The organism is Kitasatospora sp. NPDC034533, assembly GCF_055575155.1.
The window spans coordinates 148,862-264,204 of record NZ_JBVITE010000003.1 but is presented as its reverse complement, the minus strand read 5'-3'; the positions used below and the strand labels follow the sequence as shown (position 1 = coordinate 264,204).

The following is a 115,343-nucleotide window of genomic DNA, read 5'->3' as shown; positions in this document are numbered from 1 at the left end:
GCTGCTGGTCGTCCCGGCCGGCAACCCCAAGGTGCGGGCCAACGACACCGACTACCCGTTCCGGCCCTCCTCCGACTACGCCTACCTCACCGGCGACCAGTCCGAGGACGCCGTGCTGGTGCTGCTGCCCACCGGGGAGAGCGGCCACGAGGCCGTGCTGTACCTGCGCGGCCGCTCCCGCGTCGACAACGGCGAGTTCTGGCTGGACGGCCACGGCGAGCTGTGGGACGGCCGCCGCAACAGCCTCACCGAGAGCGAGCGGCTGTTCGGCCTGCCCTGCCGGGACGTCCGCACCGTCCACGCCGACCTGCGCGCCACCACCGGCCCGGTGCGGGTGCTGCGCCGGCACGACGCGGGCGTGGAGGCGGCCCTCGCGGACCGCCTCTCCGCCGAGCTGGACGACGAGTTCGAGGTCTTCCTGTCCGGGCTGCGCCTGGTCAAGGACGAGTGGGAGATCGAGGAGCTGCGCTTCGCCTGCGCGGCGACCGCCCGCGGCTTCGAGGACGTGGTGCGCGTCCTCGGCACCGACTCCGAGACCGCCGAGCGGCTGATCGAGGGCACCTTCTTCCTCCGCGCCCGGATCGAGGGCAACGACGCCGGCTACGGCATCATCGCCGCGGCCGGGCCGCACGCCACCACCCTCCACTGGGTGCGCAACAACGGCTTCGCCAAGCCCGGTGACCTGCTGCTGCTCGACGCGGGCGTGGAGACCAACCACCTCTACACCGCCGACATCACCCGCACGCTCCCGGTCAGCGGCCGCTTCACCGAGATCCAGCGCAAGGTCTACGACGCCGTGTACGCCGCCCAGGAGGCCGGCATCGCGGCCGTCAGGCCGGGCGGGCAGTTCCGCGACTTCCACCACGCCGCCCAGCGCGAGCTGGCCGAGCACCTGACCTCCTGGGGCCTGTTCGGCGACCTGAGCGCGGACAAGGTGTACGAGCTCGGTCTGCACCGCCGCTTCACCCTGGCCGGCACCGGCCACATGCTGGGCCTGGACGTCCACGACTGCGCCCACTCCCGCACCGAGGACCACGTCGACGGCCCGCTCAAGCCGGGCATGGTGCTCACCGTCGAGCCGGGCATCTACTTCCAGGAGAACGACCTGACGGTGCCGGAGGAGTACCGGGGCATCGGGGTGCGGATCGAGGACGACATCCTGGTGACCGAGGACGGCAACGAGAACCTCTCCGCCGCCCTCCCCCGCACCTCCGACGAGGTCGAGGCCTGGCTGGCGCGGCTGCGCGGCTGACGTACGGCTGCGGGCCGTGGTCCCGCCCGCCCCAGGGCGGGACCACGGCCGGGCGATCACGGCCCGGTGATCACGAGCGAGCGATCACGACCGGGCGATCACGACCGGGCGATCAGGCCGGCAGCGGCTTGACCCAGCGGCTCCACTGCGGCTCCGGCCGGTAGCCGGCCGCCTGCCAGGTGCGGTGGCCGAGGGCGTTGTCGTCCAGCACCATGGCGTCGGCGCGCCGGCCGCCGAGCGCGGCGAAGCGCTCCTCGGCCGCCGCCAGCAGGGCGGCGCCGATGCCCCGGCGGCGGTGCTCGGGGTCGACGGCGAGGCGGTACAGGTGGCAGCGCCAGCCGTCCCAGCCGGCGATCACCGTGCCGAGGAGGGTGGACGGGTCGTCGGCCGGGGTGGCGACGATCAGGCAGTGCGGGTCCCGGGCGAGCAGCGCGGCCACCCCCATCTCGTCGTCCGTGATGCTGGCGCCCTTGGCGGCCCGCGCCCAGAGGGCGAGCAGGGCGGGGATCTCGTCGGGGGTGGCGGCGCGCAGCGCGAGGGCGGCGGGCGCCGCACCGGCGGCGCCGGTCGGCCCACCGGCGGCGTTGGGCCCATCGGCGGCGTTGGGTCCATCGGCGGCGGTGGTCGGCATGTTCTGGTCGTCCATGCGCGCCTGTCTAGCAGCCGCCCCCGCCCTCCCGCCGGGAATTCCGCTGCTCGGACGGCCACTCCACGGTGTGACGCGGCGTCAGCCGAGCCGCCACACCGTGGTGGTCTTGACGGCGGTGTCCTCCAGGTCCGCGACCACCGGCACCTGGTACGCCGCCACCGCGGTGAACCGCTCCCGGGGCAGGTAGGCCCGGCCCGGGTCGCCGACGATGACGGTCGCGCCGCGCGCCACGGCCCGCTCCAGGAAGGGCAGGAAGCGGGCGGCCATGGCCCGTTCGTAGAAGACGTCGCCCGCGAGCACCACCTCGGCCGGGCCGCCGTCGCCGTCCACCAGGTCCACCAGGGCACCCGCCACCCGCACGCCGTTGGCCTCGGCGTTCAGCCCGATCGCGGCCACCGCGTAGGCGTCGATCTCGGCGGCGCGCACGTCCGCCGCCCCGCACAGCGCGGCCGCCACCCCGACCAGTCCGGAGCCGGCCGCGACGTCCAGCACCCTTCGGCCGGCGACCAGTTCGGGGTGGTCCAGGACGTAGCGGGCGACCGCCACCCCACCCGCCCAGGCGAAGGCCCAGAACGGCGGCGGCAGCCCGGCCCGCCCGCGCGCCCGTTCGGTGGTCTCCCACAGGGCGATGGCGTCCTCGGCCATGTACAGGCTGATCTCGGGCACGAAGGGGACGGGCCTCAGCTCGGTCTCCCGCCGGACGAAGGCGAGGTCCTCGGCGGGCTGAAGAGTGCGCAACTCGCTCGGCATGCCCGCAGCATAGAGCCCGCACGGGGGTGCGCACGCACCCGTGGCGGAGGCCGGGTGGACGCACCGCCGAGTCGACGTCTACATTGCTGTAGACGTCGGAGGCGTACGGCAGGACCCCCCGGACGAGCCGTACGCCTCCGACGCGCCTGCCGTCCGACGTCCCCCGCCGTCCGCCGACGCGCCGCCCGCGCTCACTCCCGTTCGTCCACCACCCGCTTGATCTTCCCGACCGAGCGCTCCAGCGTGTACGGGTCCACCACCTCGACCGCGACCGTGATGCCGACCCCGTCCTTCACCGCCGCGACGATCGCCCCCCGCGCCGCCTCCCGCTGCTCCCCCGAGGCCTCCGGCCGGGCCTCGACCCGCACCGTCATCCGGTCCAGCCGCCCCTGCCGGCCCAGCCGCAGCTGGAAGTGCGGCGCGACACCCGGGGTGCGCAGCAGGATCTCCTCGATCTGGGTCGGGAAGACGTTCACCCCGCGCAGGATGATCATGTCGTCGCTGCGCCCGGTGACCTTCTCCATCCGCCGGAAGGCCGGCCGCGCGGTGCCGGGCAGCAGCCGGCTGAGGTCGCGGGTGCGGTAGCGGATGACCGGCAGCGCCTCCTTGGTGAGGGAGGTGAAGCACAGCTCACCGCCCTCCCCGTCGGGCAGCACCTCGTCCGTGAACGGGTCGACGACCTCCGGGTAGAAGTGGTCCTCCCAGATGTGCAGTCCGTCCTTGGTCTCCACGCACTCCTGGGCGATGCCCGGGCCGACCACCTCGGAGAGGCCGTAGATGTCGACGGCGTGGAGGTCGAGGCGCTCCTCGATCTCGCGCCGCATCTCCTCCGTCCACGGCTCGGCCCCGAAGATGCCCACCCGCAGCGAGGTGGCGCGCGGGTCGACGCCCTGCTTCTCGAACTCGTCCAGCAGGGTCAGCAGGTAGGACGGGGTGACCATGATGATCTCGGGCTCGAAGTCCAGGATCAGCCGCACCTGGCGGGCCGTCATGCCGCCGGAGGCCGGGATGACGGTGCAGCCGGCCCGCTCCGCGCCGTAGTGGGCGCCGAGGCCGCCGGTGAACAGCCCGTAGCCGTAGGCGATGTGCACCTTGTGACCGGGCCGGCCGCCGGCCGCGCGGATCGAGCGGGCGACCACGTCGGCCCACATGGAGAGGTCGCCGTCGGTGTAGCCGACCACGGTCGGCAGCCCGGTGGTACCGCTGGAGGCGTGGATCCGGCGGACCTTCTCCATCGGGACGGCGAACATGCCGAAGGGGTAGCCCTCGCGCAGGTCGGCCTTGGTGGTGAAGGGGAAGCGGGCGAGGTCGGCGAGGGTGCGGCAGTCCTCGGGGCGGACTCCGGCGGCGTCGAACTTGCGGCGGTAGAGCTCGACGTTGTCGTACGCGTGCCGCAGGGTGGCCCGCAGCCGGGTGAGCTGGTGGGCGCGCAGTTCGTCCAGGCCCATCCGCTCGCCGGCGTCCAGCAGCTCCGGGGGGATCGGCTCCCCGAGGTGTCGGCGCGGGACGGGTGCACTGCCGGTCATCGTCGCTCCTTCGCTGCTCCGCCCGCTTCCCGGGCTGCCGACCGATCGTTCGGTCAGGGGTGTTCCGGTCCATTGATCCAGTACCCGAACCACCTGTCAAGGGATCGCACAGAGCTGCCGGAATGTGAAGTTCCGGCCGCTTCGCGACGCCCCCGCCTCCACAGCTTGGCTATCCGATATGAAAATCATTACGGAAGTTTGACTTCCCGCCGGGCTCCGCCGCCCCGGCCGCGTGATTGAGTGGTGCGGTTTCCTCCCCGCACCCCGGAGTGATCACCGTGCCCACGACTCCCGCCCTGGTCAGCGCGCTGCGCGAACTCGGCGAACGACCCGCCGTCGTCGCCGACGGGCGTGCGATCAGCGGCATCGGCCTGCTGCTCGGCGTCTCCCCGCCGGGCGGCCTGCCCCGGGCCCTCGCCCAGCGCGTCGCCACGCACGCCGCGCTGCCGCCCTCCGCCGCCCGGGCCGCCGAACAGCGGCTGCGCTACTGGGCCGGCGTCCTCGGCCCGGCGCCGATCCGGCACACCGTGCTCCACCCCGTCACGGACCTCGCCGTCGAACTCGCCCTCGCCACCCTGCTGGCCGGCGGCACCGTCCACTGCGGCGACCCCGAGCAGCGGCCCGAGCAGCAGCTCGCCGACGTCGCCGCCAGCCGGGCCACCCACCTCAGCCTGCCCTCCGCCCTGCTCTGGCGGCTCAGCCGGCAGCCCGGCCTGGACGCCCACGACCTGCGCACGCTGCGCCTGGTCCTGCACGTCGGCCCCGAGCCCCGGCAGGAGGACGTGTACGCCGCCGTCGACGCGCTCGGCGCCGTCCTCGCCCACGTCCGCGCCCCGGACAGCAACGCCGAGGCCGCCGACCGCCGGCTGCGCGCCGACGCCGAGAGCGCCTCCGCCGCCGCCTGGAAGCACAGCATCGGCGTCACCGTCCCCCAGGTCCAGGAGTTCGGCGCCCACCTCGACCGGGCCGTGCTCCTCTCCCTGCTGCACACCCTCCAGCAGGCCGACGTGCTCACCGACCCGACGCGCGGCTACCCCGAGGCCGAGGTGCTGGCCGCCGCCCTGGTCACCCCCGCCCAGCGGCCCCGGGTCTCCCGCTGGCTGGACGCCCTCGCCCGGCACGGCCTGATCACCCGCCAGGACGGCGGCGCCCAGGGCCCGGTCTTCCGCGGCGGCCCCGGACCGGGCCCCGCCGAGGTGCGGGACGCCTGGCGCCCCGCCGTCGAGGCCTGGGCCGACGGGCTCGGCCCGGCCGCCGCCCTGGACCGGGTCCGCCGCGCCGCCCAGCGGCTGCCCCGGCTGATCACCAGCGAGGAGGCCCCCCGCCCGGCCGCCGCCCCGGTCCGCTGGGCCGCCGCCCGCGGCTTCCTCGGCGCCGCCGTCGGCACGCTGGTGCGCGGCACCGCCGACGCCCACCCGGCGCCGGTGCCGCTGCGCGTCCTCGAACTCGACCCCGAGGGCGGCGAAGGGGCCGTCGCCCGCGCCCTGGCCGCCCGGCCCCGGCAGCACGCCGAACACCACCTCTCCCCCGACGGCGGCCGGTACGACCTCGTCGTCGCCACCGCCACCGGACGCACCGCCGGGGAGGTCCCGGAGCTGGTCCGGCTGGTCTCCCCCGGCGGACGGCTGCTGCTGCTCGCGCCCACCGCCGAACACCTCGACCTGCTGATCACCGGCGACGGCGCCCACGGCCCCACCGCCCACCCCGCCGAGCACTGGCGGGCGGCGCTCACCGCCGCCGGCTGCCCGACGGTGCTTCCCCTGCCCGAGGACGGCCACCCGATCGGGCTGCTGGGGCAGCGGCTGTTCGCCGCGCGGGTGGGCTGACACCGCCCCGAGGGGGCCGCCCGACGGGCCGCCGCGGCGTCCGCCTCCCCGCCGGTGACGCCCGCTTCCCTGCCGGTGACGCCCGCTTCCCCGCCGGTGGCCTCCGCTTCCCTGCCGGTGGCCTTCACTTCCCCGCCCGCTTGGAAACGGACCCGATCCCTCCCATGCCGCTCTCCGTGGCCGAGCGGTGAAACCCGGATCACGCGCCGCCACCCGATCCGTACCATTTCGATACCGAAGCCGTGATGAGCTGCGAGGATCCTCGCCGCCCGGGCCGCTCCCCGGGTAGGCTCCGGCTTGTCCTCCGGCCCTCGCGCAGGCGGCCCCCTGCCGCCCTGCCGCGTTCTCCGGGGGCGCTCCCCCCGCGGGCCATTCGGTGGGCCCCGCGCACTCGACACCGCGCGCCAGGGCAGTCGCGCGAACGGCGAAGGGCATCGCATTGTCGGATCGGCTCACCGGAGGAGACTCCTCACTGCTGCGGCGGATCAACGCGGCGGTCACGCTCCGGGCGCTGCGGAACGGCCACTCCGTGACCCTCACTCAGCTCGTCGGCGAGACCGGGCTCTCCCGCCCGACCGTCGAGGGCGTGATCGAGGGACTGGTCGAGACCGGACTGGTCGCCGAGGTCGAGCAGCCGAGGGAGGAGGGCCAGCAGGGCACCGGCCGCCGCGGCCGCCCGGCCCGCTGGTTCCGCTTCCGCGCCGAGGCCGGGCACATCCTCGGCATCGAGATCGGCGTGCACGACATCCGGGTCATCCTGGCCGACCTCACCGGCGAGGTGGTGGGCAGTCACTTCAAGCCGGTGGACGAGACCCTGGAGGCCGAGGAGCGGCTCACCGCCGTCCGCACCGCCGTCGCCGAGGTGCTGCGCAAGGCCGGCATCTCCCGCGACAACCTGTGGGCGGTCGGCATCGGCACCCCCGGCATCGTGGACCGCGAGGGCACCATCCGGCTCGGCACCGCGATGCCCGGCTGGACCGGCCTCGACCTGGGCGCCCGGCTGCGGCGCTCCTTCCGCTGCCCGGTGCTGATCGAGAACGACGCCAACCTGGCCGCCATCGCCGAGCACTGGCAGGGGGCGGCGGTCGGCGCCGACGACGTCGTCTTCGTGATGGCCGGCCTCAGCCCGGGGGCCGGCTCCCTCATCGGCGGCAAGCTGCACCGCGGTTTCGGCGGCGCGGCCGGCGAGATCGGCGCACTGCACCTGCTCGGCCAGGAGGTCACCCCCGAGCGCCTGCTGTCCACCACCGGCAAGCCGCTCAACCCGCTGGACGAGGCCGCCGTGGCGCGGGTGCTGCGGCTGGCCCGGGAGGGCGACGAGGTCGCCAGGATCGCCATGGACCGCTTCCTCACCCGCCTCGTCCAGGGCGTCGCCGCGCTCGTCCTGGCCATCGACCCGCAGCTGGTGGTGGTCGGCGGCTGGGCGGCCGGCCTGGACGGCGTCCTGGACCCGCTGCGCGAGCGCCTCGCCCAGCTCACCCTGCGCGCCCCGGAGGTCGCCCTCGCGGCGCTGGGCTCGGAGGTGGTGGCGATGGGCGCCCTGCGGGTGGCCCTCGACCACGTCGAGGAGCAGCTCTTCGCGGTGGACCCGCCGCGCGCCTGACCTTCGGTGGCCGCGGGGCGTCGGCGCCCCGCGGCCGCTGCCTGTCCTCACCCCGCCGTCTTCCCTCGTCCCGCCGTCCTTCCTCCTCCTGCCGCTCAACGGCACTGGCCCGGACGTCAGTTGACGTCCGGGCCAGTGCCTGAGGGTTTCCGGAAGATGGTTCAGGAGGCGGTACGGACCTCAGCCGTCGCGCCGACCGGGGTGACCTCGACCAGTCCGGTCTCGCCGAAGGTCAGCTTGCAGGTGTCCGCCCGGTAGGTGGAGACCGCCAGGGCGACCAGCCGGCCGCCCGCGGCGTACTGGGTGGTCATCACCAGGACGGGCGCGCCGGGCGGGCGCTCCAGCAGCGCGGCCTGCTCGGCCTCGGCGACACCCAGCTCCACCGAGCGGGACTCGCCGTCCACCTCCAGCCGCTCCAGCTGGCGCAGCACCGAACGGGCGCGGTCGCTCTCGGCGCGGAAGCCCGGCAGGTGCGGCAGGGTGGCGGCCGGGACGTGCAGCGACTCGGTGGCCACCGCGCGGCCCTCCAGCAGGCGGACCCGGCGCACGGTGTGCACGGTCGCGCCCTCGGCGATGCCCAGGCTCTTCGCCAGCTGCTCGGAGGCGGGGGCGGTGGTGCAGTCGACCGTCCGCCAGGCCTGGCTGCGCGCGGCGCCGGGCCAGCCCTCCTCCTGCCGGTTGACCGGCACGCCGACCCGCGGGGCGGCGATCAGGGTGCCGATCCCCCGGCGGCGCACCAGGCGGCCCTCCAGCTCCAGCTGGTCGAGCGCCTGCCGCAGCGTCGCCCGCGCCACACCGAACCGGGCCGAGAGCTCGCGCTCGTTGGGCAGCACCTGACCGGTGGAGAACTCCGAGTCGATGGCGCGCAGCAGCACCGTGCGCAGGTGCCAGTACTTCGGCTCCGGCACCGCCGAAAGCTGTCCTGTCGTCCCCACCGTGTCCTCCACCGCTGTTGTCGGCCCTGCGACAAGGAGGTCGGATCCCGGGTCCACGATCCGCTGTTGCGGCAGGTGGAGAGCGGGCCTTTATCCGTCCTTCTTTATTAAAGGTCCTTGCAGTAAGTGACCCTAGGTGCTCCGTCGGGAGATGGTCAAGACCAATGGCACGGCTCGACGGGACCGGGGCGGATTTTCATGCCGCGTTCACGCCACTTCCTGTCCGCCACTGCCACCATCCGGCCCCGGGCGGCCTTCCGCCGCGCGTCACGATTCGGGTCGGGTACGGCCAGTCGGTAGGCTGCCCGGGTGATCGTGGTGACGAGTGTGAACGTGAACGGAATCCGGGCGGCGGCCAGAAAGGGCTTCGTCGAGTGGCTGGCCGGTACCGAGGCGGACGTGGTCTGCCTCCAGGAGGTGCGCTCCGAACCCGAGCAACTCCCCGTCGAACTGCGCGACCTGGACGGCTGGCACGCCGTCTGGGCTCCGGCCGCCGCCAAGGGCCGGGCCGGCGTCGCCGTCCTCTCCCGCGAGGAGCCGCAGCGCACCGCGATCGGCTTCGGGTCGGAGGAATTCGACAATTCGGGCAGGTACGTCGAAATCGACCTTCCGGGGCTGACCGTCGCCAGCCTCTACCTCCCCTCCGGCGAGGTGGGCACCGAGCGCCAGGACGAGAAGGAACGCTTCATGGCGGAATTCCTCGTCCACCTCACCGCCCTGCGCGCCCGCGCCGAGGCCGACGGCCGCGAGGTCGTGGTCTGCGGCGACTGGAACATCGCCCACCGCCCCGAGGACCTCAAGAACTGGAAGGCCAACCAGAAGTCCGCCGGCTTCCTCCCCGAGGAGCGCGCCTGGCTCTCCCGGGTCTACGACGAGGCCGGCTACGTCGACGTCGTCCGCGCCCTCCACCCCGACCGCACCGGCCCCTACTCCTGGTGGTCCTACCGCGGCCGCGCCTTCGACAACGACTCCGGCTGGCGCATCGACCTCCAGGTCGCCACCCCGACCCTCGCCACCCGCGCCACCGACGCCCGCGTCGAACGCGCCGCCACCCACACCGAGCGGTGGTCCGACCACGCGCCGGTCACGGTGGCGTACGCCCTGGAACCCTGAGCCGAGGCCGGGATGCCCCGGCCCTCGACATGCTCCGCGCCGGCTCCGGTCCGTCGATCCCGCCCGCGCGGCACGAGACCTCGACGTCCCGCCCCAGGTCAGCCGACCCGCCTCCCCGGAGCCGACCGCCGCGTGATCGGCTCCGGGGAGGCGGGGCCGTGCGCCCGCAGCAGGGCGCCATCCCCGCGCTCGTGGGGGTTGTTCCTCGGCGACCACCGACGGGCGTTGGCGGACGCGGTCGGCCCCGCACTCGCGGCGGTTGCTCCTGGTCGGGTACTACGAGCGGCTGGGCCACCCGATCGGCCCCGCGCTCGCGGGCGTTGCTCCCGGCCCTCGCCACCCGCATCGAGCGCTGGTCCGACCGCGCGCCGGTGACTGTGGCGGCTGTCCTCGGCGGCAACTGACCTGCGGGCAGCGGAAGTCGGGCAGGCTCGGCGCCGCCCCCGTCGACCGGGGAGCGGCGGCCGGGTCGCCGTCCCGCGTGAACGGGCCGCCCGACCGGGGCGGGTTCATTCGCCGCCGTGGAAGACGCAGCCGACCAGGGCGCCGCTGCCCATGCTGACCACGCCGACGGACGGGTCGGCGCTGGCCCGGACGAAGCCGCCGGCGTAGCCGTCGTCGGCGGCGGTGCGGGCGCCGAGGTAGAGGCCCCAGTTGAGGTAGAGGTCCCGCACGCCGCCTGCGCCGTCGGGGAAGGGCTCGGCGGCGGGGCGGACCCGGTGCTGGAGGACGTAGGGGCCGTTCATCGCCGAGGCGACCTGGTGCTCCCACTCCGCCGGGTCCGTCTCCCAGCCCGGGGTGATGCCGTGGCCTCCGTGCAGCAGGGTCGGCTTGAGGATCAGCTCCTCCCGGTGGGCCACGGCGTGGGCGAGCAGGTCGACCCGGGTGCCGCCGGGGTCGGTGGCGTGCGGGCGGACGTAGCGGGTCCACGGCAACAGCCGGTCGACGCAGGCCAGTTCGGAGGCGTCGAAGAGGTCGCGGTGCCGCTCGTCGGAGAGCATCGCCAGGGTGCCCTTGTTGCCGTACAGCTCCGCGTCCAGCCGGCTGAACAGGCCCGCCTTGCCCTGCTCGACCGCGGTCAGCAGCGGCTCCAGCTGGGCCGCCGAGGCGGGGTCGGTGAGGTCCTCGGGCAGGAAGTAGCGGAAGACCACGTCGACGGCCCGGCCGGCGACCGTCGGGCGGCCGTCGGGGTAGCTGAACTCGCCGAGGTCGCAGGCGATCCCCTCGACTCCGTGGTCGGCGAGCTTCGCGGCGAGCACCCCCAGCCGGGGGCCCACGACGGCGAAGTTGTCCACCGTGTCCACCACGGCGACGACCGGTGCCCGGTCGGTGGGGATGTGCGCGGCGCACTCGGCCCGCATGGTCCGCACCATGTGGCCCAGGGTGTCCTGGTAGCGCAGCCCGTGCCGCCCGACGAACTCCGCCAGCGGCGGGTACTCCAGCATCGCCCGGTTGATGTCGGCGTTCTCGAATCCGCCGAGCGCGCTGGTGAGGTTGAACTCCAGGAGCTTGAACCCCGTGCCGTCGTGGTAGAGGTCGGCCCGCCCCAGCGGGTGGAGCGTCCCGGTCCGGGCGCTGCGGGTGATCAGCGCCGACTGCCGGGCGTCGAGGCCGACCGCCGCCGCCAACTCGCCGATGCTGCCGCCGAACAGCCGCTCCGGCAGCGAGCGCAGCAGCCCGTAGACGGTGTGGAGGTCCTCGACGACCGTGCGACGCTCGGTCTCGCCGAGGAAGGCGGGGCCGTCCAGGAAGCGGTCCTGGTACGCCAGTGTGAGGGTGGCCGACGCCCGGGCGGCGGCCGTGGGATGGCTGCCCCCCTGGCGGCCACCTGCCGCCCCGCCGGCCGCCGACGCGTACCGCGCCGCGAGCTGCTCCCCGTACGCGTGGCTCAGCCGGGACCTCGGCGGGCTCGGCCGGCTGGGCGGACTGGGCGGGCTCGTGGTCGTCATCGCGTGTTCCTGTCTCGCTGGAGGGTGGTACGGGGAGGACCGGAGCGCTCAGCTCGCCCCGGTGGCCGACGCGGCCTGCTCGGCGCGGCTGATCCAGTGCCGGCGGGCGCCCGCGAGGAGCGCCACCGCGACGAGCGCCATGGCGGCGGCGCCGACGCCGAACACGGCGCGGGTGCCGATCTCGGCGGCGAGGAGGCCGCCCGCCGCCGCGCCGAGGGGCAGCCCGCCCCAGGAGACCAGCCGGTACACGCTGTTGGCCCGCCCGAGCAGGTGCTGCGGCACCAGGGTCTGCCGCAGGACGACCACGACGACGTTCCACGTCACCGTCCCGCAGGCGAAGATGGTGAGGGCCGCGCCGGCCGCGTACACCGAGGGCACGGTGGCCAGCACCGTCTCGCTCACGGTGATCAGGACGGCGGTGGCGACCAGCGCCCCCTCCCGGCCGAGGCGCTCCGACAGCGCGGGGGCGAACCGCGAGGCCAGGACGGCTCCGACGGCCTGGCAGGCGAGCAGCACGCCGTACCCGAACGCGCCCAGGTGGAGCTCCTTGCCGCTGTACACCACCAGCACGGCGAGCATCGCGTTGCCGGCGAGGTTGATGAAGCAGGACACCAGGGCGAGGCTGCGCAGCAGCCGGTGCGAGAACAGCCACTTGGCGCCGGCCATCATCTCCGACATCACGCCGGCCCGGTCCGCTCCGCGTTCGACCGGCCGGGTGTGGCGGATCCGGCTGACCAGGACGGCGGAGCACAGGAAGGTGGCCGCGTCCACGCCGAAGGGCAGGGCCACCGCCACGCCGAAGATCAGCGCGCCGAGGAGCGGGCCGATGAAACCGGTGCCCGCCTCCTGCGCGCCCATGATGCGGGCGTTGGCGACGGAGAGCCCGGCCTTGGGGGTGATGAACGGGACGAGCACCTGGGCGGCGTTGCGGCTGAGGACCTCGCCGGTGCCGAGCAGGAACATGCACCCGTAGAGCAGGGGCAGTCCTCCCCAGCCGCCGAGGATCCCGGCGGTGAGCGTCGCGAGCAGGGCGGCCCGGACGACGTCGACGCGCACCATCATCTTCCGGATGTCGACGCGGTCGGCCAGCAGGCCCGCCGGGATGCCGAACAGCACGAACGGCGCGGTGAAGCAGACCGACGCCGCGCCGATCAGGCGGGGGTCGTCGGTCAGCCGGGCCGCCAGCAGGGGGCTGGCGGCGATCGTGGCGCCGTCACCGAGCGAGGAGACCGCGGCGGACCACCAGAGCCGTGAGAAGTCACTGCCCAGGCGCAGCGGTCGCGAGCCGGCCTCCTCCAATGTCGATGCGCTCATGACAGCGCGCGGCAGTAGAGCCGACAGTCCATGGGTTCCCCTCCGAAAGGTGCCGCTCCGTCATTGACGCCCCATCAAGGCGTCGCCGTCCGGCGAGACCCGTGTGGTCAGGAGCATGCGGAAACCGACAATAGTCGGCGTCCGCGAAAGCGTCGAGAGAAAGATCGGCCGGGTCGGGCGAACCGGCCGGACGTGTCCGAAGAAGATCAAATTCCCTGCCGCCGAAGAGGTCCGTGAGCTGCCGTCTTCTGATATGTTCGCCGCCGCTGGGCCTGAATCGGTAGCAGCCGACGGGCATGCATGGGAGGGCATGCCGGGGAGCGGGCTTCACCACCACGTCAGGACCGCTGGGCCGCGCCGCGGGCGCGATCGATCCAGCGCGACGACCGGCGGTCGCGGGGTCCTGGGTTTCCGCGTTCTCGAAACGCACGCACGACAATCACACGTCCACGCATCGACTTCCTCACGCTTCGCCTCCCGGTGGTCCACCGGCGGTGTCTGCCGTCGGCCGCGCCGGAGGCTGCGTGAACGAACCATGTCGACACACGATCCGGGATCGACCACGTCCCGGAGAGTCTCCTGAGTGTCTGCAGTCAGGGCTGCCGCGGAGCAGCCGCGCACATCGAAGGATGAGGGCAACGTTCAATGGGTACCTGCGAACCGGATGCGACGAGGCATGCCGGCACCACTCGCCGTCGCCTCACGCACCATCAGCCAAGCTGCCGCCCCGGGACCCACGGGGGCAGACCTTGAGTGCCGCGGCGGCTGTGCGCAGCCCCCGGCCACGGATCGCCGAGCCGGTGACCGTCGCCGTCATCGGGACCGGGGCGATCGGCCGGGACCTGGTGAGCAAGATCGACCGGTCCCCCGCGCTGGAGTGCCTGCTGGTCGCCGGACGCAATCCGGAGTCGGCCGGCCTGCGGTACGCCGAGGGCCTCGGCTACCCCACCACCGCCGGCGGCATCGAGGCCCTGCTGGCCGCCCCGCGCCCGTTCGACGTCGTCTTCGACGCCACCAGCGCGGCGGCCCACCGGGAGCACTGGCGGCTGCTCGAACCGCTCGGGACGCTGGTGATCGACCTGACGCCCAGCAAGGTGGGGCAGATGGTGGCGCCCACCGTGACCGGCGCGTCCACCACCGGGCGCAACGTCAACCTGATCAGCTGCGGTGGCCAGGCGTCCGTCCCGGTCGTGCACGCGCTCGCCGCGAGCTTCCCGGTGACGTACTTCGAGGTCGTCTCGACCGTGGCCAGCGAGGTCGCGGGCCGCGCGACCAGGATGAACCTGGACGAGTACGTGGCGACCACCGGTCACGCCGTCACGGCGTTCTCCGGTGTCGCCGACGTCAAGGCGATCCTCAACATCAGCCCGGCGGTGCCCCCGGCGACCTTCCGCACGGCCGTCCACGCCCGCATCGCCGACGCCGACCCGGCGGCGGTGCGCGCGGTGGTCGACCGGGTGGCCGAGCAGGTGCGCTCGTTCGCCCCCGGCTACCGGGTCATCGCCTGCACGGCGGCCTCGGACCTCGTGACGATCACCGTCGAGGTGACGGCGCACAGCGACGTGCTGCCGCCGTACGCCGGGAACCTCGACATCATCAACTCCGCCGCCGTCATGGTCGCCGAGCAGTACGCGGCCCGGCCCGACCGGGCGGCCCGGACGGGGGTGGCCTCGTGAAGCAGCTGCTGATCCACGACCCGACGCTGCGGGACGGCCAGCACGCCGTCCGCCACCGGCTCGGCGTCACGGCGCTGAGGCGCTACGCCGAGGCGGCCGACGCCGCGCGGATACCGGTGGTGGAGGTCGGCCACGGCAACGGGCTGGGCGCCTCCTCGCTCCAGGTCGGGAAGGCCGCGGTGAGCGACGACGAGATGCTGTCGACCGTCCGCGAGGCGCTGCGCGACAGCCGGATGGGCGTCTTCATGCTGCCCGGCTGGGGCACCTCCGAGGACCTGCGGCGGGCGATCGCCCACGGGGTCGACGTCGTGCGCATCGGCGTGCACGCCACCGAGACGTCCCTGGCCGAGCGCCACCTGGGCTTCCTGCGGGACGCCGGCGCCGAGGGCCACTGCGTCCTGATGATGAGCCATATGGCCACGTCCGCCGAACTGGCCGAGCAGGCCGCGCGGGCCGTCGGCTACGGGGCGCAGGCCGTGGGGATCATGGACTCCGCGGGGCACTTCCTCCCGGCGGACGTCACCGCGCGGATCTCCGCGATCGTCGAGGCGGTCGACGGCGTCCCGGTGATCTTCCACGGGCACAACAACCTCGGGATGGCCGTGGCCAACTCGGTGGCCGCCGCCGACGCCGGCGCGCTGATCCTCGACGGCTGCGCCCGGGGCTTCGGCGCGGGCGCGGGCAACACCCAACTCGAAGTGCTGGTACCGGTGCTGGAGCGCAGCGGGTACGCCACCGGGATCGACCTGTACGCGCTGCTCGACGCCGCCGACCTCGCCGAGCGCGAACTCATGCCGGCGCCGCCGGTGACGGCCTCGATGAGCATCGTCAGCGGCCTCGCGGGAGTGTTCTCCGGGTTCAAGCACCGGGTCGTCGAACTCTCCGCGGCCGCCGGGGTGGACCCGCGCGACGTCTTCTTCGAGCTCGGCCGGCGGCAGGCCATCGCCGGCCAGGAGGACCTGATCGTGGACGTGGTGGCGGAGCTGAGCAGCCGTGCGACCCGCGTCTGACGTGGCATCTGACGACTTCGAGAAGAAGGGCGGAGAAAGCGACATGGCAGTACCGGAGACCGCGTCCGGGCCGGACCGGACGGCGGGGGTGGAAGTCACCCGCCTGACGTTCGACCAGTTCATGGCCGTCGGCCCCGAGGGGCTGTACAAGGCCGACCGTCCCGTGGTGATCAAGCTCCCGGACAGCGTGCAGGGGCTCGGCCGCGACGAGGTGGCCGCCCGGCTGGCCGAGATGACCGTCACCCTGTTCAGCGAGCCCGGCGACAAGAACCACCCGGGCCGCTGGGAGACCCGCGACATCAAGCTCCGCGAGTTCTTCGCGGACGAGCGCCACCTCACCAACTCGGGCACCTGGCACCGGGTGGTGTCCAACATCCGCAGCAGCCCGGCCGACGTGAACGCCGTCATCGGCTTCGACGCCGAGGAGCTCTTCGGCTACGGCGACGCCCTGTACGCGGCCAACCTGTGGATCAGCCACCAGGGCGTCTTCACCAAGAACCACTTCGACGAGTTCGAGAACTTCAACATCGCGCTCGAAGGCCGCAAGCGCTTCATCATCGCTCCCCCCGGCGTCCGGGACTACTACCCGCGCTCGATCCTGCGCGGGTACGGCGACAAGTCCCGGGTGTTCGACCTCGACGACGTCGACCTGAAGCGCTACCCGAAGCTGGCGGCCAAGCTCGCCCAGCGCCGCGACTTCGTCCTCGAACCCGGCCACATGCTCTACCTGCCGCTCGGCTGGTGGCACCAGGCGGAGTCGCTGGACGACATGAACATCAACGTCAATTTCTGGCTCAAGTCCAAGAAGATCCTCCGCAGGCCGCACGTGCTGGGCGTCGCCCTGTACACGTACGCCTACCGGAGGCTCAAGGGCGTCTACAGCTACAAGCCCACCGAGGTGAACTCCTGATGAGCGACCGCAAGTCCATCACCCCCGCCCACCTGTACCGCAACAACGACAAGCTCATCGGCATCGGCAACGCCTTCTGGAACACGTCCTACGAGAACGGGGTCGCCGGCGTCGTCGGCGACCTCAAGGACGGCGTCTTCACGATGGCCGACGGCCACGAGTTCGTGAACTTCACGGTCTGCTCCTACCTGGACCTGGACACCCACCCCAAGGTCATCGACGGCGCGGTCGAGTCGCTGCGCCGCTTCGGCGTGCTGGACCACTGCATCCCGCGCACCCGCGTCCAGACCTCGGTCCTGCTGGAGCTGGAGGAGTCGCTCGGCGAGCTGTTCGGCGCGATGGTGATCAGCGCGCTGTCCACCGCCGCGGCCAGCACCGGCCTGCTCCCGCTGATCGCCTCGGGCCACCTCGGCAACGGCACCCGGCCGCTGATGGTCTTCGACAAGAACGCCCACGTCTCGATGGGCAACGCCAAGCCGGCCTGTGCCGACGAGACCGAGGTGGTGACCAGCAGGCACCACGACCTCGACTTCCTCGAGGACAAGTGCCGCACCTACGAGCGCGTCTGCTACGTGGTCGACGGCTCGGACAGCCTCGGCGGCTACGCGCCCGTCAAGGAGCTGGCCGAACTCCAGGAGAAGTACAACCTCCTGGTCTACTACGACGACTCGCACTCGCTGTCCGCATACGGAGAGCGCGGCATCGGCTACGTCCGCTCGCACGCCCCGATCCTGGACGAGCGGACCATCACCGTGGCGACCCTCACCAAGGGCTTCGGCGCCGGCGGCACGGCGATCCTGCTCGACGGCTACTCCGAGGACACCCGGCGCCTCATCGAGCGCTTCGCCGGCCCGCTGGGCTACTCGCAGAAGATGAACGCCGCCGCGGTCGGCGCGGCGATGGCCTCGGCCGAGATCCACCGCACCGAGGAGCTGGACCAGCTCCAGGCGAAGCTGCGCGCCAACATCGCGCTGTTCGACTCGCTGGTCAACACCGAGCAGGCCGAGGCCACCTTCCCGATCCGCGTCGTGCCGATGACCGACGAGACGGTCGTCGAGGCCGCCAAGAAGGTCTTCGCCGCCGGGTTCTACACCTCGCCGGTGTTCTTCCCGATCGTCGCCCGCGGCACCGCAGGACTGCGCGTGATGCTGCGGGCCGGCCAGACCGAGGACCAGATCCGGCGGCTGGCCGCCGCGCTGATCCAGGCCGGCGCGCTCCCGGCGGGGGCCGGGCCGCGGCCGGTGGCCAAGTGACCGGCGTGGCCCGGGCGGTACCACGCAGCATCCTGTACACCCCGGCCCTGTCGCTGGAGCGGGTGGTCAAGGCGTGGTCGTACGACGCCGACGTCCACCTGATCGACCTGGAGGACTCCGTCCCGCCCGCCGCCAAGCCGGCCGCCCGCGAGGTCTGCCGGGCCGCGCTGGAGAAGGCGCCGCGGCCGGCGAACGTCGCCGTGCGCGTCAACGAGCTCGGCGGCCTCGACGCGGTGCGGGACGTCCTGATGCTGGCGGACAGCCCGGTGAAGCCCGGCATCGTGCTGATGACGATGGTGACCTCGGCGGAGGAGGTCGACCTGCTGCGCCGGATGCTGGCCTCGGCCGGCGTCCACTCCGAGGTCTACGTGACGGTGGAGACGGTCGAGTCGGTCAGCCGGATCGACTCCATCGCGCGCGCCGCGGACGGCCTGGTGTTCGGCTCGGCCGACCTCGCCGCCACGATCGGGGTGGACATCAGCTGGGAGGCGATGCTGGCGGCCCGCCAGGCGATGGCACTGGCCTGCGCCCGGTTCGGGACGGCCTGCGTCGACACCGCCAACTACCGGCTCGCCGAACCGGACGTGCTCACCGAGGAGACCACCCGGGTGCGGGCGCTCGGCTTCCACGGCAAGGCGACGGTCCATCCGCGCGAACTCGACGTGATCAACCGGGTGTTGCGGGCCCGGCCCGACGAACTGGCGCTGGCGCGCCGGGTGACGGAGGCCGTGGCCGCGGCCGACGGCGGGATCGCCGTCGTGGACGGCAACATGGTCGGGCCGCCGTTCGCCCGGCGGGCGCGCGACACCGTCGCCCGCGAGGACGCCTGGGCGAGCCGGTTCGGCGGCGGCGGTTCGAGCGGTGACCGCGCGGGCGGCCACGGCGCGAGCGCCGGCCACGCGAGCGGCGGCGCGGGGAACCACGGCGCCGCCGGGAAGGGCGGCCAGGCATGACCGTCGCACCCGTCACCGTCGGCGCCGCCGACATGGCCGGCCCGCTGCCGATGACCCGCGTGATCGACGCGCTCGGCGAGATGTTCGTGGACCTGGCCGCCGGCCGGACCACCTCCCCCGCCCGGACCGTCGTCGAGCACGGCGACCAGCGCGTCCTGCTGGTCAGCCCCGCCGTCTGGGAGCGGCGCGGGGTGGGCAGCGTCAAGGTCACCACGCTCACCCCGGACAACCCGGGCCGCGGGCTGCCGCTGATCCACGGGATCGTCGCGCTCACCGACCTGGAGACGGGGCGGATCACCGCCCTGCTGGACGGCGCCGAGCTCACCGCCGTCCGCACCGGCGCCGTCGCCGCCCTGGCGACCCGCTGGTGCACCCCCGAGGACGCCGACGACCTCGCGGTGATCGGCGCGGGCGTGCAGGCCCGCGCGCTGATCCGGGCGGTGTCGGCGGTGCGCCCGGTCCGCACCGTCCGGATCCACTCGCGCACCCGCGCGGGCGCCGAGCGCCTCGCGGACTGGGTCCGGGCCACCGCCGCCGGGCCCGTCCGGGTGACCGTCCACGACAGCGCGCGGGAGGCGGTGGCCGGCGCGCCGATCATCTGCACGGCCACCTCCACCGACGACGCCACCCCGGTGGTCGAGGCCGGCTGGGTGGCCGCCGGGGCGCACGTGAACGTGATCGGCGGCACCCACCCGGACGCCGTCGAGCTCGACCCGGCCCTGCTGGCCGGGGCCGTGACCGTCGTCGAGGACCGGACCGCCGCGCTGGACGGCGCGGGCGAGGTCCGGGCCGCGCTGGCCGGCGGCCTGATCGGCGCCGAGGACCTGTGCGAGCTGGGCCGGGTGGTGAACGGCGAGATCACCGTCGCCGGGCGGACCTCGGTCCTGCGCACGGTCGGCATGGCCATCGAGGACACCGCCGCCGCGGTGGCGCTGTTCGAGCAGCACCGGGCGGCCGGGCGGGGAGCGGGCGAGCCCTCCGCCCCCGCGCCGCTCGGGGAGGGGGTGCCGGATGGACACGTATGAGGACCTCGGCGGGGCGAACGGCCACCCGTGGTTCGGGACGCACCGGCTGAAGCCCGCCGCACCGGCGGAAACGATCCGGCAGCTGCTGCGCCATGAGCTCCGGGACACCGGCTGGCCCTACCAGCCGGTGCTGCCCGCGGCGCCGATGGCGATCCCGCGCGCGTCCTACGCCGAGGTCTTCCGGGTCAGCATGGCGCTGGTCGAGCTGCTGCGCCGCACCGCCCTGGAGACCGGGCGCACCAACGCCGACCGGCTGGCGGCCTACGGCATGCCCGCCGAAGAGGACCGGCTGTGGATCGACGACGCCTTCGTCGAGGAGCGGTACGCCGACAGCGTGGTCCGCCCGGACCTGGTCATCGGGCCGGACGGGCCGCAGTTCGTGGAGTTCAACGTCAGCGGCGCGCTCGGCGGCGTGGTGGAGACGCGAAGCCGCCTGGCGGTGTGGAACGGCCTCCACGCCGACCCGGACGGCCGCCTCCCGTACCGCTCGCCGGACCCGCTCGCCGTCCGCGCCGGGATGTTCCGCGCGCTCGCCGCGGACCTGGCGCTGGCGCCGAGGGTGGCCGTCGTCGGCAGCTCCCGGGTGCCCGGGGTGGAGCCGCGGTACTTCGAGATGGAGACCGACTACTACAACAGCCACGGCCTGACCGCGCGCTTCTTCGAGCCGGAGGACCTCCACCAGGCCTGGGACTGCGCGCCGCACCTGCGCCTGCCGATCGGGCTGCGCAACTTCACCGTCCCGGACTGGCTGGAGGCGGGCATCGACACCGCCCCCGTCCAGGACGCCCTGGACAACGGCTGCGTGCTGGTGGGCACCCAGACGTCGACCTTCCTGCACAGCAAGCTCACCATGGGCCTGCTGTCGGAGGGGCGGCCCTGGATGACCGAGGGCGAGCGCCGGCTCGTCGAGCGGTACCTGCCGTGGACCCGGGTGCTCTCGGAGCGCAGGACCGAGCGCGAGGGCCGGCAGGTCGACCTGCTCCCCTTCGTGCTGGCGAACCGGGAGCAGCTGGTGCTCAAGGCCGCCCTCGGGGACTGCGGCAAGCAGGTGGTCCTCGGCCGCGAGGTCGACCAGGCCGCGTGGGAGTCCGCCGTCGGCGAGGCGCTCGCGAACGGCCCGAGCATCGTGCAGCAGTTCGTACGGCCCCGGAGCTGCAAGGTGTCGCTGGTCGTGGACGGCTCCGACGAGCCGCAGGACGTCGACGTCGCCCCGGTGCTGGGCCCGCTGGTGTTCGGCGGCCGCCCCGCCGGGCTGTTCTGCCGGTTCTACGGCGACGGCACCGCCGGGATCGTCAACGTCCGGGGCAACAGCAGCAGTTCAGACAACGTGATGGTGGCGATATGACGCTTCGGCGGGTCGGCGACAACGAGTACGTCGAGGAACACGGCGGGGACTACGAGGACTTCGAGCCCGGGATGGTGATCCGGCACTGGCCGGGCCGCACCCTCTCCGAGGCCGACAACACCTGGCTGACCCTGCTGACCATGAACCAGCACCCGCTCCACTTCGACACCCACTACGGCACCAACGCCGAGTACGGGAAGGTGCTGGTCAACAGCGGCATCACGCTGTGCCTGGTCGGCGGGATGACCGTGCAGGCGCTGTCGGCGCGGGCGGTGGCCAACCTGGGCTGGGACAGGGTCCGGCTGAAGGACCCGGTCTTCGTCGGGGACACCCTCTACGCGACCAGCCGGATCCTCGGCAAGCGGCTGTCCCGCTCCCGGCCGGGCCAGGGGATCGTCACGGTGGAGACGACGGGCACCAAGTCGACGGGAGAGACCGTCATCGTCTTCGAGCGGTCGTTCATGGTGCGCTGCCGCGAGCAGGCCGCCCCCGCGGGGGACGACCGGCCCGCGCAGGGCTCCTGAGCGGCCGTCACGCTCCACGTAATTGTTCGATATGACAGGATATTTGGCATGACCAGCGAGAATCAGCCCAAGGCCGGCCACCGGGACACCCCCGTCAGCACCGCGTTCCGGGAGTTCATGGCCTCGGGGTGGGCGTCCGACGACCGCTCCCCCGCGCCCCGCGCCGAGGTGGCCGATCACGCGGCCCGCCGGCGGGCGGCCCTGTCCCTGCGGTTCCCCGGCGAGCGGCTCGTCCTCCCGGCCGGCGGCCTGAAGGTGCGCAGCAACGACACCGACTTCACCTTCCGCCCGCACACCGCCTTCGCCCACCTGTCCGGGCTGGGCTCGGACGCGGAGCCCGACAGCGTCCTCGTGCTGGAGCCCGAGGACGAGGGCGGGCACCGGGCCGTGCTGTACTTCCGCCCGCCGGCGCCGCGGGACACCGAGGAGTTCTACACCGACTCCCGGTACGGGGAGTTCTGGGTCGGCTACCGCCCCACCATCGCCGACGTCGAGTCGCGGCTCGGCCTCACCGCCCGCCACGTCGACGAGTTGGAGGCCGACCTGGCGAAGGGCGACGCGGCCGCCCGGCTGCGCGTGGTCCGCTCGGCCGACGCGGAGCTCGCCGAGCTCGCCGACACCGTCCGCGCCCGGGCGGGCAGTTCCCTCACCGCCGAGGAGCAGCGGGAGGCCGACGCGGAGCTGGCCCGCGAGCTGTCCGGCATGCGGATCGTCAAGGACGAGTGGGAGGTGGGCGAGATGCGCAAGGCGATCGCCGCCACCCACAAGGGGTTCGAGGCGATCATCGCCACCCTGCCGGAGGCCGTCCGCAAGGGCCGCGGCGAGCGCTGGGTCGAGGGCGTCTTCGGCCTGTACGCGCGGCACGAGGGCAACGGGATCGGCTATGAGTCGATCTGCGCGGCCGGTGACCACGCCAACACCATCCACTGGACGAAGAACACCGGCGAGGTCCGCGAGGGCGACCTGATCCTGGTCGACGCGGGGATCGAGATCGACTCCCTGTTCACCGCCGACATCACCCGCACCCTGCCGGTGAGCGGCCGCTTCACGGACGTCCAGCGCAGGATCTACGACGCCGTCCACGCGGCGCAGCGGGCCGGCATGGAGGCGGTGCGGCCCGGCAACCGGTTCAGCGACATCCACGCCGCCGCGAACGAGGTGATCGCCCGGTACCTGTACGAGTGGGGCCTGCTGCCCGAGGGCGTCACCCTGGAGCAGACCCTCGACCCGGAGAACGGCGGCTGGCACCGCCGCTGGATGGTCCACGGCACCTCCCACCACCTGGGCATGGACGTGCACGACTGCCAGCTGCTGCTGCGCGAGGACTACATGGACGGCGAGCTGAAGCCGGGCATGATCGTCACCGTCGAGCCGGGCCTGTACTTCAAGGCGGACGACCTGCTGGCGCCGGAGGAGTTCCGCGGCATCGGCGTGCGCATCGAGGACGACGTGCTGGTGACCGAGGACGGCTACGAGAACCTGTCCGCCGCGATGCCGCGCGGCTCCCACGAGGTGGAGGAGTGGATCGCCCGGGTTTCGGGCGCCGCGCGCGGGCACTGACCGCGGCGGAGCGACGGATGCCGGGAGGCGGCTCCGGCGGGTGGTGTCCCCGCCCGCCGGAGCCGCCTCCCGGCGTCCGCGCACCAGTCGTGCGAACAACTCTTCGGTGCGATGGGGCGGATGTGCCATTCCGGGACCGATCGGCCGAATCGGGCCACCGCGGCCGCCGGAGCCCCTACTCTCTGATGCCGTGTCCGATACTCATCGTCACGCCGGAGGCGTCCTGCCCCCCGGCGTCCTCACCACCAGCTCCCGCAGCCTCCCCGACGGACTGCCGTTCCACGCGCACGCCGTCGCCGTCACGGCGCCGGACGCGGCGGCGCTGGCCGGCCTCCTGCTGATCCCGCGCTTCACGGCGTTCGTGACCGACCACGTCGGCGAGACGTACAGTCCGCTGCCGTACCTGCTGGCCTTCGAGGGCTTCGACCACATGGAGTGCGGCCACCACCTGCCGGTGGGCCTGCCCGGGGAGCCGGCGGACCGGAAGGGCTGGGCGCTGCGCCGCCGCCGGGAACAGGTGGAGGTCTCCCGCTACCGCAAGAGCCTCTTCCGGGGCCGGCCCGCCTCCTTCCCGGAGCGGGAGGGCGGCGAGGAGTGGTGGCGCGGGGCCGTCGCGCGGCAGGGCAGCGTGGTGGTCCTGATCCCCGACTCGACGCCGGTCGAGACCGATCCGGAGGCGGTCGCCGGGTCCGTCACCGGCTCCTGGGGCGTGCTGCCGGCCAGGAACTTCTGACCGGCTCCCGGGGCCTGCGACCGCTGCGACGGTCCGGCGCGCCGGTCCGCGGGCCGATCCGCGCGCCGGACGGAACGCGGCGGGGCCCGTACGGCACGACCGGGTGTGCCGTACGGGCCCCGCGTCAGGGGTTCGCGCTCGCTCAGTTCTTGGCGAGCTGCGCCGCGAAGATCGCGTGGTTGAAGTAGGCCTTGGCCTCCTGGATCAGCCCTTCGCTGTTCAGCTGGTAGACGTTGATCCCGGACCAGTTGACCGGCTTGCCGTCGGTGGAGACGGCCGCACCGTGCCAGGACACGGCGGTGAACTCACCGACGTTGTGGGCCTCCAGCGGGGTCAGGCCGAGGAAGGGGTCGAAGTTGGGGATGACGGACTTGATGAACGCCCGGATCGCCTCGCGGCCCTTGATCGGCTCGGTGCCCACCGGGTCGTGGAAGAGCGCGTCCTCGGCGAAGGAGTCGGCCCAGCTGTCGGCGTCGGCCTTCTGGGAGGCCTCGAAGAACTGCAGGACGGCCTTGGGCATGGCGGGAAGGGTCATCAACTTGCCTTTCTGTGTGGGCACTTCGTGATGGCTGCCGATCGGGCGGCGGGCCCGTCGGACAGGTCTGGTGGGGTGTCGGAGCCGGCGCCCGCGGGGTGGCGCGGGTGCAGCAGCTCGACCTTCTGCAACTCTTCGGCCCGAAGGCGGTAGTAGAGCCGGGTGCCCTCCCGCCGCCGGGTCAGCAGGCCGGAGTAGAGCAGGATCTTCAGGTGGTGGCTGATGGTCGGCCCCGACTGGTGGAAGAAGTCCAGCAGTTCCCCGACGCAGGCCTCGTGGGCCTCCCGGCCGAGCAGGATGGCCACGATCCGCAGTCGGATCGGGTCGCCGAGCGCCTTGAAGAGCGAGGCCAACTCGTCGTGCGGAGAGGCCGGTTCGTCGGGCGCCGCGGGCTCGGTCACGGCTGTCGCCCGGGCGCCGAGGGCGGGGCGGGCCATCCGCGGGAGGGGCGGGAGGGGACGGACGGGGTGGGTCATCTTCGCTCTCCTCGCGGGCGGGGAGCCGGTTCAGTCAGTCAGCGGATTGAGGCGGTCGTGGCGGCGCATCAGGGGTACGGTCGCCAGGCCGATGGCCGTGAGGACCGCCTGGACCACGCAGACCCCGGCCCAGCCGTAGGAGCCGAAGCAGGCGCTGGCCACCGCCGCCGAGAGCGCTCCGCTGAGGAAGACCGCGACCATGTAGACGGTGTTGGCCCGGCTGCGGGCGTCGGGGACGTAGGCGAAGATCCGGGCCTGGTTGGCGATCTGGCTCCACTGCACCCCGATGTTGGCCAGCACGATGGCCACGATCAGGGCGATCAGCACCGTGCCGCCCAGCGCGTAGGCGCCGGCCGAGACCAGGGTGAGCAGCAGGGAGGCGATGATGATCGGCTGGGCGCCCTTGCGGTCGATGTAGCGCCCGGCCCAGGGCGCCGTCACCGCGCCGGCCAGGCCCAGCACCCCGAACAGGCCGGCCACCGCGCTGCTGTAGCCGTAGTGGTCGTTCGTGAGCACCAGGACCAGGGTCGTCCAGGTGGCGCTGTAGGCGCCGAACAGCGCGCCGTGCAGCACACAGGCGTGCCGGACGGAGGGTTCGTCGCGCACCAGCCGGGGCAGCGAGGCCAGCAGGCTGGTGTAGCTCATCGCCGGGCGCGCGCCCTCCTTGGGCAGCAGGTAGACGGCGAGGGCGCCGGTGGCCGCGGTCAGCACGGCGGCCAGCAGGTAGACCGCCCGCCAGCCGGCCGCCTGCCCGACGGCGCCGCCGATCACCCGGGAGCCGACGATGCCGGTCATCAGGCCGATCTGGACGTTGGCGACCACCGCGCCGCGCTTCTCCGGGGGTGCGAGTTCGGCGGCCAGCGGCACCAGCACCTGCGGGATCACGGTGGCGGCGCCGATCGCGGCGGTGGCGGCGGCCAGCACCCAGAGCCCGGGCGAGGCGGCGGCCAGCAGCAGGAAGACGACGGTGACGCTCAGCATCACCCCGAGCAGCGGCCGCCGGCGCCGGACGTCGCCCATCGGGACCAGCAGCAGGATGCCGGCCGCGTAGCCGAACTGGGCGCAGGTGACGACGATGCCCGCCGAGGAGTGCGGGACCCCGAGGCTGTCGCTGAACAGCTTCAGCAGGGGCTGCGCGAGGTAGACGTTGGCGACGGTGGCCCCGCTGCACACCGCCATCACCAGGAACAGCAGCGGGCGGACGGTTGCGGCGCGGGGTGGCCCCGCGACGTCGCGGGGGAGAACCGGAGTGTCTGTCATGACAAGGTCCTTGGTCGCACGGAGATGCGGAAGGCGGATGGGGGTGAGCGGAGGATGGGGGTGAGCGGAGGGGTGAACGGCTGAGCGGCACCCGGGATCGCCGGGGAGGGACGGCCCCCCGGGCGTGGCGGGACGTGGCAGGGCGCACGGCTGACCGGGCGCTGCCGGATCCGGCAGCCGGTCCGCCGACGGCGTCACGGTCAATTTTCTACACCAACCAGATAGTTTATTCAACCGGTTGGTTTTTCCGGCTGGTCGGTATAAACTGATCAATCCCCCCTGCCCGACCGCCGCCCCCGCCGCCCGAGATCCGAGGATGGGCCCATGACCTCACGCTCCGAGCAGACCCGGAACCGGATCTACCAGGCCGCCCTGGCCGAGTTCGCCCAGTACGGCGTCGCGGGCGCCCGCGTGGACCGGATCGCCCGGGAGGCCCAAGCCAACAAGCAGGCCATCTACCTCTACTTCGGCGACAAGGAGACGCTCTTTGCCACGGTCCTCAAGCGGGCCCTGGGCGAGCTGGCGGCCGCCGTTCCGCCGCCGACCGCCGCGGGCACGGTGAACGTCACCGACTACATCGACCGGCTGTTCACCTACCACCAGGAACACCCCGAGGTGACCCGCCTGCTGCTGTGGGAGGCGCTGGAGTACGGCGACCGGCCCGTCCCCGACGAGGAGTCACGGCGGGAGCACTACCAGCAGAAGGCCGCCGACCTGAACAGCGTGCGCACCGCGGCCTCCGAGCAGATCACCGCCATCGACGCGCCGACCCTGCTGCTGATCTTCACCGGCCTCGTGGGCTGGCCGCTGGGCGTCCCGCAGGTCCGGCGCATGATCGTCGGCCAGGAGAAGGACGCCATGGACCGCGTGAAGGCCGCCGTCGTCGCCGCCGCCGTGGCCATCGCCGGCCAGAAGTAGGCCTGACCCCGGGCCCCGCGCCGGGGGTGATCTCCCCGGGCGCCGCCGGAACTTCCACCTTCGTCGAAAAGCTTGTCCGGAACCGGAACCGCTCGTACTTTTGAGCGGGCCTCACGGCACCGGCGGTTCCGCCGGCCGCAGGCCACCCATCGCCGCTCCCCGGAACCCCCGGGTCGAGCCCCCACCTGCCCGGACGCCCCCGCGGGGTCCCCCCGGCCCCGATTCCGGCAGCAGGCGGACACCCGACCGGGGAGCGGCGGCCCCGTGGTTCCCGGTCCATCGAGCGAGAGACAGGTGAGTCCCCCCATGAGTGCGACAGAACAGGTCCTGGTCGGACGACGCAAGGCCCTCGGTTTCGGCGCGCTGCTGGGCGCCGGAGCACTGACCGGCACGCTGTCCGCCGCCCAGCCGGCCGCCGCGGCCCCCTCCGTCCCGGCCGCGCCCTCCGTGCCCGACGCCGCCCAGGACCGCACCCACCACCAACTGCCCGGCCACTATGCCGGGTTCCCCGCGATGCCGGCCTCGCTGCTCCGGTTCTTCGCCGCCTCCCAGCGGGCCGACGCCGACGCCTGGGCGGACGCCTTCGCCGTGAACGCGGTCTTCCGCGACCCGGTCGGACAGCCGCCGATCACCGGCCGCGCCGCCATCCGGGCCCGGATCGCCTCGATCCTGCCGAACTTCCGCCCGTTCCTGGGCATCACCCCGCTCGACGCCCACGCCACCGCCGACTTCGTCGCGGTCTCCTGGCGCGGCGCGGCGGTGACGCTCTCCGACCGCCCGGTCAACTGGTCCGGGATCAACGTCTTCCAGCTGGATTCCGCCGGACTGATCAAGGAGTGCTCGGCCTACTTCGAATACTCCGTCTTTCAGGCCCAGCTCGACCCGAAATAACGGTCGGCAATTGACCGTGCACCCCCCGGAACGACCCCGAAGCTCCCGCGGCTCCCCCCGCGGGAGCTTCGTACTTTCCGGCCGCTTTTCAGGCATTCCCGGTATCTGGACGGTAGGTCGACGGTAGGGCGGAAGAACGTTCTGCTGTTTCTATAGGACCCGCCCCTGAGGAACTGCCGCGGGCCTCGACCGGCGCGCCATCGCCGCCGCGCCCCGCCCGGTCGGCACCAGGGACCTTCGCCCTCTCGACAGCGACCGGAGGAGCCTTCCCCATGCACATCCTGGTGACCGGTGGTGCCGGATTCATCGGCAGCAACTACGTCCGCCGCCTGCTCGCCGGCGACCTCGGTTCCGATGTGACCGGAGTCACCGTTCTCGACAAACTCACCTACGCCGGAAACCTGCGGAATCTGGATCCGGTCTCCGGCGACGGCCGACTGCGATTCGTCCAGGGCGACATCGCCGACGAGACGCTGGTGCCCAAGCTGGTCTCCGAGGTCGACGCGGTGGTGAATTTCGCCGCGGAATCCCACGTGGACCGCTCGATCGGAAACTCGACCGAGTTCGTGCACACCAACATCGTCGGCGCGCACAACCTGCTGCGCGCCGCCCTCCAGGAGGGCCTCCCCCGCTTCGTCCACGTGTCCACCGACGAGGTGTACGGCTCGATCGCCGAGGGCTCCTGGACGGAGGAGTGGCCGCTGGAGCCCAACTCCCCCTACGCCGCCGCCAAGGCCAGTGCCGACCTGCTGGTGCGCTCGTACGCCCGCACCCACGGCCTGAACGTCAGCATCACCCGGTGCAGCAACAACTACGGCCTGTACCAGTTCCCCGAGAAGGTCATCCCGCTGTTCGTCACCACGCTGATGGGCGGCGGCACCGTCCCGCTGTACGGCGACGGCCTGAACGTGCGCGACTGGCTGCACGTGGACGACCACTGCCGGGGCATCCAGCTGGTGCTGGAGCAGGGCGCCCCCGGCGAGGTCTACAACATCGGCGGCGGACGGGAGTTGACCAACCGCGAGCTCACCGACGTGCTGCTGCGCGCGATGGGCCGGGACTGGAGCTCGGTGCGCACCGTCGCCGACCGCAAGGGCCACGACCGCCGCTACTCGCTCGACGACGGCAAGCTGCGCCGCCTCGGCTACCGCCCGCAGGTCACCTTCGAGGAGGGCATCGCGAGCACCGTCGCCTGGTACCGCGACAACGCCGACTGGTGGCGGCCGCTGCTGGCGAACGCCGCCTGATCCCGAGCGCGTTCACGAACGACGACGAACGGCGACGAACAGGACCGAACACCGAACAGGACCGACCAGGACCGAACAGCGCCACCGCACCGCCGTACGACGCGAAAGACGAGCACCTCCGCACGCCTGTACAGCAGAAGGGAAGAGTTCATGCGCGGCATCATCCTCGCCGGCGGGTCGGGCACCCGGCTGCGTCCGCTGACCAGCGTCCATTCCAAGCAGCTTCTGCCCGTCTACGACAAGCCGATGGTCTACTACCCGCTCTCCGTGCTGATGCACGCGGGGATCCGGGAGATCCTGCTCATCTCCACCCCGCAGCACCTCGACGTCTACCGCGACCTGCTCGGCGACGGCGCGGACCTCGGCATCCAGCTGAGCTACGCCGTGCAGGAGCACCCCGGCGGACTGGCCCAGGCCCTGCTGATCGGCCGCGAGTTCGTCGGCGACCAGGACCTCTGCCTGGTGCTGGGCGACAACATCTTCTACGGCCACGAGCTGCCGACCATGCTGCGCCGGGAGGTCGAACGGCTGGAGGGCTGCACGCTGTTCGGCTACCCGGTCAGCGACCCGGAGCGCTACGGCGTGGCCGAGACCGACGAGAACGGCGCGATCGTCAGCCTGGAGGAGAAGCCCGCCCGCCCCAAGTCCAACCTGGCCGTCACCGGCCTGTACATGTACCGCAACGAGGCCCTGGACCGGGCCGCCCGGCTCACCCCGTCGGCCCGCGGCGAACTGGAGATCACCGACCTCAACCTGACCTACGTGCGGGAGAACCGGGCCCGGCTGGTCAACCTCGGGCGCGGCTCGGCCTGGTTCGACACCGGCACCCACGACAGCCTGCTGGAGGCCTCGACCTTCGTGCAGATCCTGGAGAAGCGCCAGGGCATCCGGATCTCCTGCGTCGAGGAGGTCGCCTACCGGATGGGCTTCATCGACCGGGAGCAGCTCGCCCTGGCCGGCAAGCGGCTCTCCGCCTCCTCCGGCTACGGCCAGTACCTGCTAGAGCTGGCCGGCGCATGAGCCCGCTGAGCGGCACGACGCGCCAGGACACCGCGCCGCACCCCACCGCGCTGGTCGAGGCCCGCACCCACGTCCTCGGCTCGGCCGTGGACGCGGGGTGCTGGGTCCGCCGGGGGGCCCGGCTGGAGGACACCACCCTGGCCCCCGGCGTCTTCGTCGGGTTCCGCAGCGAGATCGCCGCCGCCGACCTGGGCGCCGGGGCCATGGTCGCCTCCCTGGCCCGGATCGGGGCGGCGGGCGGAGCCCGGGTCACCGTCGGTCCCGGCGCCTGGATCGCCGCCCGGGCCGTGGTGGCCCCCGGCGTCCGGGTGGGCGCGGGCGCGGTGGTCGCGGCCGGCGCCCAGGTCTTCGGGGACGTCCCCGAGGACACCATCGTGGTCGGCCGCCCGGCCCGGTTCCTGCGCCGCCGCACGGTCACCGAGGACGGACTGCCGGACATCGCGCCGGTCCTCGCCCTCGTCCGCCGCCGCGGCCTGCGCCAGGTCGCGCTGCCGGAGAGCTGGCAGGTGGGCCTGGGCGGGCTGCTGGACGCCGAGTTCGACGGCGGCCGGGACGTGCGGATCGGCGCCGGGCTGATCGCCCTCGGCCGTCCCGACGGGCCGTCGCCGCTGGGCGGCATCAGGCTCGGCAGCGGCGTGCGGATCGGCGCCCGCGCCGTCCTGGAGGGCGGCGGCGGGATCTCGGTCGGCGCCCGCACCGTCCTGGGCTCCGACCTCCAGATCCTCTCCAGCGGCCACGACCTCGACCGCCGCTCGCTGCCCTGGCAGCCCGGCCCGGTCTCGATCGGCGCCGACGCGCGGATCGGCGCCGGCGTGACCGTCATCGGCCCCTGCGCGATCGGCGACCGGGCCCGGGTGACCGACGGCGCGATCGTCGTGGCCGACGTCCCGGCCGGCGCCACCACCTCAGGAGTACTCACCCTTTCCGACTCGAGGAGCTCACGATGAGGATCCTGTTCGCTCCCGCCGCCACCGGCTCCGGGCACAACATGCGCGTGCTGTCGCTGGCCCGGGAGATCCGCGAGCTGCGCCCCGACGCCGAGCTGACCGTACTGCTCGGCTCCCTCCAGTCGACCTTCACCCCGATGTTCACCGACGCCGGCGTGACGGTCGTGGACCTCGCGGCGGGCCGGGCGGTGGACTACGCGACCAAGAGCAACCTCGGGCGCCGGATGGACTGGCCCGGCTACATCGGCGGCTACCTCGCCCCGGCCTTCGTCAACGGTGAGCGCATCCTGCGGTACCTGGCCCTGATCCAGGACCAGCGGCCGGACCTGGTGGTCAGCGACTACAACATGTCCGCCAGCATGGCCGCCGCCATCCTGCGCACCCGGCACGCCCTGGTCACCGAGCGGTACGACTTCACGCTGTACCAGCTGGACGACCGGACCCTCGTGGACGGCGGCTTCGACATCGAGCCCGAGGACCTGCGGCACGGCCGCAACGCGCTGCACGCCTGCTTCCAGTGGATCGTCGAGGACGCCGAGGTGGTCCTCACCGACAAGCCGCTGGTCCCCGAGCTGGACGAGGGCACCGCGGTGGCCCGGGCGCTGCGCCCCGGCGGCAACGCGGTGTTCACCGGCCCGATGGTGCGCCGGGTCCCGCCGCCCGCCGACGGCGCCAAGGTCCGGGCCGACCTCGGGATCCCGGAGGGCCCGCTGATGGTCGGTTCGGTGGGCGGCACCACGATGTTCCTGGAGAACAAGCGGAAGGTCATCGACTGCTACCTGGCGGCCTACGAGCTGCTCCGCGAGACCCACCCCGACCTCCAGTTCGTGCTGCTGGGCCGGGAGCCCGTCCCGGCCCCCGAGTCGGTCGTCCAGCTGCCCTACCTGCCGGAGTGGATGCCGCTGCTGCGGGAGTCCAACGTGCTGCTGTCCGCCCCCGGGTGGATCACCGTCACGGAGGTGGCCGCGATGCGCATCCCGACCGTCTTCGTGCTCGGCAGCCTCGGCGAGTACCACGAGGTGGAGGCGGCGCGCCGGCTGGAGCACCTGGGCTTCCCCACCCACGTCGAGCCCACGCCCGCCGAACTCGCCGACAGCGTGGCCCCGTTCCTCGCGGGCCGCCCCGACCCCAGTGCCCCGACCGTCGGCCAGCTCGCGATCGCCCCCAACGGTCCGGGCACCCAGCTGGCGGCCCGGCACCTGGTGGCGGCCGCGTCCGGCGCCCGCTGATGGCCGTGCCCGCGGCCCTCGGCCTGCACGCCGCCGCCCGCATGCTGCTCGCGGGCGACGGCTCGACCACGGTGATGCTGGAGGCGATGCTGAACCGCCCGCTGTCGGTGTCGGTCTCCCTCCAGCGCCGCGTCGACGCCCGCCAGGCCCCACCCCAGGCGGTCGCGGCGCTCGGTCTGGGCCGCGGGCACACCGTGATCGAGCGCCACTCGGCGCTGGTCACCGACGAGGACGACGTGGTCAGCCGCAACCTGGTGGTCTTCCCCGCTCCCCCACGCGGGTGGACCGCCTCGGCCGAGGACCCCATTCCGCTCGGCCACCGGCTGCGCGCCGCCCGGACCCTCCAGCACCGCCGCCTGCTCGGGAGCGGAAGCGACCGGTGGGCCCCCCACGACGAGCGGTGCCTCTACAAGGAGTACCTGATCCACAGCGAGGACGGTGCCCGCCTGTACGTGCACGAGCGCTTCAACCCGCGGTACGTCCCCCTTCCCGACAGCCTCTGACACCCACCGAGGAGTCCCGATGACCCGACCGCCCACCCTGCGCGCCTTCTTCACCCGGAACTTCCTGGACCGGCGGGGCCACGTCCCCGCCGTCCTGGGCCGGGACGCCGGCGAGCAGGTCACACCCGACCGCACCCTGCGGGACGCGGCGCTGGCCCTGCTGGTCCTGGGCCGCGCCGAGGAGCCGGAGCGCACCCGCACCCTGCTGACCGCCCTGCGCGACTTCCACGACCCGGCGGCGGCGGGCTTCCACGAACTGCTGGACGTCACCGGCACCCCGCACCCGATCGGCGACGTCCGCACCCCGGGCGTCCAGGCGCTGGCCTGGTGGGCGCTGCACCGGGCGGGCACCGTCCTGGCCGAGCCGGCCCTGGCCGAGGAGGCCCGCGCGGGCCTGCGCTCGCTCGCCGAGGCGGTCACCGCCGCCGCCTGGCCGGCCCGCCTGCACCGCGACGGCACCCGGGTGCTGGACGGCGCGGTCCTGCTGGAGCAGGTCTCCGTCCTGGTGCTGGCGGCCCGGGCGCTCGACGACGGCGACGCCTTCTGGGACTCGTTCCTGACGGCGGCCACCGAGCGGCTGGCCGCCTTCGACTCCGCCGACGGCGCCTGGGCGGCGCTGACCGCGCGCGGCGAGCCCGACACCTTCCACGGCTACCGGCTGCGCGCCAGCGCGCTGGGCGTGCTCGCCTGGTGCGCCCTGCACGAGCGGGCCGTCGCCGCCGGTTCGCCGGACCGCAGCGCCCTCGAACGCGCCTGCGCGGTGCTGCGCCACCTGGACGCCCACGAGCACACCCGCGGCCGGGGCCTGTGGGACCGGCTGGACGCCGACTCTCGGACCCGGGTCGACCCGCTGCGCGCCGAGTACGGCCGCTCCGAGTCCCCCTTCCCGGCCAAGCTGATGTCCGACCACGCGCTGGCGGTGCTGGCCGCCGACAAGGTCGCCGAGCTGTCCGACGACGTGTGGGCCAAGGAGCTGTCCGCGCTGGCCGCCGCCGAGCTGTGGCGCTACACCGACACCGAGGTCGGCGGTGTGTTCCAGGGCCAGGGCAGCTGGTTCTCCACCCCGGTGGAGGCCACCGTCCCGCTCGCCCGGCACGTCATGGTGCCGCCGCGTTCGGCCGGCGCCTTCTCCGTCGGCAACACCGCCTACGTGCCGTTCCACGAGAAGCACGCCGCCACCCAGCTGCTGGCCCTGGCCGCGCTGGGCGACCGGGAGCCGCCCGCGGTCACCGCGCCGGTGCCCGCCGCCCTGCGGCCCTGGCCGCTGGAGCGCGACCTGTCCTACGTCGCCCGCGAGCCGCTGTCCGAGGGCCTGATCGACCTCCCGGCCTACCTGGAGTGGCTGCGCGCCACCGCCTCGGGCCTGGGCTACGGGCTGACGCCGTACCGGGCGCCGCTGGGCCTGCGCTCGGACCGCACCGCCCAGACCTTCTCGGTGCTCCACGTGGTCTCCGACCTGATGGCGCTGGACGAGCCGATCGACAACCGCGACCAGCTGCTGGCGGGCATCTACGCGACCCAGAACCCGGACGGCGGCTTCGGCGAGCAGCCGGGCCTGCTCTCCGAGGCGTTCACCACCTACTGCGCGGTGCTGACGGCGACGGTGCTCGGCGGCACCGACTACGACATGGAGCAGTGCGCCGACTTCCTGCTGGCCTGCCAGCACGCCGAGGGCGCCTTCGGCAACGCCCCCGGCTACCCGGGCGACGCCTGGCACTCCAACCTGGCCGTGCTGGCGCTGCTGGCGCTGGGCCGGCGCCCGGAGCGGGAGGACGACCTGGTCGCCTACTTCGCCGCCTGCCAGAACCAGGACGGCGGCTACGGCAACCAGCCCGGCCACCCGTCGGACACCTTCGCCACCTTCCGGGTGGTGGACACCCTGATCGCGCTCGGCCTGGAGCCGCCGCGCCACGAGCTGACCACCGCCTGGCTGCGCGGCCTCCAGACCGAGGCCGGCGGCTTCCGCTACCGCCCGTCGGGCCCGGAGAGCTTCGTCGGCTCGTACCACGCGATCGCCTCGCTGTACGTGCTGGGGTCGGGCCCGTCGGACCCGGCGGCCTGCCGGGCCTGGATCGCCGCCCGGCAGTCCTCGGACGGCGGTTTCGGGCGGCTGCCCGGCGGCCCGTCGGAGACCACCGACGAGGGCTTCATCGCGATCCAGGCGCTGCACATGCTGGAGGGCAAGCTCAACCCGTACTGGGCCGTCATCATGACCTGATGTTCCGTCAATCCCCGATCAGCCACGACCCCGAAGGGCACATCCGATGATCTTTGACTGCCACCAGCACGTCGTCCTGCCGACCTCGGCGCAGATCGCCTCGATGAACGAGGCGGGCATCGACCGCGCGGTGCTGCTGTCGACCCTGCCGCACATCGAACACTCCACCGACATCGCCTCGTTCAAGCAGGAGATGTCCGTCCTGCACCGGGTGCTCCAGGGCGAGGCGGACGGCCGCGAGCGGCCCACCCGGGAGCTGCGGGAGGCGCTGGCCGAGGGCGGCGACCGCTTCGTGGCCTTCGGCAAGGTGCCGGTGGGCCTGCCGTACGAGGAGACGGCCAAGGCGCTCCAGCGGGAGGTCCTGGAGCCGGGGTACGCGGGCGTCGGCGAGCTGACCTTCGGCGCCGACGAGGCGGCGGGCCTGGAGCCGGTGTTCCAGGCCGTCCACGAGGCGGCGGTGGGCGGCCGGGCGCTGCCGCTGCTGGTGCACGGGTTCGCGCCGCAGACCGCCGGGGACATCCGCACCACCGCGGCGCTCGCCCGCTCCTTCCCGTCGGTGCCGGTGGTCATCGGGGTGCTGGGCGGCCTCAACTGGCTGGAGACCATCGAGCTGGTCAAGGAGATCCCCAACCTCTACCTGGACCTGGGCTCCTCCTTCGTCTCGCTGGCGCCCCGGCTGGCCGCCGCCGAGGTGCCCGAGCGCTGCCTGTTCGGCTCCAACACCCCGTTCGCCGACATGTACACCAACCGCATCCTGGTCGAGCGGGTGATCCCGGACGCCGCGGCCCGGGCCCGGGTGATGGGCGAGAACCTCGCGGAGCTGCTCGGCCTCTCGAACTGAGCCACAGACGGGCCTGGCGGTCCGTCAAGTTTCCCTCGATCGGGGGCGGATGGGGACACCCTCAGGTCCGCCCCCGATTGTCATGTAGGTCACGTTTGCCCGACCGGGCGCGGCGGGCCGCGGGCATCGCCGCATGTCACCGAGCCCGTGACTCTCCGCTATTTAAACCAACTAGTTGCATGAAAACTCTCGATTGGGATAAGTCTTGAGACATGGCCTTCTCCGAGAAACCCCACGCAGTCCCCCCTCCGCTGCCGGCTCGTGAACTCGGGCGCACCGGCCTCACCCTGCCCCGCGTCGGACTCGGCACCTGGCGCCGCTTCGACCTCCCCGCCGGACGCGAGCACCTGGCCCGCGAGATCGTCCGGCTGGCCCTGGACCACGGGGTGCGGGTCTTCGACACCGCACCGGTCTACGGGCGCTCCGAAGGGGTGCTGGCCCGCGCCCTGGGCGCCGACCGGCAGCGGGCCTTCGTGGCCACCAAGATCTGGGCCGACACCCCGGCCGCCGGCCGCCGCCAGTTCGAGCACCAGCTGGACCTCTTCGACGGCCGGGTCGACCTCCTCCAGCTGCACCACCTGATCGGCTGGCAGGTCCACGCGCCGTGGCTCCAGCGGGAGCGCGAGCGCGGCCGGATCGGGGCGCTGGGCCTGACCTACTGGCGCGACCGCGCCTTCGGCGGCGGCACCGCGGCCGAGCTCGAACAGGCCATGCGCACCGGCGTGTTCGACGCCGTCCAGATCCCGCTGAACCCCCGTGAGCGCGACGTCGAGCGGCGCGTCCTGCCGCTGGCCCGCGAACTGGACCTGGGCGTGCTGGTGATGCGCCCCTTCGCCGAGGGCGGCCTGCTGGACCGGACGCCCGACGCCCGCGCGCTGGCCGAGGCCGGCTGCGCCGGGCCCGCCGAGGCCCTGCTGCGCTGGGGGCTGTCCGACCCGCGCGTGCACGTCACCCTGCCCGCCACCATCAGCCCCGCCCACCTGCTGGGAAACATCGCGGCCGGCTCGGCACCCGACCTGACGGAGGGTCAACGTGCCGCTATCGCCGAACTGTTCGGATGAACACGCCCACCGCCACCCCACTGACGACAGGCCTGATACCCGTGAACGGTTCCATCGCCACGTTCGCCACCATCGACCCGCGGCCCTCCGCGCACCACTCCCGCCCCGCGCCCGCCCCGACGGCCGCCGAGTCCCCGAAGGTCGCCGGAGTCGCCGCCCAGGAGGCCTTCCACGTCAGTCTGCTGGGGGCCCCGACCATCTGGCTCAACGGGGAGCCGATGCACATCCGGGGTGATGCCACCAGACGCGTGCTGGTCCACCTCGTGCTCACCTCCCCGCACGTGATCCCCAACCACCGCCTGATCGAGTCCACCTGGGGAGGCAGTGAGCCCGACAGCGCGATCGACCAGATCCGCAAGATCATCTCCAGGCTGCGGCAGAGTCTGCCCGGCGGCAAGGACCTGATCCGCACCGAGCCCGGCGGCTACCGCATCACCCTCAACGCCCGGCAGAGCGACGTCGTGCTGTGGCGGGACGCCATCCGCCAGGCCCGCTCCCTGCTGCACGACGGCGACGAGCACGCGGCCATGGAACAGCTCTCCGACGCCCTCGACCTCTGGCGCGGACCGGCCCTGGACGGCCTCGAAGGGCACCCCTTCGCCACCGAGGCGGTCTCCCTGCACGAGGAGCGGGACGCCGCGCTGGAGGTCTGGTGCCGACTGGCCGTCAAGGAGCTCGGCGCCCCCGCGGTGATCACCCGGCTGCGTCGCGAGGTCGCCCAACGGCCGTTGCAGGAGCGGCTGTGGGAGATCCTGATGACCACCCTGGCCGACTCCGGCCGGGTGCTGGAGGCGATGGACGAGTTCACCAACCTGCGCAAGATCCTCTCCGGCTCGCTGGGTGTGCGCCCCTCACCGCAGCTGGAGGCCGTCTACCACACCCTGCGGGCCACCGCGAACACCCTCGCCCCCGCCCCGGCCGTCCAGCTGCCCGCGCCGGCCGTCCCCCGGTTCCCGGCCCAGCGCCGCTCTCCCGAGCGGATCCAGGCACCCGAGCGGCTCCGGCCCCGGCTGCCCGGCTGGATCAAGGACCTGCTGCGCGGCCAGGAGCCCAACCCGGGTTTCGTGATGGACTCCCGCTGGAACGTGCTGCACCGCAACCAGGCCATGGTGCGCTGGTTCCCCTCGCTCGCCGAGGAGCCGGCCAACATCGTCTCCTGGGCGCTGACCGACCCCTCGGCTCCGGCCACCCTGCACGGCTGGGACTCCCACGCCCGGCGCTACGTCGGCATGCTGAAGCTCGCGCTGTCCGAGCGGCCCGACGATCCGTTCCTGCACGCCGTCCTGAACGGCTTCAAGGCGCAGCACGGCCGGGCCGCCGCGCTGCTGGCGGAGGCCGCCGAGGCGGAGACCTGGGAGAACCACCGGTTCACCCTCCACCTCGGCCACATCAGCCCGGCCCCCGTCCAGGTGGTCTCCCACCTGCTGACCGCCGACGGGAACCCGGACCTGCGCATCATCCTCCTCGTTCCCTCCCAGGGCCACGTCGTCTTCTGACCGCCCGTCCGCAGCAGGGCCGGTGCCGGACGAGACCCGGCCGACGCCCTCCTCGTCTCCCCCCGGACGAGGAGAACACCCGCCGGCCCCGCCACCCGCCCCGCCGGAGCGGCCCGTCAGGCGAGGGTGACCTCCACCGGCAGCCTCTTGATGCCGTTCACGAAGTTGGAGCGCACCCGCGGGACGTCCCCGGCCAGCCTGATGCCCGCCAGGCGCGGGATCAGCTCCTCGAACATGATCCGGATCTCGGTGCGCGCCAGCAGGTTGCCCAGGCACAGGTGCGGGCTGCCCTTGCCGAAGGTGACGTGGTCGTTGTCCCGGCGGGTGACGTCGAAGTCGTACGGGTTGCCGAAGACCTCCTCGTCCCGGTTGCCGGAGGCGAACCACATGACGACCTTGTCGCCCTCCTTGATCCGCTTGCCGCCGAGCTCGACGTCCCGGGTGGCGGTGCGGCGGAAGTGGTAGACCGGCGAGGCCCAGCGCAGGAACTCCTCCACCGCGCCGGGGATCAGCGACGGGTCCTCCTGGAGGCGGGCGAGCTGCTCGGGGTGCTGGAGCAGCGCCAGCATCGAGTGGCTGATGGTGTGCCGGGTGGTCTCGTTGCCGGCCACGACCAGGAGCAGGAAGTAGTTGTCGAAGTCCTGCGCCGACAGCGGCACCCCGTCGCGCGGGGTCTCGTTGACCAGCCGGGAGATCAGGTCGGTGCCGTCGCCGCCGCGCCGCTGACGGGCGAGCTCGCGGCCGTACGCGAAGACCTCCAGGGAGGCGGGCGAACGGAACGGCAGGTCGCGGTACTTCTCGCTCTCCTCGCTGTGCAGCAGGACGTCGGCGTAGTCCGGGTCGGTGTTGCCGATGATCCGGTTGCCCCAGTCGATGAGCTGCTGGTTGTCCTCCGGCGGGACGTCCAGGAGGCGGGCGAGGACGTTGATCGGGAAGTCCGCGGAGACCTCCTTGACGAAGTCGAAGGTGCCCTTGGCCAGGGCGGCGTCCAGCGTGCTGGCGGTCAGGCCGCGCAGGAAGTCGGCGTAGCTGTTGATCACGGTGGCGCCGAACTGGCGCTGGAGCAGGCTGCGCATGGCCCGGTGGCGCACGCCGTCCAGCTCCAGGATCGAGGCGCGCTTCTTGATCTGGTCGTCGTCGACCTCCTCCAGGTTCACGAACTTCGTGGAGGTGAAGGTCTCGGCGTCCCGGTCGACCCGGGCGATGTCGGCGTGCCGGGTGACCGACCAGAAGCCGGAGTTGGGCGCCTCCTCCTCCTGCCAGTGGACCGGGTCCTCGTGGCGCAGGGTGTGGAACATCCGCCACGGGGTGACGCCGTCGGTGAAGTTGTCGAGATCGGCCAGGTTCACCTGGTCCAGGGGCATCGGCTCGTGGGCGGCGCCGGAGGCGGGCACGGTGGGCACGGTGGTCATGGGTTCGCTCCTCGGCGTCTTACAGGTGGTGGGCGTACTCGGTGAACTCCCAGTCGGTGACGTGCCGATGGAAGCGGGCGACCTCGTCGCGCTTGTACGAGAGGTAGGCGGTGGTGAAGTCCTTGCCGAGCACCTCGGTCAGGGCGGTGTCCGCCTCCAGCGCGTCGAGCGCGGCGGGCAGCGAGGCGGGCAGCAGGGCGGACTTGGCGGGGTCGTAGCCGTAGCCCTCCAGCGGGGCGGCGGGCTCGTCGCCGGCGACGACGCCCAGCAGCGCCGCCGCGAGGGTGCCCGCGATGAGCAGGTAGGGGTTGGCGCTGGCGTCGCCCAGCCGCAGTTCGAAGCGGCTGGCGGAGCCGCGCTCCGGCGGGATGCGGACCATGGCGCTGCGGTTGTCCAGCCCCCAGTCGACCAGCCAGGGGGCGAGGGTGTCGGGGCCGAACCGCTTGTAGGAGTTGACGGTCGGGTTGGCCAGCGCGGCGAGGGCCGGGGCGTGGGCGAGGACGCCGGCCACCGCGTGGCGGGCGGTGGCGCTGAGCCCGTACGGCGCGGCCGGGTCCGCGAAGGCGTTGGCGCCCTCCTCGTCCACGCAGGACAGGTGGAGGTGGAAGCCCGATCCGCCCGCGCCCTGGAAGGGCTTGGCCATGAAGGTGGCCAACCGGCCTTCCCTGCGGGCGAGTTCCTTGACGGCGGACTTGAAGCGGAAGGCGCGGTCGGCGGCCGACATGGCGTCCGAGTGGGTCAGGTTGATCTCGAACTGGGAGCCGTCGAACTCGTGGTTGCCGCTGCTGACGCCGATCTCCAGGTCGCGCAGCAGGCGCAGGGTGCGCAGCAGGTGGTTGTCCCCGTCGGCGCGCAGTCCCGCGGTGTAGACGACGCCGGTGGCGTCGCTGTAGCGGCGCCAGCCGCGCTCCGTCCCGGGCGCCTCGTCGCACAGGAAGTACTCCAACTCCGGCCCCACGACCGGGTGCAGGCCGTACTGACGGCAGCGCTCGACCACGCCGCGCAGCAGGTCGCGGGGGGATTCGGGGGCGGGCCGGCCGGTGGCCGGGTCGGTGACGTCGCCGAGGCAGGTGGCGACTCCGGGCTCCCAGGGCAGGGCGGTCAGGGTGTCCAGGTCGGGGCGGACGCAGATGTCGGGCAGGCCGGCGTCCAGGCCGCCGGGGACGGGGACGACGTCGCCCTGGGGGCTGGTGTGGTAGACGGCCCGGCAGAAGGCGAGGCCGTGGTCGCAGGCCGAGGGCAGGTGGTCCAGCAGCACGTCCCGGGCCCGCTCGGTGCCGATGAGGTCGGGATAGGTCACCCGGACCACGTCGATGCCCTCGGCGGCCAGCCGCTCCTGGTGGTGGCGGACGGGTGGGGTGGTGGATGCGCTCACCGGTGTCTCCTGGGGGAAGTGGGGGCGCCTCCCAGCGCTCGCGGCGCTGGGGGAAGGAAACGCGGCGGCTTCGGACTGCTGGGGGACGCAGGATGCCGCTCGCTCACTGGTGGCAAACGGTAGGGACGCCGGTCACCGTCCCGCAAGGGGTCTGACGCATAAATTTATCCATCTGGATAGCTATTGACCCCGGGGCGACTCGCTCCTACGTTATTTGGCATCAAACGTTTTGGCGGGTCGACACCGCCGCCCGGCGCACGCCGCCCCCGGCCGGGATCCGGCCCCAGCGGGCCCGCGCCCCTCCCCACCCCCTTCCCGACGTTCCCCCACAGCACCAGGAGGACCGGCCATGCAGGTCGTCGTCGACATGAACAAGTGCCAGGACCACGGCCAGTGCGTCTTCGCCGCCCCCGACGTCTTCCGCTTCGACGACGACGGGCACCTCGCCTACGTCGCCGACCCCGACGAGTCGCTGCGCGCCGAGGTCGAGGAGGCCGCCGACGTCTGCCCGCTCCAGGCCATCCGGATCGAGGACTGAGCCGTGACCGCACCCATCGTCGTGGCCGGCGCCTCCATGGCCGGCCTGCGCGCCGCCGAACAGCTGCGCGCCGCGGGCTGGGACGGTCCGATCACCCTGGTCGGGGACGAACCCCACATGCCGTACAACCGGCCTCCGCTGTCCAAGGAGGTCCTGGCCGGCAAGGCGACCTTCGAGTCGCTCGCCTTCCGGCCCCGCGCCGCCGTCGCCGACGTCCGGTGGCGCCTGGGCACCGCTGTCGCCCGGGCCGACCTCGACGGCCGGACGGTCGAACTGGCGGACGGCGAGACCCTGCCCTACCGCGGCCTCGTGGTGGCCACCGGCATGCGGCCCCGGCGGCTGAACTGCCCCGGACCGGTGGCCGGCCGGCACACCGTCCGCACCCTGGCCGACGCCCGGGGCCTGCGCGAGGCGCTGACCCGCCCGGGCGTGCGGGTCGTCGTGGTCGGCGCCGGCTTCATCGGCTGCGAGGTGGCCGCCACCGCGGTGGCCCTCGGCGCCGCCGAGGTCACCGTGGTCGACCCGATGCCGCTGCCCATGGTCGGCCCGCTCGGCGAACTGCTGGCCGGCGCGCTGCTCACCCGCCACCGGGAGCGCGGCGTGCGCTTCGCCCTCGGCACCGGGGTGACCGGCTTCGAGGGCGGGGAGCGGGTCACCGGGGTCGCCCTGGCCGACGGCCGGGTGCTGCCCGCGGACGTGGTGGTGGAGTCGGTCGGCTCCGTCGCCAACACCGAGTGGCTGGCGGGCAACGGCCTGGACCTGACCGACGGCGTGCTCACGGACGAGCACCTGCGGGCCGGCGGACGCCCCGAGGTGGTCGCCGTCGGCGACGTCGCCCGCTTCCCCAACGCCCGCTACGACGGCGTCGCGCGCCGCGTCGAGCACTGGTCCATCCCCACCGACACGGCCAAGCACGCCGCCCGGGTGCTCGCCGCCCACCTCACCGGCACCGGCCACGGCCTGGAGCCGTTCGCCCCGCTGCCGACCTTCTGGAGCGACCAGCACGACTTCCGGCTCCAGTCCTTCGGCTCCCCCGCCCTCGGCCGCGACGACGTGCGCGTCCTGGAGGGCGACCCCGACGGCGACGTCCTGGTCGGCTACCACCGGGACGGCCTCCTCGTCGGCGTCGTCGCCCTGGGCGGCCAGAGCGCCGCGGCCGCCGCCGCCCGCCACCGCGCCGCACTGCTCCGGCGGCCCGCTCCCCAGCACCTCTCCCCCACCGCGTAAGGAACCCCAAGTGGCCACTGTCCGTGGATACTTCCACCCCAAGACGGCGACCGGCGCCTCCTCGCTGATCCCCTCGCCGCCGTGGCGCTACTCCGGCGACCTGCTCACCATCGAGTACCGCACCGACCCGGCCCGGGTGCGCGAGCTGCTGCCCGAGCCGCTGGAGCTCGCCGACGAGGACCCGGGCGCCGTCGCGCTGATCTGGGCCGACTGGCAGTCCTGCTCCGCCTCCGGGCGGGAACTGCTCGACCCGGTGCTCGCCCAGTACAAGGAGGCGTTCGCCGTCGTCCGCTGCAAGTTCCAGGGTCAGACGTACAGCCGCTGCGTGTACATCTGGGTCGACAAGGACTTCGCCATCGCCCGCGGACTGCACCAGGGCTACCCGAAGAAGCTCGGCTCCATCCACCAGACCCGCCCCCACCCGTACGGCCCGGCCCCGCGCATCGAGGCCGGCGCCCGCTTCGGCGCCACCCTCGCCGCCGCGGACCGCCGGCTGGCCCAGGCCGTCGTCACCCTGCGCGAGCCGTCCGGGACCAACGGCTTCGTCAACGGCCACCCGATGGCCCACCACCGCTGGCTGCCCTCGATCGAGAAGGGCAAGGGCCTCGCCCTGGACGAGCTGGTCGCCTCCGGCGCCTCCTCCTTCGAGGCCGGGACGCCCTGGGTCGGGGACGCCGACCTGGAGCTGTTCGAGTCGCCCACCGAGGAGCTGGCCCGGCTGGAGGTCCGCGAGCCGATCGCCGCCTACTACCGGCAGGTCGGGGTGGTGTGGGACGGCGGCAGGCTGCTCGCCACCAACGCCTCCGGCGCCGAGTGAACCCCCGCCGAACCCGCCCTACCCGAGGACGCACGAGGAGCCCCAGGTCATGAGCGACCACACCACCACCGTCGCCGGCGTCGCCGTCGACACCCGGCACTGGATCGGCGGCGAGCGCGTCGCCTCCGCCGGCACCTTCACCGACGTCTCGCCCATCGACGGCGCCGTCCTCGGCGAGATCGCCCGGGGCACCGCGGCCGAGGCCGGGGCGGCGGTCGCCGCCGCCAAGGCGGCCTTCCCCGGCTGGGCCGCCACCCCGCGCGAGGAGCGGGCCCGCCTGCTGCACGCGATCGCCGACGGCGTGGAGCGCCGGCTGGAGGACCTGGCCGTCGTGGAGACGGCCGACAACGGCGCCCTGCTGCGCTCGCACCGGCGCGGCGTCATGCCCCGGGTCGCGCACAACTTCCGGTTCTTCGCCGACTGGCTGCTGGGGCTCGCCCACGAGGACTTCGAGACCCGGGGCCACACCAACCACGTCAGCTGGGACCCGGCCGGCCCCTGCGTGCTGATCACCCCGTGGAACGCGCCGCTGATGCTGGCCACCTGGAAGGTCGCCCCGGCGCTGGCGGCCGGCAACACCGTCGTCCTCAAGCCCGCCGAGTGGTCTCCGCTGACGGCCTCGCTGCTCGCCGACATCGCCGCCGAGGCCGGACTGCCGGCCGGCGTCCTCAACGTGGTGCAGGGGCTGGGCTCCGAGATCGGCGACGCCCTCACCGCGCACCCCGACGTGCGCCGGATCAGCTTCACCGGCTCGGTGCCCACCGCCAGGCACATCGCCGCCTCGGCCGCCGCCAACCTGACCCCGCTCAGCCTCGAACTGGGCGGCAAGTCCCCGCTGCTGGTCTTCGCCGACGCCGACCTCGACCTCGCCGTCGACCTCGCGGTGGAGCAGTACGACAACGCCGGCCAGGTCTGCCTGGCCGCCACCCGGCTCCTGGTCGAGGAGACGGTCGCCGAGGAGTTCACCCGCCGCTTCGTCGAGAAGGCCTCCCGCATCGTGCAGGGCGACCCGCGCGACGAGGCGACCGACATCGGCCCGAACATCCACCCCCGCCAGCTGGAGAAGATCGACGGCTTCGTGCGGCGGGCCCTCGCGGCCGGCGCCACCGCCGAGATCGGCGGCAGGCGGCTGGACGGCCAGTACTACGCGCCGACGCTGCTCACCGGTGTCGCCCAGGACTCGGAGATCGTCCAGGAGGAGGTCTTCGGCCCCGTCCTGACCCTCCAGACCTTCCGCGACGAGGACGAGGCGGTCCGCCTCGCCAACGACACCCGCTTCGGCCTGGCCGCCACCGTCGCCACCGGTGACCGGGAGCGCGCCCGGCGCGTCACCGAGCGGCTGGTGGCCGGCACCGTCTGGGTCAACTGCTTCTTCGTCCGGGACCTCCAGGCCCCGTTCGGCGGCTCCCGGCACTCGGGCGTCGGCCGCGAGGGCGGCACCTGGAGCTTCGACTTCTACTGCGACGTCAAGAACACCGTCACCGCGCCGAAGGGCTGGGCCGACCATGGGTGAGATCGTCGGCGCGGGCCTGCTCGCCCACGTCCCCACCGTCGTGCTGCCCGAGGAGACCAGGCTCCAGCTGAACGAGGGCCGGGAGATCACCCTCGTCACCGGCCTGCGGCAGCTGCGCGAGGACGTCTTCGCCCGCGACGACTACGACACCGTCGTCGTCCTGGACTCCCACTGGGCGACCACCGTCGAGTTCGTCGTCACCGCCCAGGACCGCCGGGCCGGGCTGTTCACCTCCGAGGAACTGCCGCGCGGCATGTGCCGGATGCCGTTCGACTACCCCGGCGATCCCGAACTCGCCCGCAACATCGCCGGGTTCGCCGACAAGCACGGCACCTGGATCACCCCGATCGACGACGCCTACCTTCCGGTCTACTACGCCACCATCAACCTGTGGAAGTTCCTCGGCGAGGGCCTGCCGGACAAGCGCTGGGTGACCATCGGCGTCTGCCAGACCGGCGACATGGAGGACCACCTGCGCCTGGGCCGGGCCCTGGCCGACGGCATCGCCGCCACCCCCGGCCGGCGGGTGCTGCTGATCGCCTCCGGCGCCCTGTCGCACACCTTCTGGCCGCTGCGCGAACTGCGCGACCACGAGTCCAGCGACCCGTCGCACGTCTTCACCCCGCAGGCCCGCGCCGCCGACGAGGAGCGGATCGCCTGGTTCAAGGAGGGCCGCCACGACAGGGTCCTCGACACCATGGACGAGTTCTGGCGGTACAAGCCCGAGGCCAGGTTCTTCCACTACCTGATGATGGCCGGCGCCCTCGGCGAGCGGGCGTGCACCGCGAGGGCGCGCCAGTACGGCGAGTACGAGAACTCCATCGGCACCGGCCAGGTCCACCTCTGGTTCGACCGCCCCGGGAACGGCTGGACGGGCGCCGGACTGCCCGCCGCCGCGCCCGGCCCCCGCAACCCCCACAGCCTCAGCTAGAAAGGCCCCCGCCATGCCCGAGTACCGCCGCATCCTGCTCGACGGCGCCGCCGTGGAGACCGTGCGCGAGGGCGACGAACTGGTCGCCGGTGACGGCCGCCGCGTCGCGGTCGAGGACGCCCGGCACCTGCCGCCCGTCGTGCCCTCGAAGATCATCGCCGTCCACCTCAACCACCGCAGCCGGGTGGACGAGTTCCGGATCGGCCTGCCCGACACCCCCACCTACTTCCACAAGCCGACCTCCTCGCTCAACTCCCACCGGGGCGCGATCGTCCGCCCCGAGGGCTGCAAGTGGCTCAACTACGAGGGCGAGGTGGCCATCGTCATCGGCCGCACCGCCCGCAACATCTCCCCCGCCGAGGCGGGCGAGTTCATCGCCGGGTACACCGTCGCCAACGACTACGGCCTGCACGACTTCCGGGACACCGACGCCGGCTCGATGCTCCGGGTCAAGGGCTCCGACACGCTGTGCCCGCTCGGCCCCGGGCTGGTCACCGACTGGGACTTCCGCGGCAAGCGGCTGCGCACCTACGTCAACGGCGAGGTCGTCCAGGACGGCTCCACCGACGAGATGACCTGGGACATGCACTACCTCGTCGCCGACATCGCCCGCACCATCACCCTTTACCCCGGCGACGTCCTGCTCTCCGGCACCCCCGCCAACTCCCGTCCGGTGAAGCCGGGGGACGTCGTCGAGGTGGAGGTCGAGGGGCTCGGCCGGCTCACCAACCACGTCGTCACCGGGCCGACCCCGGTGCGCACCGACGTGGGGGCGCAGCCCACGGAGTCCGAGGAGGTCCTGTCCACCGCCCTCGGCGGCGACTGGGAGTTCCGCGGCATCCGGCCGCCGAAGCGCTGACCGGTGGGCCCCGGTAGGGTCGCCCCCATGACCGACCCCGTCGAGCACCCGGACGCCGAGCGGCCCTCCGGGGGCGCGGAGCCCGCCCGGCCCGTCCGCGGGCGCGGCGCCCGCAAGCGCGTCACGAACTACGGGACGGGCCGGACGGCCCTGCTGGACGCCGCCGTGCGCGTGGTCGCCCGGGGCGGTCTGCGGCACCTCACCTACCGGGCCGTCGCCCAGGAGGCCGGGGTCACCCACGGGCTCGTGGTGCACCACTTCGGTTCGCGCGACGCGCTGATCGAGGAGGCCGTCGCCCACGCCGTCCGCTCCTCGCTGAGCGCCAGCGCGCTCGGCGCCGGCACCGGCCGCCCGGCCGACTTCTCCGCGGGGCTGGCCGACATGGTCGAGAGCGGTCCCGAACTCCAGGTGTTCCAGTACGAGTTGCTGCTGGAGGCGCGGCGCAGGCCGGAGCTGCTGCCGCACCTGCGCGGCCTGTACGAGGAGTACTTCGAGGCCAGCCGCCGGGAGCTGGACCGGATCCTGCCCGGCCCGGTCAGCCGGGGCACCTCCCGGCTGGTGTTCGCCGCGCTGGAGGGGCTGGTGCTGCACCAGCTGGTGTTCGGCGAGCGCGAGGCCACCGAGGAGGCGCTGGGCGAACTCCGGGGCCTGCTGGCCCGGCTGGCGGCGGCGTCCGAGCGGCCGGCCGAAGCGCCCGCCGCCGAGCCCGCCGCCGAGCCCTCCGGGGAGTCGGACGCGGGCTGACGAGGCCGGACGCCCGGTTTTCCTGCCGCCCAACCCCTTGCCAAACGGATAGTTGCACCCCACGATGAGGCAACTCGTTTGACCCGAAACGACTCCCCCACTCCTATCTGGCAGGTGATCCCTGTGGACAGTCGGACGACTTCCGCAGAGCGGACCGAGCGGGACGCCCCCACCACGTCCACGCTCAAGCCCAACGCCCTGGGCGTCCTCGGCATCCTCTTCTTCGTCCTGTCCGGCCAGGCCCCGCTGACGGGCATCGCGGGCGCCGCCCCGCTGTCGGTCGCCCTCGGCAACGGCTCCGGCACCCCCGCCGCCTACGTGCTGGCCGGGGCGGTGATCCTGCTCTTCTCGGTCGGGTTCATCGCGATGGGCCGCCACGTCGTGGACGCCGGCGCCTTCTACACGTACATCGGCGCCGGCCTCGGCCGGACCGCCGGCGCGGGCAGCGCCGCCGTCGCACTGTTCTCCTACTGCGTCATCCAGGCGGGGATGTACGGCCTGTACGGCTCGATCGTCAGCGGGCTCGTCGCCGAGCACACCCCGCTGGACCTCCCCTGGTGGGTCTACACCCTGGTGACGATGGCGGTGGTGCAGGCCCTCGGCGCCCTGGGCATCGAGATGGGCGCCAGGGTGCTGGCCGCCTTCGTGCTCGCCGAGTTCAGCATCCTGGCGCTCTTCGGCCTGGTCACCCTGGCCAGGGGCGGCGGGCCCGAGGGCCTCGGCCCGGCCGACAGCTTCTCCCCCTCCGCCGCCCTCCAGGGGGCGCCCGGCGTCGCCGTGATGTTCGCCCTGGCCTCGATGTTCGGCTTCGAGGCCACCGCCATCTACGGCGAGGAGGCCAAGGACCCCAAGAGGACGGTGCCGCGCGCCACCTACCTCTCGGTGCTCGTCGTCACCGGCTTCTTCGCCCTCACCTCGTGGACGCTGATCTCCTCGTACGGCGCCTCGAAGGCGCCGGAGGCTGCGGGCAGGGCGCTGGCGGCCGGGGACTCCGCCGGCTTCGTCTTCGCCCCCGTCACCGACCTGTTCGGCGGCTGGCTCGGCGGCGTCCTGCCGGTGCTGCTCGCCACCTCGCTGTTCGCCGGCGTGCTGACCTTCCACAACTCCGCCGGCCGCTACCTGTTCTGCCTCGCCCGGGACGGCCAACTGCCCGCGCGGCTCTGCCGGCTGAACGGCAAGCACGCCCCGGCGACGGCCGGCCGGGTGCAGACCGCCATCGCCGTCCTGCTGGTCGTGCCCTTCGCGGTGGCCGGCGAGGACCCGGTGCTCAGCCTCTTCTCCTGGTTCAGCGGGCTCGCCGTGCTGGCGATGATGCTGCTCTACCTGCTGACCTCGGTGTCGGTCGTGGTGTTCTTCCGCCGCCGGCGGGTGGACACCCGGGTGTGGAACACCCTGATCGCGCCCGTGCTGGGCGCGCTCGGCATCGCGGGCGCCATCTGGCTCATCCTGGCCAACTTCACCACCCTGATCGGCGGCGGGGCGAGCACCGCCGTCTGGCTCGTCGGCTCGGTGCCCGTGGTGCTGGCGCTCGGGGTGGCCAACCACCTGATCCGGCGCCGACGCGGCTGACGTCTGCCCGACGGCGCGCGCCCGGCAGCCCGGGCGCGCGCCGCCCACCCCTTCTGGAGGACCGTATGACCCCCGCCACCCACGAGGACTGGCTCCGCCGGGCCGAGGCCTTCCGGCCCGTCCGCGAGCACCTGATCGACGGCGCCGACGAAGCCGGCGGCGGCGGCACGTTCCCCGTGGTGTCCCCCCGCGACGGCCGGGTGCTGGCCGAGGTCGCCGACGCCGGTGCGCCCGAGGTCGACGCGGCCGTCGCCGCCGCCCGCCGGGCCTTCGACCACGGCCCGTGGCCGCGCCTGTCCCCCGCCGAACGCGGTCGCGTCCTGCTGCGCCTCGCCGACCTCCTGGAGGAGCGGCGGGCCGAACTGGCGCTCACCGTCAGCCTGGAGATGGGCAAGCCGGTCACCGACGCCCATGACATCGAGCTGCGGGCCCTGATCAGCACCTTCCGCTGGTACGGCGGGCTCGCCGACAAGCTCACCGACGAGTCCCCGCGCACCGCGCCCGACGCCCTCGCCCTCGTCACCCGGGAGCCCGCCGGGGTGGTCGGCGCGGTCGTCCCCTGGAACTTCCCGCTCACCCTGGCCGGCTGGAAGGTCGCCCCGGCGCTCGCCGCCGGCTGCACCGTGGTGCTCAAGCCCTCGGAGAACTCCCCCCTGTCCGCCCTGCTGCTCGGCCGGATCGGCCTGGCGGCCGGACTGCCGCCGGGCGTCCTCAACGTCGTGGCCGGTGACGGGCCGGTGGCCGGCCGGGCCCTCGGCCTTCACCCCGACGTCGACGTCCTCGCCTTCACCGGCTCCACCGCCGTCGGCCGCCACTTCCTGCGCTACTCCGCCGACTCCAACCTCAAACGGGTCTGGCTGGAACTGGGCGGCAAGTCGCCCAACATCGTGCTGCCCGACGCCCCCGACCTGGAGCGGGCCGCGGCCACCGCCGCCTGGGGCATCTTCTTCAACCAGGGCGAGATGTGCACCGCGCCCTCCCGGCTGCTGGTCCACTCCTCCGTCGCCGAACGGGTCACCGAAGCCGTCGTGGCGCGCGCCCGCGCCCTGCGGGTGGGCGACCCGCTCGACCCCGCCACCGAGATGGGCGCCCTGGTCGGCGAACAGCACCTCGGCCGGGTCCTCGGCCACGTCCGCACCGCCCTGGACGACGGCGCCCGCCTGCGCGCCGGCGGCGAGCGCACCCTGACCGCGACCGGCGGCTGCTACCTCCAGCCGACCGTCTTCGACCGGGTCGCCCCGGACAGCCGGCTGGCCCGCGAGGAGGTCTTCGGCCCGGTGCTGTCCGTCCTCGCCTTCGACGACCTGGACGAGGCCGTCGCCCTCGCCAACGCCACCGAGTACGGCCTCGCGGCCGGGCTGTGGACCTCCGACCTGTCCACCGCCCACCAGGTCTCCCGCGCCCTCAGGGCCGGCACGGTCTGGGTCAACTGCTACGAGGAGGGCGACCTCACCGTGCCCTTCGGCGGAATGAAGCAGTCCGGCAACGGGCGCGACAAGTCCGCCCACGCCCTGGAGAAGTACACCGAACTCAAGACCACCTGGATCCAGCTGTGAGCCACCGTCCGCTGATCGCCGTCCCCGCCCGCTTCGCCGCCTCCACCTCCGCGCTGCGCTACGCCGCCGAGGTCAACGCCCGGGCCCTGATCGAGGCCGTCTGGCGGGCCGGCGGCGAGCCCGTCACCCTGCACCCGCACGCCCCCGGCGGCGCCGCCGACCCGGCGGAGGTCGCCGCCCGGCTGGCCCGCTTCGACGCCCTGCTGCTGCCCGGCGGCGGGGACCTGGCGCCCCACCGCTACGGCGCGGCCGACGCCCACGAGGCGGTCTACGACGTGGACGAGGAGCAGGACGCCTTCGACCTGGAACTCGCCCGGCAGGCCCTGGCGGGCGGGGTGCCGCTGCTGGCGGTCTGCCGCGGCCTCCAGGTCGTCAACACCGTGCTGGGCGGCACCCTGCACCAGGACATGGGCGGCCCTGGGCGCGAGCACCGGCACGTCCGGCAGCCCGTCGCGCTCACCCCCGGTTCCGCGCTGGCCGGGATCACCGGCGGCGAGGAGGTCGCGGCCTCCTGCTACCACCACCAGCACGTGGACCGGCTCGGGCAGGGCCTGGCCGTCACCGGCCGGGCGGCCGACGGGACGGTCGAGGCCGTCGAACTGCCCGGGGCGAAGGGCTGGTTCACCGCCGTGCAGTGGCACCCGGAGGACACCGCCCACGAGGACCCGGCCCAGCAGCGGATCTTCGACGCCCTGGTGCGGGCGGCCGCCTGAGAGGTCAGCTGCGGGCGGGCCGCCGGCCGCTGCGGCGCGGGGCGGGCTCCTCGCCGTTCAGCAGCGAGCGGCGGCGCTCCTCGCCGTGCTCCTCGACCTGGAGCACCACCCGCCGCAGCCCGTCGGCGAGGCTGACGCACTCCTCGTCGGAGAGCCGGGAGGTGACGAACGACTCCTCGTCGTTGAAGGCCGGGAACACCTCGCGCATGAACTCCTCGCCCCGCTCGGTGAGCACGAGGAGGACCAGCCGCCCGTCGGTGGGGTGGTCGACCCGGCGCAGCAGGCCGCGCGACTCCAGGGTGCGGGAGACACCGGTCAGCGTGCCCTTGGAGATGCCGGCCTCCTCGGCGACGTGCCGGGTCTCGGACTCGCCCCAGACCCAGACCACCCAGAGGACGACGAAGGCCGTCCAGGTGAGGTCCGAGCCCCGCAGGACGGAGTTCTCCAGGTGCTGGCGCACGGCGGAGGCGGCCCGGTAGATGTTGGCCACCGCGGCCATCCGCTCCCGGCGGATCGGGCTGCCGCCGAGCTTCGCCTGGACGAGCCTCTCGGCCTCGTTGATGGACCGCTGGCTGGGCACGGGTGCTCCCTCGTCTCGCCGTCACCTGGCTCACCGGTGGCGGGCTCGGGCCCCTTCCGGTGACCCAGGCATCCTAGTTGGCGGGACCGGCCGTGGTCGTACGACCGGAGGCCGGCCCACCGTTTGCGCCCGCGAGTCCTTCACAACAGGGCCCCGGGGGCGACCTTGTTCCATCGTCAACCTGTCGCCTATGGTGAGCGAAGCACTTCGCTCCGTGTTCCACCTTCCGACGCATACCCAAGGGCTGGAAAACGCCCGGGGGCTGCGCTTTTTACGCGCTTGACACGTTCACGACACAAGCCGTTCCCGGATACCGCCCGACAGCTTTCTCCGGACGTGAAGAATGACCGACCGACTGGACTTCAGCCTCACCCAACTGCGTTATTTCGTGGAATCCGCCGAACTCGGCAACATCTCGGAAGCCGCCGAAAAGCTCCGAGCCTCGCAATCGACCGTCTCCTCGGCCATCATCCGGCTGGAACGCCAACTCGGCGTCCAACTGCTGCTGCGCCACCACGCCCGCGGCGTCTCCCTCACCCCCGACGGGCGCCACCTCCTGCTCGGCGCCCGGGCGCTGCTGGGACAGGCCAGGGACCTCCAGGAACAGGGGGACGCCCTGGCGGGCGGCCTCGAAGGACGGATCGGCATCGGGTTCCTCACCGCGCTGGCCCCGTTCCTGCTGCCGCCGACCCACCGGATCACCGCGCGGCGCCACGCCGGGCTGCGGCTGAGCACCCGGGAGGAGCGGGCCGACCCGCTGCTCGCCCTGCTCAGCGAGGGGCAGTGCGAACTGGCCGTCACCTACGACTTCCTGAGCGGTGGCTGCCGGTTCGTCCCGCTGGCCGAGCTGCGCCTCCACGCCCTCCTGCCGGACGACGGCCCGGACGGCGCCCCGCACGACGCCCCGGTCGGCCGGGCCGACCCCGTCCCGCTGGCCCGCCTCGCCGACCGCCCCTTCGTCGCCCCCGACGACCCGCCGCTGCTGCTCCACTTCGAGAAGGCCTTCGCCGAGGCCGGCGTCCCGCCGCCACCGGTGATCACCGCGGCCGGCCCGGAGACCGTCCGCGGCCTGGTGGCCGCCGGGTGCGGGTTCACCCTGGCCTACCAGCGCACCCACCGGGCCGCCACCCTGGAGGGCGGCCGGATCCGCGCGGTGGAGCTCGCGGACCCGGCGCCGACCGCCCGGCTCGGGGTGGCCGTCGCGCCCTCCCTCGCCCTCGGCCGACGCGGCCGGGCGGTCCTGAACGTCCTCAGATCGGTGGTCTCGGCCGGCCGTCCGTGAGAGCGCCGGCCCGCCGCGCCACCCCTCTCCCCACCCCCGCGACGAAGTCGGAGGAACGCCGTGTTCGCCATGCTCTTCGCCGGCCAGGGCAGCCAGCACAAGGGAATGGGCGCCGAGGTCTTCGCCCGCTACCCCGGGCTGGTCGCCTTCGCCTCCGACCTGCTGGGATACGACCTGGCCGCCCTGTGCACCGAGAACCCGGACGGCCTGCTCTCCCGCACCGAGTACACCCAGCCGGCGATCTTCGTCGTCAACGCCCTGCACGGCTTCGAGCACACCCACCGGGAGGAGCGCCGGGCCGACTGCTACCTGGGGCACAGCCTCGGCGAGTACAACGCCCTGCTGGCCGCCGGGGTCTTCGACTTCGAGACCGGCCTCCGGCTGGTCGCCAAGCGCGGCGAGCTGATGGCCGCGGCCTCCGAGGGGGGCATGGCCGCCGTGCTGGACACCCCCGAGGAGCGCCTGCTGAAGATCCTCGCCGACCACGGCGTCGACGGCGTCGACATCGCCGGCCTGAACACCCCCTCCCAGCTGGTCATCGCGGCCACCCCGCCGGTGCTGGCCGCCGCGCTCGACTGCCTGGAGGGGGCCGGCGTCCGGGTGGCCCGGCTCCGGGTGAGCGCCCCCTTCCACTCCCGCTACATGGAGCCGGCCCGGGTGCGCTTCGCCGAGTACCTCACCGGCTTCACCTTCGCCGAACCCACGACGCCGGTCGTCTCCAATGTCACCGCCCGGCCCCACCGGGCGCACGAGACCGCCCGGCTGCTCGCCGACCAACTCGTCACCCCGGTGCGCTGGACCGACTGCGTCCGGAGCCTGCTCGACCCGGACGACCCGCTGGAGTTCACCGAGATCGGCGGCACCGCCCTCACCCGCATGGTCCACGCCATCACCTCTGGAGCCTGAACGATGGAATCGACGACGGAAACCATCCGGAATTACCTGGAAGACCGCTTCCTCTTCGAGTTCGACGAGGAAATCACCCCCGACACCGACCTGTTCAAGGCCGGCGTCATCGACTCCTTCGGCTACGTGAGGATGATGCGGTTCCTGGAAACCGAGTTCTCCATCACCCTCGACGCCGACGAGATCCTGATGGACGTCCTCGTCTCGCTCAACGCGATCGACGAATTCATCCAGAAGAAGCTCGCCGGAATCTAGGGGGAACCATTCATGTGCGGACTGGCTGGGTTCCTCTCGGCGCCGCCGCTGTCCCGATCGGCCGCCGAGGTGATCACCTCGATGCTGTCGACCATCCGCCACCGCGGACCGGACCAGGCCGGCTACTACCTGGACGACGGGCTCGCCATGGGCGCCGTCCGGCTGGCGATCGTCGACCCCGCCGACGGCGCCCAGCCGATGGCGGACCCGGGCGAGCGCCACTGGATCTGCTTCAACGGCGAGATCTACAACCACATCGAGCTGCGCGCGGAGCTGGAGGCCCTCGGCCGCCCCTTCCGCACCGACCACTCCGACACCGAGGTCGCCCTCCAGGCCTGGATCCAGTGGGGCGCCGACTGCTTCGCCCGCTTCAACGGCCCGTTCGCGCTCGCGATCAGGGACACCGTGACCGGCCGGCTCGTCCTGGCCCGGGACCGCTACGGCAAGCGCCCGCTGTACTACGCCGAGCACGACGGCGCGCTCCTGTTCGCCTCCGAGATGAAGGCCTTCGGCGCCTTCCCCGGCTTCCGCTTCGAGCTCTCCCCGCAGGACCTCGCCGCCATCTACGCCGTGTGGACGCCGCTGCCCGACCGCACGCCCTTCGCCGGCGTCCACCAGCTGCCGATGGGCTCCTACCTGGAGGTCGACGGGGACCGGCGCTCGCTGCGCGCGTACGAGGAACTCGGCTTCGACGTCCCGGGCTTCACCGGCACCGAGGCGCAGGCCGTCGAGTTCGTCCGGGAGAGCCTGCGCACCGCGGTGGAGCTGCGGCTGCGCTCCGACGTCGAGGTCGGCGTCTACCTGAGCGGCGGCCTGGACTCCTCCGTGGTGACGAGCCTCGCCACCCGGCTGTCCCGCCACCAGGTGCGCACCTTCTCGGTGGCCTTCCGGGACAAGAACTTCGACGAGTCCGACAGCCAGCTCCTGGTCGCCGAGCACCTGGGCACCGAGCACCTCGCCGTCCCGGTCACCGGCGCGGACATCGCCGGCAACCTTCCGGCGGCGGTGTACCACGCCGAGGTGCCCGCCTTCCGGACCTCCTTCGTCCCGATGTTCCTGCTCTCCCGCCACGTCCGGGACGCCGGCATCAAGACCGTGCTCAGCGGCGAGGGCTCCGACGAGGCCTTCCTCGGCTACTCGCTGTTCCGCGAGACCATGCTGCGCGAGCGCTGGCACGGACTCGACGACGAGGGGCGCCGCGCCGCGCTCGCCACCCTGCACCCCGAGCTGGCGCACTTCGGCCCCGCCCACCAGGGCCATCTGCTCGGCCTGTACCAGCAGTTCGCCACCGAGCGGATGCCCGGCCTGTTCTCCCACGAACTGCGCTACCAGAACGGCAGGTTCGCGGCCCGGCTGCTCGCCTCCCGGGAGGACCCGTTCGCCGGCCTGCTCGACCTGGTCGCCCGGACGCCCGGCTACCCGGCCATGTCCGCGGTGCAGAAGGCCCAGTGGCTGGAGTACAAGACCCTGCTGCCCGGCTTCCTCCTCTCCACCCAGGGCGAGCGCGTCGCGCTGGCGCACAGCGTGGAGAACCGCTGCCCGTTCCTCGACCCGGCGGTCGTCCGGGCCGCCGCCTCGGTCAACCTCCGCTTCGACGACGGGTGGAACGAGAAGGCCCTGCTGAAGCGGGCGTTCCGCGCCGAGCTGCCGCGCTGGACCACCGACCGCCCCAAGCAGCCCTACCGCGCCCCGGGCAGCGAGGCGTTCAAGGAGAGCCGCCCGGACTACCTCGAACTGCTCCTGTCGGATGCCGAGTTGGGCAAGCTCGACTTCCTGGACCAGCGGTTCGCCCGCCGCCTGACGGACCGGGTCCTGACCGCGCCGGTCGAGGAGGTGAGCACCAAGGAGGACCAGGCCTTCGTCTACCTGCTCACCACCGCCGTGCTGCACCGGCAGTTCGTGCTCGAAGGAGCCGGCCGCGCCGGCGGCGCCCCGGCCGGGGCGCTCGACCTGAAGGTGACCGTGGACCGGCGCCGCGCCGTCCCGACCGTGAAGGAGACCCGGTGACCACCGACGGCACGGCCATCATCGGGCTCGCCCTGCGCTTCCCCGGGGCCGACACCCTCCCCGACCTCTTCGACCACCTCGCCGCCGGCCGCTCGCTGATCACCGAGGTCCCGGCCGAACGCTGGTCCAAGGAGCGCTACTTCGGCGACCCCCGCAGCGGCGGCGAACGCACCAACAGCATCTGGGCCGGCTTCATCGAGGACGCCGACCGCTTCGACGCGGCCTTCTTCAACATCTCCCCGCGCGAGGCCGAGACGATGGACCCGCAACAGCGGATCGCCCTCGAACTCGCCTGGAAGGCCATCGAGGACGCGGGCTACCGCGCCGCGGACCTCGCGGGCAGCCGCACCGGCGTCTTCATGGGCCTGTGCCACGCCGACTACGCCGAACTCATCGAACGCGACGGCGTCGCGACCGACGCCTACCTGCCCACCGGCACGGCCTACTCGATCGTCGCCAACCGGCTGTCCTACTACTTCGACCTCCACGGCCCGAGCATCGCCAACGACACCGCCTGCTCCAGCTCCCTGGTCTCGCTCTACGAGGCCGTGACCGCCCTGAACAACGGCGACTGCGACCTGGCGCTGGCCGGCGGAGTGAACCTGTGCTGGTCCCCGAAGCTCTTCGTGGCCTTCAGCAAGGCCGGCATGCTCTCCCCCACCGGCCGGGCCCACGCCTTCGACCAGGACGCCGACGGCTTCGTGCGCGGCGAGGGCGGGGCGGTCCTGCTGCTCAAGCCGCTCGCGCGGGCGATCGCGGACGGCGACCCGGTCCACGGGGTGATCAGGGGCGTCGGCACCAACCACGGCGGGCGCACCAACTCGCTGACCGTGACCAGCCCGACCGCCCAGGCCGCGCTGATCGAGGACGTCTACACCCGCGCCGGCGTCGCACCGCAGACGGTCGGCTACATCGAGGCCCACGGGCCGGGCACCCCGGTCGGCGACCCGATCGAGGTCGTCGGCCTCAAGCGCGCCTTCCGCAGCCTGCACGAGGCCGCGGGCACCGAACCGAGCCCGGGCACCACCGGCATCGGCTCGATCAAGACCAACATCGGGCACCTGGAGTCCGCCGCCGGGGTGGCCGGCGTGGTCAAGGTGGTCGCCGCCATGGCGGCCGGCACCCTGCCCACCACCGTCAACTTCCAGGCCCTGAACCCGCTGATCACCCTGGACGGCAGCCCCTTCTACGTCGTGGACGGCACCCGGCCCTGGCCCGCCCCCGACGGCGCGCCGCGCCGGGCCGGCGTCAGCTCCTTCGGGTTCGGCGGGACCAACGCCCACGTGCTGCTGGAGGAACCGGCGCACCGCCCCGCGCCCTCCGACGGCCCGGGCCCGTACGTCGTCCCGCTGTCCGCGCGCACCCCCGAGCGGCTGCGCGCGCTGGCCGGGCAGCTGCGCGAGCACCTGCTCGCGCCGGAGTCGGCGCTGCGGCCGCGCCAGGGCCTGGCCGACATCGCCCACACCCTGCGGGTGGGCCGCGAACCGCTGGCCGTCCGGGCGGCGCTGGTCGTCGCGGACCGCGAGCAGCTCCTCGCCGCCCTGGAGTCGCTCGCCACCGGCGCGCTCCCGGCCGGCTCCCACGCCGACCCGGCCGGCGCCGGGCCGGAGGTCATCGCGGCGGTGGAGGACTGGCTGGCCGGCGGCGAGGCCCGGTGGCCGCACCACCCCGGCGCCCACCGGGTGCGGCTGCCCACCTACCCGTTCGCCCGGGACCGGCACTGGTACCGCGTCCCGGAGCCGGTCGGCGCGCCCGGGCAGCTGCACCCCCTCGTCCACCGCAACACCTCCGACCTGGCGCAGCAGCGCTACACCTCGACCTTCACCGGCGCCGAGCCCTTCCTCGACGACCACCGGGTCGCCGGCCGCCGGGTGCTGCCCGCCGCCGCCTACGTCGAGATGGCCCGGGCCGCCGTCGAGTTCTCGGCCGCCGCCGCGCCGGGCACCGTGAGGCTGCGCGACCTGGCGTGGCTGCGGCCGGTGACCGTCGACGGCGAACCCGTCGACGTCCTGGTCGAACTGACGCCCGGGGAGCAGGAGATCGCCGTCGGGTTCCGGCTGGACGGCACGCTCCACGCCACCGGCCGCGCCGAACTCGTCCCGCCCGCGCCGCCGGCCCCGCTCGACCTGGACGCACTGCGCGCCTCCTGCCCGGACCGGGCCGAGCCGGCGGACGTCCACCGGCGGCTGCGCGCCCAGGGCCTGGAGTACGGCCCGGCCATGCGCGCCCTGCGCGAGCTGCGCACCGGCGCGGGCCTGGCGCTCGCCCGCATCCGGGCGACCGAGCCCGAGGGCGGCGGGCACCTGCTGCCGCCGAGCCTGCTGGACGCGGCCTTCCAGGTCTCCGTCTCGCTGATGGACGACCCGTCCGGTCCGACGCTCCCGCTGGCCCTGGACGAGGTCCTGGTCCACCGCCCGTGCCCGGCCGAGAGCTGGGCGTGGGTACGGCGCAGCGGCGGCTCGGGCGCCGTGGCCACCTTCGACATCGACCTGTGCGACCGCGAGGGCGTGGTGCACGCAACGCTCCGGGGGCTGGCGCAGCGCGCCACCCCTGGCCCCGGCGGCGCGGCCGGCGGCGTGGTGACCGCCACCACCCGGTGGACCGACCGCCCGGCCGCCCCCGGCACCACCCCCCGCACCGCCCACACCCCCGAGCTGCCGGAGATCGCCCCCGCCGCCCCGGCCGACGGCGTCGACGCCGTGACGGACGCGGTGTTCGCGGCCGTCCGGGCGGTGCTGACCTCCCGGCCCACCACCGAGCAGCGGTTCGTGGTGCTGGTGGACGGCCGTGTCCCGGCGCACTTCCACCGGCCGCTCGCCGGCCTGTTCCGCACCGTCGCGGCGGAGAACCCGCTGGTGTCCGGCCGGGTGGTGCGGGTGGACGGCCTGGCGGCCGCGGACCCGGCCGCGATCGAGCGGATCGTCGCCGAGGAGTGCGCCGACGACGGCGCCGGCAGCGAGGTGCGCCGCCGCGCCGACGGCGTGCGGCAGGTGCTGGAGCCCGTGGAGACGCCGCTCGGCGCGGGGCCTGCCGTGCCGCCCCTGCGGACCGGCGGGGTGTACTGGGTCACCGGCGGCCTCGGCGGCCTCGGTCCGCACGTGGCCCGCTACTTCGGCCGGGCCCAGGCCACCGTCGTGCTCAGCGGCCGGTCCGCGGCCGGCTCGCTCGACGCCCTGCGCGCCGACGGCGTCGACGCCCACTACCTGCCGGTGGACGTCACCGACGCCGAGGAGGTGCGCGCCGCCGTCGAGACGATCCTGCGCGACCACGGCGCGCTCCACGGCGTCGTCCACGCGGCCGGCCTGCTGCGCGACCAGTACCTGGTGCGTAAGGACCTGGCCGACGTCCGCACGGTGACCGCGCCGAAGATCCGCGGCACGCTCAACCTGGACGCCGCCACCCGCGACCTCGCGCTGGACCACTTCGTCCTGTTCTCCTCGGTCGCCGGGGTCTACGGCAACCCCGGCCAGTCCGACTACGCCGCGGCCAACGCCTTCCTGGACGCCTTCGCCGGGCACCGGCGGTCCCTGGTCGAGGCCGGGGAGCGCAGCGGCCTCACCGTCTCGGTGAGTTGGCCGCTGTGGGCCGAGGGCGGCATGGCGATGGACGCGGCCGGGCGGGAGGCGATGCGCCGCGAGCGGGGCTGGGAGCCGCTGCCCACCGAGGCGGGGCTGCGCGCCCTCGGCCTGGCGCTGGGCGCCGGCGCCCCGGCCCACCTCGTCATCGGCTACGGCGCGGGCGCCACCCTCGCGGCCCGGCCCGCCGCCGTTCCGGCCCCCGCGGCCCCGGCGGTCACCGGCGGCGGCACCGGCACCGGCACCGGCACCGGCACCGGGGACCTGACCGCGCGGACCGAGGAGCTGCTGCGCCGGATCGTCGCCGACGTCCTGCGCCACCCCCCGGAGCACCTCGACCCGGCCACCGACCTGATCGAGTACGGCATCGACTCGCTGAGCATCATGGGGGTGACCACCGAACTGGAGAAGCTGTTCGGGCCGCTCTCCAAGACGATCTTCTTCGAGTACCTGAACATCGCCGACGTCGCCGCCCACTTCGTGGAGACCCGCCGGGAGCAGCTGGCGGCCGTCCTCGGCGAGGCGACGCCGGAGCCCGAGGCCGAGGCCGAGCCCGAGGCCGAGGCCGAGCCGGAGCCGTCGGTGGAGAGCGCGCCCCGCTCCGCGTCCGGTGGCTCGAACGCCCGCGACGACCGGCACGACATCGCGATCATCGGGGTCTCCGGCCGCTACCCCGGCGCCGACACCCTCGACGAGCTGTGGGAGCTGCTGGAGAGCGGCCGGCACAGCTTCGAGGAGATCCCCGCCGAGCGCTGGGACCACCGGGTCGTCCACGACAGCGACCGTTCCGTGCGCGGCAAGAGCGTGATCCGCACCGGCACCTTCCTGCGCGACATCGACGCCTTCGACCCCCGGTACTTCCGGATCTCCAAGCGCGAGGCCGAGCAGATGTCCCCGGAGGTCCGGCTGTTCCTCCAGGCCGGCGTCCAGGCCCTGGAGGACGCGGGCTACTCCCGGGAGACGATCCGCCGCCGCTACCAGGGCGACGTCGGCGTGCTGGTCGGCACCATGAGCAACCACTACAACCTGTACGGCTTCCAGAACAGCCTCACCCGGGGCGCCCCGCAGAGCGGCAGCTACACCGGGACGATCCCGAACATGCTGTCCTACTTCTACGGCCTGACCGGGCCGTCGATCTTCCTGGACACCATGTGCTCCGCCTCCTCGACCTGCGTCCACCAGGGCGTGCAGATGCTGCGGGCGGGCGAGTGCCGGATGGTGGTCGCGGGCGGCATCAACCTGCTGCTGCACCCGTACAACCTGATCACCTCCTCGGAGGAGCACTTCACCACCGGCACCTCCGACGTGATCCGCAGCTTCGGCGTCGGCGTGGACGGCACCATCCTGGGCGAGGGCGTCGGCGCGGTGGTGCTCAAGCCGCTGGCCGACGCGGAGCGGGACGGCGACCACGTGTACGCCGTGATCAAGGGCACCGCCCTGTCCAACGCCGGTGTGCGCAACGGCTTCACCGTGCCGAGCCCGGCCATGCAGGCCCGGGCGGTCGAGAAGGCCGTCGAGGACGCCGGGATCGACCCGAGGACGATCAACTACGTCGAGGGCCACGGCTCGGGCACCGCCCTGGGCGACCCGATCGAGGTGCGCGCCCTCACCTCGGCGTACCGGAAGTCCACCGGGGACCGGCAGTTCTGCGCGCTCGGGTCGGTCAAGGCCAACCTGGGCCACCTGCTCGCCGCCGCCGGGATGGCGGGCCTGGCGAAGGTGCTGCTCCAGCTGCGGCACGGCAAGCTGGTGCCCTCCCTGCACAGCGAGGAGCTCAACCCGGACATCGACTTCGCGGACACGCCGTTCCGGGTCCAGCAGACCCTGGCCGACTGGCAGCCGGTCGTCACCACGGTCGACGGCCGGCAGGTCACCCATCCGCGCCGGGCCGGCCTCACCTCGATCGGGGCCGGCGGCATGAACTCCCACATCATCCTGGAGGAGTACCCGCCGCGACCGCCCCGCCGGGAGCCGTTCGGCGAGCAGGTGTTCGTGTTCTCCGCGATGAACGAGGCCGCCCTCGGGCGCTACCTGGCCGTCTTCCGCGACCACCTGGCCCGGGCCGCCGAGGCCGACCTGCCCGACATCGCCTTCACCCTGCGGGTGGGCAAGAACGAACTGCCGTACCGCTGGGCCTTCGTGGCCTCCGACCGGGCCGGCGCCCTGGCCGCCGTCGACGGCTGGCTGGCGGGCCGCCGGGACGTCCCGGACCAGGAGCCGGTCCGGACCTGGCTCTCGGGCCGCGGCGTCGACTGGGAGCGGCTGACGTCCGCCCGCCGGGTCCCGCTGCCCCCGTACCCCTTCGAGAAGGTGCGCTGCTGGGTCGAGCAGGACCCGGACGCGCCGTCCGTGCTCGCCCCGCTCGCCTTCCGGGAGCGGCTGCACCCGTTCCTGGGCCGCAACGAGTCCGACGTGCGCGGCCTGCGCTACCGCGCCGACGTCCGGCTCGACGACCTCCAGGACTACACCTACCGTCAGGACCGGGTGCCCGTCGTGGTGCCCACCTTCGCCGTGGACCTCGCGCTCGCCACCGCGAAGGTCACCGGGTTCGCCGACCAGCCGGCCGTCCACGACCTGCGGGTGCTGCGGCCGGTCGACTGGGCGGCCACCGACCGCCTGGTCACCGAGTTCGCCGACGGCCACGGCGTGGTGCGGGCCGGGGACGGACCGCCGGCCGTGGAGTTCACCGTCCGGGCGGGCACCGCGCCCACCGGGCGGGTCGACCTCGCCGGGCTGCGGCCGGTGCTGGACCGGGCGGGCTTCCTGGCCGAACTGGCCGAGGGCGGCGTCGTGCCCCGGCCCGCCTCCTGCGCCGTCGACGGGGTGTCCGCCGCCCCGGACGGGGCGAGCGTCCTGCACCTGTCCGGCCCCGAGTTCCAGCAGGACCACGTCCGGCGGAACGTGAGCGTCGAGCCGTCCGTGCTCGCCGCGATCGCCCTGGGCGTGCAGTGGCGGGCGCGCCGGGCCGGGGAGGCCGACTGGCCGCGCTTCGCGCCGCACCGGATCGGGGCGGTCGCCGTCCGGGCCGGCGTGCCGGTGGCCCACGTCGTCCTCGGCGACGACCGGATCGTGCTGGCCGACGGCTCCGGCGAGGTCCTCGGGGTGCTGGACGGCGTCCGCTGCGGCACCGGGGGAACGGCCCCGGCCTCCGGCCGCCACCAGGGCGCTCAGGCCATGCCGTCCGTCCCGTCCCTCCGACCCGACCGACCCGACCCGGCGGGGTCCTCCGGGGTCGTGGACGGGCTGCGCGAGATCGCCGCCGGGCTGCTGAAGTTCGAACCCGGGGAACTCGACCCCCGCACCGGTCTGGACGAGTTCGGCTTCGACTCCATCTCGCTGGTCTCCTTCTCCCGGCAGATCGAGGAGCGGTTCGGCGCCAAGGTCAGCCCCGCCGTCTTCTTCGACCTCCACACCCTGGAGGCGCTGGGCGCCCACCTGGTCGAGGAGTACGGGGTGTCGGCCGCGCTGCCCTCCCCTGCCCCTGCCCCGGCTCCTGTCCCGGCTCCTGTCCCGGTCCCCGTGGCAGCCGCCGTAGCGGCGCCACCGCCGCCACCGCCACCGCCCGCCGCCGCACCGCGGCCCCGGCCGGCCCGCCCCCGGACGGACCCGAGGGAGCCGATCGCCGTGATCGGCGCGGCCGGGCGCTTCCCCGGCGCCCGCGACCTCACCGGGTTCTGGGCGAACCTGCTGGCCGGGACGGACTCCGTCACCGACTTCCCGCTGGACCGCTACGACGAGGAGCAGCGCCGGGCCATCGCCGCCCTGGACTTCCCCCGGCGGATGGGCGTCCTCGACGACGTCGACGCCTTCGACGCGGCGTTCTTCCGCATCCTGCCGCGCGAGGCCGAACTGATGGACCCGCAGCACCGCCTGGTGCTGGAGACGGTCTGGCAGGCCCTGGAGGACAGCGCCCTGCGGCCGAGCCGACTGCCCGCCGGCACCGGGGTGTTCATCGGCGTCACCGGCAACGACTACGCCACCCTGCTCACGACCGGCGGGGTGCGGCCGGACGCCTTCACCGCGACCGGCAACACCCACGCGATCCTGGCCAACCGGATCTCCTACCTGCTCGACGTGCGCGGCCCCAGCGAGCCGATCGACACCGCCTGCTCCAGCTCGCTGGTGGCGGTGCACCGCGCCATGGAGGCGATCAGGTCCGGCGCGTGCGAACTGGCCATCGCGGGTGGGGTGAACGTCCTGCTCGACGCCGGCACCTTCGTCAGCGCCCACCGCGCGGGGATGCTCAGCCCCGACGGCCTGTGCCGCACCTTCGACGCCGACGCGAACGGCTACGTGCGCGGCGAGGGCGTCGGCGCGGTGGTCCTCAAGCCGCTGGCGGCGGCCGAGCGGGACGGCGACCCGATCCTCGGCGTGCTGCGGGGCAGCGCCTACAACCACGGCGGCCGGGCCAACTCGCTCACCGCGCCGAACGCCGACGCCCAGGCCGAGCTGGTGACGGCGGCCGTCGGCGACCTCGACCCGGACACCATCGGCTACGTCGAGGCGCACGGCACCGGCACGGCCCTCGGCGATCCGGTCGAGGTGCGCGCGCTGCGCACCGCGTTCCGCCGGCTCGGCCGCAGCGACGACGGCGGCTGCGGGCTGGGCTCCGTCAAGACCAACATCGGGCACCTGGAGGCGGCCGCGGGCATCGCCGGGCTGCTGAAGGTGCTGCTGGCGCTCCGGCACGGCGTGCTGCCCGCGACCCGCCACCTGCGGCGGGTCAACCCGTTCGTCGAACTCGCCGACGGGCCCTTCCACCTGGTCCGCGAGAACGAGCCCTGGCCCCGCCCCCGCGACCGGGAGGGCCGGGAGGCCCCGCGGCGGGCGGGGGTGAGCAGCTTCGGCTTCGGCGGCGTCAACGCCCATGTGGTGGTCGAGGAGTACGTCCCGCCCCGCCCGGGCGGGGCGGAACCCCCCGGCGCCGTGGCGGTGCCGCTGTCGGCGCGCACCGAGCGGCAACTGACCGACCGGGCCCGGGATCTGCTGGCCTTCCTGGAGTCCTCGGACGGGGTGTCGCTGCGCTCGGTCGCCTGGACCCTGCGCGCCGGCCGGGAGGAGATGGCCGAGCGGGTCGGCTGGACGGTCTCGTCCGTGGCCGAACTCGCGGACCGTCTCCGGGCGTTCGTGGCCACCGGCGAGCGCGGCGAGGCCTCCGGCCCGCTGGCCCGCTGGATCGCGGGTGAGGACGTCGGGCTGTCGGAGTGGACCGACGGTCCCCCGCCCGGCCGGGTCCGTCTGCCCGGCTACCCCTTCGCCCGGGACCGCTTCTGGTACCCCCGGCCCGAACCGGCCCCGGCTACGGCCCTGGCTGCGGTTGCGGCTGCGGCTACGGCTACGGCTACGGCTACGGTGCCCGACACCGCCCGGGAGGTCGTCACGACCCTGTCGGTCCCGCGCTGGGCGCCCGCCGCCCCCGCTCCCGCCGTTCCCGCTCCCGCCGCCCCCGGGCGCCGCCACGACCGCCGTGCCGTCGTCCTGTGCGGCGTCGACGCCGACGTCCCCGGGGCGATCCGGCTGGAGACGGCCAAGCGGCGGCCGGAGAGCCGGTTCCGCGACCTGTCCTGGAAGCTGCTGGAGACCGTCCGCTCGCTGCTGGCCGAGGACGGCACCGTACTGGTCCAGGTGGTCGCCGACACCGCCGCCCCGGCCGGGCTGCTGCGCTCGGCGGCCAAGGAGCACCCCCGGTTCCTCGGCCAGGTGATCGTCCTGGACGGCGCCACGGCCGCCGACCCGGCCACGGTGGCCACGGCGGTCGCGGAGAACGCCGACGGCGCGGACGACCTGGTCCGCTACCTCGACGGCGTCCGGCAGACCCGCACCTGGACCCCGGTCACCCCCGCCGCCACCGGCTCCGCCGCCCCTCCGTGGCGCGACGGCGGCGTCTACCTCGTCACCGGCGGGGCCGGCGGCATCGGCGCCGCGACGGCCCGCCGGATCGCCGCCGACGTCCGGCGCCCCACCCTCGTCCTCGCGGGCCGCTCGCCCGCCGACGAGCAGGTGTCGGCGCTGCTGGCCGACCTGCGCCGGGCGGGCGCCGAGGCGCGCTACGTCCGGGCCGACGTCTCGCGCTGGGAGGAGGTCCGCCACCTCGTCGCCGAGGCGGGCGAGGTCACCGGGGTGGTGCACGCCGCCGGCGTGGTCCACGACGCCCCGCTCGCGGACAAGACCCCGGCGCGGTGGGAGGAGGTCCTCGGCGCGAAGGTGGACGGCCTCGTCCACCTCGACCGGGCCACCGAGCACTGCCCCCTGGAGTTCCTCCTCGTCTACTCCTCCGGCTCCGGGATCACCGGCAACCCGGGGCAGTGCGACTACGCCGCCGCCAACGCCTTCCTGGACGAGTTCGCCGCCGCCCGCAACGCCTCCGTCGCCCGGGGGCAGCGGCACGGCCGGACGCTCTCCGTCGCCTGGCCGCTGTGGCGGGACGGCGGCATGGCCGTGGACGAGCGCACCCGGGCCTACCTGTGGGAGGACCGCGGGCTGCTGCCGATGCCGACGGAGACGGGCCTCGCCGCCCTGGTCGACGCCTGGCACACCGGGGCGGACCAGGTCTGGGTGCACCACGGCGCGGCGGTGCCCGCGCCGGCGCCGACCCCGGCGGCTCCGCCCACCCCGGCGGCTCCGCCCGTCCCGGCGACCGCGCCCACCCACGTACTGGACCACCTGTGCCAGGTCTTCGCCGAGGTCAGCAGGCTCAGCCCGGCGGAGATCGACCCTGACCGCCCGTTCGTCGACATCGGCCTCGACTCGGTGATGGTGATCCAGCTCAACCGCGCCCTCGCCCCGTTCTACCCCGGGGCCTCCTCGACCCTCTTCTACGAGCAGCCCACCCTGCGCGCGGTGGCCGCCAGGCTCGGCTCCGGCCACCGGCCGCAGCCCGGACCGCAGTCGCAGCCGCAGCCCGGACCGCAGTCGCGACCGCAGCCCCAGCCGCAGCCGAGCACCGCCCCCGACGAGCCCATCGCCGTCATCGGGCTGAGCGGCCGCTACCCGGACGCCGCCGATCTGGACGCGTTCTGGGAGAACCTCCGGGCCGGCCGCGACTGCGTCCGGGAGCTGGACCGGTGGCCGCTGGACGGCTTCTTCGAGGCCGATCGCAGCACCGCCGTGGCCACCGGGCGCAGCTACAGCAAATGGGGCGGATTCCTGGACGGCTTCGCGGACTTCGACCCGAGGTTCTTCGGCATCGCCCCGCGCGACGCGTACGCGATGGACCCGCAGGAGCGGCTGTTCGTCCAGGCCGCCTGGGAGGTGCTGGAGGACGCCGGGTACACCCGGGCGCGCCTCGCCGAACAGCACGCCCACCGGGTCGGGGTGTTCGCGGGCGTCACCAAGGTCGGGCACGCCCGGCACGAGGCGGGCCGGCTTCCCTCGGGCGAACTCGTCGTCCCCGGGCTCTCGTTCGCCTCGCTGAGCGCCCGGGTCTCGTACCTGCTCGACCTGCGCGGACCGAGCCTGACGGTGGACACCATGTGCTCGGCCTCGCTCACCGCGATCCACGAGGCCTGCGAGCAACTGCGCGCCGGCGCCTGCGAGGTGGCCATCGCCGGTGGCGCGAACGTCTACTCCCACCCGCTCGACTACGTCGAGCTGTGCCGCTCCGGCATGCTCTCGGAGGACCGGTACTGCCGCAGCTTCGGCGCCGGCGGCCACGGCTTCGTCCCGGGCGAGGGGGCCGGCTGCGTGCTGCTCAAGCCGCTGTCCCGGGCGCTGGCCGACGGGGACCGGGTGCTGGGGCTGATCCGCGCCAGCGGCGTCAACCACGGTGGGCGCAGCACCGGTTACACCGTGCCGAGCCCGACCGCCCAGTCCGCGCTGATCCGCGAGGTGCTCGACCGGGCCGGTGTCTCCGCCCGGGAGGTCGGCTACGTGGAGGCGCACGGCACCGGCACCGAGCTGGGCGATCCGATCGAAGTCGCCGGGCTGGCCGGGGCGTTCCGCCAGGACACCGAGGACCGCCAGTACTGCGCGATCGGCTCGGTGAAGTCCGGCATCGGGCACCTGGAGGCCGCCGCCGGTGTGGCCGGCCTCACCAAGGTGCTGCTCCAGCTCGGACACCGGGAGCTGGTGCCCACGCTGCACGCCGAAGAGCCCAACCCGAACATCGACTTCGACTCGTCCCCCTTCCGGCTCCAGCGCGAGCTGGCGCCCTGGCACAGTGACGGCCCGCGGATCGCGGCGGTGTCCTCCTTCGGTGCCGGCGGCTCCAACGCGCACGTGATCGTCGAGGAGTATCCCGTGCAACCCGCAGACGGCACCGAGGGCGGAGCGGCGCAGGTCGTCGTCCTGTCCGCCCGGACGCCCGAGCAACTGACCGCCTCCGTCGACCGCTTGGCCGCGTTCCTCGACCGTGAGCCGAGCACCCCGCTGGCCGACCTCGCGTACACCCTCCAGGTCGGGCGGGAGGCGATGGCCGAGCGGTACGCGGTCGCGGTCTCCTCCACCGAGGAGCTGCGGGCCGCGCTGCGCGAGGGCCGTGGGCACCGGGGCAGCGCCGGGTCGGCCGGCGGACTGCTCGCGGAACTCGCCTCGGACGGCGACTTGCAGGAACTGCTCGTCCAACGGTGGACCGCCGCCGGGCAGTTGGCCAAGCTCGGAGCCCTGTGGGCGTCCGGCGTCGCCGTCGACTGGCGGCGGCTGCACCGGGAGCCTCGGCGGACGCTCTCGCTGCCCTCCTACCCGTTCGCGGCGGAGCGGTTCTGGATCGCCGACCTGCCCCGGGCCGAGGCCGCGCCGATGGCCGCGACCGCGCCGGTGGCCGTGGCCGCGCCGATGGCCGTGGCCGCGCCTGCGACCGCGCCCGTCGCCGTCACCGAACCCGTGCACGCAGCGGCACCGGCACCGGCACCGGCACCCGCGTCCATACCCGCGCCCCCGTCCGTCGGCGCCCCGAAACCGGTCGACCTCGACCGGCTGGTGCCCGCGCTGGTGCGGGACAAGGTGGCCGCCGCCCTCGCGATGGACGCCTCGGAGGTCCTCGACGGGCTGGCCTTCGCCGACCTGGGGCTGGACTCCATCCTCGCGGTCCGGGTCGTCCACGAGATCAACACCGCGCTCTCGCTGGACCTTTCGACCACGGTGGTGTTCGACCACAGCACGGTGGACCGGCTCGCCGCCCACCTGCTCGCCGAGTACCGGGAGGTGATCACGGCCGCCCCCGCCCCCAGCGAACCCGTCCCCACCGTCACCGAGCCCGTCCCCACAGCCGCCGAACCCGTGCCCACCACCCCCGTCCGCCCCGCCCCTCGCCCGGCCGACCCGGAGCGCGGCCCGATCGCGATCGTGGGCATGAGCGGCCGGTTCGCGGGCGCCGCCTCGCTCGACGAGCTGTGGACCCGCCTGGAGCACGGCGACGACCTGGTCACCGACCCCACCCGCTTCCGTCTCGACGGACTCAGCCCCTGCACCCGGGGCGGATTCCTCGACCGGATCGACGAGTTCGACGCGATGTTCTTCACCGTCTCCGGCACCGAGGCCGCCGTGATGGACCCCCAGCAGCGGCTGCTGCTGGAGGAGTCCTGGAAGGCCCTGGAGGACGCGGGCTACGCGGGCCGGATGGAGCACCGCCGGTGCGGCGTGTACGTCGGCGCCTGGGCCGGGGACTACCTGGAGCTGCTGGACGACACCGCCCCGGCCCAGGCCCTGTGGGGCAACATGGCCTCGGTGATCCCCAGCCGGGTCAGCTACGCCCTCGACCTCAAGGGCCCGGCGATCGCCGTCGACACCTCCTGCTCCAGCTCGCTGGTGGCGATCGACCTGGCCTGCAAGGACCTCTGGTCCGGCGAGACCTCGATCGCCCTGGCCGGCGGGGTGTTCGTCCAGTCCACACCCCGGCTCTACGGGCTCGCGGGCCGCGCCGGGATGCTGTCCCCGAGCGGCCGCTGCCACAGCTTCGACCACCGGGCGGACGGGTTCGTCCCCGGCGAGGGCGTCGGGGTGGTGGTGCTCAAGCGGCTCGCCGACGCCCTGGCGGACGGCGACCACGTCCACGGCGTGATCAGGGCCGTCGGGGTCAACCAGGACGGCGCCACCAACGGGCTCACCGCCCCGAGCGCGCTCTCCCAGGAGAACCTGATGAGCGACCTGTACGAGCGCTGCGGCATCGACGTGGAGCGGATCGGCCTGGTCGAGGCGCACGGCACCGGCACCCCGCTGGGCGACCCGATCGAGTTCCGGGCCCTGGAGCGGGTCTTCCGCGCCCGCACCGACCGGACGGAGTACTGCGCGCTGGGCTCGGTGAAGACCAACATCGGGCACACCCAGTTCGCCGCCGGCATCGCGGGCGTGCTCAAGGTCCTGCTGGCGCTCCGGCACCGGCGGATCCCCGCCTCGCTGAACTTCGAGACCGCCAACGAGGCCGTCCCGCTGGCCGGCAGTCCGTTCTACGTCAACACCCGCTCCCGCGACTGGACTTCGCCGGACGGCGGTCCGCGCTGCGGCGTGGTGAGCTCGTTCGGCGCCAGCGGCACCAACGCCCACGTCGTCATCGAGGAGGCACCGCCGGTCGAGCGGCCCCCGGCGCCGCACGCCGACCTGCCGGTGGTGCTGTCGGCGCGCACCGAGGACCAGCTCGCCGAGCAGCGGCGCCGGCTGGCCGCGCACCTGCGCGCCCACCCCTCGGTGCGCCTGGACGACCTCGCCCACACGCTCTGGGTCGGCCGCAAGCGCTTCCAGCACCGCTTCGCGTGCCTGGCGGGCGACACCGCCGAGCTGCTCGCCGTCCTCGACGGCACCGCGCCCGCCCGCCCGGCCGCCGACGCCCCCGCCCCGCCGCCGGCCCGGCTGATCCCGCTGCCGACGTACCCGTTCGCCCGGGACCGGCACGGGCCCGCCGCCGGCCGCGACCGCCTCACCCTCTCCCGTACGGACGGCCTGCTGCGCGACCACGTCGTGGGGGGCCGCCACCTCCTGCCGGCCGTCGCCCACCTGGAGCTCGCCCGCCGGGCCCTGGGCGGCGACCGGGTCCGGATCAGCAACGTGACCTGGGTCCAGCCGCTGGAGGTCGGCGAGGAGAGCGTCGAGGTCCTGGTCGACCTGCGCGCCGGCGCCCGTGGCGGCCACCGGTTCGAGATCTCGACCGGCGGGGCCGTCCGCAGCGAGGGCACGGTGGCGCACTCGGACGCCCCGCGCCCGGCCCGGGTGGACCTCGCGGCGCTGCGCGCCCACTGCCCGCGGACGGTGACCGGCGAGCAGATCCACGCGGCGCTGCGGTCGATGGGCATCGAGCACGGCCCGACCCTGCGGGCGATCCGGCGGGCCCACGTGGGCTCCGGCACGGTGCTCGCCGAACTGGCCCTGCCCGACGGGGCCGAGCCCGGCGCGCTCGCCCCCGCCCTGCTGGACTCGGCGATCCAGGCCACCGTCGCGGCGCACCTGACCGAACTGCGCGACACCGCCGTGCCGTTCGCCCTGGAGCGGCTCGACCTGTTCGCCCCCTGCGTGCCGGTCATGACGGCCGTGGTGCGGGGCATCGAGGCCGGACCGCTCGGCCGGCTGGACATCGACCTGGTGGACGGGGACGGCGAGGTCCGGGTGCGGCTGGTCGGCTACAGCTCCCGCCGCACCGAACCGAAGGCCGAACCGCGGACCGCACCGCAGGTCGAAGCACGCCCCGAGCCGCCCGCCGACCCCGCCCTCTACGCCCCCGTCTGGGACCCGTTCACCGCGAGCGGCCCCCACGTCCCCTCCGCCGCCGACCGCGTGCTGGTCGTCGGCGGGCCCATCCCGGTCGACGGCGCGCTCGGCTGGCCGCTGCCCGCCTCGGCGACCGTCGAGGAGGCGACGGCGGCGCTGCGCGGCCTCGGCCCGATCGACCACCTGGTGTGGGCCGCGCCCGAGAGCAAGCTCGCGCCCACCGACGCCGCCGGCTACACCGCCGCCCAGCAGGACGGCGTGGTGGCGGCGTTCCGCCTGATCAAGGCGCTGATCGCGGCGGGCTACGACGCCAGGCCGCTCGGCATCACCCTGGTGACCACCCGGGCGCTCGCCACCCACCCGGACGACGCCGTCCAGCCCGCGCACGCCGGACTGCACGGCCTGTTCGGCTCGCTCGGCCGGGAGTACGGCCACTGGACCGTCCGCCGGGTCGACCTGGACGGCTCCGGCTGGCCCGCCGACCTCACCGAACTGCCCGCCCACTCCCCCGACGACTCCTGGGTCCGGCGGACCGGTCAGTGGCTGTCCCGCCGCTGGGCCCCCTGCGAGGCCCCGCGGCGCCCGGTGTACCGGGAGGGCGGCGTCTACGTCGTCATCGGCGGCGCCGGCGGGCTGGGCTCGGCGTGGACCCGGCACGTGGTCGAGCAGTACGGCGCCCACGTCACCTGGATCGGCCGCCGCGCCCAGGACGACTCGATCACGGACCGGATCCAGGCCTCCGGCGGGCCGGAGCACGTCCGCTACCTCCAGGCCGACGCCGGTGACCCGGCCGCGCTGCGCCGGGCCCTGGCCGAGGTGCGGCGCGACCACCCCCGGGTGCACGGCGTCGTCCAGGCGGCCCTGGTGCTGCGGGACCGCACCTTCGCCCGGATGGACGAGGCCGACCTGCGCGCCGCCCTGGCCGCCAAGGTCGACGTGACGACCGCGATGGCCGAGGCCTTCGACGGCGAGCCGCTGGACTTCGCGGTCCTGCTGTCCTCCATGCAGTCCTTCACCACCGCCGCGGGCCAGGGCAACTACGCCGCCGGATGCACCTTCAGCGACGCCTACGCCCACGCCCTGGGCCGGCACTGGGACACCCCGGTGCGCACCATGAACTGGGGCTGGTGGGGCGGCCTCGGCAGCGTGACCTCCGAGTTCTACCGGGAGCGGATGACCAGGGTCGGGCTGGTGTCGATCGAGCCGCCCGAGGGGCTGGCCGCGCTCGACGCCCTGCTGGGCGGCGTGCAGCCGCAGCTCGCCTACGTCCGGACGGACCAGCGCAACACCCTGCCCAACTTCGACCGCGCCACCCGGGTCTCCGCGCCCGGCCCGGCCGTGCTGCCGCGCCCCGGCGCGCTGCCGACCGGCGTCGACGAGGCGGACTCCGAGCTGGACGAGGTCGTCCGGTGGCGGCGGGCCGAACGGGATCCGTGGCTCGCCAAGGTCCTCGCCGCGCAGCTGGCCGGCGTCGACCGCGCGGCGGTCCTGCCGCAGTACGAGCGGTGGTGGGAGCACTCGGAGCCGGCCCTGGTGCCCGCCGATCCGGTGGACGTCGTGCTGGCCCGCTGGGACCGGCAGTGCGAGCGGTGGTCGGCGGACCCGGACCGGGCGGCGGAGCTGCGCCTGGCCTCGGCGATGCTCCGGGCGCTGCCGGACATCCTGACCGGCCGCACCCGGCCCACCGACGTGATGTTCCCGCGCGGCTCCATGGAGCTGGTGGAGGGCTGCTACCGGAACAACAAGGTCGCCGACCTGTTCAACCGCGCCATGGCGAGGACGGCCGCCGCCCTGGTCGCCGAGCGGCTGCGCCGGGAGCCGGACGCGCGGCTGCGCGTGCTGGAGGTCGGCGCGGGCACCGGCGGCACCAGCGTGGGGATGTTCGCGGCGCTCCGGCAGTACCGGGAGAGCATCGACAGCTACGTCTACACCGACCTCTCCAAGGCCTTCCTGAACCACGCCCGGGCCTCCTACGGGCCGGAAGTGCCCTATCTGGACTGCCGGTTGCTCGACATCGAGCGGCCGCTCGCCGGGCAGGAGATCCCCGAGGGAGCCTTCGACCTGGTCATCGCGGCGAACGTGCTGCACGCGACCAAGGACACCCGCACCACCCTGCGCAACGCCAAGGCGGCGCTGCGGCCCGGGGGTTGGCTGCTGCTGAACGAGCTGTCGGCGTTCGACCTGTTCAGCCATGTGACCTTCGGCCTGCTGGAGGGCTGGTGGCTGTTCGACGACCGGTCGCTGAGGATTCCCGGCTCGCCCGCGCTCTCGCCGGAGAGCTGGCGGGACGTGCTGGCCGGTGAGGGCTTCCGCACCGTCGTCTTCCCGGTGTCGCGGGCGCTGCCGCTCGGCCAGCAGGTCATCGCGGCGGAGAGCGACGGGGTCTCCCGGCAGCAGGTGGCCGAGGCCCCGGCCCCGGCCCCGGCTCCGGCTCCGTCCCGGCCCACACCCGCGCCCGCGCCCGCACCCACACCCGCACGCACCGTCGAGGCCCCGCCCGCGGCCCCGGCCCCGGCCCCAACGGTGCCCGCCGCCCCCGCCGCCCCCGCCGCGGCCGAGCTCATCCTCACCAAGGCCGCGACCGTCCTCGGCATCCCGCCCGAGCGGATCGACGCCTCCGTCCCGCTCACCGACTACGGCCTGGACTCGATCCTCGTGCTCCAGCTCACCAACGCCCTGCGCGAGGACTTCGGCGAGGAGATCTCCCCCACCCTGCTGTTCGAGGCCGAGAGCGTCGACGCCCTCTGCGCCCGCCTGGCCGGCCCGGCCACCGGCCGGAGCTGGCCGCTGGCCAGCGGCCAACTGACCATGTACCGGGACCAGTTGCGCTGCCCGGACTCCATCGCCTACCACCTCCCGATCCTCTTCGAGGTGCACGGCGAGCCGGACGAGGCGGCGCTGGAGCGCGCGGTCCGGGAGCAGTCCCGGATCCACCCGCTGCTGGGCGCGGTGATCACCGAGCGCGACGGCGTCCCGTACCTGGACGTCGATCCGGCCCGGGGCCCGTCCTACACCCGGATCGAGCTCACCGCCACCACCCGGGCGGGCCAACTGGCCGCGCTGCGCGCGCTGGTGGGCATCCCCTTCGACCTGGCCGCCGGCCCGCTGGTCCGGACGCACCTGGTCGCGCTCCCCGACGGCCGCCGGCTGCTGCTGATCACCGCGCACCACATCCTGCTGGACGGCACCTCGACGGCGGTGCTGGTCCGCACCCTGCGGGAGTGCTACCTCGGCCGGGGCCGACTGCGGGAGGCCGAGTTCGGCGAGTTCGTCGCCTGGGAGCAGGAGTTGCTGGCCGGCCCGAGCGGCCGGCGCCACCGTGACCACTGGCTCGCGGAGCTGGCCGGCGCCACCGGGGCACTCGATCTGCCCTACGACCGCCCGCCCGTCCCCGGGCGGCTGCCCCGGGCGGAGGCGATCACCCTGCGGCTGCCCCGGGAGCTGGCCGCCGGGGTCGCCGAGGCCGCGAAGCGGCACCGGGTCAGCGCCTCCACCGTGCTGCTCGCCGGCTACACCCGGCTCCTCCACCGGTCGACGGGCCAGAGCGACCTGATCACCGGGGTCACCACGGCCGCGCGCTACGAGGAGCGCTTCCAGGACGTGGTCGGCCAGTTCGCGAACTGCCTGCCGATCCGCTCCACGGCCACGGCCGACACCGCCGAGCTGCTCCGCTCGCTCCACCGCCGGGTGCTGGCCGGGATCGAGCACGGCGCCTACCCCCTGGCCGAGATCGCCAGGGCCCGGGGCGGCGCCCAGGACGCCGGCGAGCCGCTGGTGCGCACCAACTTCCTGTTCCAGAACTTCGACGGCGCCCGCCTGCTGACCGACGGATCGCCCACCGCCCCCGGCGAGTTGGACCTCCGTACCTTCGACGACCTGCCCTACCCGGGCGAGTACCCCCTCGCCCTGGAGGTCTACCGGGACGGCGACGGCTACAAGGCCTTCCTCAAGTACGACACCCAGCTCTTCGAGCGGGCCACCGCCCAGCGCCTCGCGGACGACTGGCTGGCGGCCCTCCAGGAGGTCCTGAACGCCTGACCGACAGCGAAGGGGCCGGGCCCCGCGGCACTCGCCGCGGGGCCCGGCCTCCGTCCGTCTCCGCGTCAGACGAGCGTCTTCAGCACCGAAGGGTCGTACGGCACCGCCCCCGCCAGGTCGCCGTCGAGCGCCCGCTCCGCCCAGTCGGGGTTGGCCAGCAGCGGCCGGCCGACGGCGACCAGGTCGAACTCGTCGCGCTCCAGGCGCTCGACCAGCCCCTCGATGCCGGTCAGCCCGGCGGCCCGGGTGAAGCCCTCGGTGAACGAGCCCTCGCCGTACTGGCGGTCCAGACCGACCGAGCCGACCGTCACGGCCGGCTTGCCGGTGAGCTTGCGCGCCCAGCCGGCCAGGTTGAGCGCGCTGCCCTCGAACTCGGGCTGCCAGTAGCGCCGGGTGGAGGCGTGGAAGGCGTCCACGCCCGCGTCGGCCAGCGGGGTCAGCAGCTGCTCCAGCTCCTGCGGGCTCTCCGCGATGCGGGCCTCGTAGTGGTTGACCTTCCACTGGGACAGCCGGAAGAAGACCGGGAACCCCGGGCCGACCGCCGCCCGGACGGCCCCCACGATCTCGGCCGCGAACCGGGCCCGGGAGGCCGGGTCGCCGCCGTAGCCGTCGGTGCGCCGGTTGGTGCCGCTCCACAGGAAGTCGTCGATCAGGTAGCCGTGGGCGCCGTGGAGTTCGATGCCGTCGAAGCCCAGCCGCTCGGCGTCCGCGGCGCCCCGGGCGAACCCGGCCACGGTGTCGTCGATGTCCTGCTGGCTCATCGCCCGGCCCAGCGGGCCGCCGTCCAGCCCGATCCCGGACGGCCCCTCGGCGGAGGCCTCGGCGCCCGGGCGCTGGACCCCGGTGTGCCACAGCTGCGGGATGATCCGGCCGCCGGCCGCGTGCACCCGCTCCACCACCCGGGCCCAGCCCGCCAGGGCCGCCTCGCCGTGGAAGTGCGGCACCCCGTCGAAGGCCGCGGCGGCGGGCCGGTCGATGTAGGTCCCCTCAGTGACGATCAGCCCCACCCGGTGGGCCGCACGCCGGGCGTAGTACTCCGCGACGTCCGGGCCCGGCACCCCTCCCGGGGACTTCATCCTGGTCATCGGCGCCATCACGATCCGGTTCGGGACCGTCAGATCGCCCACGGTGAACGGTTCCGCCAACCTCGCCATTGTTCCTCCCGATTTCGCCGGCCGATTCCGGCTCGCCGAATACCGAGCATTATCTGCGGCGCCGCTTCCGCCGTCCAGAACGGCCCACCTGTTCTCCGCACCGCGAACCGCACGTCGCGACTGCACCGCACAACTGCCCCGAGCAACTGCACCGCACAAGGCGATCCACCGCATCGACACAATCGTCTTGACCATGCGGAAGGCCCTCGTCGATAGTGGTCGACAGTGGCTCCGCGCCGCCGTTTCGATTCCGCGAGTATTCGCCTCGAATACGCGCCGGAAAGCGCCGCGGACAGGTTTTCCGACGCAGGGAAGGCGGCGCGACCGAGTGGAGCGGGAATTGGCCGGAAAGCGCGCGGTGGTCACCGGAGGAAGTCGCGGCATCGGCGCCGCCATCGCACGCAAACTGCTGGAGTCCGGCGCCACCGTCGTCACCACCGCCCGCAAACCGGCCGAGGACACCCCGCCGGAGAGCACCTTCGTAGCGTCCGACCTCAGCACCCCGGACGGCGTCCGCGCCTTCGCCGACACCGCGCTGGGCGTCCTCGACGGCGTCGACATCGTGGTCAACAACGCCGGCGGCTGCCGGTCCTTCCAGAGCGCGCTGGACATCGAGAAGGACTGGCAGTACACCGTGGACATCAATTTCCTGGCCGCCGTCCGGCTCAATTCCGCGCTGGTGCCCGCAATGCGTTCCGGCGGTGGCGGCGTCATCGTCCACATGTCGTCGATCGCCACCGTCTCGTCCTATCCGGTGATCCTGCACTACGCCGCCGCGAAAGCCGCCCTGGAGGTCTACCACAAGGGGCTGGCGACGGAACTGGCCCCGGACGGAATCCGCGTCGTCGCGCTCTCCCCCGGAAACGTCATGACCCCGGGCGCGGACGAGGCCCGGGACGCGATCGCCGACTACTTCGGCACGACGGACACGGCGGACTGGGCCGAGGGAATCCCGCTCGGCCGGATCGGACGCGTCGACGACATCGCCGAGGCCGTCGGTTTCCTGGTCTCCCCGCGCGCCTCCTGGATCACCGGCAGCAACCTCGTCATCGACGGCGGGCGGATCGCGGCACTGTGACCGCCCCCGGGACCGGAAGGACTGACACCATGACCGCCACGGACGACGGGCCCCGCGCCTATCCGTTCGGCCCCACGCACCGGCTCGACATCGACCCGGAGCTGGCCGCGGTCTGCCGCCGCCGGCCCGTGCTGAGGGTCCGTCTGCCGTTCGGCGGGGACGCCTGGCTGGTCACCCGCCACGCCGACGTCCGCACCGTGCTGGCCGACCCCCGGTTCAGCCGCGCCGAGGCGGTGGGCGACCACGTGCCCCGCACCGTCTCCGCCGGGCTCCCCCGCACCTCGATGCTGAGCATGGACCCGCCCGAGCACACCCGGCTCCGCCGCCGGGTGGCCAACCCGTTCACCGTCCGCCGGGTCGAGGCCCTGCGGCCGCGCGCCCAGGAGATCGTCGACGACCTGCTGGACGCCATGATCGACTCCGGCTCGCCGGCCGACCTGACCAAGTCGCTGACCTGGCCGCTCCCGGTCACGGTGATCTGCGAGCTGCTCGGGGTGCCGGTCGCCGACCGCGACCGGTTCAACTCCTGGGTGGACGGCCTGCTGACCCTCTCCGACCCGGAGCTGTCCGCCCGCGACCGCGACCACCTCAACGACTACCTGGCCGGCCTCATCGCCGAGCGCCGCGTCCACCCCACCTCCGACCTGCTCGGCGAACTCGCCTCCATCGAGGACGAGGAGAACCGGCTCACCGAGGAGGAGCTGGTCGGCCTCGGGGTCAGCCTGCTGTCCGCCGGCCAGGAGGCCACCGCCAACCAGATCGGCAACTTCGTCTACACCCTGCTCGCCCAGCCGGAGTTGTGGCGGCAGTTGGTGGCCGACCCGGGCCTGATCCCCGACGCGGTGGAGGAGCTCTCCCGCGTCGTCCCGATCAGCGCCACCGCCGGATTCACCCGGATCGCCCTGGAGGACGTCGAGCTCGACGGCCGGACGATCCGCGCGGGCGACGCGGTGGTCGCCGAACTCGGCCTGGCCAACCGCGATCCGGAGGTGTTCGAGGAGCCCGAGCGGATCGACTTCCACCGCAACGCCGCCCCGCACGTCACCTTCGGGCACGGCATCCACCACTGCCTGGGCGCCCAGCTCGCCAGGATGGAGCTGCGCACCGCGCTCGACTCCCTGGTCCGCCGCCTGCCGGGCCTGCACCTGGCCGTCGCCCCCGAGCGGATCGAGTGGCGGACGGAACGCCTCATCCGCGGGGCCGAGTCCCTGCCGGTCGCCTGGTGACGCCCGCCGAGGGGAACCGGCAAGGCCCGGACGGCACCGGCCGGTCTGAGGCCGTCCTGGCCGCGCTCGCCGATCCGGCGACGAGTCCGGCCGAGATCATGGCCACCGTCATGGCGGCGTACCCGGACCGGCCGGCCCTCGGCGAACGCGCCCGCGACCGGACGACCGGGCAGCTGCTGCCACGCTTCGAGACCATCAGCTACCGGGAGTTGTGGGCACGGGTCCGGGCGCTCGCCGGCGCCTGGGCGCGGGAGCCCGGCTACCGGCTGGCCGCCGGGGACAGGGTCTGCGTGCTCGGCTTCAGCAGCACCGACTACGCCGTCCTCGACCTCGCCTGCGTCCACCTGGGCCTGGTCTCGGTGCCGCTGCACGCCAGCGCGCCGCTCGCCCAGCTGGCGCCGATCGTCGCGGAGACCGAGCCGCTGGTCCTGGCCACCAGCCTGGAACGGCTGGACACCGCCGTCGCCGCGGCCCTCGCCCAGCCGACCGTCCGCCGCCTCGTGGTCTTCGACTACCACCCCGAACTCCCGGACCACCGAGCGGCGTTCGAGGCCGCCGGGCGGCGACTGGCCGAGGCCGGCGCCGCCACCGCCCTCGACACGCTCGGCGCGGCGGTCGAGCGCGGCGCCCTGCTGCCCGAGCCCCCGCTGTACGTCCCCGCCCCCGGCGAGGACCCGCTCGCCCTGCTCCTCTACACCTCCGGCAGCACCGGGGCCCCCAAGGGCGCGATGTACCCCCAGCGGCTGGCCCGCAACGCCTGGTGGGGATTCGTCTACGGGCCCGCCGACGTGCCGTCGGTCGTGGTCCACTACATGCCGCAGAGCCACAACGCCGGCCGGATGTCGGTCCTCGGCACCCTGGCCCGGGGCGGCCTGGGCTGCTTCACCGCCCGCAGCGACCTCTCCTGCCTGTTCGAGGACATCGCGCTGGTAAGGCCCACCGAGCTGACCATGGTCCCCCGCGTCGCCGACATGCTCTTCCAGCAGTACCGGATCGAACTCGGCCGCTGGACGGGCGAGCCCGGCGACGCGGACGCGGCGGTGAAGAAGCAGCTGCGGGAGACCTTCCTCGGCGGGCGGGTGGCCAAGGCCTTCTGCGGGACGGCCCCGCTGTCCGCCGAGGTCGCCGAGTTCGTCGAGTCCTGCCTCGGCCTGCACCTGTACACCGGCTACGGCTCCACCGAGGCCGGCGGGGTGCTGCTCGACACCGTGGTGCAGCGACCGCCGGTGATCGACTACCGGCTCGCCGACGTCCCGGAGTTGGGCTTCTACCGCACCGACCGACCGCACCCGCGCGGCGAGTTGCTGCTCCGCACCAGCGCCGTCATCCCCGGCTACTACCGGCGGCCCGAGCTCACCGCCGCCGTCTTCGACGAGGACGGCTACTACCGCACCGGCGACATCATGGCCGAGATCGGCCCGGACCGGCTGGTCTGCGTCGGCCGCACCAAGGACGTGCTCAAGCTCTCCCAGGGCGAGTTCGTCACCGTCTCCCGCCTGGAGGGCGTCTTCCTCGGCAGCCCGCTGGTGCGGCAGGTCTTCGTGTACGGCAACAGCGAGCGCTCCCACCTGCTCGCCGTGGTGGTGCCGACGGCGGACGCGCTGGCGCGCGCCGACGGCAGCCCGGAGGAGCTCAGGCGGCTGGTCGAGGCCGAACTGCGGCGCACCGCGAGGGAGAACGGCCTCCACCCGTACGAGGTGCCCCGCGACGTCCTGATCGAGACCGAGCCGTTCAGCCCGGCGAACGGCCTGCTCTCCGACAGCCACAAGCCGCTGCGCCCCAGGCTGGTGGAGCGCTACGGCCCGGCCCTGGAGCGGCGCTACGCCGAACTCGCCGACGAACAGGACCGGCAGCTGCGGGAGTTGCGCCGCGCGGGCGCGGACCGGCCGGTCCGCGAGACGGTGGAACGGGCCGTGCGCGCCGTCCTGGGCCGGGCCGGTGCCGACGCCGACGGTGACATCGACGGTGACGCCGGCGCCCACGGCGGCGTCCGGTTCACCGACCTGGGCGGCGACTCCCTCTCCGCGCTGACCTTCACCACCCTCCTCCGGGAGGTCCTGGACGTCGAGGTGCCGGTCGGCGTCGTGATCTCTCCGGCCACCGACCTGGCCGGGGTGGCCGCCTACATCGAGGCCCGGCGGGTCCCCGCCGCCACCGGAACCGCCACCACCACCGCCGAAACCACCGCCGTTCGGCCCACCGCCGTCACTCGGCCCACCGCCGCGTCCGTGCACGGCGCCGGCGCGGCCGAGCTGCACGCCCGCGACCTCACCCTCGACCGGTTCGTCGACGCCCCGGTGCTGGCCGCCGCACCGGGCCTGCCGGGCCCCGAACCGCACCCCCGGACCGTGCTGCTCACCGGCGCCAACGGGTTCCTCGGCCGGTTCCTGTGCCTGGAGTGGCTGCGCCGCCTGGGCCCGTCCGGCGGGCGGCTGATCTGCCTGGTCCGGGGCGGCGATCCGGCCGACGCGGCCGGCCGGCTCGCCCGGTCCTTCGGCGACGGCGGCGAACTCTCGCTGCTGTACCAGGAGTTGTCCGCCGGGACGCTCACCGTCCTCCCCGGGGACCTCGCCGAACCGCGCCTGGGCATGGACGGGGCGACCTGGCAGGGGCTGGCCGAGTCGGTGGACCTGGTCGTCCACCCGGCCGCCCTGGTCAACCACGTGCTGCCGTACGGCGAGCTGTTCGGCCCCAATGTGGCGGGCACCGCCGAAGTGGTCCGGCTGGCGCTCACCGAGCGGCTCAAGCCCGTGAGTTACCTGTCCACCGTGGCGGTGCGCGGCGCCGCCGGACCGTCCGTCCTCGACGAGGACGCCGACGTCCGCGAGACGCTCCCGCGCCGGGGCATCGGCGGTGGCGGGTACGCCGACGGGTACGCCGCCGCCAAGTGGGCCGGCGAGGTGCTGCTGCGGGAGGCGCACGAGCGGTACGGCCTGCCGGTGACCACCTTCCGCTCGGGCATGATCCTCGCGCACAGCCGTTACCCGGGGCAGGTGAACGTGCCCGACGTGCTCACCCGGCTGCTGCTCAGCGTGGTGGCCACCGGGCTCGCGCCGGGCTCCTTCCAGCGCGGTGCTCCCACGCACTACGACGGCCTGCCCGTCGACTTCCTTGCCGAGGCCGTCACCGCTCTTGGCACCTCTTCGCCGGGCGGCTACCGTACGTTCAACGCGTCGAACCCGCACGAGGACGGTGCGTCACTGGACACCTTCGTGGACTGGCTCATCGAGGCGGGCCACCCGATCCGGCGCATCGACGACTACCAGGAGTGGTTCGGCCGGTTCACCACGGCGGTCCGCGCACTGCCGGAGCGGCAGCGCACCCACTCGGTACTGCCGCTGCTGCACGCCTTCGAGCGGCCGGCAGAGGGCGGTCCCGCTCCGGCACCGCGCTTCCAGGAGGCCGTGCGCGCAGCGGGGATCGGGGAGGTGCCCCGGCTGGTTCCCCCGCTGGTCGCCAAGTACGTCAGCGATCTGCGCGGCCTCGGTTTGCTCTGACCTACGGAATGGAGACCGACTGTGGTGGACCTCGGCGAGAAGGTGGATGCGACCCTGCGGGTGATGGAGGCGGGGGACTTGGCCGGGCTCCGGGCGCTGTGCACGGCTGACGCCACGGTGTGGCAGAACGACGGCGCGGGCACGCGGACGATCGAGAAGCGGATCGAGCACATCGCCGAGTTCTTCGCCGGCGTCGAGAGCGTGCGCTTCGAGGTGGTGCGCCGCTTCCACAAGCCCGATGAGGTGCTCCAGCAGCACGTCCTGCACCTGGTGGGGATCGACGGGGTCCGCAGCCGGGTCCACGCCACCGCGCACTTCCGGTTCGAGGGCGGGCTGATCGCCGCCGTCGAGGAGTACCTCTACGAGGTGCCCGAACCGCCGCTGGCCTGACTTCCCTGCGGAGTGGCCCGGTCGCCGGTGCCGGACTCCTCCGGTTCCCAGCCTCCGTTGCCGTCGGCGAACACCAGGAGGTCCGCCAACTCGCCCGCCGACGGCAGCTCTTCCGTCCCGGCCAGGAACTCCGCGACGTCATCGTTCGGCCCGGCCGGCACCGCAGCCGCTGCTGCTGCCGCATGCCCGACCGCCAGCAGGGCGAGCCCGCCGTCCGCATCGGCTACCAGCAGCTCGCCGTGCCCGGCGGCGGCCAGCACGGAGACCGGCGCACCGGTCGGGGAGGGATGTTCGATGGTCTCCCGCGTCTCGACGTCGAGTTCGAGCAGCGAGCCGGTGGACGTGCCGATCCACATCACGCCGGGCCGGGCGGCGTCCCAGACGAGGCTGTCGCACGGCCACGGCTCGGACGGGTCCTCGGTGAGCGTCCTCGTCAGCACCTGCCGCAGGGACGGGAACGCGAAGACGTCCAGCGAGTCGGCGTAGGCGTTCCCCCGCACGGCGAGGTGCCGCCCGTCCGCGCTGAACAGCGGGGTGCCGTATCCGTCGGCCACGAGGGCCAGAGCGTGCCGCACCTGCCGCATCACCGTCCCGGGCCTGGCGAACAGGCAGAAGGTGGCGGCCTGATCGCTGACCAGCGTGGCCACCAGTTCACCGGACGGATGGACACCGATCCCCGTGTCCCAGTACGGGCCCCGAACGACGGCTCCGTTCCCGAGATCGCGCCCGTCCGATACCTCGCCGGACGGCTTGGCCCACAACGCGCGCCCGTCGGGACTGAAGGCCACGTGGTGGTAGGTGGCCGGTACCTGCTCACAAACCGGCGGTCCGCCGGGCTCCCACCATGTCAACGAGCCCGCGTCCGCCACCACCAGCACCGGCCGCTCCGGATGCCAAGCCATCGGCGGAACCGCCCACGACCGCCACTGATCAGCGGCCTCCCACTCAGCCGCCGGCCCCAACTCGACGGAACCGACCTCGCGCAACGCGCCGCCGCCCCACTCCCAGATTTGGACCACCCGGCCCCCCTTGGCCGCCCCGGCTGCCAGCGGTAGCCGAGGATGAGGGACGAGTTCGTGAACGGGAGGGCCACCATCGGTCGACAGACGTGCCACCAGCGCCAGTGCGGTCATGGCCCGCACGGTATCGACCGGGTCTGACGGTGGGCTGCCCGCCGGCCGGTTCTAGGCCGGGAACTCGGCTTGCCGGACTGCGGAGATGAAGGAGTCCCAGGCGGCGGCGGGGAAGACGAGGGCCGGGCCGTTGGGGTCCTTGGAGTCACGGACGGGGACGAAGTCGGGAAGGAATCCAAGGGCCGCCTCGATGCACTCGGCTCCATTGTCTCCGCTGTAGCTGCTCTTGCACCAGGTGGCCGTTTTCAGATCGACGTTCCGCAAAGCGGTACTCCTCCATTGCATCGGTGATCAGGGCCCGCGACTCCCCTGGTGGAAGCACAACAGAGCGCACCACGTCGAAGTCCCGCCTGGACCGCTCGACAACTGCCGGGGCGTCACTGAAGTGCCCACGGTACAGGCTCTCCGAGTACACCCACTCCCTCCCGTCCGGCAGCAGCATCAGCACCATGGATGTCGCCAAGATTGTCGGCAGCAGGCGGCCGAACGGCAGCACCTCGACAACGATGTTCGAGCGCTCGGTCACCGCCAGAAGGTGCTCCATCTGTCGCCGCATCACACCGGGGCCGCCGATGACGGTCCGGATGGCGCTCTCATCGAGCACCACCAGGAGTGTCGGGCCATCAGGAACCAAGTAGCGGCCCTGCCTGTTCAATCGACCGTCGACCAGCTCCGTGTAGAGCTTCGGGTTGTTCCGAGCCCATCCCGTGCTCATCATCGCGCGAACATACTCTTCGCACTGCAAGAGGCCATTGATTCGGTTGAACTGAATCACCCGGACCGCCAGAGCCTCTGCCTCCAGATCCGTGAACTTCTCGAACCAGTTCGGGCTTTCGATATCGGCCTGCCAGTCCACGCGCTCCCACAGCCGGACCAGCAGGCCTCCCATGGCCAAGAGCTCGTCGACCTTCTCCACGGTCTCCCGGTCCATCGGCCTACTGCCACTCTCGAACCGCGTGATCACCGTCCGGTCGAGGTGCAGCAGCTTGCCCAACTGCCCCTGCGTATAGCCAGCCCGCTCACGCGCGTAGCGGACCGCTTCGCCGAACAACTCCGCCGGGCTCCCCGTCGGCCCGGCCCCAAGGCGCCGATGTGCCACGTAAATCCCCCTCAGGTGCTGTGGGTCTCCACACAGTGTTTCGGTCGCCACCGTAACTCCCGCACCACGATGATTGTCACCGGAACGCAATCATCTGCTCGCGCAGCGTGAATGTGCGCTCCTTTCGCACGCCCCCCTCACGCCCCGAGGTCCCCCCATGCTGATCACCCGCCGACGTCCCCGCGCCTTCGTCGCCCGCCTCGACGCCCGCCCCGAATCCGCGCCCCTCGCCCGCTACCTGCTCCGCGCCTACCTCTCCGGACTCCCCACCGGCCACCACTACACCGACACCGCCGAACTCCTCCTCACCGAACTCTTCGCCAACGCCGTCCAGCACTCCGACGCCGACGACGACCGCCACATCGAGATCCGCTTCGCCCTCGTCCACAGCCACCTGCGCCTCGAAGTCCACGACGCCGGCACCAACCACCCCACCCCCCGATCCCCCGGACCGGACGACGAACACGGACGCGGCCTCCACCTCGTCAACCAACTCGCCCAACGCTGGGGCCACTCCCCCCGCCCCTGCGGCATCGGCAAACTCGTCTGGGCCGTCATCGCCCCCACCCCCACCACCCTCACCACCGCCTGAAAGCCCGAACCCCCATGCACCTCACCGCCCTCGCCCGCCACACCCTCTCGCGCGGCGCCACCCCCGCCGCCACCTACGCCCTCCTCGCCCGCCTCGGGCACCAGCCCCGCCCCGTCGCCCAAGCCGTCTGCCTCGCCCTCGGCATCCCGCAGACCGACATCACCCGCCGCCTCGACGACTGCCACGACGCCCTCCTCGCCGACCCCCAACCCGACTCCGAAGCCGACACCGGCGAACTCCTCGAAGCCCTCGGCGTCTTCGACGTCCCCAAGCAGCTCACCCCCACCGAACGCACCGTCGTCGCCCACCTCCTGACCGCCATCGACGCCCACGGCGGTCTCCGCCCCGGCCACCACCACGGCCTCCAGCGCTGGTTCACCACCGGCAACCTCACCACCGCCTACCTCTCCCTCACCACCACCAACCCCCTCCCCCGCACCGGCAACCCGGTTCAGTACTGGACCACCCTCATCCAGGCCGGCGAACTCCTCACCACCACCCCCAACCCCGACACCCGCATCACCTACGCCCTCACCCACTGCCGCACCCAAGCCACCCGCACCTGAGGGCCCTCCTACGAGCGCGTCCGCGTCTCCCGTCGCCGCTCGACCGCCGCCCGGACCTCGGCCAGTGCCCGCTCGTGATCGACCGGCGGCGGCTGGAACCGGCCGCCGGAGAGCCGGACGTGCTCCTCCCAGCGGTCCTGCCGGAACTCCACCCTCCAGCCCGGCCACCGCTGCGGCACCTCGTACGCCTCCGCCGACGCCCCGAGCACCCACCAACTCACCACCCGCCGCAGCGGATCGATGTGGACCCCGGCTTCAGCCGGCACCCGGCACACCCCGTGCTCCGGGCCGCCCGCCAGCCGGTCGAGCAGCGAAGGCCCTTCTCGGACCGGGTGGTCGGCGACGTTCGCCACCAGGTAGCAGCGGTCCGGGCCGACCGTCACCACCGCGACCATCGGCTCCGGATCCGCCGCGTCCTCGGCGTCCGGCTCCAGCAACTCGCCGACGAGGACGCCACCATCACGGTCGCGAACGTCCTCGGGGTCCAGTCCCAGGTACGTCCGCAGCTCCGCCGGACCGTCGTACGCCCACCGCACCTCCCACCCCGCCCAGGCCTCCCGCAACAGCTCCAGAGCCGCAGCCCGGTGGCGCATCACCACGCTCGGGCCCTCCGTGGCGAACACGAGCAGCACCCTGCGCCCGAGGTCGATCAGCGCCGCGCCCTGGCAGAAAACGTCGTCCAGCCACCAGCCGTCCGCTCCCAGCCGCTCGACCATCGCGAGCGCCTCCACCGGCCCGGCCAGCAGGTCGAGGTCGATCCCCACCGCGCCGAACCGCGAGACGTACAGCTCGTACTCGCCGCTCTCCCGAACGACGACGAAGTTCGCACGATCACCCATGCGCCCACGATGACCGGGGCGAGCGACCGGTCACCACCGAATTCGGTGCCTGCCGCGCGCCGAGGCCACGGGCTAAGCTCCTGCCGAATCGTCTCCACCGGACAGGGGGTCCCCAGGATGAGCGGAACGGTCACAGCGGTCAGCAGTCAGGGCGAGCACTCCTTCACCAAGACCAACCGGGCCGACATCACCTTGCTCGCCGGGCTCGGGGTGGAGGGCGACGCGCACGCCGGCGTCACGGTCAAGCACCGCTCGCGGGTGGCCCAGGACCCCACCCAGCCGAACCTGCGCCAGGTCCACCTCATCCACGAGGAACTCTTCGCGGAGGTCGGCGAGGCGGGCTTCGAGGTGGCGGCCGGCGACCTCGGCGAGAACATCACCACGCGCGGCATCGACCTGCTCGGCCTGCCCGTCGGGGCGCTGCTGCGCATCGGCGGCGAGGCGGTGGTCGAGGTCACCGGTCTGCGCAACCCCTGCCTCCAGATCGACGGCTTCCGGCAGGGGCTGCTGAAGCAGGTCGTCGGCCGCGACGAGGCCGGGAACATCGTGCGCAAGGCGGGCGTCATGGGCATCGTCCAGGCGGGCGGCGTGGTGCGCCCGGGCGACACCATCACGGTGGAGCTCCCCGCCGAGCCGCACCGCCCCCTCGACCGGGTCTGACCCCGCCCCCTGCTCACCGATCCGGACGCCCTCCAGCACGCGCGGAAAGTCGACCCCACCGACTTCCTGCGCACCGCCCCCGCCCCCGCCAGAGCCCGGAAGCGGCAGCCACTAGACCACCCGCGGCTCGCTGCCGTGCAGCCGATCCCGCTCCTGCTCCGCCGCCTCCGCCTCGAACCGCGCTCTGCTGATCACGACTCGCGGTTCAGGCACGAGCGTGGTCACCGCCGACCGCCACGGCACGGCCGAGGCCCAGCCGGCGTAGAAGCCCAACAACCCCAGCACCGCATCTCCTTCGACGAGCGTCAGTTCAAAAGCTTCCCGGCCGGGGCCCTCGCCCAGCACGTTCGCGGCGGCCCCCCAGAAGCCTCCGCCGAAGCGCCCCGAGTAACCGACCACCGGACCACCCCCTCTCCCACCCGACACCCCGGGCCCCAAGCGCCCTCATGCCCACCCACCGTGCACAGGAAGTCGGCCCCGCCGACTTCCTGTGCATAGCCCCGGCCAGAGCCCAGCCCGGCGGAGCGGCATCACGAGCGTGCCGGGCCCCGGAGCCGCCTACCAGGGCAGCGGGCCGGCCACGTCGAAGTAGCCGCCGGTCGGGCCGTCCTTGCCCACCTGGGCCATCCGGACGATGATCTCGGCGCCCTCCTCCACGGTCTGAGTGCCCTCGTGCCGGTTGAGGTCCGTCGCGGTGTAGCCAGGCTCCACCGCGTTGATCCGCATCTGCGGGAACGCGTTGGCGAACTGCACGGTGAGCATGTTGACCGCCGTCTTGGACGTCGGGTAGGCGGCCCCCGGATACCCCTGGCCCCCGTGGGCCAGCGAAGCCAGGCGGCTGCTGACATTGACCACGACCGGGGCGGCGGAGCGCTCCAGCAGCGGCAGGAACGCGTGGGTCACCCGGACCAGCCCGAAGACGTTGGTCTCGAACACCTCCCGCAGCACGTCGGCGGTCAGCTCGGCGGCGCCGATGATCCGGCCTTCCGGTGACCGCACCTCGATCCCGGCGTTGTTGACCAGGACGTCCAGGCCCTCTCCAGCGGCCTCGACGGTGGCCACCGCGGCGGCCACCGACGCGTCGTCGGTGACGTCGAGTTGCACGAACCGGCCGCCGAGTTCGGCCGCGGCGGCCGTGCCCCGCTCGATGTCGCGGGCTCCCAGGTAGACGGTGTGGCCCGCGGCGATCAGGCGGCGAGCGGTCTCGTGGCCCAGGCCCTTGTTGGCCCCGGTGATCAGAATTGTCGTCATGCCGCCCAGCTTCCCCCCGGACGGGCCCGACGGCCAGTGGATTACGACACGATCCACAAGGCGCATCGACCGGACACCGACCCCTCCCCCGCGAAGGCGAACGGTCAAGTCCACCAACCAAGTTGACGTTGCGCCAGTCCCGCGCCGCCCCTCCGGCTCACACCCGCGCGCCCCCGTCGTCGCCCGCCTCAGGCGCGCCCCGCCGCCGGTCACCAGGTCGTGACCGTGCCCGCGTTGCTGAACGCCACGTGCAGGCCGCCGTGGCGCTCCACTGACGTCCGCCTGGACGAAGTCGCCGCGACCGCCCGCCTCGATGTCCTTGACCGTGAAAATCCCGAGCCGTCACGCCCGTCCCAAGCGATCATGGCTGCCATGACGGAAGCAACCGAACCGAAGCCGCTGGGCGTCTGCCTCGTGGCCAATGTCGCCCGGGAGACCAGCCACGGCGAAGGCGGGCTGGAGATCCGCAGGGGGCTGCGGCACTTCGCGCCGGGGGCGAAGGTGTGGATCGCCCCGCCGGCCTGGGGCGACGGCGGTGAGAACGTCATCGTGGCCGGACGCCACCGCGGCAACAGCCGTCGCTACATCCGGATCGTGATGCCGAGCCGGTTCCTGGAGAACTTCCGGGTCAAGGCCGTCTACAGCCCGGCGCTGGTGCGCGCGTTGACGCAGGCGGAGCCCGGTGAGGAGCACGAGCTCGCTGCCCGCTTCCTGTGGCAGCGGGAACAGGCGGAGAGCTGGGCGCGGAGTTGGAACGCCCCGAAGCTGGAGGCCCGGGTGGACGGCGACCTACGCCGGACCCACCTGGTCACCGATCCTCCGCCCATGGAGCTGCGCCTCGACGGCGTGACCTACCACCTGGCCCACTTAAACGCCCGTGGGGCCCGCTACTCGCCCGATCCGCCGCCGATGGAGCCCTCGCCGACGACCGGCTGAGGAAAGCCTCCCCCGGCCCCACCGCGCCCGGGCCCCGACCGCACCGGTGGTCGGGGCCCGGGCGGCTCACCGGCTCCGGTCGTCCTACCGCTCCGACTCCACCATGCTCTTGAACTGCTCCAGGCCGCCCCGGACGGTGTTCTCGATCCGGTGCACCTGGGCCATGCCCTTCGGGCCGCCGAAGGTGTCGTGGATGGCCTGCGGCTCGTACTCCACGTGCACCTGCAACTCGCTGTGGTCACGGTCGAGCGACCGCACCGAGAGCGAGCCCTTGAGCTCCGGGCTGCCCTGCGTCTCCCAGGCGAGGACCTGCTCGTTGCCGTGGTCGGTGAGGACGGCGTCGAACCCCCGCTGCACCTCGCCGGCCCGCACGTCCAGATGGGCGCGGTTGCTGCTGGGCGCATAAGCACGCTGGACGCTGTCCATGAACGTCGAATAGCCCTCGATGTCGTGCAGCCGACCCCAGACCTCCTGCGCGGGGGCGTCGATCGTGATCTGTTCCTCAAGCCTGCTCATCGCGGAACCTCACCTCCTGGCCCGGGGCGGAACCGGACCTCTTGGGTCCTTCCAGCCTGCGCCGTCGGCACATGCCCAGCAACCAGGGGCGCAAGCGGCCCCGCACCCTCCCGTCCGGGGTGGCGGGGACCACCTCACCCGCACTAGCGTGGCGATCCGGACGAGCATTCGGAGTGAGGCGACATGGCGGGGACGGATCCGGGGTTCGCCGCCTACGCCCCGAACCCGGCCGAGCGGCCCACTCCGCTGACGGCGGCCGTAATCGTGACGGAGGCGGTCGAGGAGGACGTGCCGGTCCTGGCCGCCCTCCAGACCCGGGCACGCGGCGGCTCCGCGGACGACTGGGCGGCCCGCATCCACCGCGCGCTCCGCGATGAGCGCAGCCTGGTGATCACCGCGAAGGTGGACGGCACGGCCGTCGGGTACGCGAACGCGACGTACCTGCCCGAGCACGCCGGGGACGGCGCCCCGGCCGGCTGCTACCTGACCGGCGCCACCGTCGATCCCGGCTGGCGGCGCCGCGGCATCGCGACGCTGCTGACCCGCCGGCGGATGGCATGGGCCTGGGCACGGGGCTCGGCCGCCTGGTGCTTCGTCTCCGCCGCGAACCGCGCCTCCCTCGACCTGCACCGGGCCCTCGGCTTCCACGAAGTGGCCTCCGGCCCGTCCTTCCAGGGCGTCGAGTTCACCGCCGGCACGGGCCGACTCCTGCGGGCGGACCCGCCACGCCCGTGACGGGGCGGAGCGAGACAGCGGGGGTGCGCGGGAAGTCGGCCGAGCCGACTTCCCACGCACCCGACAACGGGCAGGCCGTCAGCTGCCGGCGATACCCGCCAGCAGCGCGGCGGCCGGCTGCGGGTGGACGAGCCAGCGGAGGTGGCTGCCCTCCAGGGTGTGGACGTCGAAGGGGTTCTCCGGGGTGAGCGCGTCGGCCTCACGGATCATGCGGTCCGCGGCGGCGGGCGGGATGCTGGCGTCGGCGGCCAGACGCACATAGGTCTTCGGGATCCGGCCCCAAGTCGCCGCCTGCGCCCGGTCGTCGGACGTGCCGACGTCGAGGTTCTCGTCCGGCTGGAAGGTGTTCAGGAAGGTGCGGAACTCGTCATCGGTCAGATCGGCCGCGAAGGCCGCCTTGAACCCGGCGAGCGCGGCCGGGTCGGCGGTGCGGAAGTTGACGCGGAGCAGACCGAGTTCGGCCGGGTTGCCGACGAGCGAGGCCGCGAAGGCGGCCGGGTCGACGTCCGCCATCTCGGGCTGGGCGTAGTAGTCGTTCACGTCGAGGTCGACGGGGCACCAGGCGGAGACGTAGACGATCCGGTCGATCAGATCGGGCCGGGCGTTGGCGACGGCGGTGATGGTGACGCCGCCCCGGCTGTGGCCGACGAGGATGGTGGGCCCGTTCCGCTTGGCCCGCTCCAGGACCTCGATCACCCGGGCCGCGTTGTCGGCGAGCGTGACTCCCTTGATGCTGCCGGGCTCTGCGGCCAGCGCACCGAGATCCTGGGGAGCCTGGTACGGCACGGGGAAGGTCGCCTCGAACCCGTGCCCCGGCAGGTCGACCGCCACCGAGCGGTGCCCGAGCAGGGCCAGTTCGGCCTGTAGCGGCGCGAAGGAGAAGGAGTTCGCGAAGGCCCCGTGGACGAGGACGAAGGTCGGCAGGTTTGACATCGCCTCAGTCTCCAACAAGATGATCTTCGAAACAAGATCAGCGAACGGTGCTCCCGGACACCGGCGGTGCGGACCCGATCCGGATCCGCACCGCCGACACACCTTCGGTGGCCCTGCGGGGGCTACAAGGTGGTGGTGGAGATGGCCACGAGCGCGCACTTCGCGGGAAGCGGCGCCGTCCCTGCCGCTTCCAGACTTCCGTCACTCGATGTGCCCTTTGCCCCGCTCTTCGGCTGGAGGATCAGGCTGAAGCACAGACGGTTGCTGTGCGAGGGGTCCGTGTTCAGCTCGGTCTCCAGCTTGAAGGACATCACGTCATTGGTGAGGGTGATGGACGCCGGCGGGACGACGGTGACCGCGCTGGCCGCACCGGTGTAGTCGTTGTACCAGTAGTAGCTCGCCCACTTGACCCATTGCCACTCCTTCGGGGCCTTGAGGTTGTAGGTCACTGTTTGCTTCGCCAGTTGACCGTCCTTCGGCTCGGTCACGCGCAGGCAAGCAGTGAAGAGGTGGAAACCCGGCTCGCCGGCAGGACCGTAGGGAGCGCTCTCCTGCGTGGCGGTTACCTTTGTCGCTGTTTCCTGGGGAAGCTCGACGTCTGTTGCAGGTGTGTCCGTGGGCACCACCACAGCCGTCTCCGTCGGCATCATGGAAGTCCACCGGCCTTTCTGTGATGACTTCCGCGCTGGACGCAGCACAATCACCCAGCGTCACGATTCGATTACGGAACCCCTCCATCAGGTTCGCACACATCGATCGTATACGCACCCCCCCTGGCGCAGCCCCCGCATGCGATCAATTCGCGCCCCTCCTACGATGATCAGAGGAGGACACGAACCAGATGGTCACCTACCCCTACGCCTTCCACATCGCCCTGGACGGGAACGGCATGAACGGCCTGGAGGGCGCGGCCGGCGTGTGCGTGTTCCGCTACAACCCCGACAGCGGGGAGTACGCCTACCGGATCCAGTACTACGACGGGGTGGCGGGCGGCCACGCCATCAGCGTCACCCCGGACCACAGGTTCGGGTTCCTCGGCAACGCGGGGCAGCAACTCCTCTTCTACGACGTCCAGTCACTGGGCGAGAGCGAGCGCGTGTCCGCCCTGCGCTTCGAGCCCCCGGACGCCGCCATCAAGAGCAGCACCCACATGGTGTGGCTGGACGGCACCCACGGGATCACCGCGATCGGTGACGGTCTGTGGCTGATGGACCTCGACCGCCCCACCGAGGCCGAGCGCATCGGCGACCACGGGCTCAAGCTCCCCCACGCCATGAAGCGCACCGCCTCCGGCCGGTACCTCGTCTACGGCGGCATGGACCACCCCGGCCGGGGCGAGGCCGCCGAGGTCGGCGTCTTCGACCTGGAGAAGCGCGTCGCCCGCCGGATCGCCCTGCCCACGACCTGCTGGCACGTGGCCTGCCACCCGAGCGACGACCGGTTCTACGCGCTCTCCTTCCGCGTCCTGCCCCAGGAGGGCCGGGACTGGCACGAGTGGGCGATGGCCTACTTCAAGGAGTACGTCTACGAGATCGACGCCGGGAGCGGGCAGATCCTGCGCCACTGGGCGTGCGGCCAGAACTTCCCCGCCCACATCAACTCCGACGTCTGCGTCTCCGACCGCGAGTTGATCTACTGCAACGGCGGCAGCGGCACCATCGTGATGATCGACCTCGCCGACTTCTCCTCCTACCGGGTGATCGACCAACGCCCCAACCTTGCAACCCAGTTGCGCTCCGCGCGGCAGGCGGCGAAGCAGGTCACCGACGCCTTCACCCGGGGCTCGCCCGGCCCGAGCAGCAAGCACTTCGTCGGCGCCCTGCGCGTCACCCGGGGCACGCTCGTCGACGGGGTCTACGCCTGCCAGCTCTCCGCCGACCAGAGCCTGCTGTTCACCGCCAACCGGGGGCTCAACACGATCACCGTCTACGACTACCCGGCCAACACCGTACGGCTGCGGGTGGAGATGCCGGAGCTGCGCGCCCACCTTCCGGAGCTGCCCGTCTGGACCGATCCCCGTCTGGGGTTCCACCACAGCACGCTGCTGAGCCCGCTGCCGACCGGCACCGGCAAGCCGACCTGAGGAGTGGCCATGCGCCCCGAGACGACCGAACACCTGAACGACGAGCTCCAGGCGGGCTGGGAGCACCTGCGGTCCACGGCGGCCACGGTCGCCGAGATCCAGACCACGATGTGGGGCGACTGGGCGGAGCTGACGGCCGGGATGGCCACCGGCAGACTCCCCTGGGGGGAGGTCTACGCCGAGTACTGGAAGTTCGTCGCCGACGAGGACCTGAGGTTCGCCCTGGAGCTGAGCGAACTCGGCATCGACTACGCCCAGCGGGTGGCGGAGGTCACCCGGAAGCACGAGGAGCGCCTGCGCGACCACCTCCGCGAGATCGCGAGGAGAGGCATCCAGCCGCTACCGGACGAGCGCACCGCCGACAAGGACACCACCGACGAGAGCACCACCGGAGGCGACGACAGCAGCAGCGCGGGCGAGAAACCCACGCGCTCGTCCCGCTCCAGGAGCGCGAAGCGGTGAGCCTCAGCCCGGCCCCTCGTCCTCCAGCGGCCGGGGCAGCAGCTCCCGCGAACCCGTCACCTCCGGGTGCGGCCGCAGCCCGGACCTGATCCGGTCCGGCACGTGCGGGCTGGTCAGCAGCCAGCCCAGCGCCTCCACCAGCGCCTGCCGGGCCGGTCGCGGCCGGTAGCCGAGGGCGGCGGCCCTGTCGTGCCGGTACCAGTAGAAGCGCCCCATCGTCCGGGCCTCCGCCCGGGTGGTCGCCGGGGCCCGGGCGGTCAGCACCGCGCGGATCTCCCCCACCGTCGCCGCCAGGTACGCGCCGGTGTGGCTGGCGGTGGCCCACGGCCCCCGGGTGCCGCACAGCTCGGAGACGGTCTGGTGGATGGTGCGCCACGCCCAGTTCTCCCCGCCGAGCAGGTAGCGCTCCCCCGGCAGACCGCGCTCGGCGAGCAGCACGTGGCCGGCCGCGACGTCCCGGACGGAGACGATGTTGCACCCGCCCGGGTAGGTGGTGCGCAGCGCGTCGGCCAGGTACCGGGTGATCAGCGCGTTGCTGGGCACCAGCCGCCAGTCCGGCCCGCCGACGACAATGGTCGGGCAGGCCGCCACCACCTCCAGGCCGAGTTCGGCGCCGAGGGCGAACGCCGTGCGTTCCTGCTCCAGCTTGGTGACGAAGTAGTCCGGCAGGTACTCCTCCCCGGGCGTCCAGTCCTCGTCCCGGGCCACCGGTCCGCCCGAGGAGCCGCAGGTGATGGAGGAGGAGGTCACCACCACCCGTCGGACGCCCGCCTCGGCCGCCGCCCGCAGCACCTCGCGGGTGCCCTCGACGTTGGCCCTGGTCAGCTCCTCCCGGCTGATGTCCCAGTAGGAGAAGACGGCGGCGCAGTGGAACACGGTGTCGCAGCCGTCGAACGCGGTCCGCAGGCTGGGCGGGTCGCGCAGGTCGGCGTTGACCAACGGCACGTCGAGGCCGTGCAGTTGGCGCAGGTCGCTGCTGCGGCGCACCTGCGCCCGCGCCTCGTGGCCGGCGGCGCGCAGCGCGCGCACCACCTGGGAGCCGACGAGCCCGCTGGCACCTGTCACGCACGCCCTCACGGGGTCTGCCTCGCTCGCCGGTCCCGGGCCGCGGCCTCGCGCAGGCCCGCCCAGAAGCCGGTGACCGCCGGGCGCAGCGCCTCGCGGAACTCGCCCAGCAGCGGGGAGCGGGCCGGGGCGTCGCCGGGGGCGACGTGCCAGAAGCCGTCCGGGCCCAGGCGCCCCGGCGGGGTCGGCACGGTCAGGCTCTGGGTGAGGGCCTGGGCGGCGACGGTGCGCACCATCCGGACGGCCTCGGTCAGCCGCTGGGTGGGCAGTTCGGCGGCCTCCAGGTCGTCGATCCGTTCCCAGGGCCGGCCGATCCGGTAGGGGCGCCCCTCGTACTGGGCCTCGAAGTTGTCCAGGGTGCGGGTGAAGAAGCGCTGGTAGGAGTCCTGGACGAGGGGGTCCCTGAGCTTGGGCCTGGTGTCGGGGCGCAGCACCTGCCAGGTCAGCGGGAGGGTGAAGCGCTGGCGCACCCGGATGACGATCCGGGTCCGGGCGCCGCCGTCGGCGGGGAGGAAGACCACCGAGCCGTCGTCGTACTCGGCGGAGCCGTTGGGGCTGCGGACCGTCCGCCAGGAGATCCGCTGCCGCCGTTCGCCGTACTCGACGGACTCCAGCTTGCAGACGTCGATGGGCGGGCCGCCGTAGTACGCCAGGTAGTTGGGCTGGGCGAGGTAGAGGTTGCGCTCGATCTGGCGGGTCGGCCGGCCCTGGTCGTCGCGGGTCACCACGTGGACGCGGCCGCCGAGGTAGTCGGTCATGTAGCTGATGGACCGGCTGATGTCGACGCGCCGGACGAACTCGGCGTACGGGGCGTTGACGGTGCGTTCGCAGCCGAACAGGATCGAGTGGCCGACGTGCTGCCAGCGCATCTGCCAGGCGTCGGCGGGCAGCGCGTCAATCACCGTCTCCAACGGCCGCAGCAGGGCGGTGATCCGGTCGAAGTCCCGGTGGGTGTAGGCCGCCGGGTCGACCGCGAGGGAGACGTCCCGGCGCCGCAGGGCGTCCTTGGCGTTGCCGGTCCGCCAGGCGCGGACGGTGGAGGAGGCGGAGGCCGCGGCGCCGACCATGGCGCACAGGGTGGCGGTGGCGGCCGGGTTGGTGTCGGCGGCGCGGATCAGTGCGGTGAGGAGGCGGGAGAGCCGGGCGAGCGCCGGGTCGGTGACCTCCGCCGTACCGGGGGCGACCTGCCAGGCGGCGATGCTGAACAGCCGGTGGGCGCGCCCGTCGGGGGCGAGCCGGCGCACCGCCTCGACCAGCGAGCGCGGCGGGTTGCGCCAGCCCGGGTAGGGCGTCAGGTCGCCGTCGATCCGGTAGGCGCCGGGCAGGCCGCGGTCGCTGAGGACCCGGGCGTTGAGCGGTGAGGAGGCGGGGTCGACGCCCATCAGCAGGGCGCCGACCAGGTCGGCGAGGACGCCGTCCGGTGCGGCGATCACGGTGTCCGTCCGCAGCGGGCGGCCGACGTGCGATCCGGCGCAGCCGTGGCTGCTGACGACCGCGTCGATCAGGTGGAAGTCCGGCGGGTAGGCGCCCAGCAGGTCGACGAGGACCTCGGCGCCGTCGCGGCGGGCGCGGTAGTGGTGGTGCTTGTCGTCCTGCGGGAGCACGCCGAACAGGTTGGCCAGGCACAGGGCGTAGCCGAACTCGGGGTGGGTGCAGTTCTTCGCGATGTTGATCCGGAAGCCCGCCTCCAGCCAGCCGCGCGCCAGTCCGCTGCCGTGCAGCACGGCCGATTCGGGGAACTCGGCCGGTTCGACCTCGGCGGAGAGGTCCACGAGGCGGTAGGCGTTGCCCTGCGGGGTGCGCTCGCGGTAGCCGAGTCGGCGGCACGCTTCGAGGGGTCCGGGGCCGGCCAGCCAGGTGTCCGGGCCGCAGCGGGCGGCGCCGACGGCGACGTCGCGGTAGCCGCGCTCGTGCAGCAGGTCGATCAGGTGCTCCACGAGGGCCGCGCCGACCGCCGTCGCGGGGTCGCCGTAGGCGGAGGCGCCCGGGGTCAGCAGCACCGCGACCGCCGCGGGATCGCCGCCGGCCCGCTCGGCGAGCCGCTCCCAGAGCCCGGCCCGGGCGACCGCCTCCGCCAGCAGGTCCGGGCCGGAGCGCGGCCGGACCCGGGTGGAGCGGGCCACGGCGGCGACGACGGTCACATCTCCCCCAACGCCGGTGGACGGCCTTCCCGTTGGCGCCCGTCCGGGCCATCGCCGAATTACCGGAAAGCAGCTCGAAAGAGGTTGAAAGCGATGCTACTGCCCGGAGGTCGGATGCGGCGCGGGGACGCGCGCTCGTGTCCCGGCAGCGGGGGCGGCAGGGGGGCGGGAGGCAGGGACGCCCGAGCCGGACCTGTCGAGCCGGACCTGTCGCGTCTGCGGGCCGGGCCGGCCGCCGGTGCCCCACCTCGCATCCGCAGGCCCGGCCGCCCACCGCCCCCGCCCCGTCAGGGGTTGCGCAGCGCCTCGGTGAGGCGCTGCGCCGCCTCCAGGACGGCCTGGGAGAGCTGGGCACCCGGGTGGCGGGTGAGCCGTTCGATCGGGCCGGAGACGGAGACGGCGGCCACCACCCGGTTCGACGGGCCCCGCACGGGCGCGGAGACGGACGCGACGCCCGGCTCCCGCTCCCCGATGGACTGGGCCCAGCCCCGGCGCCGCACCCCGCTCAGCGCGGTGGCGGTGAACCGGGCGCCCTGCAACCCCCGGTGGAGGCGCTCCGGCTCCTCCCAGGCGAGCAGGACCTGCGCGGCGGAGCCGACCTTCATCGGCAGTGTGACGCCCACCGGCACGGTGTCGCGCAGGCCGGTGAGCCGCTCGGCGGCGGCCACGCAGATCCGCACCTCGCCCTGCCGGCGGTAGAGCTGGGCGCTCTCCCCGGTGACGTCGCGCAGGTGGGCGAGGACCGAGCCGGAGGCGGCCAGCAGCCGGTCCTCCCCGGCGGCCGTCGAGAGCTCGGTGAGCCGGGGGCCGAGGGCGAACCGGCCCTGCATGTCGCGGGTGACCAGCCGGTGGTGTTCGAGGGCGACGGCCAGCCGGTGGGCGGTGGGGCGCGCCATGCCGGTGGCGGTGACGAGCCCGCCCAGGGTGGTCGGGCCGGCCTCCAGGATGCCGAGGATCGTGGTGACCTTGTCGAGCACGCCGACGCCGCTCGTGTTCTCCATGGATGGGTACTCCAGTCTCAGTGCCCGTGAGCGGTGGGTGGTCCTGCTCACGGGGGCTCCCGGCGGGAGCCGGGGGGTGGTCAGCGAGGACGGGCCGGAGAAGTCGGCCGATTGCCTGCGCCGGGCACGAGACGGGTACGCGGAAGGGCCGGGGCGGTCAGCGCCCGGGCGAAGGACAGCACAGAGAGCACCGTGTCTCCTCATCTTTCCCGCGCCACATTGGCGACAGGCCGGAGTTGGCACTGATCCCGGACGGCACGGCGCGTACTTCGGACGCCGGGTCGATCGGGGAGTTGCCGGGGCTTCGTAGGGCCGGTCCCTCCACCCCTCTGGATGATTCGCGACGAACGATACCCAGCTCGGAGCGCCTCGCCAAACGGGCCCCCGCCACGGTGCGCTGGTCAGGGCGCCGTCCGGGGCCCTGACCAGCACTGTTCCAGCCGCCGGGCCCCAGGGCCACCGACGTGCCGGCCCCGCTGCCCTGCCCCGCTGCCGGGGCCGGGCAGCGGGGCAGGGCGGCGGGGCGGTCAGGCCACCGATCAGCTCCGGTCGGGTCCCGCCCGCTCCGGTCCGGTCCGGTCGTGATCGGTCACTCCCGGTCGCGGCGGCGGTGTGACGACCCGCCCGACGCACAGCGCCCAGATGACCAGGGCGTCGATCGCGATCAGCACGATCGCCCAGAGCGGGTAGTACGGCAGCCAGACGAAGTTGGCGAGCATCCCGAACACCGCCACCACCACACCGACGACGCGGGCCCAGGTCGCGCCGCTGAAGACCGCCACCCCGGTCACGATGACGACGATCCCGAGAATCAGGTGGAGCCAGCCCCACCCCTCGGTGTTCATCGAGTACACGTAGCTCCGGGTGACGATGAGCACGCGGTCCCGGTGGATGGCGGCGGTCCCCTGGAAGACCGCCATGAGGCCGGCGGAGATCAGCATGACCCCGGCGAAGATGGTCCACCCATTCGCGTGGGGGTACCGGTTGGCCCCCCGAATGGCGGGACCGGTAGCACTACTCGCCATGACACGGGCTCCTTCGGTTGCGCACGCCCCGCGGGCGCGGGGTACGGGAAGGACGGGCGGCCGGGCGCGGGTGCTCCGGGGGGACCACGGCGGCCCGGCTCTCAGCCGCCGCGGGTGGGGTCGGGGAGGTCGGCGATGCGCGGAGAAGCACCCGTGACGGCAGAGCCCCGTAATCACCGTAAGGCGGGACCTCCGGCTCCGCTTGACCTTGACACCGTGACAAGCCCTTCACTGTGGCCGAGGAGGTGGTCCTGATGACCAGGCCGAACGAGGACACGAACCCGGACACCGGTGTGAGCACGACCACGAACGGCGACACCGGCCCGGCCCCGGACCCCGACACGACGCCGGCGCTGCGGGCGCTGCGGGCGCTGGGGCACGACGACCCCTCTGTCCGGCTGCGGGCGGCGCTGGCGGTCGGCACGAGCCCGAGCCCGGGGTACGTCGAAGGGCTCGTCGAGCGGTGCGCGGTCGAACCCGAGTTCTCCGTGCGCGAGATGCTCACCTGGGCGCTCACCCGCCACCCGGCGTCGCTGACGCTCCCGCCGCTGCTCGGGGAGGTCGGCTCCCCGCGTGCGCAGGCGCGCAGCCAGGCGCTGCACACCCTGTCCAAGATCGGGGACCGGCGGGCCTGGCCGGCGATCACGCCCGCGCTGCTGGCCGACCCCGACGACGAGGTGGCCCGCAGTGCCTGGCGGGCGGCGGTCGCACTGGTCCCCGAGGGTGCCGAGCACGGCTTGGCCGTAGTGTTGGCGAGCCGGCTCGGACGCGGCGGGCGGCAGACGCGGCTGAGCCTCAGCCGGGCGCTGGTCGCGCTCGGGGAGGCGGTGCTGCCGGTGCTGACCGCCGCCACGACGGACCGCGACCCCCGGGTGCGCGCCCACGCGCTCGCCACGGAACGGCTGTGGCACGACCCGGACGCCGGGTTCGAGTCCGCGATCGAGGAGGCGAAGCGCGCGGTGGCCCTCGACGGGGCGCCGGGAGGGACGGTGGGCAGTGCTGATCGGTGACGTCGCCCGGCGGTCCGGGGTGAGCGCCCGCATGCTCAGGCACTACGAGTCGCTCGGCCTGGTCCGGCCGACCGGCCGCACCGACTCCGGCTACCGCCAGTACGCCGAGGAGGACATCCGCCGGATCTTCCACATCGAGAGCCTGCGCTCCCTGGGCCTGTCGTTGCGCGAGGTCGGACGCGCGCTCGACGACCCGGGCTTCGCGCCCGCCGCCCTCGTCGAGGACCTGATCGGCCGCACCCGGGAGCGCATCGCGGCGGAGACGGAGCTGCTCACCCGGCTCAGCCGGATCGGCGCCGCCGAACCCGCCGGCTGGGAGGACGTGCTGCGGATCGTCTCGCTCCTCCAGGCACTGGAGTCCAAGAACCCGGGCGCCCGGCAGCGCGCCGCCCTGTCCGCGTCCGAGGACGTACCGGTGCCGGTGGAGGCTCTGGTCGAGGCCGTCCTGGCCGAGCCGGACCCGAACGTCGCCGGGGCGCTGCGCTGGGCGCTGGCCCAGGCGGGCGGCGACGGGCCGGCCCTGCTGGCGAAGGGCCTCCACGCCCCCGCGGCCGAGGTGCGCGAACGCGCCGTGCGCTCCCTCGCCGAACTGCCGGGCGGTGAGGCCACCGCCCTGCTGCGCGACGCCCTCGCCCACCCTGATCCCGCCGTCCGCGGGTGCGCCGCCCTGGCGCTCGGCACCCGCGGCGCGGCGGACGCCGTTCCGACCCTCATCGGCATGATCGTCGAGGAGGTCAAGGACGCCGACGCGGCCGACGCGCTGGGTGCGCTGGCCGCCGATCCCGCGCTGGCGGACCGGATCGCCACCGGACTCGCCGACCGCCTCGCCGACGGAGCCGTCGACGCGCCCGCCCGCCTGCGGCTGACCCAGGCGCTGGCCGACGTCCCGGGGAGCGCCTCGTCCCGCGCCCTCGAAGCGCTGGCCCGCGACGAGGACCGCGCGGTCGCGTCGACGGCCGCGTACGTCCTCGGACTGCGCGACGCACGGTAGCCGGGGCCGGGTACGGCGGGCCGGAAAAGCCCCTGCGCCCCGACCGGCGCGCGTGCCATCCTCGGCGGATGCCTGCCCGTAGCCGCCGCCTGCCCCGGCACCTGTCCTGGCCGCTCAGCTCCACGGACGTCCGCGCCGCCCTCGGCGACCAGGAGGCGGACGACGCCGGCCTCTGGTACGCCCGCGAACCCCAGAGCGACGGGACGGTGCTGGAGGTCGCGTGGGTTCCGCAGACCTCCTCCCCCTACGGCCGGGGCATCCTCCCGGGCCTCCTCCCCCACGTACGGATCCGCATCGCCCCCGTCCCGGCCGCCGAACGGGCCGTCGTCCGCGAGGCCCTGCGCCGGCAGGCCCTCCCCGAACTCGCCGCCTGGATCACCGCCGCCCGCCACGCCCCCGACGGCTGGACCCTGGGCCCGCACAGCCGCTCCTGGCGCTTCGCCGACGGCACCACCACCCACCGCGACGACCACCGCCCGTACCGCTGAGCACCGCGCCCTGCCAACTCCCCCACGACGTCGGCGCCTTGCGCCCGATGCCCTCCGCCCGCCGGGCTCAGCGGCGTATCGGCGGCTGCTCGGCGGGCCCGTAGGCGCGCAGTTGGTACGGGAGGTTCGCGGGGCGGCGCCAGCGGAGGTCGAGGCCGCAGGCCCCGAGGACGGAGCCGAAGGCGTGGCGCATCGCGTCCTGGACGGCGGTGCGCAGCCGCGCGGCCTGCTCGCCCCCTTCGGCGCAGGCGGCGGCCGACAGCCGCCCGGAGGGGTTCCAGCGCAGATCGGCGACGCCCCTGACCTCGTCCCGGTCGTCGACGGGCCGGCACGCGTCGAGCGTGATGCCCGGCGCGTGCAGGTGGTCGGCGACCGGCAGGCCGACGAGCGCGGCGGCGCGGCGCACCGCGTCCACGACCTCGGCCCCGATGCCGAGGTCCTGCGGGCGCGACCCCGACGGCAGCGCCCCCGGTGCCAACGCCCCCAGCGGCGACGCCCCGGACACCGACGCCCCGGGCGTCAACGCCCCGGCTGCACCGCCCCCGCCCACCCGGGTCTCCCCGTCCGCCCGCCCCGGCACGACCTCCAGCCCGAACGCCGGCAGGAACTCCGCCAGCGCGTTCTCCATGCCGGCGCTGACGGCCCGCCGGGCCGAGGACGCCGGCTGCTGCGCCATCGCCGCCGCGGCCGCCAGCCGGGGCCCCGGCTCCCAGTGCAGCGCGATCAGGCCCGCGCAGTCGTCGGAGTCGTCGTACGGTTCGGCCGCGCGCAGTCGGACGCCGACCCCGTGGCCGCCGTAGCCGACGGGCAGACCGGCGAGCAGGAGCGCCTCGGTGATGCGGTCGGCGAGCAGCGGGTCGATCCGGGGTGCGGGCCCGCCGGCTCGTGGCCGCGGTCGTGCGAGCCGTGCGCCAGCCGTGTCCACGCCGTCCTCCTAGCGGTTCCGGGCCGTGCCCGACGACCACCGCCGGCGCCCGAACGTACGCCCTACCCGGATGTCCCGCCGGCGAATCCCCGAAGCGGGCGGAGCACCCGTGCACCCGATCCGGCCGGGCGGACATGAGGCAACATCTACGATGCGGTGGGGGGCCGCCGAGGCCCGCCCGCACCTCCACACCGTCCGTAACCTTCGGGAAGAAAGGAAGCCCCAGAGTGGGTAGCAGTGTCGAGACGCTGGAATTCCAGGCCGAGACCCGTCAGTTGCTCCGGTTGGTGATCCACTCGATCTACTCGAACAAGGACATCTTCCTGCGCGAGCTGATCTCCAACGCCTCCGACGCACTGGACAAGCTCCGGCTGGAGTCGCTCACCGACTCCGACCTTGCGGCCGACACCTCGGACCCGCACATCACGCTGGACGTCGACCGGGAAGCCCGCACCCTCACCGTCCGCGACAACGGCATCGGCATGAGCCGCGACGAGATCGTGGAGCTGATCGGCACGATCGCCAAGTCCGGCACCGCGGGCCTGCTGGAGAAGCTCAGGGACGCCCAGGACGCGGCGGCCGCGCAGAGCCTGATCGGCCAGTTCGGCGTCGGCTTCTACTCGGCGTTCATGGTCGCCGACAAGGTCACCCTGCGCACCCGCCGGGCCGGCACCGACGCCGGCACCCAGTGGGAGTCCGACGGCGAGGGCACCTACGAGCTCCAGGCCGTCGACGGGCTGCCGGTCGGGACGTCCGTCACCCTGCACATGAAGCCCGCCGACAGCGAGGACGGCCTGGCCGACTACCTGTCCGAGTGGAAGATCCGCCAGATCGTCAAGCAGTACTCGGACTTCATCCGCTGGCCGATCCGGATGACCGTCGAGCGCACCGACGCCGAGGGCGCCACCACGCGCGAGACCGAGACCCTCAACTCGATGAAGGCGCTCTGGGCCCGGCCGCGCACCGAGGTCACCGAGGAGGAGTACACCGAGTTCTACCGGCAGATCAGCCACGACTGGCAGCCTCCGGCCAAGACCGTCCACATGCGCGCCGAGGGCACCTTCGAGTACGAGGCGCTGCTGTTCATCCCCTCGCAGGCCCCGTTCGACCTGTTCTCCCGGGACGCCAAGCGCGGCGTGCAGCTGTACGTCAAGCGCGTCTTCATCATGGACGACTGCGAAGCGCTGATGCCCAACTACCTGCGCTTCGTCAAGGGCGTGGTGGACACCCACGACCTGTCGCTGAACATCTCCCGCGAGATCCTCCAGCACGACCGGCAGATCCGCGCGGTGCGCCGGCGCCTGGTCAAGAAGGTCCTCGGCGCCGTCAAGGAGGTGCAGACCGGCGACGCCGAGGCCTACGCGAAGTTCTGGAGCCAGTTCGGCAGCGTGCTCAAGGAGGGCCTGATCGAGGACGGCGACAACACCGAGACCCTGCTCGGGCTGGTGTCGGCCGCCTCCACCCACGACCCGGAGAAGACCACCACGCTGCGCGAGTACGTCGAGCGGATGAAGGACGGCCAGGAGGCCATCTACTACCTGACCGGCGAGACCCGGGCCACCGTGGAGAACTCCCCGCACCTGGAGGCCTTCCGCGCCAAGGGGTACGAGGTGCTGATCCTCACCGACCCGGTCGACGAGGTCTGGGTCGAGCAGGTCCCCGGCTTCGACGGCCACCGCTTCCAGTCCATCGCCAAGGGCCAGGTCGACCTCGACGAACCGGCCGACGGCGGAGAGGAGGCGGACGCCGAGAAGAGCAGGCGCGAGCAGGACTTCGCCGCCCTGCTGTCGTGGCTGAGCACCACCCTGGCCGAACAGGTCAAGCAGGTCCGGCTGTCCTCGCGGCTGACCACCTCGGCGGCCTGCCTCGTCGGCGACGCCCACGACATGACCCCGACCCTGGAGAAGATGTACCGGGCGATGGGTCAGCAGGTGCCGCCGGTCAAGCGGACCCTGGAGCTCAACCCGGCGCACCCGCTGGTCGTCGCGCTGCGCACGGCGCACGAGGCCGACGCCACCGATCCCGCGCTGGCGGAGATCGCCGAGCTGGTCCACGGCAGCGCCCTGCTGGCCGAGGGCGGCGAGCTGCCCGACCCGGCCCGCTTCACCCGGCTGCTCACCGACCGGCTGACCCGGGCGCTCTGAGCGGCTCGGGCGCCGGTGGCGCCGCCCTTCCTCGGGGCGGCGCCACCGGCGCGTGCGGGGGAGGGCGTCAGTCCAGCTGGCTCAGCGCGTCGCTGACCAGCTTGGTGGCGAAGTCGTTGCCCTTGCCGGAGATCCGGTTGATGTACTCCGCGAGCAGCACCGCCGTGGCCTCCAGGGGGTTCATCTCCTCCTTCGTCCAGGAGCCGTACTGGGCGCGCCACAGGTTGGGGCTCAGCCCGGTGCCGGCGGCGACGAGCAGGCCGGCCATGGTGGGGATGACCTCGGGGTTGAAGGTCCTCGGCATCATCCGCATGGTGGCCACCAGGCTGGGGACGGCGTGCTCGATGACGTCCTCGTCCTGGTGCTCGAAGGCCTGGCGCAGCCAGTTCATGAACACGTAGACGAGCGTGCAGGCGCCTTCGATCAGCGCCTCGGCCTGGGCCGGGCCGAAGGACGCGGTGATCTGGTCGACCATCCGCTGGTGCTCGGGGTCCGTCCCGGACTTGCCGTCGTAGACGGCCTTGAGCCGGGAGTCGATCACCATGAGCGCGGCGCTCACATCGCCGACGGGAGCGTGCTTGGGGTCGCAGGACGACACGGGACTCCTCCTAGAGCGGCCTCGGCCGGGGCGGCCGGTCCGTTCGTAGGGTAGGCGAGCGGTCGCACGCGGTCCGGCGCGTCCGGCCGCGGGAGCCGTGTGGCGGCGGGTGCGCGGGTGCCGCCCCGGGCGGACCGGGGCGGCACCGGGGCGGCGGAGCTGGGCGTGTCGCCCGGTTCCCGTCATCCGGCAGGCGTTCCTCACACCTTGGAGTGGGGGTCCGCCGGCCCGGCTGACGCCGCCTCGCGGAGGGCGGCCGGCCCGGGTTCGCCACGGACCCGGGCCGGCCCCTCCCCCGCCGGACGGACCGCCCGACCGGCCGCCGGACGGATCGACCGTCAGGCGGTCGCCGCACCGCCCTTGGCGCTGCGGCGGCGCAGGTAGACGGTGGCCAGGGCGCCGGCGACCACCGCGCCGCCGCCCACCCCGGCGACCGACGGGTCGATCATCGGCACCGAGGCCGCCGGCTCGGCCCCGCCGCAGGAGGCGTGGCCGATGACCAGGTTGGCGCCGTTCAGCGACGGCAGCAGGGTGATGTGGACGGCGTTGACGGTCAGCACGCCGTTCGCGTCGGTGGTCTGCTCGTTGAGGACGATCGAGCCGACGAGCGGGATGCTGACCTTGGTGTTGGCGGGGGCGTTGGCCTGGAGGTTGGTCGGGATGCCGGCGACGCTGACCGACCCGCCCGCGATCAGGCCGCTGCCGGTGGCTCCGGTCGGGGTGGCCTTGCAGGTCGAGTTGACGCCGGTCAGCGACACGGAGGCGACCCCGAGGTCGAGCCCCAGCTTGTCGACCGTCGCGGAGGCCGACGAGGTGCCGGCGGCCGGGTCCCCGGCGGTGGTCGCGGTGAGCGTGGAGTTGGTGGCGACCGGCCCGATGTTGAGGCCGACCAGGGTCTGGGTGCCGCCGGCCGGGTACGTCGACTCGGGTGACGGTGCGACGGCGACCATGCCGCCCAGGGCCTCCGTGGAGACGACGTAGGCGTCCGCCGTGGGGGCGGGCAGGGCGGCGTACGCCGGGGAGGCCACGGAGAGGGCCCCGAGGGCGGCGAGCGCGGTTCCGGCGAGGACGCGGTTGCGGGTACGAGTTCTCACGGGTCGGCCTTTCGGAAGGGTCGCACGGCGGGCAGACGTGTCCGCCGTGCGGGTGCAGGAAGGAGTGGTGCGTCAACTCCCCTGACCGGCCGGGGCGTTCGGTTCGGCCACGGCCTCAGCGGTCGGGGAGAAGTCTTCGGTGCTGCGCTCGGGCGGAACGCCCAGGCGCGCTCAGGCGGGACACCCAGGCACGCTCAGGCGGGACGCCCAGGCGCGCTCAGGCGGTGGCGATCTCCCGCGCGGACGCGGCCTCCTGGGCGGCGGGCTCCGCCGGCGGCTGGGCCGTACGGGCCGTCTTCTGCCAGGAGCCCTTGCCGCGCACGATCCGCCAGAACGCGCGGACCGCGACGAGGTAGGTGGTCGCGGCGTACACCGCGAGGGCGAGGCCGTAGCCGAGCGCGGCCCGGCGGCTGATCCCCGGCTCGCTGCGGCGCCGGTACAACGGCCCCCAGACGGCGAACTCGGCGACGCCCACGGCCAGGTAGAACGCGAGCAGCACCGCGCCGCCCTGGCGGAGGAAGGCGAGCACGAACTCGGGGTAGAAGACGGCGTTGTAGGCGAAGGCGGCGATCGGCACGGTGTAGACCACCAGGCCGACGACCTGGAGCCAGGGCTGGACCATGAAGTAGAGGACCTCCAGGAAGCCCGCCGTGCTGAACTCGCGGGAGCGCCAGACCCGGCGCAGGTACGGCGCGCACTGCATCGAGCCCTGCGCCCAGCGGACCCGCTGGGTGATCAACTGCCGTACGTTCCAGAGGGCTTCCTGGTCCACCCAGGCGGTCGTGGTGTAGCCGTTGCGCCAGCCGGCCAGCATCATCCGCAGTCCGAGCTCGAAGTCCTCCAGCAGCGCCCTGCCCCACGGCTCGCCGCCGCCCCCCTGGTCGATCGAGCGCAGCGCGCTGAGCCGGTTGGCCTGCCCGTTGCCGCCGACGTTGACGGTGCGGGTGAGCCGGCGGGTGATCTGGATCGCGGAGATCGGGCCGCGGAACTCGATGTCCTGCAAGCGGGCCAGCAGCCTGGCGAACCGGTTGGCCAGGCGCCCCCGGTGGGGCAGCGGCACGGCCACGTCGCGGTTGGACATCCGGACCTCGACCTGGACGGCGCCGATGTCCGGATCGGCGAAGAAGGACGGACCGGCGAAGACCTCCAGCATCCCCGGGGAGGGCCGCCCGTCGGCGTCCACGACGGTCAGCACGACCCGGTCGGCGTCGGTGTTCTCGGGCAGCCAGGCTTCGAGCGCCTGGTAGGCCGCGTTCAGGGCGTCGCCCTTGCCGGTGCGGGCCCGCGGCAGCCGCCGGCTGACCAGGTGCACGGGCCGCCCCGCGGCCGCCCTGGCCCGCACCACCTCGGCCGTGCGGTCCTCGGAGTGGTCGTCGACGACCCAGACGTGTGCCCGGGGGAAGTGCCGGTCGAGGTAGTCCAGGGTGGTGCCGATCACGGCCTCCTCGTCCCGGCAGGGTATGAGGAAGTGCCAGTCGAACCGGGTCGGGTCGCCCGGGGCGTCCGGGCGGGCCCGCAGGAAGTTGCGCACGATCACGGCGACGTAGGCGAGGAAGCCGACCCCGAGCACGAAGGACAGGCAGACGGACAGGTCGAGCAGGGTCACGGCGCACCGGCCTCCGCGTCGCGGGTGGACGTTCGGGTGATCAGGAAGAGAAAGAGCAGCAGGGCGATCAGGCCGGCGGCCATCATCAGCAGTGAGCCGAACAGGACGTGGGTCCAGCCGAACCCCTCGTCGCCGTACCGGTGTTGCATGGCGACGATGAGCGTCAGCCGGCCCAGGTTGGCGGCGACGACCAGGCCGGCCGCCAGGGCGAAGCCCAGCAGCACCCGGGTCGGCCGGCGGCTGCCGAACAGCAGCAGGAGACCGGCCAGCAGGGCCAGCGGGGCGATCAGCAGGGCGCTGCTGCACCCGGTGCTCAGGGCGATCCCGCGCCCGAACCCGCCCGCGTCACCGGCGTAGAGCACCGGCGCGTCGGGGGATTCGAGCAGCAGGGTCCGCAGGCCGAGCCCGTGCGAGACGACCCACTGGGCGCCGGCCATCTCGCGGAACCGGTAGGCCCGTTCACCGGCCACCAGGAACCCGCACAGCCCCAGCAGCAGCGGCCCGGTCACCCCGGCGAGCACCCGGCCGGCCAGCGGGGCGCGGCCGTCGCGCGGCAGCTGCCGGCGGGCCACCCCCGGCGGGCGGGCGGGTTGCGGGTACGCGTCTGCGGTCACGAGGAAACCCCTTGGGGGAAAGGCGAGTTGGTGGAGGTGGGGTACGGGCCGGTCGTCGCCCTCGGCTACCGGCGGTCGTCGCGCTCGCGGCCGGTCGGCGCGTCCTGGTCGGCCGCGAGCCGGCTGCGCCGCAGCAGGGCGACGCCCACCAGCACCAGGGCCGTGCCGGCCGCGGCGGCGAGGCCGAGGCCGGGCGAGCCGGTCGAGGCCAGGACGCCGCCGCCGGCCGCCGTCGGGGGAAGGCCGCCGCCTATCGGTCCGTACATGGGTGGTTCCTCTCGTTGCGACCGGGTTGTCCCGATCTCTGCGGTCCGGAGCCGTATGTTGCTGGGCTGATCGGATGATCGGATAGGTGCGGCGCGCCCATTCGAGTGAAGTTCACCCATTTGCCGCAGTCACGCCAAGTCGACCCGACGCGGGCACTCCTGATGGGGCGGCATACGAACGGCCGCCCGGCCACGGGGGGCCGATCCAGCACGTATGAGCCAAGTGGGTGACATCGGTCCGCTGTATGGACATTTCTTTCGAATTCGCCCATATCGTCTGCTGATACTTCCGCCATCCCACCCCTCGCCCCTTCGGAGCGCCATGTCCTCGACCGATGTCGCCCTGGTCCTCGGCACCCGGCCGGAGATCGTCAAACTCGCCGGCGTGGCCCGGCTCCTCGGTCCGCGGGCCCGCATCGTCTGGAGCGGCCAGCACTGGGACCCGGCCCTCACCACCACGTTCTTCGCCCAGTACGGCCTCCCCCGCCCCCACCACCTGCTGACCGGCGTCGGCGGCGAGCCGCGCGGCCGGCAGATCGGCCGGATGGTCAGCGCCCTGAGCGACCACCTCGCGGCCCACCCGCCGGCTGCCGTGGTCGTCCAGGGCGACACCAACACCGCCGCCGCCGGCGCCCTGGCCGCGCACTGCGCCGGCATACCCGTCGTCCACGTCGAGGCCGGCCTGCGCTCCTTCGACCCCGACATGCCCGAGGAGGCCAACCGCCGCCTGATCGCCCCGCTCGCCGACCTGCACTGCGCGCCCACCGCGATCGCGGCGGCCCACCTCCTGCGCGAGGGAATCGAACCGGACCGGGTGGTGGTCACCGGCAACACCGTCGTCGAGGCGACCCTGGAGACCCTGCCCACCGAGGCCGAGGCCCGCCGCGTCATGGCCGGGCACGGCGTCACCCCCGGCGGCTACGTGCTCGCCACGATCCACCGCCCCGAGAACACCGACGACGCCGCCCGGCTCGCCCAGATCCTGGACCAACTCGCCGCCCTGGAGCTGCCGGTGCTGCTGCCGCTGCACCCCCGCACCCGGGCCGCCGTCGAGTCCTTCGGCCTGCGCGGACCGGCCGACCGGCTGCGCCGGATCGAGCCGCTGGACCACGCCGGCTTCCTCGCCCTGGCCCGGCACTGCCGCCTGCTGGTCTCGGACTCCGGCGGGGTCCAGGAGGAGTGCACGGTGCTCAAGCGCCCGCTCGTGGTGGTGCGCAACTCCACCGAGCGGCCCGAGGCCGTCCAGGCCGGCTTCGCCAGACTCGCCCGCCCGGGCCACGAACTCGGGCGCGCGCTGCGGGAGTTGCTGGCCGACGAGACCGTCGCCGAACGGCTCGGCCGGCTCCCCTCGCCCTACGGCACCGGACAGGCGAGCGCCGAGATCGTCGCCGCGCTCCGCAGGCGCTACCTCGGGGCCGGGCGGCCCGCCGGACCGGCCGCCGTGCAGGACCTCGCCCCGGCCCTCGTACCGGACCTCACCCCGGCCGCCGAACAAGCCCTCGTACCGGCCGCCGAGCAGGCCCTCGTACCGGCCGTCGCGCAGGCCGTCGCGACGCCCGTCGAGCGGGCCGCCGGGGGGCCCGCCGCGGCGGCACGGCCCGGACGCTGACCCCGACCGGGGCCCGGAACCCCCGATCCGCCCGCAAGCTGCCTGGCAGGAAGGTGGCGGATCGGACCCGTCGACCCGGGGCGACCCGGCTGGCAGGGTCTGTCGCAGCCCGCAACCGGCGGGATCCACTGCTTCCGGGGGGGTTCCCTTGACGACGCCATCCGACGCCCGGACGACCACCGGGCCGGACGCCGCCGGGTGCCGCCCGCAGCCCTTCCGGTCGTCCGCCGCCCTCCGGCGGCCCCGCCGGTCGCGGACCGCGGGCTGAGGCGGGCACCATGGACGACCGCTACGAGCGCCACTGCCTCGCCGACCCGCTGTTCTACGACGACCCGGCCCGCGCCGAGCGCCCGGACGACCGCTTCGCCGCCGCCACCGCCCCGCTGCCGCCGGGCTGGCAGCGCCAGGAGCACGGCCCTTGGGTGCACGTCAGGCCCCCGCACCCGCGCCTGCCCGAGCAGGGCTGGAAGGTGCACGTCTCGGCGGCCCCGGACGAGGCCGAGCGGGTGATCGACCAGGTCCTGGCGTACTGCCTGGAGCACGAGCTGACCTGGAAGTTCCTGCGCGGCCGGGCCACCGCGCACATGCTCAACAGCAAGTACGCCGACCGCCGTTCCAGCGGCAAGCTGATCACGCTGTACCCCGAGGACGACGCCCGGCTCACCCAGGTGCTCGACGAGCTGTCCGCCCTGCTCAAGAGCGTCCCCGGCCCGTACGTACTGAGCGACCTGCGCTACCGGGAGGGCCCGCTCTACCTGCGCTACGGCTCGTTCAGCGAGCGCTACTGCACCGACGAGCTCGGCCGGCGGGTGCCCGCCATGAGCGGACCGGACGGCGAACTCGTCCCGGACGTCCGGGGAACCGTCTTCGCCGTGCCGCACTGGGCGCCGGTGCCGGAGGTCGTCGCGGCCCAACTGGCCGCCGACGCCGAGCGGGAGGCCAGGGAGGCGGCGCAGGCCGCGCAGGAGTTCCCGTTCGAGGTCACCAAGGCGCTGCACTTCTCCAACGGCGGCGGCGTCTACCTGGCCACCGACCAGCGCGACGGCCGGCAGGTCGTCCTGCGCGAGGCCCGCCCGCACGCCGGCCTCGACCACGCCGACCGCGACGCCGTCCAGCGGCTGCTGAGCGAGCGCCGGGTGCTGGAGGCCCTCGCCGGACTGGACTGCGTGCCCGCGCTCCACGAGTACCGGCAGGTCTGGGAGCACCACTACCTGGTCGAGGAGTACATCGAGGGCGAGCGGCTGGAGGAGGTCTTCACCCGCACCTGCCCGCTCGCCCACCCCGACCCGGACGAGGCCGAGTTGGCCGAGTACACCGCCTGGGCGCTCGACGTGGTCGAGCAGGTCGCCGGCATGCTGGCGGCGCTGCACGAGCGCGGGCTGGTCTTCGGCGACCTCCACCCCAACAACGTGCTGATCCGGCCGGACGGGCGCTGCGCGCTGGTCGACTTCGAGATCTCCTTCCCGGCCGACGACGCCACCGCTCCCCCGCTGGGCGCGCCCGGCTTCGTCTCGCCCTCGGCCCGGCGCGGCACGGCGGTGGACGCGTACGCCCTCGCCGCGCTGCGGCTCTACCTCTTCCTGCCGGTGAACCACCTGCTCGCGCTGGACTCGGGCAAGGCCGAACTGGCCGCCCGGGAGATCTCCGCGCGCTACCCCGTCGACCCGGGCTTCGGGGCCGAGGTCGCCGGGGCGCTGCACCGGGCGGCCGGCGGGAAGCTGCCGCCCGGCGCCACCGAGCGCCGCCCGGCAGCGGCCGACGGCCCGGCGCCGTCGCGCCCGGCCTGGCCGCAGGCACCGGCGGCGGACACCGGGGCCTGGCTCCCGGTGCTGGACTCGCTGGCCGCCGGCATCCTGGCCACGGCCACCCCCGAACGCGCCGACCGCCTCTTCCCCGGGGACGTCGAACAGTTCGGGCCGACCCACAACGGCCTGGGCCTCGCCTACGGGGCGGCCGGCGTCCTGCACGCCCTGGCGGCCTGCGGCCGGCCCGCCCCCGCCGAGCACACCGACTGGCTGATCACCCGCACCGGCGCCGCGCCGGACCTGCCGACCGGGCTGTACGACGGACTGACCGGCATCGCCTGGGCGCTGGCCCGCCTCGGCGCCCCGGACGCGGCCGGCGCGCTGGTCGAGCGGCTGCTCGCCGCCGAGCTGCCGCTCGACCCGGGGCTCGGTTCCGGCCGCGCCGGCATCGCGCTCGGCCTGCTCGACCTGGCCGGGCCCCTGGGCCGGGACCACCTGGCCGAAACGGCGCTGAAGCTCGGGCACGAGCTGGCCCGGGAGGAGCGGGCGCCGCAGCTGCGCGGCCTGCTGGACGGCTGGAGCGGACAGGCCGCGCTCTTCCTGCGGCTGCACGGGCACACCGGCGACGGCGAGTGGCTGACGGCCGCCGAGGCGGCGCTCGGCCGCGAACTGGACGAGGCGGACATCACCGACGGGATGCTCTTCCTGCCCGAGGACCGCCACCGCCGCAAGCTCCCGTACCTGGCCGCGGGCGGCGTGGGCACCGCGACCGTGATCGCCGGACTCGCCCGGCGCACCGGCCCCGAGCGGCTGCCCGAGCGCTTCGCCGAGGCCCTGGCGGCCGCCGACCGCGCCTGCCTGCCGGACCTGATCGCCGCGGCCGGCCTGTTCGAGGGCCGGGCCGGACTGCTGCTGCACCAGCTGCGGACCGGGCAGCCGGCGGCGGCCGACCGCCACCTGCGGCTGCTGGAGTGGCACGTGATGGGCCATCGCGGCCACCTGGCCTTCCCCGGCTGCCGCTCGCTGCGGCTCTCGACGGACCTGGCCACCGGCGCCGCCGGGGTGCTGACCACCCTGCACGAGGCGGTGCTCGGCCCGGTGCCGCTGCCCGGCATCACCGACCTCGCCGACCTCGCCGACCTCGCCCGGGACTGACGCCCTCCGTCGTCGCCCGGCACCACCACCGACTTCCCCCGGCCCCCGGGCCGGGGGAGCACGGCCGCCGCCCGGTGGCCGCGATCACCTCACCGAAAGGAACGGACCATGTCGAAGATCCTGGCCCTCCAGGGCCTCGAAACCGAGACCGGCGCCTCGGCCTACACCTCCACCATCCTGCCGCCCAGCCACACCAGCAGCGCCCTGCACATGCGCTTCGAGGCCCCCGTCGCGGACGAGTCGGCCCGCTGATGACGAAGGTCCTGGCCCTCCAGGGCCTCGAAACCGAGGCCGGTGCCTCGGCGTACACCAACACCATCGAGCTGCCGCCCAGCCACTGGAGCGGCGCCGCGCACCTGCGCTTCGACGCGCCGGTGGCCGACGAGGAGAGGACGCACTGATGTCGAGGATCCTGGCCCTCCAGGGGCTTGAGAGCGACACCGCGCCGGCGGCGCTGACCATCAGCTTCATCAGCAGCCAGTCGCACGACTGGGTGGCCGGCCCGGTCGAGACCGGGAAGTAACCGCCGAGCGGCGGGGGGGGGGGGGGGGGGGGGGGGGGGGGGGGGGGGGGGGAGGGGGGGGAGGGGGGGGGGTCTCTCGTGTTCTCCCTCGTTTGTTCGCTGTTTGCTCCTCTG

The 115,343-nt window shown here is 73.7% G+C and carries 92 protein-coding genes and 1 riboswitch (1 of these 93 cut by a window edge); of the genes, 60 read left to right on the top strand and 32 right to left on the bottom strand.

The window, feature by feature from the left end:
- Window positions 1-1,252 carry the 3' portion of an aminopeptidase P family protein gene (locus ACZ55U_RS04100; protein ID WP_465522181.1) on the top strand. The gene continues 194 nt to the left of window position 1, outside the view, so the window shows 1,252 of its 1,446 coding nt (coding positions 195-1,446); its start codon lies beyond the left edge, outside the window; its stop codon occupies window positions 1,250-1,252.
- A 112-nt stretch (window positions 1,253-1,364) separates the two neighbouring features.
- Here ACZ55U_RS04100 and ACZ55U_RS04095 read toward each other — a convergent pair whose 3' ends face one another.
- The 3 genes from ACZ55U_RS04095 to paaK form a co-directional block, all read right to left on the bottom strand.
- Window positions 1,365-1,898, bottom strand: coding sequence for a GNAT family N-acetyltransferase (locus ACZ55U_RS04095; protein WP_465522179.1), 534 nt, complete (start codon window positions 1,896-1,898; stop codon window positions 1,365-1,367).
- Window positions 1,899-1,979: 81 nt separating this feature from the next.
- On the bottom strand, window positions 1,980-2,651 hold the full coding sequence (locus tag ACZ55U_RS04090) for a class I SAM-dependent methyltransferase (protein ID WP_465522177.1): 672 nt from the start codon (window positions 2,649-2,651) through the stop codon (window positions 1,980-1,982).
- Between the two features lie 191 nt (window positions 2,652-2,842).
- Window positions 2,843-4,177 (bottom strand): phenylacetate--CoA ligase PaaK, encoded by a 1,335-nt coding sequence (gene paaK, locus ACZ55U_RS04085; protein WP_465522175.1) that lies wholly within the window; start codon window positions 4,175-4,177, stop codon window positions 2,843-2,845.
- Window positions 4,178-4,455: 278 nt separating this feature from the next.
- Here paaK and ACZ55U_RS04080 point away from each other — a divergent pair, with 278 nt between their 5' ends.
- Both ACZ55U_RS04080 and ACZ55U_RS04075 read left to right on the top strand, forming a co-directional pair.
- Window positions 4,456-6,003, top strand: a complete 1,548-nt coding sequence (locus ACZ55U_RS04080) for a hypothetical protein (protein WP_465522173.1) — start codon at window positions 4,456-4,458, stop codon at window positions 6,001-6,003.
- A gap of 439 nt (window positions 6,004-6,442) precedes the next feature.
- Entirely contained in the window at window positions 6,443-7,606 is a 1,164-nt protein-coding gene (locus ACZ55U_RS04075; protein WP_465522171.1) for an ROK family protein, read from the top strand.
- A 161-nt stretch (window positions 7,607-7,767) separates the two neighbouring features.
- On the opposite strand, the gene ACZ55U_RS04070 is transcribed toward ACZ55U_RS04075, so the two are convergent.
- Complete coding sequence (locus ACZ55U_RS04070; protein WP_465522169.1) at window positions 7,768-8,541, bottom strand: GntR family transcriptional regulator; 774 nt, start codon at window positions 8,539-8,541, stop codon at window positions 7,768-7,770.
- 309 nt (window positions 8,542-8,850) lie between these two features.
- On the opposite strand from ACZ55U_RS04070, the gene ACZ55U_RS04065 reads away from it, so the two are divergent.
- The gene (locus ACZ55U_RS04065) at window positions 8,851-9,654 is read left to right on the top strand and encodes an exodeoxyribonuclease III (RefSeq protein WP_465522167.1); all 804 of its coding nucleotides are present in this window, start codon (window positions 8,851-8,853) and stop codon (window positions 9,652-9,654) included.
- Window positions 9,655-10,163: 509 nt separating this feature from the next.
- Here the strand turns inward: ACZ55U_RS04065 and ACZ55U_RS04060 are convergent.
- Together ACZ55U_RS04060 and ACZ55U_RS04055 are read right to left on the bottom strand one after the other, a co-directional pair.
- Complete coding sequence (locus ACZ55U_RS04060) at window positions 10,164-11,603, bottom strand: hypothetical protein (protein ID WP_465522165.1); 1,440 nt, start codon at window positions 11,601-11,603, stop codon at window positions 10,164-10,166.
- 48 nt (window positions 11,604-11,651) lie between these two features.
- Window positions 11,652-12,917: an MFS transporter gene (locus tag ACZ55U_RS04055; RefSeq protein WP_465522163.1), complete on the bottom strand. Its 1,266-nt coding sequence runs from the start codon at window positions 12,915-12,917 to the stop codon at window positions 11,652-11,654.
- Between the two features lie 800 nt (window positions 12,918-13,717).
- Between ACZ55U_RS04055 and ACZ55U_RS04050 the strand changes: the two genes are divergently transcribed.
- The 10 genes from ACZ55U_RS04050 (at window position 13,718) to ACZ55U_RS04005 (ending at window position 23,906) form a co-directional block, all read left to right on the top strand.
- On the top strand, window positions 13,718-14,593 hold the full coding sequence (locus ACZ55U_RS04050; protein WP_465522161.1) for an acetaldehyde dehydrogenase (acetylating): 876 nt from the start codon (window positions 13,718-13,720) through the stop codon (window positions 14,591-14,593).
- Window positions 14,590-15,603: a 4-hydroxy-2-oxovalerate aldolase gene (gene dmpG, locus ACZ55U_RS04045; protein WP_465522159.1), complete on the top strand. Its 1,014-nt coding sequence runs from the start codon at window positions 14,590-14,592 to the stop codon at window positions 15,601-15,603. The genes ACZ55U_RS04050 and dmpG overlap by 4 nt, the downstream gene beginning before the upstream one ends.
- Window positions 15,604-15,646: 43 nt before the next feature.
- On the top strand, window positions 15,647-16,513 hold the full coding sequence (locus tag ACZ55U_RS04040; RefSeq protein WP_465522157.1) for a cupin-like domain-containing protein: 867 nt from the start codon (window positions 15,647-15,649) through the stop codon (window positions 16,511-16,513).
- The gene (locus tag ACZ55U_RS04035; protein ID WP_465522155.1) at window positions 16,513-17,766 is read left to right on the top strand and encodes an 8-amino-7-oxononanoate synthase family protein; all 1,254 of its coding nucleotides are present in this window, start codon (window positions 16,513-16,515) and stop codon (window positions 17,764-17,766) included. The genes ACZ55U_RS04040 and ACZ55U_RS04035 overlap by 1 nt, the downstream gene beginning before the upstream one ends.
- A complete protein-coding gene (locus tag ACZ55U_RS04030) occupies window positions 17,763-18,719 on the top strand; it encodes an HpcH/HpaI aldolase/citrate lyase family protein (protein WP_465522153.1) in 957 nt (318 codons plus the stop codon). Before ACZ55U_RS04035 ends, ACZ55U_RS04030 begins: the two co-directional genes overlap by 4 nt.
- Entirely contained in the window at window positions 18,716-19,744 is a 1,029-nt protein-coding gene (locus ACZ55U_RS04025) for an ornithine cyclodeaminase family protein (protein ID WP_465522151.1), read from the top strand. Before ACZ55U_RS04030 ends, ACZ55U_RS04025 begins: the two co-directional genes overlap by 4 nt.
- Window positions 19,731-21,089: a hypothetical protein gene (locus ACZ55U_RS04020; RefSeq protein WP_465522149.1), complete on the top strand. Its 1,359-nt coding sequence runs from the start codon at window positions 19,731-19,733 to the stop codon at window positions 21,087-21,089. The genes ACZ55U_RS04025 and ACZ55U_RS04020 overlap by 14 nt, the downstream gene beginning before the upstream one ends.
- Window positions 21,086-21,613: a MaoC family dehydratase gene (locus tag ACZ55U_RS04015; protein WP_465522147.1), complete on the top strand. Its 528-nt coding sequence runs from the start codon at window positions 21,086-21,088 to the stop codon at window positions 21,611-21,613. The genes ACZ55U_RS04020 and ACZ55U_RS04015 overlap by 4 nt, the downstream gene beginning before the upstream one ends.
- Window positions 21,614-21,661: 48 nt before the next feature.
- Window positions 21,662-23,173, top strand: a complete 1,512-nt coding sequence (locus ACZ55U_RS04010; protein WP_465522145.1) for an aminopeptidase P family protein — start codon at window positions 21,662-21,664, stop codon at window positions 23,171-23,173.
- A gap of 190 nt (window positions 23,174-23,363) precedes the next feature.
- Window positions 23,364-23,906, top strand: a complete 543-nt coding sequence (locus tag ACZ55U_RS04005) for a hypothetical protein (protein ID WP_465522143.1) — start codon at window positions 23,364-23,366, stop codon at window positions 23,904-23,906.
- Between the two features lie 142 nt (window positions 23,907-24,048).
- Here the strand turns inward: ACZ55U_RS04005 and ACZ55U_RS04000 are convergent, their stop codons facing one another.
- From ACZ55U_RS04000 to ACZ55U_RS03990, 3 genes are read right to left on the bottom strand one after another with little or no spacing between them, the layout of a single operon-like run.
- Complete coding sequence (locus tag ACZ55U_RS04000) at window positions 24,049-24,426, bottom strand: nuclear transport factor 2 family protein (protein ID WP_465522141.1); 378 nt, start codon at window positions 24,424-24,426, stop codon at window positions 24,049-24,051.
- A 14-nt stretch (window positions 24,427-24,440) separates the two neighbouring features.
- The gene (locus ACZ55U_RS03995) at window positions 24,441-24,917 is read right to left on the bottom strand and encodes an ArsR/SmtB family transcription factor (RefSeq protein WP_465522139.1); all 477 of its coding nucleotides are present in this window, start codon (window positions 24,915-24,917) and stop codon (window positions 24,441-24,443) included.
- Between the two features lie 30 nt (window positions 24,918-24,947).
- Complete coding sequence (locus tag ACZ55U_RS03990; protein WP_465522137.1) at window positions 24,948-26,177, bottom strand: MFS transporter; 1,230 nt, start codon at window positions 26,175-26,177, stop codon at window positions 24,948-24,950.
- A gap of 324 nt (window positions 26,178-26,501) precedes the next feature.
- Here ACZ55U_RS03990 and ACZ55U_RS03985 point away from each other — a divergent pair, with 324 nt between their 5' ends.
- The 11 genes from ACZ55U_RS03985 (at window position 26,502) to ACZ55U_RS03935 (ending at window position 38,548) form a co-directional block, all read left to right on the top strand.
- Window positions 26,502-27,095 (top strand): TetR/AcrR family transcriptional regulator, encoded by a 594-nt coding sequence (locus ACZ55U_RS03985; protein WP_465522135.1) that lies wholly within the window; start codon window positions 26,502-26,504, stop codon window positions 27,093-27,095.
- A gap of 306 nt (window positions 27,096-27,401) precedes the next feature.
- Window positions 27,402-27,986 carry a nuclear transport factor 2 family protein gene (locus ACZ55U_RS03980; protein ID WP_465522133.1) on the top strand — a complete coding sequence of 195 codons (585 nt, stop codon included), beginning with the start codon at window positions 27,402-27,404 and terminating at the stop codon, window positions 27,984-27,986.
- Window positions 27,987-28,258: 272 nt separating this feature from the next.
- Complete coding sequence (rfbB, locus tag ACZ55U_RS03975; protein ID WP_465522131.1) at window positions 28,259-29,233, top strand: dTDP-glucose 4,6-dehydratase; 975 nt, start codon at window positions 28,259-28,261, stop codon at window positions 29,231-29,233.
- A gap of 150 nt (window positions 29,234-29,383) precedes the next feature.
- A complete protein-coding gene (rfbA, locus tag ACZ55U_RS03970; RefSeq protein WP_465522129.1) occupies window positions 29,384-30,253 on the top strand; it encodes a glucose-1-phosphate thymidylyltransferase RfbA in 870 nt (289 codons plus the stop codon).
- On the top strand, window positions 30,250-31,200 hold the full coding sequence (locus ACZ55U_RS03965) for a DapH/DapD/GlmU-related protein (RefSeq protein ID WP_465522127.1): 951 nt from the start codon (window positions 30,250-30,252) through the stop codon (window positions 31,198-31,200). Before rfbA ends, ACZ55U_RS03965 begins: the two co-directional genes overlap by 4 nt.
- Window positions 31,197-32,429 carry a glycosyltransferase family protein gene (locus tag ACZ55U_RS03960; protein ID WP_465522125.1) on the top strand — a complete coding sequence of 411 codons (1,233 nt, stop codon included), beginning with the start codon at window positions 31,197-31,199 and terminating at the stop codon, window positions 32,427-32,429. Before ACZ55U_RS03965 ends, ACZ55U_RS03960 begins: the two co-directional genes overlap by 4 nt.
- Window positions 32,429-32,932, top strand: coding sequence for a hypothetical protein (locus ACZ55U_RS03955; RefSeq protein WP_465522123.1), 504 nt, complete (start codon window positions 32,429-32,431; stop codon window positions 32,930-32,932). Before ACZ55U_RS03960 ends, ACZ55U_RS03955 begins: the two co-directional genes overlap by 1 nt.
- A gap of 19 nt (window positions 32,933-32,951) precedes the next feature.
- The gene (locus ACZ55U_RS03950) at window positions 32,952-35,150 is read left to right on the top strand and encodes a prenyltransferase/squalene oxidase repeat-containing protein (protein ID WP_465522121.1); all 2,199 of its coding nucleotides are present in this window, start codon (window positions 32,952-32,954) and stop codon (window positions 35,148-35,150) included.
- A gap of 46 nt (window positions 35,151-35,196) precedes the next feature.
- Window positions 35,197-35,991 (top strand): amidohydrolase family protein, encoded by a 795-nt coding sequence (locus tag ACZ55U_RS03945; protein WP_465522119.1) that lies wholly within the window; start codon window positions 35,197-35,199, stop codon window positions 35,989-35,991.
- Window positions 35,992-36,203: 212 nt separating this feature from the next.
- A complete protein-coding gene (locus ACZ55U_RS03940; RefSeq protein ID WP_465522117.1) occupies window positions 36,204-37,052 on the top strand; it encodes an aldo/keto reductase in 849 nt (282 codons plus the stop codon).
- Window positions 37,049-38,548, top strand: a complete 1,500-nt coding sequence (locus tag ACZ55U_RS03935) for a BTAD domain-containing putative transcriptional regulator (protein ID WP_465522115.1) — start codon at window positions 37,049-37,051, stop codon at window positions 38,546-38,548. Before ACZ55U_RS03940 ends, ACZ55U_RS03935 begins: the two co-directional genes overlap by 4 nt.
- 116 nt (window positions 38,549-38,664) lie before the next feature.
- Here the strand turns inward: ACZ55U_RS03935 and ACZ55U_RS03930 are convergent, their stop codons facing one another.
- Together ACZ55U_RS03930 and ACZ55U_RS03925 are read right to left on the bottom strand one after the other, a co-directional pair.
- Window positions 38,665-39,960 carry a cytochrome P450 gene (locus tag ACZ55U_RS03930; protein ID WP_465522113.1) on the bottom strand — a complete coding sequence of 432 codons (1,296 nt, stop codon included), beginning with the start codon at window positions 39,958-39,960 and terminating at the stop codon, window positions 38,665-38,667.
- Window positions 39,961-39,979: 19 nt separating this feature from the next.
- The gene (locus ACZ55U_RS03925) at window positions 39,980-41,335 is read right to left on the bottom strand and encodes a glutamine synthetase family protein (protein ID WP_465522111.1); all 1,356 of its coding nucleotides are present in this window, start codon (window positions 41,333-41,335) and stop codon (window positions 39,980-39,982) included.
- A gap of 349 nt (window positions 41,336-41,684) precedes the next feature.
- Between ACZ55U_RS03925 and ACZ55U_RS03920 the strand changes: the two genes are divergently transcribed.
- The 10 genes from ACZ55U_RS03920 to ACZ55U_RS03875 all read left to right on the top strand — a co-directional run bounded on the left by ACZ55U_RS03920 (window position 41,685) and on the right by ACZ55U_RS03875 (window position 51,802).
- A complete protein-coding gene (locus tag ACZ55U_RS03920; protein WP_465522109.1) occupies window positions 41,685-41,873 on the top strand; it encodes a ferredoxin in 189 nt (62 codons plus the stop codon).
- A gap of 3 nt (window positions 41,874-41,876) precedes the next feature.
- On the top strand, window positions 41,877-43,100 hold the full coding sequence (locus ACZ55U_RS03915) for an NAD(P)/FAD-dependent oxidoreductase (protein ID WP_465522107.1): 1,224 nt from the start codon (window positions 41,877-41,879) through the stop codon (window positions 43,098-43,100).
- 10 nt (window positions 43,101-43,110) lie between these two features.
- Complete coding sequence (locus ACZ55U_RS03910) at window positions 43,111-43,917, top strand: acetoacetate decarboxylase family protein (RefSeq protein ID WP_465522105.1); 807 nt, start codon at window positions 43,111-43,113, stop codon at window positions 43,915-43,917.
- Between the two features lie 49 nt (window positions 43,918-43,966).
- Window positions 43,967-45,430, top strand: a complete 1,464-nt coding sequence (locus tag ACZ55U_RS03905; RefSeq protein ID WP_465522103.1) for an aldehyde dehydrogenase — start codon at window positions 43,967-43,969, stop codon at window positions 45,428-45,430.
- Window positions 45,423-46,361: a 3,4-dihydroxyphenylacetate 2,3-dioxygenase gene (locus ACZ55U_RS03900; RefSeq protein ID WP_465522101.1), complete on the top strand. Its 939-nt coding sequence runs from the start codon at window positions 45,423-45,425 to the stop codon at window positions 46,359-46,361. Before ACZ55U_RS03905 ends, ACZ55U_RS03900 begins: the two co-directional genes overlap by 8 nt.
- Window positions 46,362-46,374: 13 nt before the next feature.
- Window positions 46,375-47,220: a fumarylacetoacetate hydrolase family protein gene (locus ACZ55U_RS03895; RefSeq protein ID WP_465522099.1), complete on the top strand. Its 846-nt coding sequence runs from the start codon at window positions 46,375-46,377 to the stop codon at window positions 47,218-47,220.
- Window positions 47,221-47,247: 27 nt separating this feature from the next.
- Window positions 47,248-47,964, top strand: a complete 717-nt coding sequence (locus tag ACZ55U_RS03890; RefSeq protein WP_465522097.1) for a TetR/AcrR family transcriptional regulator — start codon at window positions 47,248-47,250, stop codon at window positions 47,962-47,964.
- 123 nt (window positions 47,965-48,087) lie between these two features.
- Window positions 48,088-49,533 carry an APC family permease gene (locus ACZ55U_RS03885; RefSeq protein WP_465522095.1) on the top strand — a complete coding sequence of 482 codons (1,446 nt, stop codon included), beginning with the start codon at window positions 48,088-48,090 and terminating at the stop codon, window positions 49,531-49,533.
- A 65-nt stretch (window positions 49,534-49,598) separates the two neighbouring features.
- Window positions 49,599-51,089 (top strand): aldehyde dehydrogenase, encoded by a 1,491-nt coding sequence (locus ACZ55U_RS03880; protein ID WP_465522093.1) that lies wholly within the window; start codon window positions 49,599-49,601, stop codon window positions 51,087-51,089.
- Window positions 51,086-51,802 (top strand): gamma-glutamyl-gamma-aminobutyrate hydrolase family protein, encoded by a 717-nt coding sequence (locus ACZ55U_RS03875; RefSeq protein ID WP_465522091.1) that lies wholly within the window; start codon window positions 51,086-51,088, stop codon window positions 51,800-51,802. The genes ACZ55U_RS03880 and ACZ55U_RS03875 overlap by 4 nt, the downstream gene beginning before the upstream one ends.
- A 4-nt stretch (window positions 51,803-51,806) precedes the next feature.
- On the opposite strand, the gene ACZ55U_RS03870 is transcribed toward ACZ55U_RS03875, so the two are convergent.
- Entirely contained in the window at window positions 51,807-52,382 is a 576-nt protein-coding gene (locus tag ACZ55U_RS03870) for a MarR family winged helix-turn-helix transcriptional regulator (RefSeq protein ID WP_465522089.1), read from the bottom strand.
- Window positions 52,383-52,725: 343 nt separating this feature from the next.
- Here ACZ55U_RS03870 and ACZ55U_RS03865 point away from each other — a divergent pair, with 343 nt between their 5' ends.
- The 5 genes from ACZ55U_RS03865 to ACZ55U_RS03845 all read left to right on the top strand — a co-directional run bounded on the left by ACZ55U_RS03865 (window position 52,726) and on the right by ACZ55U_RS03845 (window position 76,079).
- Window positions 52,726-53,664, top strand: a complete 939-nt coding sequence (locus tag ACZ55U_RS03865; RefSeq protein WP_465522087.1) for a LysR family transcriptional regulator — start codon at window positions 52,726-52,728, stop codon at window positions 53,662-53,664.
- Window positions 53,665-53,733: 69 nt separating this feature from the next.
- Complete coding sequence (locus tag ACZ55U_RS03860; protein WP_465522232.1) at window positions 53,734-54,570, top strand: ACP S-malonyltransferase; 837 nt, start codon at window positions 53,734-53,736, stop codon at window positions 54,568-54,570.
- 3 nt (window positions 54,571-54,573) lie between these two features.
- Complete coding sequence (locus ACZ55U_RS03855; protein WP_465522085.1) at window positions 54,574-54,825, top strand: acyl carrier protein; 252 nt, start codon at window positions 54,574-54,576, stop codon at window positions 54,823-54,825.
- Window positions 54,826-54,837: 12 nt separating this feature from the next.
- A complete protein-coding gene (asnB, locus tag ACZ55U_RS03850; protein WP_465522084.1) occupies window positions 54,838-56,832 on the top strand; it encodes an asparagine synthase (glutamine-hydrolyzing) in 1,995 nt (664 codons plus the stop codon).
- Entirely contained in the window at window positions 56,829-76,079 is a 19,251-nt protein-coding gene (locus ACZ55U_RS03845) for an SDR family NAD(P)-dependent oxidoreductase (RefSeq protein WP_465522083.1), read from the top strand. The genes asnB and ACZ55U_RS03845 overlap by 4 nt, the downstream gene beginning before the upstream one ends.
- A gap of 65 nt (window positions 76,080-76,144) precedes the next feature.
- Here ACZ55U_RS03845 and ACZ55U_RS03840 read toward each other — a convergent pair whose 3' ends face one another.
- Entirely contained in the window at window positions 76,145-77,233 is a 1,089-nt protein-coding gene (locus tag ACZ55U_RS03840; RefSeq protein ID WP_465522082.1) for an NADH:flavin oxidoreductase, read from the bottom strand.
- 340 nt (window positions 77,234-77,573) lie between these two features.
- Here ACZ55U_RS03840 and ACZ55U_RS03835 point away from each other — a divergent pair, with 340 nt between their 5' ends.
- From ACZ55U_RS03835 to ACZ55U_RS03820, 4 genes are read left to right on the top strand one after another with little or no spacing between them, the layout of a single operon-like run.
- Entirely contained in the window at window positions 77,574-78,311 is a 738-nt protein-coding gene (locus ACZ55U_RS03835) for an oxidoreductase (protein WP_465522081.1), read from the top strand.
- Window positions 78,312-78,340: 29 nt separating this feature from the next.
- The gene (locus ACZ55U_RS03830) at window positions 78,341-79,537 is read left to right on the top strand and encodes a cytochrome P450 (protein WP_465522079.1); all 1,197 of its coding nucleotides are present in this window, start codon (window positions 78,341-78,343) and stop codon (window positions 79,535-79,537) included.
- Entirely contained in the window at window positions 79,534-83,034 is a 3,501-nt protein-coding gene (gene car, locus ACZ55U_RS03825; protein WP_465522077.1) for a carboxylic acid reductase, read from the top strand. The genes ACZ55U_RS03830 and car overlap by 4 nt, the downstream gene beginning before the upstream one ends.
- 21 nt (window positions 83,035-83,055) lie before the next feature.
- Window positions 83,056-83,424, top strand: coding sequence for a nuclear transport factor 2 family protein (locus ACZ55U_RS03820; RefSeq protein WP_465522075.1), 369 nt, complete (start codon window positions 83,056-83,058; stop codon window positions 83,422-83,424).
- On the opposite strand, the gene ACZ55U_RS03815 is transcribed toward ACZ55U_RS03820, so the two are convergent.
- From ACZ55U_RS03815 to ACZ55U_RS03805, 3 genes are all read right to left on the bottom strand, one after another.
- Window positions 83,394-84,071, bottom strand: coding sequence for a hypothetical protein (locus tag ACZ55U_RS03815; RefSeq protein ID WP_465522073.1), 678 nt, complete (start codon window positions 84,069-84,071; stop codon window positions 83,394-83,396). The two genes, ACZ55U_RS03820 and ACZ55U_RS03815, sit on opposite strands and share 31 nt — an antisense overlap.
- Before the next feature lie 537 nt (window positions 84,072-84,608).
- Window positions 84,609-84,749 (bottom strand): DUF397 domain-containing protein, encoded by a 141-nt coding sequence (locus tag ACZ55U_RS03810; RefSeq protein ID WP_465522230.1) that lies wholly within the window; start codon window positions 84,747-84,749, stop codon window positions 84,609-84,611.
- Window positions 84,703-85,656 carry a helix-turn-helix domain-containing protein gene (locus tag ACZ55U_RS03805; RefSeq protein ID WP_465522071.1) on the bottom strand — a complete coding sequence of 318 codons (954 nt, stop codon included), beginning with the start codon at window positions 85,654-85,656 and terminating at the stop codon, window positions 84,703-84,705. Before ACZ55U_RS03805 ends, ACZ55U_RS03810 begins: the two co-directional genes overlap by 47 nt.
- A gap of 157 nt (window positions 85,657-85,813) precedes the next feature.
- Between ACZ55U_RS03805 and ACZ55U_RS03800 the strand changes: the two genes are divergently transcribed.
- Window positions 85,814-86,248 (top strand): ATP-binding protein, encoded by a 435-nt coding sequence (locus ACZ55U_RS03800; protein WP_465522069.1) that lies wholly within the window; start codon window positions 85,814-85,816, stop codon window positions 86,246-86,248.
- Window positions 86,249-86,262: 14 nt separating this feature from the next.
- A complete protein-coding gene (locus ACZ55U_RS03795; protein WP_465522067.1) occupies window positions 86,263-86,814 on the top strand; it encodes a hypothetical protein in 552 nt (183 codons plus the stop codon).
- 8 nt (window positions 86,815-86,822) lie between these two features.
- On the opposite strand, the gene ACZ55U_RS03790 is transcribed toward ACZ55U_RS03795, so the two are convergent.
- The gene (locus tag ACZ55U_RS03790; protein ID WP_465522065.1) at window positions 86,823-87,653 is read right to left on the bottom strand and encodes a hypothetical protein; all 831 of its coding nucleotides are present in this window, start codon (window positions 87,651-87,653) and stop codon (window positions 86,823-86,825) included.
- Window positions 87,654-87,770: 117 nt separating this feature from the next.
- Here ACZ55U_RS03790 and ACZ55U_RS03785 point away from each other — a divergent pair, with 117 nt between their 5' ends.
- Window positions 87,771-88,313, top strand: coding sequence for an MOSC domain-containing protein (locus ACZ55U_RS03785; RefSeq protein ID WP_465522063.1), 543 nt, complete (start codon window positions 87,771-87,773; stop codon window positions 88,311-88,313).
- 111 nt (window positions 88,314-88,424) lie between these two features.
- Here ACZ55U_RS03785 and ACZ55U_RS03780 read toward each other — a convergent pair whose 3' ends face one another.
- Together ACZ55U_RS03780 and ACZ55U_RS03775 are read right to left on the bottom strand one after the other, a co-directional pair.
- Window positions 88,425-88,712 (bottom strand): hypothetical protein, encoded by a 288-nt coding sequence (locus ACZ55U_RS03780; protein ID WP_465522061.1) that lies wholly within the window; start codon window positions 88,710-88,712, stop codon window positions 88,425-88,427.
- Window positions 88,713-88,871: 159 nt separating this feature from the next.
- On the bottom strand, window positions 88,872-89,564 hold the full coding sequence (locus tag ACZ55U_RS03775) for an SDR family NAD(P)-dependent oxidoreductase (RefSeq protein WP_465522059.1): 693 nt from the start codon (window positions 89,562-89,564) through the stop codon (window positions 88,872-88,874).
- Window positions 89,565-89,936: 372 nt separating this feature from the next.
- Between ACZ55U_RS03775 and ACZ55U_RS03770 the strand changes: the two genes are divergently transcribed.
- The gene (locus ACZ55U_RS03770; RefSeq protein WP_465522057.1) at window positions 89,937-90,500 is read left to right on the top strand and encodes a hypothetical protein; all 564 of its coding nucleotides are present in this window, start codon (window positions 89,937-89,939) and stop codon (window positions 90,498-90,500) included.
- Between the two features lie 84 nt (window positions 90,501-90,584).
- Here the strand turns inward: ACZ55U_RS03770 and ACZ55U_RS03765 are convergent, their stop codons facing one another.
- Entirely contained in the window at window positions 90,585-91,016 is a 432-nt protein-coding gene (locus tag ACZ55U_RS03765) for an SRPBCC family protein (protein WP_465522055.1), read from the bottom strand.
- A gap of 183 nt (window positions 91,017-91,199) precedes the next feature.
- On the opposite strand from ACZ55U_RS03765, the gene ACZ55U_RS03760 reads away from it, so the two are divergent.
- Window positions 91,200-91,751, top strand: coding sequence for a GNAT family N-acetyltransferase (locus tag ACZ55U_RS03760; RefSeq protein WP_465522053.1), 552 nt, complete (start codon window positions 91,200-91,202; stop codon window positions 91,749-91,751).
- A gap of 78 nt (window positions 91,752-91,829) precedes the next feature.
- Here the strand turns inward: ACZ55U_RS03760 and ACZ55U_RS03755 are convergent, their stop codons facing one another.
- On the bottom strand, window positions 91,830-92,684 hold the full coding sequence (locus ACZ55U_RS03755; RefSeq protein ID WP_465522051.1) for an alpha/beta fold hydrolase: 855 nt from the start codon (window positions 92,682-92,684) through the stop codon (window positions 91,830-91,832).
- 122 nt (window positions 92,685-92,806) lie between these two features.
- Window positions 92,807-93,313: a hypothetical protein gene (locus ACZ55U_RS03750; protein WP_465522049.1), complete on the bottom strand. Its 507-nt coding sequence runs from the start codon at window positions 93,311-93,313 to the stop codon at window positions 92,807-92,809.
- Window positions 93,314-93,525: 212 nt separating this feature from the next.
- On the opposite strand from ACZ55U_RS03750, the gene ACZ55U_RS03745 reads away from it, so the two are divergent.
- The gene (locus ACZ55U_RS03745) at window positions 93,526-94,767 is read left to right on the top strand and encodes a hypothetical protein (protein ID WP_465522047.1); all 1,242 of its coding nucleotides are present in this window, start codon (window positions 93,526-93,528) and stop codon (window positions 94,765-94,767) included.
- A gap of 9 nt (window positions 94,768-94,776) precedes the next feature.
- A complete protein-coding gene (locus ACZ55U_RS03740) occupies window positions 94,777-95,229 on the top strand; it encodes a hypothetical protein (protein ID WP_465522045.1) in 453 nt (150 codons plus the stop codon).
- A gap of 3 nt (window positions 95,230-95,232) precedes the next feature.
- Here ACZ55U_RS03740 and ACZ55U_RS03735 read toward each other — a convergent pair whose 3' ends face one another.
- The 4 genes from ACZ55U_RS03735 to ACZ55U_RS03720 all read right to left on the bottom strand — a co-directional run bounded on the left by ACZ55U_RS03735 (window position 95,233) and on the right by ACZ55U_RS03720 (window position 100,461).
- Window positions 95,233-96,294 carry an NAD-dependent epimerase/dehydratase family protein gene (locus tag ACZ55U_RS03735; RefSeq protein WP_465522043.1) on the bottom strand — a complete coding sequence of 354 codons (1,062 nt, stop codon included), beginning with the start codon at window positions 96,292-96,294 and terminating at the stop codon, window positions 95,233-95,235.
- 8 nt (window positions 96,295-96,302) lie between these two features.
- The gene (locus ACZ55U_RS03730; RefSeq protein ID WP_465522041.1) at window positions 96,303-98,435 is read right to left on the bottom strand and encodes a DUF362 domain-containing protein; all 2,133 of its coding nucleotides are present in this window, start codon (window positions 98,433-98,435) and stop codon (window positions 96,303-96,305) included.
- Between the two features lie 287 nt (window positions 98,436-98,722).
- A complete protein-coding gene (locus tag ACZ55U_RS03725; RefSeq protein ID WP_465522039.1) occupies window positions 98,723-99,436 on the bottom strand; it encodes an IclR family transcriptional regulator in 714 nt (237 codons plus the stop codon).
- 197 nt (window positions 99,437-99,633) lie between these two features.
- A riboswitch (SAM riboswitch) is annotated at window positions 99,634-99,776 on the bottom strand.
- A 199-nt stretch (window positions 99,777-99,975) separates the two neighbouring features.
- Window positions 99,976-100,461 (bottom strand): DUF7144 family membrane protein, encoded by a 486-nt coding sequence (locus ACZ55U_RS03720; protein ID WP_465522037.1) that lies wholly within the window; start codon window positions 100,459-100,461, stop codon window positions 99,976-99,978.
- 254 nt (window positions 100,462-100,715) lie between these two features.
- On the opposite strand from ACZ55U_RS03720, the gene ACZ55U_RS03715 reads away from it, so the two are divergent.
- The 3 genes from ACZ55U_RS03715 (at window position 100,716) to ACZ55U_RS03705 (ending at window position 102,950) form a co-directional block, all read left to right on the top strand.
- The gene (locus ACZ55U_RS03715) at window positions 100,716-101,471 is read left to right on the top strand and encodes a HEAT repeat domain-containing protein (protein ID WP_465522035.1); all 756 of its coding nucleotides are present in this window, start codon (window positions 100,716-100,718) and stop codon (window positions 101,469-101,471) included.
- A complete protein-coding gene (locus tag ACZ55U_RS03710) occupies window positions 101,458-102,462 on the top strand; it encodes a HEAT repeat domain-containing protein (RefSeq protein ID WP_465522033.1) in 1,005 nt (334 codons plus the stop codon). The genes ACZ55U_RS03715 and ACZ55U_RS03710 overlap by 14 nt, the downstream gene beginning before the upstream one ends.
- A 68-nt stretch (window positions 102,463-102,530) precedes the next feature.
- On the top strand, window positions 102,531-102,950 hold the full coding sequence (locus ACZ55U_RS03705) for a hypothetical protein (RefSeq protein WP_465522031.1): 420 nt from the start codon (window positions 102,531-102,533) through the stop codon (window positions 102,948-102,950).
- Between the two features lie 67 nt (window positions 102,951-103,017).
- On the opposite strand, the gene ACZ55U_RS03700 is transcribed toward ACZ55U_RS03705, so the two are convergent.
- Window positions 103,018-103,875 carry a hypothetical protein gene (locus tag ACZ55U_RS03700; RefSeq protein ID WP_465522029.1) on the bottom strand — a complete coding sequence of 286 codons (858 nt, stop codon included), beginning with the start codon at window positions 103,873-103,875 and terminating at the stop codon, window positions 103,018-103,020.
- A gap of 227 nt (window positions 103,876-104,102) precedes the next feature.
- On the opposite strand from ACZ55U_RS03700, the gene htpG reads away from it, so the two are divergent.
- Entirely contained in the window at window positions 104,103-106,019 is a 1,917-nt protein-coding gene (gene htpG, locus ACZ55U_RS03695) for a molecular chaperone HtpG (protein WP_465522027.1), read from the top strand.
- 67 nt (window positions 106,020-106,086) lie between these two features.
- Here the strand turns inward: htpG and ACZ55U_RS03690 are convergent, their stop codons facing one another.
- The 5 genes from ACZ55U_RS03690 to ACZ55U_RS03670 form a co-directional block, all read right to left on the bottom strand.
- A complete protein-coding gene (locus tag ACZ55U_RS03690) occupies window positions 106,087-106,563 on the bottom strand; it encodes a hypothetical protein (protein ID WP_465522228.1) in 477 nt (158 codons plus the stop codon).
- 392 nt (window positions 106,564-106,955) lie between these two features.
- Window positions 106,956-107,711, bottom strand: a complete 756-nt coding sequence (locus ACZ55U_RS03685) for a choice-of-anchor P family protein (protein WP_465522025.1) — start codon at window positions 107,709-107,711, stop codon at window positions 106,956-106,958.
- Window positions 107,712-107,928: 217 nt separating this feature from the next.
- Window positions 107,929-109,317, bottom strand: a complete 1,389-nt coding sequence (locus ACZ55U_RS03680; RefSeq protein WP_465522023.1) for a glycosyltransferase family 2 protein — start codon at window positions 109,315-109,317, stop codon at window positions 107,929-107,931.
- On the bottom strand, window positions 109,314-109,931 hold the full coding sequence (locus ACZ55U_RS03675; RefSeq protein WP_465522021.1) for an archaeosortase/exosortase family protein: 618 nt from the start codon (window positions 109,929-109,931) through the stop codon (window positions 109,314-109,316). The genes ACZ55U_RS03680 and ACZ55U_RS03675 overlap by 4 nt, the downstream gene beginning before the upstream one ends.
- 65 nt (window positions 109,932-109,996) lie before the next feature.
- The gene (locus ACZ55U_RS03670) at window positions 109,997-110,197 is read right to left on the bottom strand and encodes a hypothetical protein (protein WP_465522019.1); all 201 of its coding nucleotides are present in this window, start codon (window positions 110,195-110,197) and stop codon (window positions 109,997-109,999) included.
- A 322-nt stretch (window positions 110,198-110,519) separates the two neighbouring features.
- Here ACZ55U_RS03670 and wecB point away from each other — a divergent pair, with 322 nt between their 5' ends.
- The 5 genes from wecB to ACZ55U_RS03645 all read left to right on the top strand — a co-directional run bounded on the left by wecB (window position 110,520) and on the right by ACZ55U_RS03645 (window position 115,229).
- Window positions 110,520-111,806, top strand: coding sequence for a non-hydrolyzing UDP-N-acetylglucosamine 2-epimerase (gene wecB, locus ACZ55U_RS03665; RefSeq protein WP_465522017.1), 1,287 nt, complete (start codon window positions 110,520-110,522; stop codon window positions 111,804-111,806).
- A gap of 278 nt (window positions 111,807-112,084) precedes the next feature.
- Entirely contained in the window at window positions 112,085-114,706 is a 2,622-nt protein-coding gene (lanKC, locus tag ACZ55U_RS03660; RefSeq protein ID WP_465522015.1) for a class III lanthionine synthetase LanKC, read from the top strand.
- A gap of 108 nt (window positions 114,707-114,814) precedes the next feature.
- Entirely contained in the window at window positions 114,815-114,958 is a 144-nt protein-coding gene (locus tag ACZ55U_RS03655; RefSeq protein ID WP_392876605.1) for a hypothetical protein, read from the top strand.
- Window positions 114,958-115,107: a hypothetical protein gene (locus ACZ55U_RS03650; RefSeq protein WP_465522013.1), complete on the top strand. Its 150-nt coding sequence runs from the start codon at window positions 114,958-114,960 to the stop codon at window positions 115,105-115,107. The genes ACZ55U_RS03655 and ACZ55U_RS03650 overlap by 1 nt, the downstream gene beginning before the upstream one ends.
- A complete protein-coding gene (locus ACZ55U_RS03645; RefSeq protein ID WP_465522011.1) occupies window positions 115,107-115,229 on the top strand; it encodes a hypothetical protein in 123 nt (40 codons plus the stop codon). The genes ACZ55U_RS03650 and ACZ55U_RS03645 overlap by 1 nt, the downstream gene beginning before the upstream one ends.
- The last annotated feature ends 114 nt before the right edge of the window (window positions 115,230-115,343 follow it).

What these genes read in the sequence shown, in the direction of transcription:
- ACZ55U_RS04095 (WP_465522179.1), bottom strand. Translation starts at nt 1,898, where the DNA reads ATGGACGACCAGAACATGCCGACCACCGCCGCCGATGGACCCAACGCC.
- ACZ55U_RS04090 (WP_465522177.1), bottom strand. Translation starts at nt 2,651, where the DNA reads ATGCCGAGCGAGTTGCGCACTCTTCAGCCCGCCGAGGACCTCGCCTTC.
- paaK (WP_465522175.1), bottom strand. Translation starts at nt 4,177, where the DNA reads ATGACCGGCAGTGCACCCGTCCCGCGCCGACACCTCGGGGAGCCGATC.
- ACZ55U_RS04060 (WP_465522165.1), bottom strand. Translation starts at nt 11,603, where the DNA reads ATGACGACCACGAGCCCGCCCAGTCCGCCCAGCCGGCCGAGCCCGCCG.
- ACZ55U_RS04055 (WP_465522163.1), bottom strand. Translation starts at nt 12,917, where the DNA reads ATGAGCGCATCGACATTGGAGGAGGCCGGCTCGCGACCGCTGCGCCTG.
- ACZ55U_RS04040 (WP_465522157.1), top strand. Translation starts at nt 15,647, where the DNA reads ATGGCAGTACCGGAGACCGCGTCCGGGCCGGACCGGACGGCGGGGGTG.
- ACZ55U_RS04035 (WP_465522155.1), top strand. Translation starts at nt 16,513, where the DNA reads ATGAGCGACCGCAAGTCCATCACCCCCGCCCACCTGTACCGCAACAAC.
- ACZ55U_RS04025 (WP_465522151.1), top strand. Translation starts at nt 18,716, where the DNA reads ATGACCGTCGCACCCGTCACCGTCGGCGCCGCCGACATGGCCGGCCCG.
- ACZ55U_RS04020 (WP_465522149.1), top strand. Translation starts at nt 19,731, where the DNA reads ATGGACACGTATGAGGACCTCGGCGGGGCGAACGGCCACCCGTGGTTC.
- ACZ55U_RS04015 (WP_465522147.1), top strand. Translation starts at nt 21,086, where the DNA reads ATGACGCTTCGGCGGGTCGGCGACAACGAGTACGTCGAGGAACACGGC.
- ACZ55U_RS04010 (WP_465522145.1), top strand. Translation starts at nt 21,662, where the DNA reads ATGACCAGCGAGAATCAGCCCAAGGCCGGCCACCGGGACACCCCCGTC.
- ACZ55U_RS04000 (WP_465522141.1), bottom strand. Translation starts at nt 24,426, where the DNA reads ATGCCCAAGGCCGTCCTGCAGTTCTTCGAGGCCTCCCAGAAGGCCGAC.
- ACZ55U_RS03995 (WP_465522139.1), bottom strand. Translation starts at nt 24,917, where the DNA reads ATGACCCACCCCGTCCGTCCCCTCCCGCCCCTCCCGCGGATGGCCCGC.
- ACZ55U_RS03990 (WP_465522137.1), bottom strand. Translation starts at nt 26,177, where the DNA reads ATGACAGACACTCCGGTTCTCCCCCGCGACGTCGCGGGGCCACCCCGC.
- ACZ55U_RS03985 (WP_465522135.1), top strand. Translation starts at nt 26,502, where the DNA reads ATGACCTCACGCTCCGAGCAGACCCGGAACCGGATCTACCAGGCCGCC.
- ACZ55U_RS03980 (WP_465522133.1), top strand. Translation starts at nt 27,402, where the DNA reads ATGAGTGCGACAGAACAGGTCCTGGTCGGACGACGCAAGGCCCTCGGT.
- rfbB (WP_465522131.1), top strand. Translation starts at nt 28,259, where the DNA reads ATGCACATCCTGGTGACCGGTGGTGCCGGATTCATCGGCAGCAACTAC.
- rfbA (WP_465522129.1), top strand. Translation starts at nt 29,384, where the DNA reads ATGCGCGGCATCATCCTCGCCGGCGGGTCGGGCACCCGGCTGCGTCCG.
- ACZ55U_RS03965 (WP_465522127.1), top strand. Translation starts at nt 30,250, where the DNA reads ATGAGCCCGCTGAGCGGCACGACGCGCCAGGACACCGCGCCGCACCCC.
- ACZ55U_RS03960 (WP_465522125.1), top strand. Translation starts at nt 31,197, where the DNA reads ATGAGGATCCTGTTCGCTCCCGCCGCCACCGGCTCCGGGCACAACATG.
- ACZ55U_RS03955 (WP_465522123.1), top strand. Translation starts at nt 32,429, where the DNA reads ATGGCCGTGCCCGCGGCCCTCGGCCTGCACGCCGCCGCCCGCATGCTG.
- ACZ55U_RS03950 (WP_465522121.1), top strand. Translation starts at nt 32,952, where the DNA reads ATGACCCGACCGCCCACCCTGCGCGCCTTCTTCACCCGGAACTTCCTG.
- ACZ55U_RS03945 (WP_465522119.1), top strand. Translation starts at nt 35,197, where the DNA reads ATGATCTTTGACTGCCACCAGCACGTCGTCCTGCCGACCTCGGCGCAG.
- ACZ55U_RS03940 (WP_465522117.1), top strand. Translation starts at nt 36,204, where the DNA reads ATGGCCTTCTCCGAGAAACCCCACGCAGTCCCCCCTCCGCTGCCGGCT.
- ACZ55U_RS03935 (WP_465522115.1), top strand. Translation starts at nt 37,049, where the DNA reads ATGAACACGCCCACCGCCACCCCACTGACGACAGGCCTGATACCCGTG.
- ACZ55U_RS03930 (WP_465522113.1), bottom strand. Translation starts at nt 39,960, where the DNA reads ATGACCACCGTGCCCACCGTGCCCGCCTCCGGCGCCGCCCACGAGCCG.
- ACZ55U_RS03920 (WP_465522109.1), top strand. Translation starts at nt 41,685, where the DNA reads ATGCAGGTCGTCGTCGACATGAACAAGTGCCAGGACCACGGCCAGTGC.
- ACZ55U_RS03905 (WP_465522103.1), top strand. Translation starts at nt 43,967, where the DNA reads ATGAGCGACCACACCACCACCGTCGCCGGCGTCGCCGTCGACACCCGG.
- ACZ55U_RS03900 (WP_465522101.1), top strand. Translation starts at nt 45,423, where the DNA reads ATGGGTGAGATCGTCGGCGCGGGCCTGCTCGCCCACGTCCCCACCGTC.
- ACZ55U_RS03895 (WP_465522099.1), top strand. Translation starts at nt 46,375, where the DNA reads ATGCCCGAGTACCGCCGCATCCTGCTCGACGGCGCCGCCGTGGAGACC.
- ACZ55U_RS03890 (WP_465522097.1), top strand. Translation starts at nt 47,248, where the DNA reads ATGACCGACCCCGTCGAGCACCCGGACGCCGAGCGGCCCTCCGGGGGC.
- ACZ55U_RS03880 (WP_465522093.1), top strand. Translation starts at nt 49,599, where the DNA reads ATGACCCCCGCCACCCACGAGGACTGGCTCCGCCGGGCCGAGGCCTTC.
- ACZ55U_RS03865 (WP_465522087.1), top strand. Translation starts at nt 52,726, where the DNA reads ATGACCGACCGACTGGACTTCAGCCTCACCCAACTGCGTTATTTCGTG.
- ACZ55U_RS03860 (WP_465522232.1), top strand. Translation starts at nt 53,734, where the DNA reads ATGCTCTTCGCCGGCCAGGGCAGCCAGCACAAGGGAATGGGCGCCGAG.
- ACZ55U_RS03855 (WP_465522085.1), top strand. Translation starts at nt 54,574, where the DNA reads ATGGAATCGACGACGGAAACCATCCGGAATTACCTGGAAGACCGCTTC.
- asnB (WP_465522084.1), top strand. Translation starts at nt 54,838, where the DNA reads ATGTGCGGACTGGCTGGGTTCCTCTCGGCGCCGCCGCTGTCCCGATCG.
- ACZ55U_RS03840 (WP_465522082.1), bottom strand. Translation starts at nt 77,233, where the DNA reads ATGGCGAGGTTGGCGGAACCGTTCACCGTGGGCGATCTGACGGTCCCG.
- ACZ55U_RS03830 (WP_465522079.1), top strand. Translation starts at nt 78,341, where the DNA reads ATGACCGCCACGGACGACGGGCCCCGCGCCTATCCGTTCGGCCCCACG.
- ACZ55U_RS03800 (WP_465522069.1), top strand. Translation starts at nt 85,814, where the DNA reads ATGCTGATCACCCGCCGACGTCCCCGCGCCTTCGTCGCCCGCCTCGAC.
- ACZ55U_RS03795 (WP_465522067.1), top strand. Translation starts at nt 86,263, where the DNA reads ATGCACCTCACCGCCCTCGCCCGCCACACCCTCTCGCGCGGCGCCACC.
- ACZ55U_RS03790 (WP_465522065.1), bottom strand. Translation starts at nt 87,653, where the DNA reads ATGGGTGATCGTGCGAACTTCGTCGTCGTTCGGGAGAGCGGCGAGTAC.
- ACZ55U_RS03785 (WP_465522063.1), top strand. Translation starts at nt 87,771, where the DNA reads ATGAGCGGAACGGTCACAGCGGTCAGCAGTCAGGGCGAGCACTCCTTC.
- ACZ55U_RS03775 (WP_465522059.1), bottom strand. Translation starts at nt 89,564, where the DNA reads ATGACGACAATTCTGATCACCGGGGCCAACAAGGGCCTGGGCCACGAG.
- ACZ55U_RS03770 (WP_465522057.1), top strand. Translation starts at nt 89,937, where the DNA reads ATGACGGAAGCAACCGAACCGAAGCCGCTGGGCGTCTGCCTCGTGGCC.
- ACZ55U_RS03765 (WP_465522055.1), bottom strand. Translation starts at nt 91,016, where the DNA reads ATGAGCAGGCTTGAGGAACAGATCACGATCGACGCCCCCGCGCAGGAG.
- ACZ55U_RS03760 (WP_465522053.1), top strand. Translation starts at nt 91,200, where the DNA reads ATGGCGGGGACGGATCCGGGGTTCGCCGCCTACGCCCCGAACCCGGCC.
- ACZ55U_RS03755 (WP_465522051.1), bottom strand. Translation starts at nt 92,684, where the DNA reads ATGTCAAACCTGCCGACCTTCGTCCTCGTCCACGGGGCCTTCGCGAAC.
- ACZ55U_RS03745 (WP_465522047.1), top strand. Translation starts at nt 93,526, where the DNA reads ATGGTCACCTACCCCTACGCCTTCCACATCGCCCTGGACGGGAACGGC.
- ACZ55U_RS03740 (WP_465522045.1), top strand. Translation starts at nt 94,777, where the DNA reads ATGCGCCCCGAGACGACCGAACACCTGAACGACGAGCTCCAGGCGGGC.
- ACZ55U_RS03725 (WP_465522039.1), bottom strand. Translation starts at nt 99,436, where the DNA reads ATGGAGAACACGAGCGGCGTCGGCGTGCTCGACAAGGTCACCACGATC.
- ACZ55U_RS03720 (WP_465522037.1), bottom strand. Translation starts at nt 100,461, where the DNA reads ATGGCGAGTAGTGCTACCGGTCCCGCCATTCGGGGGGCCAACCGGTAC.
- ACZ55U_RS03715 (WP_465522035.1), top strand. Translation starts at nt 100,716, where the DNA reads ATGACCAGGCCGAACGAGGACACGAACCCGGACACCGGTGTGAGCACG.
- ACZ55U_RS03705 (WP_465522031.1), top strand. Translation starts at nt 102,531, where the DNA reads ATGCCTGCCCGTAGCCGCCGCCTGCCCCGGCACCTGTCCTGGCCGCTC.
- ACZ55U_RS03690 (WP_465522228.1), bottom strand. Translation starts at nt 106,563, where the DNA reads ATGGTGATCGACTCCCGGCTCAAGGCCGTCTACGACGGCAAGTCCGGG.
- ACZ55U_RS03670 (WP_465522019.1), bottom strand. Translation starts at nt 110,197, where the DNA reads ATGTACGGACCGATAGGCGGCGGCCTTCCCCCGACGGCGGCCGGCGGC.
- wecB (WP_465522017.1), top strand. Translation starts at nt 110,520, where the DNA reads ATGTCCTCGACCGATGTCGCCCTGGTCCTCGGCACCCGGCCGGAGATC.
- lanKC (WP_465522015.1), top strand. Translation starts at nt 112,085, where the DNA reads ATGGACGACCGCTACGAGCGCCACTGCCTCGCCGACCCGCTGTTCTAC.
- ACZ55U_RS03655 (WP_392876605.1), top strand. Translation starts at nt 114,815, where the DNA reads ATGTCGAAGATCCTGGCCCTCCAGGGCCTCGAAACCGAGACCGGCGCC.
- ACZ55U_RS03650 (WP_465522013.1), top strand. Translation starts at nt 114,958, where the DNA reads ATGACGAAGGTCCTGGCCCTCCAGGGCCTCGAAACCGAGGCCGGTGCC.
- ACZ55U_RS03645 (WP_465522011.1), top strand. Translation starts at nt 115,107, where the DNA reads ATGTCGAGGATCCTGGCCCTCCAGGGGCTTGAGAGCGACACCGCGCCG.